The sequence below is a fragment of the Spongiibacter tropicus DSM 19543 genome (assembly GCF_000420325.1).
GTDB lineage: Bacteria > Pseudomonadota > Gammaproteobacteria > Pseudomonadales > Spongiibacteraceae > Spongiibacter > Spongiibacter tropicus.
Window position 1 is genome coordinate 55798 of the sequence record NZ_ATUS01000005.1, and the last position, 115343, is coordinate 171140.

General features: G+C 57.2%; 106 protein-coding genes and 1 tRNA gene (2 of these 107 only partly in view). 65 read left to right on the forward strand and 42 right to left on the reverse strand.

Annotated elements, in window-relative coordinates; genetic code table 11:
- Together G411_RS20960 and G411_RS20965 are read left to right on the forward strand one after the other, a co-directional pair.
- Positions 1-1948 carry the 3' portion of a multiheme c-type cytochrome gene (locus G411_RS20960; protein ID WP_169530730.1) on the forward strand. It extends 221 nt beyond the left edge of the window, so only the last 1948 of its 2169 coding nucleotides appear in the window; the start codon falls outside the window, past its left edge; the stop codon is at positions 1946-1948.
- A gap of 30 nt (positions 1949-1978) precedes the next feature.
- Positions 1979-2365 carry a hypothetical protein gene (locus G411_RS20965; protein ID WP_022960332.1) on the forward strand — a complete coding sequence of 129 codons (387 nt, stop codon included), beginning with the start codon at positions 1979-1981 and terminating at the stop codon, positions 2363-2365.
- 9 nt (positions 2366-2374) lie between these two features.
- Here the strand turns inward: G411_RS20965 and mobA are convergent, their stop codons facing one another.
- Positions 2375-2968, reverse strand: a complete 594-nt coding sequence (mobA, locus tag G411_RS20970; protein ID WP_022960333.1) for a molybdenum cofactor guanylyltransferase MobA — start codon at positions 2966-2968, stop codon at positions 2375-2377.
- Positions 2969-3062: 94 nt separating this feature from the next.
- Here mobA and tsaB point away from each other — a divergent pair, with 94 nt between their 5' ends.
- From tsaB to G411_RS0116605, 4 genes are read left to right on the forward strand one after another with little or no spacing between them, the layout of a single operon-like run.
- The gene (gene tsaB, locus G411_RS0116590) at positions 3063-3737 is read left to right on the forward strand and encodes a tRNA (adenosine(37)-N6)-threonylcarbamoyltransferase complex dimerization subunit type 1 TsaB (RefSeq protein WP_022960334.1); all 675 of its coding nucleotides are present in this window, start codon (positions 3063-3065) and stop codon (positions 3735-3737) included.
- Positions 3738-3773: 36 nt separating this feature from the next.
- Positions 3774-4574 carry an undecaprenyl-diphosphate phosphatase gene (locus G411_RS0116595; protein WP_022960335.1) on the forward strand — a complete coding sequence of 267 codons (801 nt, stop codon included), beginning with the start codon at positions 3774-3776 and terminating at the stop codon, positions 4572-4574.
- A 39-nt stretch (positions 4575-4613) separates the two neighbouring features.
- Positions 4614-5498 (forward strand): NAD(P)-dependent oxidoreductase, encoded by an 885-nt coding sequence (locus G411_RS0116600; RefSeq protein WP_022960336.1) that lies wholly within the window; start codon positions 4614-4616, stop codon positions 5496-5498.
- A gap of 2 nt (positions 5499-5500) precedes the next feature.
- On the forward strand, positions 5501-6778 hold the full coding sequence (locus G411_RS0116605) for a M18 family aminopeptidase (protein ID WP_022960337.1): 1278 nt from the start codon (positions 5501-5503) through the stop codon (positions 6776-6778).
- Between the two features lie 69 nt (positions 6779-6847).
- Here the strand turns inward: G411_RS0116605 and G411_RS0116610 are convergent, their stop codons facing one another.
- Both G411_RS0116610 and G411_RS0116615 read right to left on the reverse strand, forming a co-directional pair.
- On the reverse strand, positions 6848-7264 hold the full coding sequence (locus G411_RS0116610) for a PaaI family thioesterase (protein WP_022960338.1): 417 nt from the start codon (positions 7262-7264) through the stop codon (positions 6848-6850).
- A gap of 29 nt (positions 7265-7293) precedes the next feature.
- Positions 7294-8085: an enoyl-CoA hydratase/isomerase family protein gene (locus tag G411_RS0116615; protein ID WP_022960339.1), complete on the reverse strand. Its 792-nt coding sequence runs from the start codon at positions 8083-8085 to the stop codon at positions 7294-7296.
- Between the two features lie 100 nt (positions 8086-8185).
- On the opposite strand from G411_RS0116615, the gene G411_RS0116620 reads away from it, so the two are divergent.
- A complete protein-coding gene (locus G411_RS0116620) occupies positions 8186-9298 on the forward strand; it encodes a tRNA-queuosine alpha-mannosyltransferase domain-containing protein (RefSeq protein ID WP_022960340.1) in 1113 nt (370 codons plus the stop codon).
- 61 nt (positions 9299-9359) lie between these two features.
- The gene (locus tag G411_RS0116625) at positions 9360-10367 is read left to right on the forward strand and encodes a tryptophan--tRNA ligase (protein ID WP_022960341.1); all 1008 of its coding nucleotides are present in this window, start codon (positions 9360-9362) and stop codon (positions 10365-10367) included.
- Between the two features lie 8 nt (positions 10368-10375).
- Here the strand turns inward: G411_RS0116625 and G411_RS0116630 are convergent, their stop codons facing one another.
- From G411_RS0116630 to G411_RS21670, 3 genes are all read right to left on the reverse strand, one after another.
- Positions 10376-10642: a hypothetical protein gene (locus G411_RS0116630; RefSeq protein ID WP_028968544.1), complete on the reverse strand. Its 267-nt coding sequence runs from the start codon at positions 10640-10642 to the stop codon at positions 10376-10378.
- A 188-nt stretch (positions 10643-10830) separates the two neighbouring features.
- Positions 10831-12885 carry a TonB-dependent receptor gene (locus tag G411_RS0116635; RefSeq protein ID WP_022960343.1) on the reverse strand — a complete coding sequence of 685 codons (2055 nt, stop codon included), beginning with the start codon at positions 12883-12885 and terminating at the stop codon, positions 10831-10833.
- A gap of 33 nt (positions 12886-12918) precedes the next feature.
- On the reverse strand, positions 12919-13506 hold the full coding sequence (locus tag G411_RS21670; RefSeq protein WP_022960344.1) for a PaaI family thioesterase: 588 nt from the start codon (positions 13504-13506) through the stop codon (positions 12919-12921).
- A 213-nt stretch (positions 13507-13719) separates the two neighbouring features.
- On the opposite strand from G411_RS21670, the gene G411_RS21675 reads away from it, so the two are divergent.
- The 5 genes from G411_RS21675 (at position 13720) to G411_RS0116665 (ending at position 23587) form a co-directional block, all read left to right on the forward strand.
- A complete protein-coding gene (locus tag G411_RS21675; protein WP_022960345.1) occupies positions 13720-14811 on the forward strand; it encodes a GGDEF domain-containing protein in 1092 nt (363 codons plus the stop codon).
- A 107-nt stretch (positions 14812-14918) separates the two neighbouring features.
- A complete protein-coding gene (locus G411_RS0116650) occupies positions 14919-17288 on the forward strand; it encodes a CHAT domain-containing protein (protein ID WP_028968546.1) in 2370 nt (789 codons plus the stop codon).
- Between the two features lie 53 nt (positions 17289-17341).
- The gene (locus G411_RS0116655; RefSeq protein ID WP_169530732.1) at positions 17342-19723 is read left to right on the forward strand and encodes a CHAT domain-containing protein; all 2382 of its coding nucleotides are present in this window, start codon (positions 17342-17344) and stop codon (positions 19721-19723) included.
- A 59-nt stretch (positions 19724-19782) separates the two neighbouring features.
- Entirely contained in the window at positions 19783-22161 is a 2379-nt protein-coding gene (locus tag G411_RS0116660; protein WP_022960348.1) for a CHAT domain-containing protein, read from the forward strand.
- Between the two features lie 25 nt (positions 22162-22186).
- Positions 22187-23587 carry a DUF4384 domain-containing protein gene (locus tag G411_RS0116665; protein ID WP_022960349.1) on the forward strand — a complete coding sequence of 467 codons (1401 nt, stop codon included), beginning with the start codon at positions 22187-22189 and terminating at the stop codon, positions 23585-23587.
- A 54-nt stretch (positions 23588-23641) separates the two neighbouring features.
- On the opposite strand, the gene G411_RS0116670 is transcribed toward G411_RS0116665, so the two are convergent.
- Positions 23642-23728, reverse strand: a tRNA-Leu gene (locus G411_RS0116670).
- Between the two features lie 131 nt (positions 23729-23859).
- On the opposite strand from G411_RS0116670, the gene queA reads away from it, so the two are divergent.
- Genes queA through G411_RS0116695 form a run of 5 tightly spaced genes read left to right on the forward strand, consistent with a single transcriptional unit; the run spans position 23860 to position 27135 of the window.
- Positions 23860-24921 (forward strand): tRNA preQ1(34) S-adenosylmethionine ribosyltransferase-isomerase QueA, encoded by a 1062-nt coding sequence (queA, locus tag G411_RS0116675; RefSeq protein WP_028968547.1) that lies wholly within the window; start codon positions 23860-23862, stop codon positions 24919-24921.
- 37 nt (positions 24922-24958) lie between these two features.
- Positions 24959-26068 carry a tRNA guanosine(34) transglycosylase Tgt gene (gene tgt / locus G411_RS0116680; RefSeq protein ID WP_028968548.1) on the forward strand — a complete coding sequence of 370 codons (1110 nt, stop codon included), beginning with the start codon at positions 24959-24961 and terminating at the stop codon, positions 26066-26068.
- Positions 26061-26378, forward strand: a complete 318-nt coding sequence (locus G411_RS0116685; protein ID WP_022960352.1) for a YqfO family protein — start codon at positions 26061-26063, stop codon at positions 26376-26378. Before tgt ends, G411_RS0116685 begins: the two co-directional genes overlap by 8 nt.
- 15 nt (positions 26379-26393) lie before the next feature.
- Entirely contained in the window at positions 26394-26948 is a 555-nt protein-coding gene (locus G411_RS0116690) for a gamma carbonic anhydrase family protein (protein WP_022960353.1), read from the forward strand.
- Positions 26949-26952: 4 nt separating this feature from the next.
- Entirely contained in the window at positions 26953-27135 is a 183-nt protein-coding gene (locus G411_RS0116695; protein ID WP_022960354.1) for a DUF1289 domain-containing protein, read from the forward strand.
- Between the two features lie 38 nt (positions 27136-27173).
- Here G411_RS0116695 and G411_RS0116700 read toward each other — a convergent pair whose 3' ends face one another.
- Together G411_RS0116700 and G411_RS0116705 are read right to left on the reverse strand one after the other, a co-directional pair.
- Positions 27174-28454, reverse strand: a complete 1281-nt coding sequence (locus tag G411_RS0116700) for an HlyC/CorC family transporter (protein WP_022960355.1) — start codon at positions 28452-28454, stop codon at positions 27174-27176.
- Positions 28455-28530: 76 nt separating this feature from the next.
- Entirely contained in the window at positions 28531-29334 is an 804-nt protein-coding gene (locus tag G411_RS0116705) for a cytochrome C assembly family protein (protein WP_022960356.1), read from the reverse strand.
- Positions 29335-29518: 184 nt separating this feature from the next.
- Here G411_RS0116705 and ffh point away from each other — a divergent pair, with 184 nt between their 5' ends.
- From ffh to G411_RS0116770, 13 genes are all read left to right on the forward strand, one after another.
- On the forward strand, positions 29519-30895 hold the full coding sequence (gene ffh / locus G411_RS0116710) for a signal recognition particle protein (RefSeq protein WP_022960357.1): 1377 nt from the start codon (positions 29519-29521) through the stop codon (positions 30893-30895).
- A gap of 197 nt (positions 30896-31092) precedes the next feature.
- Positions 31093-31341 (forward strand): 30S ribosomal protein S16, encoded by a 249-nt coding sequence (rpsP, locus tag G411_RS0116715; RefSeq protein WP_022960358.1) that lies wholly within the window; start codon positions 31093-31095, stop codon positions 31339-31341.
- Positions 31342-31347: 6 nt separating this feature from the next.
- Complete coding sequence (gene rimM / locus G411_RS0116720; RefSeq protein ID WP_028968550.1) at positions 31348-31872, forward strand: ribosome maturation factor RimM; 525 nt, start codon at positions 31348-31350, stop codon at positions 31870-31872.
- Positions 31873-31896: 24 nt separating this feature from the next.
- Positions 31897-32637, forward strand: a complete 741-nt coding sequence (gene trmD / locus G411_RS0116725) for a tRNA (guanosine(37)-N1)-methyltransferase TrmD (RefSeq protein ID WP_022960360.1) — start codon at positions 31897-31899, stop codon at positions 32635-32637.
- A gap of 47 nt (positions 32638-32684) precedes the next feature.
- Complete coding sequence (gene rplS / locus G411_RS0116730) at positions 32685-33047, forward strand: 50S ribosomal protein L19 (protein ID WP_022960361.1); 363 nt, start codon at positions 32685-32687, stop codon at positions 33045-33047.
- A 139-nt stretch (positions 33048-33186) separates the two neighbouring features.
- Positions 33187-34083: a site-specific tyrosine recombinase XerD gene (gene xerD / locus G411_RS0116735; protein WP_022960362.1), complete on the forward strand. Its 897-nt coding sequence runs from the start codon at positions 33187-33189 to the stop codon at positions 34081-34083.
- A 101-nt stretch (positions 34084-34184) separates the two neighbouring features.
- Positions 34185-34955: a DsbC family protein gene (locus G411_RS0116740; RefSeq protein WP_022960363.1), complete on the forward strand. Its 771-nt coding sequence runs from the start codon at positions 34185-34187 to the stop codon at positions 34953-34955.
- A 140-nt stretch (positions 34956-35095) separates the two neighbouring features.
- Positions 35096-36403 (forward strand): homoserine dehydrogenase, encoded by a 1308-nt coding sequence (locus G411_RS0116745; protein WP_022960364.1) that lies wholly within the window; start codon positions 35096-35098, stop codon positions 36401-36403.
- A gap of 69 nt (positions 36404-36472) precedes the next feature.
- Complete coding sequence (thrC, locus tag G411_RS0116750; RefSeq protein ID WP_022960365.1) at positions 36473-37870, forward strand: threonine synthase; 1398 nt, start codon at positions 36473-36475, stop codon at positions 37868-37870.
- Position 37871: 1 nt separating this feature from the next.
- Entirely contained in the window at positions 37872-39614 is a 1743-nt protein-coding gene (recJ, locus tag G411_RS0116755; RefSeq protein WP_022960366.1) for a single-stranded-DNA-specific exonuclease RecJ, read from the forward strand.
- Positions 39615-39703: 89 nt separating this feature from the next.
- A protein-coding gene (gene prfB, locus G411_RS0116760) for a peptide chain release factor 2 (RefSeq protein ID WP_157581391.1) occupies positions 39704-40802 on the forward strand; the annotation gives its coding sequence in 2 pieces (ribosomal slippage) (positions 39704-39778 and positions 39780-40802; 1098 coding nt in all).
- 69 nt (positions 40803-40871) lie between these two features.
- On the forward strand, positions 40872-42383 hold the full coding sequence (gene lysS, locus G411_RS0116765; protein ID WP_022960368.1) for a lysine--tRNA ligase: 1512 nt from the start codon (positions 40872-40874) through the stop codon (positions 42381-42383).
- Positions 42384-42533: 150 nt separating this feature from the next.
- Positions 42534-43187 carry a Crp/Fnr family transcriptional regulator gene (locus G411_RS0116770; RefSeq protein ID WP_022960369.1) on the forward strand — a complete coding sequence of 218 codons (654 nt, stop codon included), beginning with the start codon at positions 42534-42536 and terminating at the stop codon, positions 43185-43187.
- 141 nt (positions 43188-43328) lie between these two features.
- On the opposite strand, the gene G411_RS0116775 is transcribed toward G411_RS0116770, so the two are convergent.
- The gene (locus G411_RS0116775; RefSeq protein ID WP_022960370.1) at positions 43329-43976 is read right to left on the reverse strand and encodes a response regulator; all 648 of its coding nucleotides are present in this window, start codon (positions 43974-43976) and stop codon (positions 43329-43331) included.
- A gap of 160 nt (positions 43977-44136) precedes the next feature.
- Here G411_RS0116775 and G411_RS0116780 point away from each other — a divergent pair, with 160 nt between their 5' ends.
- A complete protein-coding gene (locus G411_RS0116780; RefSeq protein ID WP_022960371.1) occupies positions 44137-46275 on the forward strand; it encodes an ATP-binding protein in 2139 nt (712 codons plus the stop codon).
- A 65-nt stretch (positions 46276-46340) separates the two neighbouring features.
- On the opposite strand, the gene xseA is transcribed toward G411_RS0116780, so the two are convergent.
- The gene (gene xseA / locus G411_RS0116785; protein WP_022960372.1) at positions 46341-47696 is read right to left on the reverse strand and encodes an exodeoxyribonuclease VII large subunit; all 1356 of its coding nucleotides are present in this window, start codon (positions 47694-47696) and stop codon (positions 46341-46343) included.
- Between the two features lie 110 nt (positions 47697-47806).
- Between xseA and guaB the strand changes: the two genes are divergently transcribed.
- The 3 genes from guaB to G411_RS0116800 all read left to right on the forward strand — a co-directional run bounded on the left by guaB (position 47807) and on the right by G411_RS0116800 (position 52447).
- Positions 47807-49273, forward strand: coding sequence for an IMP dehydrogenase (gene guaB / locus G411_RS0116790; RefSeq protein ID WP_022960373.1), 1467 nt, complete (start codon positions 47807-47809; stop codon positions 49271-49273).
- Positions 49274-49361: 88 nt separating this feature from the next.
- Positions 49362-50945, forward strand: coding sequence for a glutamine-hydrolyzing GMP synthase (guaA, locus tag G411_RS0116795; protein WP_022960374.1), 1584 nt, complete (start codon positions 49362-49364; stop codon positions 50943-50945).
- A 305-nt stretch (positions 50946-51250) separates the two neighbouring features.
- Positions 51251-52447 carry a tyrosine-type recombinase/integrase gene (locus G411_RS0116800; RefSeq protein WP_022960375.1) on the forward strand — a complete coding sequence of 399 codons (1197 nt, stop codon included), beginning with the start codon at positions 51251-51253 and terminating at the stop codon, positions 52445-52447.
- 32 nt (positions 52448-52479) lie between these two features.
- Here G411_RS0116800 and G411_RS0116805 read toward each other — a convergent pair whose 3' ends face one another.
- On the reverse strand, positions 52480-53448 hold the full coding sequence (locus G411_RS0116805; protein ID WP_028968553.1) for a helix-turn-helix domain-containing protein: 969 nt from the start codon (positions 53446-53448) through the stop codon (positions 52480-52482).
- A 104-nt stretch (positions 53449-53552) separates the two neighbouring features.
- Here G411_RS0116805 and G411_RS21940 point away from each other — a divergent pair, with 104 nt between their 5' ends.
- The 9 genes from G411_RS21940 to G411_RS0116855 all read left to right on the forward strand — a co-directional run bounded on the left by G411_RS21940 (position 53553) and on the right by G411_RS0116855 (position 59938).
- Complete coding sequence (locus G411_RS21940) at positions 53553-53762, forward strand: helix-turn-helix transcriptional regulator (RefSeq protein ID WP_425423270.1); 210 nt, start codon at positions 53553-53555, stop codon at positions 53760-53762.
- Between the two features lie 4 nt (positions 53763-53766).
- Positions 53767-54594: a helicase RepA family protein gene (locus G411_RS0116815; RefSeq protein ID WP_022960377.1), complete on the forward strand. Its 828-nt coding sequence runs from the start codon at positions 53767-53769 to the stop codon at positions 54592-54594.
- A complete protein-coding gene (gene repC / locus G411_RS0116820; protein WP_022960378.1) occupies positions 54581-55465 on the forward strand; it encodes a replication protein C, IncQ-type in 885 nt (294 codons plus the stop codon). Before G411_RS0116815 ends, repC begins: the two co-directional genes overlap by 14 nt.
- A gap of 979 nt (positions 55466-56444) precedes the next feature.
- Positions 56445-56816: a conjugal transfer transcriptional regulator TraJ gene (gene traJ / locus G411_RS0116830; protein WP_022960380.1), complete on the forward strand. Its 372-nt coding sequence runs from the start codon at positions 56445-56447 to the stop codon at positions 56814-56816.
- 105 nt (positions 56817-56921) lie between these two features.
- Positions 56922-57707, forward strand: a complete 786-nt coding sequence (gene trbJ / locus G411_RS0116835) for a P-type conjugative transfer protein TrbJ (protein ID WP_022960381.1) — start codon at positions 56922-56924, stop codon at positions 57705-57707.
- Between the two features lie 12 nt (positions 57708-57719).
- Positions 57720-57956 carry an entry exclusion lipoprotein TrbK gene (gene trbK / locus G411_RS0116840; RefSeq protein WP_022960382.1) on the forward strand — a complete coding sequence of 79 codons (237 nt, stop codon included), beginning with the start codon at positions 57720-57722 and terminating at the stop codon, positions 57954-57956.
- Positions 57946-59397, forward strand: a complete 1452-nt coding sequence (gene trbL / locus G411_RS0116845; protein ID WP_022960383.1) for a P-type conjugative transfer protein TrbL — start codon at positions 57946-57948, stop codon at positions 59395-59397. Before trbK ends, trbL begins: the two co-directional genes overlap by 11 nt.
- 4 nt (positions 59398-59401) lie before the next feature.
- Positions 59402-59650, forward strand: coding sequence for a hypothetical protein (locus G411_RS0116850; protein ID WP_022960384.1), 249 nt, complete (start codon positions 59402-59404; stop codon positions 59648-59650).
- 63 nt (positions 59651-59713) lie between these two features.
- Positions 59714-59938, forward strand: coding sequence for a type I toxin-antitoxin system ptaRNA1 family toxin (locus G411_RS0116855; protein WP_022960385.1), 225 nt, complete (start codon positions 59714-59716; stop codon positions 59936-59938).
- Between the two features lie 52 nt (positions 59939-59990).
- Here the strand turns inward: G411_RS0116855 and G411_RS0116860 are convergent, their stop codons facing one another.
- A complete protein-coding gene (locus G411_RS0116860; protein WP_022960386.1) occupies positions 59991-60179 on the reverse strand; it encodes a hypothetical protein in 189 nt (62 codons plus the stop codon).
- Positions 60180-60259: 80 nt separating this feature from the next.
- Between G411_RS0116860 and G411_RS22210 the strand changes: the two genes are divergently transcribed.
- Positions 60260-60433: a hypothetical protein gene (locus G411_RS22210; RefSeq protein ID WP_022960387.1), complete on the forward strand. Its 174-nt coding sequence runs from the start codon at positions 60260-60262 to the stop codon at positions 60431-60433.
- A 60-nt stretch (positions 60434-60493) separates the two neighbouring features.
- Here the strand turns inward: G411_RS22210 and G411_RS0116870 are convergent, their stop codons facing one another.
- Positions 60494-61357, reverse strand: a complete 864-nt coding sequence (locus G411_RS0116870; protein ID WP_022960388.1) for a universal stress protein — start codon at positions 61355-61357, stop codon at positions 60494-60496.
- 14 nt (positions 61358-61371) lie between these two features.
- Positions 61372-62850 (reverse strand): SulP family inorganic anion transporter, encoded by a 1479-nt coding sequence (locus tag G411_RS0116875; RefSeq protein ID WP_022960389.1) that lies wholly within the window; start codon positions 62848-62850, stop codon positions 61372-61374.
- A gap of 567 nt (positions 62851-63417) precedes the next feature.
- On the opposite strand from G411_RS0116875, the gene G411_RS0116880 reads away from it, so the two are divergent.
- Positions 63418-64911 (forward strand): IS91-like element ISCR2 family transposase, encoded by a 1494-nt coding sequence (locus tag G411_RS0116880; RefSeq protein ID WP_001120888.1) that lies wholly within the window; start codon positions 63418-63420, stop codon positions 64909-64911.
- A gap of 175 nt (positions 64912-65086) precedes the next feature.
- On the opposite strand, the gene G411_RS0116885 is transcribed toward G411_RS0116880, so the two are convergent.
- The 10 genes from G411_RS0116885 to G411_RS0116930 form a co-directional block, all read right to left on the reverse strand.
- A complete protein-coding gene (locus G411_RS0116885; protein ID WP_000251875.1) occupies positions 65087-65389 on the reverse strand; it encodes a phosphoglucosamine mutase in 303 nt (100 codons plus the stop codon).
- 86 nt (positions 65390-65475) lie between these two features.
- A complete protein-coding gene (gene sul2, locus G411_RS0116890) occupies positions 65476-66291 on the reverse strand; it encodes a sulfonamide-resistant dihydropteroate synthase Sul2 (protein ID WP_001043260.1) in 816 nt (271 codons plus the stop codon).
- A gap of 486 nt (positions 66292-66777) precedes the next feature.
- A complete protein-coding gene (locus tag G411_RS0116895; RefSeq protein WP_022960390.1) occupies positions 66778-67173 on the reverse strand; it encodes a VOC family protein in 396 nt (131 codons plus the stop codon).
- 82 nt (positions 67174-67255) lie between these two features.
- Complete coding sequence (locus tag G411_RS0116900; protein ID WP_022960391.1) at positions 67256-67720, reverse strand: SRPBCC family protein; 465 nt, start codon at positions 67718-67720, stop codon at positions 67256-67258.
- A 43-nt stretch (positions 67721-67763) separates the two neighbouring features.
- Positions 67764-68132, reverse strand: coding sequence for a YciI family protein (locus G411_RS0116905; RefSeq protein ID WP_022960392.1), 369 nt, complete (start codon positions 68130-68132; stop codon positions 67764-67766).
- Positions 68133-68163: 31 nt separating this feature from the next.
- Complete coding sequence (locus tag G411_RS0116910) at positions 68164-68820, reverse strand: glutathione S-transferase family protein (RefSeq protein ID WP_022960393.1); 657 nt, start codon at positions 68818-68820, stop codon at positions 68164-68166.
- 48 nt (positions 68821-68868) lie between these two features.
- Complete coding sequence (locus G411_RS0116915) at positions 68869-69666, reverse strand: VOC family protein (RefSeq protein ID WP_022960394.1); 798 nt, start codon at positions 69664-69666, stop codon at positions 68869-68871.
- Positions 69667-69702: 36 nt separating this feature from the next.
- Positions 69703-70074 carry a DUF1428 domain-containing protein gene (locus tag G411_RS0116920; RefSeq protein ID WP_022960395.1) on the reverse strand — a complete coding sequence of 124 codons (372 nt, stop codon included), beginning with the start codon at positions 70072-70074 and terminating at the stop codon, positions 69703-69705.
- Positions 70075-70169: 95 nt separating this feature from the next.
- On the reverse strand, positions 70170-70589 hold the full coding sequence (locus G411_RS0116925; RefSeq protein WP_022960396.1) for a VOC family protein: 420 nt from the start codon (positions 70587-70589) through the stop codon (positions 70170-70172).
- Positions 70590-70688: 99 nt separating this feature from the next.
- Entirely contained in the window at positions 70689-71939 is a 1251-nt protein-coding gene (locus G411_RS0116930; protein WP_022960397.1) for an RNA polymerase sigma factor, read from the reverse strand.
- A gap of 484 nt (positions 71940-72423) precedes the next feature.
- Here G411_RS0116930 and G411_RS20990 point away from each other — a divergent pair, with 484 nt between their 5' ends.
- A complete protein-coding gene (locus G411_RS20990) occupies positions 72424-74865 on the forward strand; it encodes a CHAT domain-containing protein (protein WP_022960398.1) in 2442 nt (813 codons plus the stop codon).
- 136 nt (positions 74866-75001) lie between these two features.
- On the opposite strand, the gene G411_RS22215 is transcribed toward G411_RS20990, so the two are convergent.
- Positions 75002-75166 carry a hypothetical protein gene (locus G411_RS22215; protein WP_022960399.1) on the reverse strand — a complete coding sequence of 55 codons (165 nt, stop codon included), beginning with the start codon at positions 75164-75166 and terminating at the stop codon, positions 75002-75004.
- 152 nt (positions 75167-75318) lie between these two features.
- Positions 75319-76776, reverse strand: coding sequence for an aminotransferase-like domain-containing protein (locus G411_RS0116945; RefSeq protein ID WP_245542396.1), 1458 nt, complete (start codon positions 76774-76776; stop codon positions 75319-75321).
- A 144-nt stretch (positions 76777-76920) separates the two neighbouring features.
- Between G411_RS0116945 and G411_RS0116950 the strand changes: the two genes are divergently transcribed.
- Positions 76921-77715: a PhzF family phenazine biosynthesis protein gene (locus tag G411_RS0116950; RefSeq protein WP_022960401.1), complete on the forward strand. Its 795-nt coding sequence runs from the start codon at positions 76921-76923 to the stop codon at positions 77713-77715.
- 70 nt (positions 77716-77785) lie between these two features.
- Here G411_RS0116950 and G411_RS20995 read toward each other — a convergent pair whose 3' ends face one another.
- Positions 77786-80065 (reverse strand): TonB-dependent receptor, encoded by a 2280-nt coding sequence (locus tag G411_RS20995; protein ID WP_084495647.1) that lies wholly within the window; start codon positions 80063-80065, stop codon positions 77786-77788.
- 513 nt (positions 80066-80578) lie between these two features.
- Here G411_RS20995 and G411_RS0116965 point away from each other — a divergent pair.
- The 8 genes from G411_RS0116965 to katG all read left to right on the forward strand — a co-directional run bounded on the left by G411_RS0116965 (position 80579) and on the right by katG (position 90834).
- Positions 80579-82138 (forward strand): cytochrome ubiquinol oxidase subunit I, encoded by a 1560-nt coding sequence (locus tag G411_RS0116965; RefSeq protein ID WP_022960404.1) that lies wholly within the window; start codon positions 80579-80581, stop codon positions 82136-82138.
- Entirely contained in the window at positions 82135-83274 is a 1140-nt protein-coding gene (gene cydB, locus G411_RS0116970; RefSeq protein ID WP_022960405.1) for a cytochrome d ubiquinol oxidase subunit II, read from the forward strand. The genes G411_RS0116965 and cydB overlap by 4 nt, the downstream gene beginning before the upstream one ends.
- 20 nt (positions 83275-83294) lie before the next feature.
- Positions 83295-83408 (forward strand): cytochrome bd-I oxidase subunit CydX, encoded by a 114-nt coding sequence (cydX, locus tag G411_RS21955; protein WP_022960406.1) that lies wholly within the window; start codon positions 83295-83297, stop codon positions 83406-83408.
- A 29-nt stretch (positions 83409-83437) separates the two neighbouring features.
- Positions 83438-85123, forward strand: coding sequence for an ABC transporter ATP-binding protein/permease (locus G411_RS21000; RefSeq protein WP_022960407.1), 1686 nt, complete (start codon positions 83438-83440; stop codon positions 85121-85123).
- Positions 85113-86669 carry an ATP-binding cassette domain-containing protein gene (locus G411_RS0116985; RefSeq protein ID WP_022960408.1) on the forward strand — a complete coding sequence of 519 codons (1557 nt, stop codon included), beginning with the start codon at positions 85113-85115 and terminating at the stop codon, positions 86667-86669. Before G411_RS21000 ends, G411_RS0116985 begins: the two co-directional genes overlap by 11 nt.
- Positions 86670-86881: 212 nt before the next feature.
- Positions 86882-87328 (forward strand): DUF4334 domain-containing protein, encoded by a 447-nt coding sequence (locus tag G411_RS0116990; protein ID WP_022960409.1) that lies wholly within the window; start codon positions 86882-86884, stop codon positions 87326-87328.
- A gap of 1 nt (position 87329) precedes the next feature.
- Positions 87330-88433, forward strand: coding sequence for an NAD(P)-dependent alcohol dehydrogenase (locus tag G411_RS0116995; RefSeq protein ID WP_028968558.1), 1104 nt, complete (start codon positions 87330-87332; stop codon positions 88431-88433).
- Between the two features lie 217 nt (positions 88434-88650).
- Positions 88651-90834 (forward strand): catalase/peroxidase HPI, encoded by a 2184-nt coding sequence (katG, locus tag G411_RS0117000; RefSeq protein ID WP_022960411.1) that lies wholly within the window; start codon positions 88651-88653, stop codon positions 90832-90834.
- 83 nt (positions 90835-90917) lie between these two features.
- Here katG and G411_RS0117005 read toward each other — a convergent pair whose 3' ends face one another.
- Together G411_RS0117005 and G411_RS0117010 are read right to left on the reverse strand one after the other, a co-directional pair.
- Positions 90918-92165 (reverse strand): ABC transporter permease, encoded by a 1248-nt coding sequence (locus G411_RS0117005; RefSeq protein WP_022960412.1) that lies wholly within the window; start codon positions 92163-92165, stop codon positions 90918-90920.
- On the reverse strand, positions 92165-92830 hold the full coding sequence (locus G411_RS0117010) for an ABC transporter ATP-binding protein (RefSeq protein WP_022960413.1): 666 nt from the start codon (positions 92828-92830) through the stop codon (positions 92165-92167). Before G411_RS0117010 ends, G411_RS0117005 begins: the two co-directional genes overlap by 1 nt.
- 133 nt (positions 92831-92963) lie before the next feature.
- On the opposite strand from G411_RS0117010, the gene G411_RS0117015 reads away from it, so the two are divergent.
- Positions 92964-93536, forward strand: a complete 573-nt coding sequence (locus G411_RS0117015; RefSeq protein ID WP_022960414.1) for a DUF3299 domain-containing protein — start codon at positions 92964-92966, stop codon at positions 93534-93536.
- Positions 93537-93538: 2 nt separating this feature from the next.
- Here G411_RS0117015 and G411_RS0117020 read toward each other — a convergent pair whose 3' ends face one another.
- The 7 genes from G411_RS0117020 to G411_RS0117050 form a co-directional block, all read right to left on the reverse strand.
- On the reverse strand, positions 93539-94540 hold the full coding sequence (locus G411_RS0117020; RefSeq protein WP_022960415.1) for a CobW family GTP-binding protein: 1002 nt from the start codon (positions 94538-94540) through the stop codon (positions 93539-93541).
- Between the two features lie 82 nt (positions 94541-94622).
- Complete coding sequence (locus G411_RS0117025) at positions 94623-95084, reverse strand: Fur family transcriptional regulator (RefSeq protein ID WP_022960416.1); 462 nt, start codon at positions 95082-95084, stop codon at positions 94623-94625.
- Positions 95085-95091: 7 nt separating this feature from the next.
- Positions 95092-95622, reverse strand: coding sequence for a ZrgA family zinc uptake protein (locus G411_RS0117030; protein ID WP_022960417.1), 531 nt, complete (start codon positions 95620-95622; stop codon positions 95092-95094).
- Positions 95623-95674: 52 nt separating this feature from the next.
- Positions 95675-98095 (reverse strand): TonB-dependent receptor, encoded by a 2421-nt coding sequence (locus G411_RS0117035; RefSeq protein WP_022960418.1) that lies wholly within the window; start codon positions 98093-98095, stop codon positions 95675-95677.
- A gap of 50 nt (positions 98096-98145) precedes the next feature.
- Positions 98146-98814, reverse strand: coding sequence for a DUF1826 domain-containing protein (locus G411_RS0117040; RefSeq protein ID WP_022960419.1), 669 nt, complete (start codon positions 98812-98814; stop codon positions 98146-98148).
- Positions 98811-100019, reverse strand: a complete 1209-nt coding sequence (zigA, locus tag G411_RS0117045; protein WP_022960420.1) for a zinc metallochaperone GTPase ZigA — start codon at positions 100017-100019, stop codon at positions 98811-98813. Before zigA ends, G411_RS0117040 begins: the two co-directional genes overlap by 4 nt.
- Positions 100006-100368: a TraR/DksA family transcriptional regulator gene (locus G411_RS0117050; RefSeq protein ID WP_211218370.1), complete on the reverse strand. Its 363-nt coding sequence runs from the start codon at positions 100366-100368 to the stop codon at positions 100006-100008. The genes zigA and G411_RS0117050 overlap by 14 nt, the downstream gene beginning before the upstream one ends.
- A gap of 454 nt (positions 100369-100822) precedes the next feature.
- Here G411_RS0117050 and G411_RS0117055 point away from each other — a divergent pair, with 454 nt between their 5' ends.
- Positions 100823-102646, forward strand: coding sequence for a TonB-dependent receptor plug domain-containing protein (locus G411_RS0117055; RefSeq protein ID WP_022960422.1), 1824 nt, complete (start codon positions 100823-100825; stop codon positions 102644-102646).
- Positions 102646-103959 (forward strand): HmuY family protein, encoded by a 1314-nt coding sequence (locus G411_RS0117060; protein WP_022960423.1) that lies wholly within the window; start codon positions 102646-102648, stop codon positions 103957-103959. Before G411_RS0117055 ends, G411_RS0117060 begins: the two co-directional genes overlap by 1 nt.
- 60 nt (positions 103960-104019) lie before the next feature.
- On the opposite strand, the gene G411_RS0117065 is transcribed toward G411_RS0117060, so the two are convergent.
- A complete protein-coding gene (locus G411_RS0117065; protein WP_022960424.1) occupies positions 104020-105444 on the reverse strand; it encodes a helix-turn-helix domain-containing protein in 1425 nt (474 codons plus the stop codon).
- A gap of 258 nt (positions 105445-105702) precedes the next feature.
- On the opposite strand from G411_RS0117065, the gene G411_RS21005 reads away from it, so the two are divergent.
- Positions 105703-106170 (forward strand): YiiD C-terminal domain-containing protein, encoded by a 468-nt coding sequence (locus G411_RS21005; RefSeq protein WP_022960425.1) that lies wholly within the window; start codon positions 105703-105705, stop codon positions 106168-106170.
- A gap of 93 nt (positions 106171-106263) precedes the next feature.
- Here the strand turns inward: G411_RS21005 and G411_RS0117075 are convergent, their stop codons facing one another.
- Both G411_RS0117075 and metE read right to left on the reverse strand, forming a co-directional pair.
- Complete coding sequence (locus tag G411_RS0117075) at positions 106264-107244, reverse strand: AraC family transcriptional regulator ligand-binding domain-containing protein (protein ID WP_022960426.1); 981 nt, start codon at positions 107242-107244, stop codon at positions 106264-106266.
- A 146-nt stretch (positions 107245-107390) separates the two neighbouring features.
- Positions 107391-109670 (reverse strand): 5-methyltetrahydropteroyltriglutamate--homocysteine S-methyltransferase, encoded by a 2280-nt coding sequence (gene metE / locus G411_RS0117080; protein ID WP_022960427.1) that lies wholly within the window; start codon positions 109668-109670, stop codon positions 107391-107393.
- 107 nt (positions 109671-109777) lie between these two features.
- Between metE and G411_RS0117085 the strand changes: the two genes are divergently transcribed.
- Together G411_RS0117085 and tadA are read left to right on the forward strand one after the other, a co-directional pair.
- Positions 109778-110668, forward strand: a complete 891-nt coding sequence (locus tag G411_RS0117085; RefSeq protein WP_022960428.1) for a LysR family transcriptional regulator — start codon at positions 109778-109780, stop codon at positions 110666-110668.
- Positions 110669-110713: 45 nt separating this feature from the next.
- On the forward strand, positions 110714-111238 hold the full coding sequence (tadA, locus tag G411_RS0117090; protein ID WP_272992659.1) for a tRNA adenosine(34) deaminase TadA: 525 nt from the start codon (positions 110714-110716) through the stop codon (positions 111236-111238).
- A 1-nt stretch (position 111239) separates the two neighbouring features.
- On the opposite strand, the gene G411_RS0117095 is transcribed toward tadA, so the two are convergent.
- Positions 111240-111893 (reverse strand): adenosylcobinamide amidohydrolase, encoded by a 654-nt coding sequence (locus G411_RS0117095; protein ID WP_022960430.1) that lies wholly within the window; start codon positions 111891-111893, stop codon positions 111240-111242.
- Between the two features lie 152 nt (positions 111894-112045).
- Positions 112046-113194, reverse strand: coding sequence for an acyl-CoA dehydrogenase family protein (locus tag G411_RS0117100; protein ID WP_022960431.1), 1149 nt, complete (start codon positions 113192-113194; stop codon positions 112046-112048).
- 150 nt (positions 113195-113344) lie between these two features.
- On the opposite strand from G411_RS0117100, the gene G411_RS0117105 reads away from it, so the two are divergent.
- The 3 genes from G411_RS0117105 to G411_RS0117115 form a co-directional block, all read left to right on the forward strand.
- On the forward strand, positions 113345-113770 hold the full coding sequence (locus G411_RS0117105; RefSeq protein ID WP_022960432.1) for a hotdog fold thioesterase: 426 nt from the start codon (positions 113345-113347) through the stop codon (positions 113768-113770).
- Between the two features lie 25 nt (positions 113771-113795).
- Positions 113796-114476 carry a tRNA (guanosine(18)-2'-O)-methyltransferase TrmH gene (gene trmH / locus G411_RS0117110; RefSeq protein ID WP_022960433.1) on the forward strand — a complete coding sequence of 227 codons (681 nt, stop codon included), beginning with the start codon at positions 113796-113798 and terminating at the stop codon, positions 114474-114476.
- A 77-nt stretch (positions 114477-114553) separates the two neighbouring features.
- A protein-coding gene (locus G411_RS0117115) for a DUF1214 domain-containing protein (RefSeq protein ID WP_022960434.1) crosses the window boundary here: on the forward strand, positions 114554-115343 show its 5' portion. It continues 344 nt past the right edge of the window; only the first 790 of its 1134 coding nucleotides appear in the window; it begins with the start codon at positions 114554-114556; its stop codon lies off the right edge, out of view.

Consider the following 115343-nt stretch of genomic DNA (forward strand, 5'->3'; position numbering starts at 1 on the left):
CCTATTCGATGTTCGCTACACCTTCGGGGTGTATCCCTTGCAACAGTATCTGGTCGACCTGCCGGGCGGGCGTTTGCAGGCCCTGCCTGTTGCCTGGGACAGTCGCCGTGCGGCAGAAGGTGGTCAGCGTTGGTACGGGCTGGATTCCGATCTGGGCTGGGATCACTACGCGTTTACCTGGAATACCAGTTGTGCGGAATGCCATTCCACCGGGGTGGAGAAGGGGTATGACGCTGCGCAGAATCGTTTTGACACCCACTGGCAATTCGTCAATGTGAGCTGTCAGGCCTGCCACGGGAATGCAGAAGGTCACCAGCAGTGGCTGCGCAATCAGCAGCCCTCGTCGGTGGCGCATTCGGGGTTTGCGGCGACGCTGGCGGAGCGGGGCAGTTGGTATCTGCCCGAGAAGGCCAGTATTGCCCGGCGTCGGGACCGGCCCGATGGGGGCCAGCTTTCCGCCTGCGGCCAGTGCCACAGTCTGGGTACTCGTATCGACAGCTGGCAACCGGGTTCGCAGCTCGACGATCACCTCAGCCTGATGTTGCCGAATACACCGCTTTATCACCTCGATGGTCAGATTGATGCGGAGGTCTTTGTCGCGGGGTCTTTTCGGCAAAGCAAGATGCACGACGCGGGGGTGGTCTGCAGCGACTGCCATAATCCGCACTCACTGACACTGCGGGCGGAGGGCAACGCACTGTGCAGTCAGTGTCATCTACCCGATCATTACGATCGGCCCGCGCATCACGGTCACCCGGAACACAGCCGCGGTGCGCAATGTGTGAATTGCCACATGCCCGCAACAGTGTATATGGGCGTGGACGCGAGGCGCGATCACCGTTTCGGTATTCCCAGTCCGGCCCTTAGTAAGTCGATTGGCGTGCCCAATGCCTGCAGCCAGTGTCATGTCGATAAAAGCCCCGACTGGCTGATTGCCGGAATGCCGGGTAGCACAACGCAGGCAGACGCTGTGTCACTTTGGCTGCACCAGCTTGATCGCGGCGAGATCACGGCGCTGCCCCGTTTACTGGATTACGTTTCCACTGCCAATGGACACCGCTTTCGGCAGGCCAGGGTGATGGCAGCGTTGGGGGCGCAGATAGATGATCCCGCGCTGACCGAGCTGGCGCGTCGCAAGCTGCGGAGTCATGACCCCGCCCTCCAGCGGGCGGCGGTGGAGATTCTTGAGCGTCTGCCTCTGGACGACCGCCTGTTGATGCTGTTGCCCCATCTGGATGAGCCGGTCAAATCGGTGAGGCTGGCGGTTGCCAGGGTGCTGGCTGAAGGATTGGTCCGGGGAGATCTGAGTGATGCGGATCGTCAGCGCCTGTCCCGGCGAGTGAAAGAATACCGGCAGTCCTTGCAGCGCAATGCCGATCATCCGGCATCGCAAATGGCGTTGGGGAATTTATCGTTGGCAATGGGCGAGGAGGAGGCAGCAGAAAATGCCTACCGGCAGGCTCTGCGGATTGATGTGTCGTATTCCCCGGCCTCGATTAATCTTGCGGACTTGTACCGGCAGCGCGGCGACGAAGCAAAGGCCCAACAGATACTGCTTGCTGCACGACAGCTAGCGGATGACGCTGCGATTTCCTATGCACTGAGTATGAGCTACTTCCGTCAGCGTAAGCTTGATGACGGCCTTGACGCGATTAGTCACGCAGTGACATTGGCGCCAATGAACAGCGATTACGTGTATGCCCAGGCGGTGGCGCTGGAGCAATCCGGTCAGCCCCTGGAGGCCATAGCCGCGCTTGAGCGAGCTCTGAAACGACAGGGCGAGCGTCGCCAGCTAGTGGAATTACTCAGTCTGTATGCGGTGAATTATCAGTCACCGGCTGAGGCGTTGCCCCACGTTTTGCGCTGGCGAACGCTGGCGCCGGATGACCGTCGAGCTGCAGCGATTGAACAAGGTCTGCGCAGACAGCTTGCTCGGCCCACCCAATAGAAAAAAACACCGCCAGATAAGGATAAGAAAATGAAAAAATTGCTAAGTGGTCTGCTGTGGGGGATTGGGCTGTTATTTATGCTGCTGGGACTGCGCTGGCTGATTGATCCACAGGCGTCTGCCGATACATTGGGTATGGTCTTGTCAGACGGGGTGGGGCGCAGCTCGCAGATTGGGGATTTCGGCGCCTTCTTTTTCACGGGTGGGCTGTGGGTCTTGCTTGGCGTCTGGCGCAAGGCGCCGGTATTTCTCTATGTCGCGGCGACCACACTGGGTAGCGCTGCGTTGTTTAGATTGATTGCCTGGGCGGCTCAGGGCGCGGCGCTGACAGTGGACATGATCGCGGTGGAAGTGGTGATCGCCGCGATTCTGTTACTGGCTGCGCGTCTGAACTCCCGGCTCGGTACGGCCCGCTGATCTTTGGGGTCAGCGCGCTTCAAAGGCGTCGGCCCGATTGAGGTTGCGAAACTGTGCGGCCATGTCGCGGCAGTCTAAAGCATGGGCTTGAGCCTGTTCATACCAGCCATACACGCTGCGCTTTCCCGCTTCCAGATATGCCTGAAGGTTGGTCAGCAGTTCCGGGCGGCGTTCGAGCAGGGCATATAAATACTGGCCGCGCTCGCCGTCGTGGGCGTAGCGCACAGGCGTTTGCGGATGGCTAGAAGCCAGTCGTTGATAAAGCCCGTCGGGTGGCTGGGGATTGTCGCAGGGGACAATGAGTAGCTGCCGGTATCGCGCGGCCTGCAGGCCGCGGAGAATACCCGCCAGGGGGCCCGGATAATCAGCTAGCACGTCGGCCAGCGGCGTACCAAAATCCGCGTAGCGCTCGGCATTGCGGTTGCAGCTGATCAGCACTTCATCGGCCAGCGGCGCATAGCATTCGTGCACGGCGCTGATAAGGGGGCGCCCCTGCCAGTTCAAGAGTCCCTTGTCTTGGCCGCCGACGCGCTCGCCGCGTCCCCCAGCCAGAATCAGCAGCGAGAGACCGTCTTGCGCGATGAAATGCCCGTTTGAGCGCATCGTGAAATCCTCTACCCAGTGTCGCGATGGTAGGCGGTGGCTGTGCTATGATGCCAGCGTTTTTTTGCCAGATGTTGCCGAGACACTACACGCCATGACCAGCCTGCTAGCCATCGACGCTGCCACCGAAGCCTGCTCGGTGGCACTGCTGCGCGACGGCGAAATTCGTGAAGACTTCCGCATGTTGCCCCGGGCACACACCCGGTATTTATTGCCGATGGTGGACGAGATGCTGTCCTCTGCGGGAGTGACGCTCGCCCAGCTCGACGGTCTGGCGTTTACCGCCGGACCGGGGTCGTTTACCGGTTTGCGCGTTGCCATCGCCACGGTGCAGGGGCTGGCTTTTGCCGCGGATTTGCCAGTGCTGCCGGTGTCGACGTTGGCGTCCATGGCGCAGCACTATATGAATACCGATCAGCCCGATGAGGGCAGTTTGCTGATGCCGATAATTGATGCTCGTATGGATGAACTCTATGTCGGCCGCTACGTCTGCCGGAATGGCTTTGTCGAGGCCGTTTGTGATGATGCGCTGCTCGCGCCCGCTGCGGTTGGCGACTTGGCTGCGGTTGCCGTGGGTTTGGGTGAGGGCTGGGAATACGCTGAGCGGTTTGATGGCGCAGCACCCGCAAGGCTTGATACCTCGGTGCTACCCCATGCTGCATCAGCACTGACGCTGGCCGAACGCGATTATCTGGCAGGCAAATTGCTGCCTGCCGAACAGGCTCAGCCGGTCTACCTGCGCGACAGTGTTGCCTGGCAAAAAGCGTAATCACGACCCTCTAATCACTAACAAGGACGCTTATTAATGGATGCATTGCAGGCCGTGATTCTGGCCGCTATACAGGGGCTCACTGAATTTCTGCCCATTTCCAGTTCGGGCCATCTGGTGTTGCCGCAGACCCTGCTGGGTTGGGAGGATCAGGGACTGGCTTTCGATGTGGCTGTGCATGTTGGCTCGCTGCTGGCGGTGCTGGCTTATTTCTACCGCGATGTGATCAATCTGCTGGGTGCCTGGGGCAACAGTCTGCTCACCCGGCAGCAGAGCGATGACAGCCGTCTGGCGTGGATGGTGATTGTGGCGACCCTGCCGGCGGTGGTGGCAGGGCTGTTGCTCAACGATGTGATCGAACAGCATCTGCGCGGCGGTCTGGTGCTGGCAACGACCACGCTGGTGTTTGGCGTGGTGCTGGGTGTAGTGGACCGGTACTCCAGTCACCGCCGCCATCTGGTGGATGTGGGCCTGCGCATTGCTCTGATCGTCGGTTTTGCTCAGGCGCTGGCGCTGATCCCCGGCACTTCGCGCTCGGGGATCACCATGACCGCGGCACTGCTGGTGGGCCTGAGCCGCAGTGATGCCGCACGTTTCTCTTTTCTGCTGTCGATGCCGATCATTGCCGCCGCGGGCAGCTACAAATTGTTGGAGCTGCTGGAGAGCAGCCACCCGGTGCCCTGGGATCTGCTGGGTATTGGTTTTGTGGTATCAGCGGTCACCGCCTATGCCTGCATCAGCGTCTTCATGCGCTGGGTGGAGCGTATTGGCATGATGCCCTTTGCCATTTACCGGGTGTTGCTGGCCGCTGTGATTTACGCCGTGGTACTGTCCTGAGGGGTTGATCTTCACTCGGCGGGTAATGGGGGAAAGCATATGAACGTCGCCTTTTTGGGCCTGGGGGTAATGGGGTTTCCGATGGCGGGGCACTTGCATCGTGCCGGTGTAGACCTGCGGGTGTACAACCGCAGCCCGGAGAAGGCCCAGCGCTGGAACGATGAATATGCCCCGCTGGCAGCGGCCAGTGTTGCCGATGCCGTCAGTGACCGCGATGTGGTCGCGGTTTGCCTAGGCGCCGACGAGGATGTGCGCGAAGTGCTCTGCGGCGGGGACGGGGTTTTCGCCCATTTGCCTGCGGGCGGGGTCGTCGTTGACCATTCCACTACCTCGGCGGAGCTGGCGCGCGATATGGCGGCGGCTGCGGCGGAGTCCGGGCATCAGTTCATCGATGCGCCGGTGTCCGGTGGGCAGGCGGGCGCGGAGGCTGGCAAGCTCACCGTGATGGCCGGTGGTGATGCCGACGCCTTCAGCCGCATTGAGCCTGTTTTACAGTGCTATGCGGCTCGCTATCGTCGTCTGGGTGAGACCGGCAGTGGTCAGCTTGCCAAAATGGTCAATCAGATTTGTATCGCCGGGCTATTGCAGGGGTTGTCAGAAGCCATGCATTTCGGTCAGCAGGCGGGACTGGATATGGCGGCTGTGGTCGATGTGATCGGCGCGGGCGCCGCGCAGTCCTGGCAAATGGATAACCGCGCTGCCACCATGTTGCAGGGCGAATTTGATTTCGGTTTTGCGGTGGACTGGATGCGTAAGGATCTGCGTTACGTGCTGGATGAAGCGCGCCGTCAGTCCGTCAGCCTGCCGGTGACCGCCCTGGTGGATCAGTTCTACGCGCAGGTGCAGAACCTTGGCGGCGGTCGCAAAGATACTTCCAGCCTGCTGCTGGCCTTGCAGGCCAGTCAGGCGAAAGCACAGGATTAATCATGGATAAACACGCGTTTAATGACAAACTCATTGCTTTCCTCGATGCCAGTCCGACGCCGTTCCATGCGTCGGCCAACATGGCGGAGGCGCTGCGGGAAGCGGGATTTATCGAGTTGGATGAACGTCAGGATTGGGCGCTGGAAGCGGGTAAGGGCTATTTCTGTCTGCGCAATGGTTCTTCGGTGGTGGCGTTTCGGGTCGGCAAAAGTGATGTGGCTGAATCCGGCTGGCATATGGTGGGCGCCCATACCGACAGTCCCTGTCTGAAGGTGAAACCCAACCCGGTTCTGCATCGCAAAGGCTATTTTCAGTTGGGTGTGGAAGTATACGGTGGGGCGCTGCTCAACCCCTGGTTTGACCGCGACCTTGGTCTGGCTGGCCGGGTCAGCTACCGCAGCAGCAACGGCAGTTTGCGCAGTGCTTTGCTCAATACCGATCGCGCCATCGGCATCGTGCCGAGCCTGGCGATTCACCTGGATCGCGAGGCGAACAACAACCGCACAGTGAACCCGCAGACCGACCTGCCGGTGTTAATCAGTCAGGCGGAGTCTGCGCCTGACTTCAAAGCCCTGCTGAAAAATCTGTTGGCAGAGCAGGGCTGTGACGATGTCGAGGCGGTGTTGGATTACGAACTGAGTTTCTATGATGTGCAGGGCGCGGCACTGGTCGGTTTTAATCGCGAGTTTATCGCCAGTGCGCGGCTCGATAATCTGCTGTCTTGTTTTATCGGTTTGCAGGCGCTGTTGCTGGCCCCTGCCGACAAGCACAGTGTGTTGGTCTGCAATGACCACGAAGAAGTGGGCAGTATGTCCAGCAGCGGTGCTCAGGGACCGATGCTGGAGTCGACGCTGCGCCGCATTGCCGGGGATGAAAGCCGTTGGCAGCGAGCGATTGCGCACTCCACCATGATCTCGGCGGACAATGCCCACGGCATCCACCCCAATTTCAGTGATCGCCACGACGCCAATCACGGCCCGCTGCTTAATCAGGGTGCGGTGATCAAAATCAACGTTAACCAGCGCTATGCCACCAACAGCGAAACCAGTGCGATGTTCCGTCATCTCTGTGAGCAGCAGGGGCAACCGGTTCAGAGTTTTGTGGTGCGCAGCGATATGGCTTGTGGCAGCACTATCGGGCCCATTACCGCGTCGGCCATCGGCGTGGCGACGCTGGATATCGGCGTGCCGACCTTTGCCATGCACTCCATCCGCGAGCTGGCGGGCAGTGACGATGCGGTGGGCTTGAGTCAGGTCTTGGCGGCGTTCTACTCGCGCTGAGAAAGGCGCTACGCTTGCTTGAGAAGTGCGCTGAGCTTGCCTTATAAGTGCGCTGAGCGCTAAGGCGCGTCAGGCGCTGGTCGACGGGGGAATCGCATAGGTTCCCACCGCGTGCGCGACAGGTTCATCGCTACCTTCGGAATAGAGGTAGACCTCGCCAGTGGCGAGCAAGCGCCCGGCTTTCAGTAGTTTGCAGCGGCCGATAATGGTTTTTCCCGCCGCAGGCTTACGCAGGAAATTTATATTGAGGTTGGTGGTGACGGCCAGCGGCACAATGCCGATGTGCCCGAGGATGGCCACGTAGAGCGCCAAGTCGGCAACACTCATCAGGGTCGGGCCGGAGACGGTGCCGCCGGGGCGAAGGTGCGCATCATCCACCGGCAGAGATACCGTCGCACTCAGCTCGCCAATCTCATCAACAAGACAGTGACTCTGCGGGAACTCTGCGGCAATGAATGCCGCAACCTCATCTTTGCTGGCTGTCATGGTGGACTCTCGACGGCATGCGATCCGGATTACTCGCCTTTGAAAGCCGGTTTGCGGCGCTCGATAAATGACGCGAGTCCCTCGCGACCATCGGCCGTGCCAATACAGCGCGAAATACCCCGGCTTTCCAGTTCAAGCTGGGTTTCCAGACTGGTTTCATAGCTGCCCAGCAGCAGGCGGCGGACTTCGCCGTAGGCTTCGGTGGGGCCATTGGCAATCTGCGCAGCCAGCTTCCCAGCTTCTTCCGTCAGGGCATCATCGGCAACGACTTTAGTGAGCAGCCCCCATTCCAGCGCTTCGTCGGCGCTCAGAACGCGGTTGGTAAAAATCAGTTCCTGGGCGCGGCGCAGGCCGACCAGTTTTGGCAGCAGGGCCGTGGCGCCGCCATCGGGGCTGACCGCAATGCCGGTATAGGCCATGGTGAATTTGGCTTTCTCCGATGCAACGACCAGATCACCGGCCATTGCCAGACTGAAACCGGCACCCGCTGCGGTGCCATTTACGGCGACAATCAGCGGTGCGCGCATGCGGGCAAAACGGCTGCTGGCAGCATGCAGATGGGCGGTAATATCTTTGATCAGTTGCGGGGCCTTATCTTGCGCGGCGTGAAAGCTGGCAACATCGCCGCCGGCACAGAACATCTTGCCCTCGGCGGTCAGCACGACGGCGCGAATCTCACTGTCGCTGTCGCAGAGGATGGCGGTCTGCATCAGTTCTTGCCCCATTTTGAGGTTAATGCTGTGCGCGGCATCGGGACGATTCAGGGTGATGGTGGCAACGCCATTGGCTTTTTCAAAACGAAGGGTTTCAAACTGACTCATTGCTATCCGGTTCCGATTTTCTGGGAGAGACGGGAGAGTAGAACAGCGCTGCTGTCGGGTCAACGAGCGCGTATACTGCCGCTTTTGCCCGGAGTTGCCGATGCGTTGCCTGCTGCTATCTGCCTATCACGCCCAAAGCCATGCGGCTTGGGCAGAGGGTTTGATGGCCACCTTGCCGGAGGTGGACTGGACGCTGCTGACCCTGCCGCCGCGCTATTTCAGTTGGCGTCTGCGGGGCAACAGTTTGAGCTGGGCGATGTTGGCAAGGGACGCGCTGGAAGCCGACTACGATGTGTTGTTGGCAAGCTCAATGACCGATCTGTCGGCGCTGCGTGGGCTGTGCCCGGCCCTGTGTCGCCTGCCGACAGCGGTGTATTTCCATGAAAACCAGTTTGCCTATCCCGGCAGCGATCGTCAGCGCCAGAGTGTGGAGCCGCAGATGCTCAATCTCTATACCGCACTGGCCGCTGACCGAGTGTTGTTTAACAGTGCCTATAACCGTGACAGCTTCCTCGAGGGGGCTGACGAGTTGCTGCGCAAGCTGCCGGATTTCAGTCCCCGGCAGGAAGTGATGGCGAAGCTGGCACAGAGCGAGGTGCTGCCGGTAGGGCTGTCTGCCCCCGAGCCGCTGGCGCCGCGTGAAGGTGGCGAGCGATTGTCGCTGCTGTGGAATCACCGCTGGGAATACGACAAAGGTCCTGAGCAACTGTTGGCGATCTTGCAGGCCTGCGACGCCGCGGCGTTGCCGTTGGATATTCATCTTGTGGGTCAGCAGTTTCGCCAGCAACCCGAGGCCTTCGCCCAGATTGAACAACTGCTGGCCGCAAGCAGAAGTCTGCGCAAGGGGCAGTGGGGCTATGTGGAGGACGCTGCGGCGTATCGTCAGTTGCTGGCATCTGCAGATGTGGTGTTGTCGACAGCGCTGCACGATTTTCAGGGGCTGTCGGTGATGGAGGCGGTGGCAGCGGGCTGTCGGCCGCTATTGCCCGCGAGGCTCTGTTATCCCCAGTGGTTTGCCGACGACTGCCTTTACCCGAGTTCACCGGCGTCACCGCAGCGGGAAGGGCAGGCGGTCGCTGCCATCCTCAAACAGTGGCAGCAACAGAAGCGACGGGCGGGCCTGAGCGCACCGTCGCTGTCGCCGTTGTACTGGTCTTCGCTGGCTCCGCAATACCGGCAGCTATTGGCCGGGCTGGCGGGCTTGCGGCGGTGACAGTCGCCGGGTGAGCCAGTATCATAAGCGCCTTTATTTCACAGGCAGACAGGACACTCTCATGGCAAAAAACCGGGTTCTTACCGGCATTACCACCACCGGCACACCACACCTGGGGAATTTCGTCGGTGCTATTCGCCCGGCTATTGCCGAGAGTCAGTCTACTGAGCAGGACAGCTTCTTTTTTCTGGCGGATTACCATGCGCTGATCAAGTGTCAGGACCCGGCTGCGGTTCACCAATCAGCCCGTGAGATCGCGGCCACTTGGTTGGCATTGGGGCTGGATACCGACCGTTCGACCTTTTACCGCCAGTCTGATGTGCCCGAAATTACCGAGCTGATGTGGGTGCTGACCTGTGTTTCAGGCAAAGGCCTGATGAATCGCGCCCACGCTTACAAAGCGGCCGTGCAGGACAATGAAGAGAAGGGCGAAGACGCTGACTTCGGCGTGACTATGGGCCTGTTTTGCTACCCGGTGCTGATGGCGGCGGATATTCTGATGTTCAATGCCCAGCGGGTGCCAGTGGGGCGCGACCAGATTCAACATCTGGAAATGGCTCGGGATATCGCTCAACGCTTCAACCATATCTACGGTGAGACTTTCGTGCTGCCTGAAGCGGTAGTCGATGACGACGTGGCGGTGCTCAGTGGGCTCGATGGCCGCAAAATGAGCAAGAGCTACGGCAATACTATTCCGCTGTTTTTGCCAGAGAAGCAGTTGAAGAAGCACATCAATAAAATCAAAACCAATCTGTTGGAGCCGGGCGAACCCAAAGATCCGGATACCTCCACGGTGTTCCAGATCTGGCAGGCTTTTGCCACACCGGAGCAAACGGCGGAGATGCGCAAGGAGTTTGAAGCCGGTATCGCCTGGGGTGAAGCCAAGAAGCAGCTCTTTGAATTGATCAACGGCCAGATCAGTGAAGCGCGTCAGCGCTATAACGAGATTCTGGAAGATGGGGCGTTTCTCGATGCCGAATTGGCGAAGGGCGCGGAAAAGGCCCGTGCTGAGGCTGCATCCCAGTTAGACAAGGTGCGCAAGGCCGTCGGCCTGTCACGCTTTGGCTGAAACGCGGTTCAGAACTCGGCAGAGAGTGCCAGTCCTCTCAATCCCATTTCCAGATGCACGCCGCTGCGGTGACGCAGCGACAGCGTGCCGTTAGTGCGGTCGTGGCGAATATTGAGCTTGGGCAGCAGTTCTCTTTCTTTGATGATCACTTGTGGGTAGCGCAGTAGCGGCTTGCTGACAGCCTGCAAGCGCATGCCGCTGAAGTCGGTTTGTGCCTGAGCACGGGCGATACCACTTGCCAGCGTAAACGCAACGATCAACATCAGACATTTCATGTGGTAACCCCCCGTGTGAGCACATCAGCGGCTCGCGACATGGGCTTACTATTTCTGAATACGGCGCATCGGCCTATACGGGCTGGGCGCGAAAGTGCGCTGGATCACGGCTTCTGCGGGAAAGTCGCAGTGGGCTTAGGTAGTTCTACGAGGGCGGCAGGAGGCCGCCCTCGGAAGGGGGAGCAAGGTCAGAAATCCACGCCCAGTTCGACGAAGACACTGCGCGGTTCACCGATAAAGTAGCGGTAATTGCCAAAGGCGTAATCAGCGCGCTCGGCGTAATCCACATCGGCGAGATTATTGACGCGCACGATGCTGTACACATGATCGCCGTACTGCTGTCGCCACTGCGCGTTGACCAGGGTGTGGCCGGGGTAGCGGAACTGATTGTCGGCTTCCAGGTAATACTGCCCCTGGTGACTGGCCTCAAGGGTGAGCTGGGTGGCATTGGCCGCCTGCCAGACCAGCTGCGTGCTGGCGATCTGTCGCGGTGCGGTGTCCAGCTCATTGCCTTCCTTGGTCAGCACACTATTGTCATATTGGTGCTTGGCATAACTGCCTTGGAACAGCCACTGCAGCGAGTCGCTGATTGCCCAGCGTAGTTCGAGCTCCAATCCCCGGCTTTCAGTGCGGCCGCCATTGATATTCTGACGCAGACTGTCTTGAATAATCAGATCGTCTTTCTGTAGCCAGTACACCGAAGCCTGATAGCTGAAGCGCGAAAACTCGCCGCGCAAGCCCAGTTCTGCGGTATCCAGCGATTCCTCGTCCAATTGCGCATTCAGTTGCTGTGCCTGCAGGCGGTACAGTTCACTGGCCTGAGGTGCACGGAAGCCGTGAGCCGCATTGGCAATCAACGAGGTGTTGTCGCTGAGCGGGTGCACCATGCCGACATGGAACGACCAGTTGCGGAAGCGCTCCTTGTCGTCGTCGGGGCGGGCATAGCGGCAGGCGCCGCCACCACAGAGGCTGCCATCGGCCGCCGTATTGCCGCTGATCATGCGGTTGTCGTAGTCGTAAAATTGGATGTCGTAGCGTGCGCCAAAGCTGATATGCGTCGCGTCACCGGCTAGGTAATCACCGCCGATAAACCAGGCAAAGTAGCTGGCATCCACTTCGTAGTCGTAATGTTTCCCTTGAGGAAATACCCCGAAACCGGCGTCGTCCTGTGTTTCCTTCAGGAAGGCGCGGGTCATTTCCATATCAAAGCCGTTGTGCAGAGTAAGCCGGTCGCTGCTGCGTTGATAAAAGGCCGTTTGCACACCTACGCTGCGCTCGCCGTTTTCTTCCAGTGGCGTACCGGGCAGGAAGTGCTGAAGAAACTCCATGTCGGTGTAGCGGATGTAGGGGGTGACAATAAAGTGGCTGTCTTGACTGCCTTCCCGCTCAAAGCGGCTGTAGTACCGAAAACTCTGGCTGTTGCGGTAGGCCTCCGGGTTGGGATTTTCACGCTTTCGACCGTCGTCTTTATAGGCATCTTTGCCGAGGACATAGCCCGCCGTTTCCTGCTGGAGATTAGCCGCCGACAGCAGCGACTGCACGCTCCACACCTCGCCCTGATAATCGTGGCGCAGGGAAAGCTTTTGCTGATCGTAGCCGGAGTCGTCTTTATAGCCGCCATCGTGTTCGCCGTGGGCGCTAATCCGGTAGGCATGTTTGCCGACAGTGTCGCTGTGGGTAAATTTCAGGCGGCTGTAGTCATGGGGGCCACCTTCTGCCGCAATGCGGGTTTCGCGCTCATCGCTGGGCGCGCGACTGATCACGTTAATGACGCCGTTGAGGGCGTTACTGCCGTGGACGGCGGTGCCCGGCCCGCGCAGTACTTCGATGCGCCCGGCCTGTTCGCTGTTGACGTCAAACAGCATGTTTACATTGCAGAAGCCCGGGGCTCTCAGCGGGATACCATCTTCCGCAAAATAGAAGGTGCCGCAGCTACCCGCGCCGGTAAGTACGGCCGAGCGAATGGCGGTAAGGTGTTCCTGACCGTTGCCGCGACTGATCACCACGCCGGGAATACGATTGAGCAATTCACTGATATGGCTGTGGCCCAAGCGGTCGATACTGGATTGATCAACAATACTGAGCGCCTGACTCAAATCACTCAAGTCGCGCTCGGTGCGGCTGGCGGTAACGGCGACTTCTTCCATGGAAACCTGATTGGCGGCGTCCTCTGCCCACAGTGTCTGGCTGATCACCAAGCCCAGTAATGCGGATGCGCTGGCGCGCATAGCCGTTGTTTTCATGTTTTTACCCCGTGCCCTAAGGCCTTCTTGTGATTAGATAATTCGGATAAACAGGCCTTCTGAAGAGGCCAGCAGCGTATCGCCGTCGTAACACTCGCCCAGGGCTACCACCTTTTTCTCGCCAATGTTTTCCAGCCAGGTGGTAAAGCGCAGTTCGCGGAACAATGGCAGCGGTTTTCGGTAGCTCACCTGCAAGGAGGCGGTATACCCCGGTGTATTGTTATTCAGGCAGGCAAACGCCAAAAGCTGATCGAAAAGCAGGCTGATGATTCCCCCGTGTACGCTGTTCGGCGGCCCTTCATGGCGCCAGCCAAAAGTGACGGTGGAAACCACTTTGTTGCCTTCCAGTTCAACATCGATATCGGGGGAGTAGGCATTATACGCCCCGGTAGCCGGGCCGTATGGCAGGATGTCTTGCAGCCGTTCTCCCGCATTCGCGTTGTAATAGGGCATCAACTTCTGCCCCTGGTGCGCTTGCAAGTCCTGGTTCAGTTTATTGAGCTGAGACGTCATTGCACCAAGCTCATCGCTGCTGGCATTCACATTCAGGCTGAGCTCCAGCGTATGCTGGAGTGCTGCGGTGAGGCGTTTCAGTTCCTGTTGAGCGTTATCGGCCGACATGTTTCGGCATTCCTGTGCGTTTGTAATCGTAATGAGGCGAGCAGTGTAATCGCCGAAGGCGATCCTGCAAAGCATCCGCCCCCAAATGCGCGGCCTGCAGGCCTGTGCCGTTGTGGCGCCGGAATGTCGTCGCGGCCCGCTTGGTCGCGCGTTTTTGCCTGTAGCGGTAAGCCGTGCAAGAATAACCACAGAATCAATAGTGCAGGGTTGGGAATGACGAAATTCGTGACGATGCTCAACGGTAGTTCAGCCGAGCAGGCCCGTAATTTCTCCAGTGCTGAATTGATTCGACGTCGATACGTTTCCTTCTTCATGCTCGCTTCACTGTTTCTGTGCGGCGTCATCCTGTCGATAACGCATTTTCTTGTTCCGCTGGAGCCAGTGGGGCAGCGATTGATACGTGATTTTGGCATCCTGCTGTCGCTGGGAGCGCTGCTTGCCTACGTCGTACTCTGGATAAGCGGCAAGCGGGTGCTGGCGCTCAACCTTTTTATCATCGCTCTGGCGCTGGGGATTGCGCGCGTTACCTTGCTGACCGGCGGTATTACTGCTCCCAGTACGATCATGCTGGTCGTGGTGCCCGTGCTGGCTTCAGTGAGCATAGACCTGCTGGCGGGCTTGTTGTGGCTGGCCATTGTGACGGTGTTCTGGACGCTGGTGTATCTGGCTCCAACGTTGGGGATTCCCGTTGAAAATGTAATGGCATCCGAGAATCGCGAGATTGGGGTTTTCATTAGCTGCATCTGTACTTCACTGCTTGCCATGTTCGCAACGGGATACTATGAGCGCAGCAATGCGGCATTGCGCCGTAAGCTTCAGTCGGAACATGCGCTGGCGGTTTACCACGGACAGCATGACCCGTTGACGGGGCTGATGAATCGCCGCTTCTTCGTCGACACAGTTAAGTCGTTTATTGCAGATCCGGCCATGAAGGGCTTTTGTATTCTCTATCTCGATCTCAACGCCTTTAAGCCGATTAATGACAATTATGGCCACCATGTGGGCGATGAGGTGTTAATGGCGATAGGTCGCCGTCTGCGTGAGTGTTTTCGCGGGACGGATAGCTGTTGTCGCATTGGTGGCGATGAGTTCTGTGTACTTGTTCCCATGGGCCAGCAAGCGCCGATTGCGGATGTCGTGAAGCGTGCGTCTGCGATCTTCAGCGAGCCCGTGGTCATCGAGGGGCGAGAGCTGGCTATTTCGGCGTCTATCGGCAGCGCTGTTTTCCCTGCTGATGGGAAAACGTATGAAGAACTGCTGCACTCTGCAGACCAGCAGATGTACAGGGTAAAAAAGGCCAAGTAAGGCGCAGTGATGTTGAGCCCTTGCCTCCGCCTGTTTTAACGCGTCATGTTGTTGGCGCATGACTAGGACTTGATCCATTGTGGGGTCTTATGCGTCACCAGCCACCTATGACGAGACTGGCGCTCGCCGCCATTGCAATGCTGCTGTCGGCCTGTTCGACAGGCGTCAAGCAGGCCCAATGGGCCTATGAGAACGCCACGCAGGGCAACTACTTGCTCGATTACAGCAGTGTCCCTTCCGGCCATGTGATCAACTTATGCCGCGACTTGATCAACGTTCGCAACTTCCGAGGTTTTGACCACTGTATTGCGCAGTATGAAGCCCATCACGTGGTAAATGGCGAGTCGGTGTATCGCCACGCGTTTGCCGATATCTACTGGTCGCGGGATTACACCTCCGCGCTGATCAACAGCATGAAGGCGGAGGCCGCGCTTTACCGGTCGAATATTACGGATGTGCAGCATTATTTGCCCAAGGCACAGCAGGCGCTCAATGGCAATCTGGCGATCTATTCCGGAGAGGACAGGGATGATCTGCTGGATGAGGGTGACAATATTCGCGGGCCGCTGGCGATTCCTGTTCTTGGTGTGGCGGCGGTGTATGAAGGCTTGTACGGTTCGAAAGCCAAGGCCCGCGAGTTCATTGTTGAACTCTCCGCAACGGAAACCAACAGCTTTATCACGCCCTATGTAGAAACCCAAAAGCGCAGTTGGATAGCCAAAGGCTATATCGCCATCGAGGACTATCCCTCGGCGTTGCTGGTAATGAGTGGGCGCGATTCGGAAGCGGTGGAGTTGCTGGGCACATTGTTCGTGAATGCGAACCCGCTGAGCCATCTCTTTGGTCTGGCCAAATCCATTGATCGCGAAAATCAGTTTTTTGCCGTGGAAATGCAGAGCCTGTATTGCCACGCGATGGCGAAGCTGGGGCGTGATGAGGCGCCCGCCTGCTTTGAAAACCTGTTTGCCGGTGAGTTTATCGACGTTTTTGGTGGTTTGAAGTTTATTGCCTTGCAGCAGTACGGCCGTTTGCAGCTACGCAATGGGCAGCACGACCTTGCTTTGGCAGCACTCTCGGAAGCCGTCGATATTCTGGAGACGCAGCGGTCCAGTTTGTCGCTGGACAGCACCAAGTTAGGTTTCGTCAGCGATAAGCTGGAGGTGTACTACGATCTGGTCGAGCTGTTTGTTGAGAAAGATCAGCCTGAGCGGGCGCTGGAGTATGCTGAGCGTGCCAAGGCGCGAGCGCTGGTCGATTTACTTGCGTCTCGAAACCATGAACTCCGACCACCAGAAACTGACGACATTACTGCGACCCTGTCGGCCATTCAGCAGACAGAGGCATCGCTGGCGACCGTCAATCCCAGTGACACGACGCAGCGCTCGGTAACGCGGGGACTGTTGAGAAAATATCAGGACAACTTGAGCAAAACCGCGCCGGAGTTTACCTCTCTGCGGGTGGTGACATCGCCGAATATTGCGGAACTGCAGTCGGCCCTGGAAGAGGGCGAGGGCCTGCTTGAGTATTTCGGCGATGGTGACGACCTCTGGGTATTTATCCTCAGTCGAGAAGGCGTTGCTGCCGCCAGCCTCTCCGTCGATGGACTGGCATCCATGGTGGCAGCGGTGCGTCGCGATTTGCAGACCCCTGCATCGTCAGCGATCCACCGCAGCAGTCGTCAGCTCTATAACAGCGTGATTCTTCCGGTTGAGGATCGCCTGCAGGCGTTTGATCGGCTGACCGTTGTGCCCCACGGTCCACTCCACTACGTGCCTTTTGCGGCGTTGTACGATGGCGAGCGTTATCTGATCGATAAGCTGGAGCTGCGTGTTTTACCCAGTGCCTCGGTATTGGAGTTTCTTAACGCCGGGCCGAGCGCTGCGGAGAAACCGATGTTAATACTCGGTAATCCGGATCTGAAAGACCCTGCGATGGACTTGCCCGGTGCACAAATCGAGGCCGTCAATATTGCAAAAATGCGGCCGGGCGCCGAGGTCGTACTCAGAGAAAATGCCAGCGAAACCCTGCTCAAGTCGAATGCAGGGCAATACCGCAATCTGCACATCGCCTCTCATGGCATCTTCAATGCGGAAGACCCCATGGCCTCGGCGTTATTGCTATCAGAAAGTGATCAGGACGATGGCCTGCTATCGGTCGCAGAGCTGTTTGATTTGCGGCTGAATGCGGATCTGGTCACGCTCTCTGCCTGCGAGACCGCGCTGGGCGAAGTTACCGGCGGCGACGATGTGATCGGCTTTACCCGCGGGTTTTTGTACGCAGGGGCCGAGTCGATTGTCGCCAGTTTGTGGAAAGTGAGCGATGTGGCGACCAATCAATTAATGCAGAATTTTTATGAAGGTCTGCCGGAGCAGGGGAAGAGTGCGGCCTTGCGGCAGGCGCAATTAGCGCTGAAGGGAGGTTTCCATGACCATCCCTATTATTGGGCGGCCTTCCAGCTAACCGGCGAGTACGACTGAATCCATCTATGATTCATATCGTTGCTTTAAAAGAATAATGAATGAGGTTTTGCATGAATAAACTCGCCAGGATAAGCAAATGCCTGTCGTTGGTCATACTGCTTGCCATGGGCGGCTGTGCGGGCTTTGACTTGTCCGGGCAGTGGGGGCGCGAAAATGCGGTCGCCGGAAACTATCAGCATGATTACGCTGATTTGCATGTGAACGGCGTGCGAAATTTATGCATGAATTTCGTAAAGGTGCAGAACTTCAAAGGCTTTGATCATTGTATTGCACAGATGGAAATGCATCATGTTGCTGATGGTCGCTTGATGTCTAGGCATCCTATGGGATACGACCAGAGTTCTCGTGATTATACGACGGCGCTTATTAGTGGCCTTAAAGCCGAAGCGGCGTTGAGTCGTGCCCAGATTGCGATGGTGCCGGTGTACCTAGACCCTGCCGTTAATGCCGTGCGTGGTCAGCCCGGCGCTTTCATCCTCAATGAAGTGAAGTATATTGACCACGGGCGTGCCCAAGTAGGCCCTCGTGTACTCGGTGTTGCGGCCGTCTACGAGGGGCTGTATGGCTCCCCCGATGTCGCGCGGGAGTATTTGCAAGAGCTATCAGCGGTTGACGTGAGCAGCATGTTAGTTAGCTATATGGAGCCTGAAAAGCGTGCATGGTTGGCCAGGGGGTATATTGCGATCGGAGATTATATCTCGGCGCTTAATACGCTAAGCAATGAGGAGGCCAAGACCGATAAGCTGCTCTACGAGGCAATGATGAAGCTCAACCCAGCCTACTATTTGGTGGGCGCGGTGACGGGTGCATCAACCGATAAGTGGGATCGGTACTTCAGTCTGGAAAGCGAAGCGATGCTGTGCCACACCCTGTACAAGCTGAAGGCAAAAAGTGCCGAGTCCTGCTATCAGCAACTATTGCAGCATGAATTTATTGATGTATTTGGCGGCCTGAAATTTGCGGCACTGCAAGAATACGGCCGGCTACAACTATCCGCAGGCGACGACGATACGGCCATCAGCGTGTTGAGCGAAGCGGTTGAGCTGCTTGAGGCGCAGCGTTCGAGTCTATCGCTGGATACCTCCAAGCTGGGTTTCGTCAATGACAAACTCTCGGTGTATCGCGACTTGATTGCCCTGTATGTATCGCGAGACCAAGCTGATCGCGCAATAGAATACGCCGAGCGTGCAAAGGCACGTGCGCTGATTGATTTGTTGGCCTCCCGCGACGCACAACCTGAGCCGCAAGCTAGCGATCAACTGCAAGAACTTCTCGCCTCTATTGACGATGCGGAGACCTCTCTCGCAGCGATTAATCTGAATGATGATAGTCAGCGTTCAGTCACCCGAGGATTGCTGCGTAAGTACCAGCACAGCCTTCAAGAAATGGCGCCGGAATTCACCTCATTGCGGACTGTGACCTCGCCGCGTATTGCCCAACTGCAATCCTCCTTGCAGGAGGACGAAGGTCTGTTGGAATACTTTGGCGAGGGTGACGATCTCTGGGTGTTTATCCTTAGCCGTCAAGGTGTGTCTGCGGCCAAGCTGTCGGCCACCAACCTCGACACCCAAGTGGCGGTGCTGCGCAGTGATTTGCAGAACCCCAACTCCGCCCAGTTTGAACGCAGCAGTCACCAGTTATACGTCAGCCTAGTGCAGCCCGTAGAAGACGCTATACAGGGTTTTAAACGCCTGACAGTCGTCCCCCATGGAACACTACATTACCTGCCCTTTGCAGCCTTGTACGACGGTGAGCGTTATTTACTCGATCACTTCGAAATACGGGTCTTGCCGAGTGCCTCGGTTCTCCAGTTTTTGAACAATGACTCGCAGGCCGATAACCAACGTATGTTGGTATTGGGTAATCCCGACCTGGACGATGCATCAATGGATTTGCCGGGAGCCCAAGTTGAAGCGATTAATCTCGGCCAGATGCGCCCCGATACCGATGTATTACTGCGCAAAAACGCCAGCGAAACCCTGCTTAAAGCCAGTGCAGGAAGCTATCGATACTTACACATTGCGTCCCACGGTATTTTTAACGCCGATGATCCGATGGCCTCAGCCTTACTGCTATCAGAAAGTGATCAGGACGATGGACTGCTATCGGTCGCAGAGCTGTTTGATTTGCGGCTGAATGCGGATCTGGTCACGCTCTCTGCTTGCGAGACCGCGCTGGGTGAAGTCACTGGCGGCGACGATGTGATCGGCTTTACCCGAGGTTTTTTGTACGCGGGCGCTGAGTCGATTGTCGCCAGTTTATGGAAAGTGAGCGATGTGGCGACCAATCAATTAATGCAGAATTTTTATGAAGGTCTGCCGGAGCAAGGGAAGAGCGCGGCTTTGCGGCAGGCGCAACTGGCTTTAAAAGCTGATGGCTATTCGCATCCATATTACTGGGCGGCTTTCCAGCTTACCGGTCAATATGATTAATCATGCTACCAGCTCGTTAAGCGAGAGAATAAAAAAATGGGAGAGAGGGTCGGGGGGAAATGATGCAGCTATGGGGTAAGAGCGCGTTGCTCGGTATATCGGCAATTGTGCTATCCGGGTGCGCCAGTTTTGATTTGTCCGGGGATTGGGGGCGTGAAAATGCTATTCAGGGTAATTACCAGTTTAATTACGCTGAGAAGCATTCGACGGGGGTTCAGAACCTGTGCACCAATTTACTGAAAGTGCAGAATTTTAAGGGTTTTGATCATTGTATTTCGCAGCTACAGGAACATCATGTTGTTGATGGCCGCTTAGTGAGTAGGGCAGCCCTTAGCAACACCTATATGTCGGAAGACTACACCACCGCATTGATAGATGGACTTAAAGCCGAGGCGGCACTTAATCGCGCTCACCTTGAAGAGGTCCCTCTTTATCTCGCGCCGGCCTTGGTCGCTGTAAGAGGTGCTCCAGGCCAGTTCCTGCATGGCAAAATCGGCAGTGTTGATATTTATCGTGCGTATGTTGCACCGAGGGTGTTGGGGGTAGCGGCGGTATACGAAGGGCTATATGGGTCTGAAGATAAGTCCCGAGCATATATTGAAGAGCTGGCTGGGCTTGATGTTAGTGGCTGGCTGGTGAGCTATATGGAGCCTGATAAGCGGGCCTGGCTTGCCAAGGCGTATATTTCTCTTGGCGATTATCCGGCCGCTTACACAGCAATTACCAATGAAGAGGCGGCTGGTGGAAAGCTGTTGTATGAAGCGTTTTTCAAACTGAATCCCGCCTACTATCTTGTCTCTGCGGTATCCGGAGCGACATCGGACAAGCTTCAGGACTACGCCAACATGGAAAGTGAGGCGATGTTCTGTCACACCCTTTATAAGCTGAAGGCAGAGAGCGCAGCAGCCTGTTACGAAAAGCTGTTACAACATCCATTTATCGATGTTTTCGGGGGATTGAAGTTTACCGCTTTGCAGGAATATGGCCGTATTCAATTGCATGCAGGGAGTCGGGATAAAGCAAAGGTCGCTCTTACCGAAGCGGTACAAATTTTGGAGGCGCAGCGTTCAAGCTTGTCCCTGGATACCACAAAGCTGGGTTTTGTTAGTGACAAGTTGTCGGTGTATCGAGACTTGATCGAGTTGTATGTAGCTGAGAACCAGCCAGAGCGCGCCATTGAGTATTCAGAGCGGGCAAAGGCGCGAGCCCTGGTCGACCTTCTTGCCTCTCGTGATACACCGCCATCGCCAAAGAACGGTGCAGATTTGCAGAGCTTGCTTGCTTCTGTTGATGACATGGAGAATCGTCTGGCGTCGGTAAGCCTCAATGATGAAGCTGAACGTTCAGCGACGCGAGGACTGCTTAGAAAGTACCAAGAAAGCCTGAATACGGCTGCACCGGAGTTTACGTCTTTGCGCGTGGTAAGCTCGCCCAGTATCGCTGAACTTCAATCCATGCTGGAGGAAGGTGAGGGTCTGCTGGAATACTTTGGCGACGGTGATGACTTGTGGGTCTTTGTGCTCAGCCAACAGGGCGTCTCAGCCGCAAAATTAACGGTGGTGGGGCTGGAGTCGCTGATTGCTACCGTGCGACGTGACCTTCTGGATCCATCGTCAGACCATTTTTCGCGCAGTAGTCGGGAGCTGTATGAGGCTATTCTCGAACCGGTTGAGGAGCGCTTACAAGGTTTCGAACGCCTCACGGTTGTGCCTCATGCTGCGCTGCATTATGTCCCGTTTTCGGCACTCTACGACGGTCAGGCTTTCCTGATCGATAAGCTTGAGCTACGTGTACTGCCCAGTGCCTCAGTGTTGAAATTCCTGGTAGGCAGCGAGGATGGTACTGCCGAGTCGATGCTGGTACTGGGAAACCCCGATTTGAATGACCCTGAAATGGATTTACCGGGCGCGGAACTTGAAGCGATAAATATAGCGAAAATGCGCCCGAATACGGATGTACTGCTGCGTAAAAACGCCAGTGAGCAGTTGGTGAAGTCCAGCGCCGAACAATACCGGTATCTGCACATCGCCTCGCACGGGATTTTTAATGCAGAAGACCCAATGTCGTCTGCCTTGCTGCTATCGGAGGGCGGTGGAGAGGACGGCCTGTTGTCGGTCGCAGAGTTATTTGATTTGCGGCTGAATGCCGATCTGGTCACGCTGTCTGCCTGCGAGACCGCGCTGGGTGAAGTCACTGGCGGTGACGATGTGATCGGCTTTACCCGCGGGTTTTTGTACGCGGGCGCTGAGTCGATTGTCGCCAGTTTATGGAAAGTGAGCGATGTGGCGACCAATCAATTAATGCAGGCTTTTTATGAAGGTCTGCCGGAGCAAGGGAAGAGCGCGGCTTTGCGGCAGGCGCAACTGGCGTTGAAATCAGGTCAGTACGCCCATCCCTACTACTGGGGCGCATTCCAGCTGACGGGGCAATATGATTAGTTTTGAGGTAATGACAAGAATGGTAATGGCTGCTCAGCGAAAACAGGCTTCATTGGGGATGGCGTTGATTGCGCTGCTCTGTGCTAACAGCAGCCATGCGCAAAACATGGTTGGGCTTGGGTACGGCGATTCCAGAGAAAAAGCTGTTCAGCTTGCTTACGTTGATCTGGCGCAGCAACTGTTCGTTAGAGTTGAATCGATAACCGAAGTTAATCAAACTCTTGAGAGTAGTCGTATTTCCCAGCGCTCGATCTCTGAAACCGATATTCCTCTTTTGCAGGTTCCGGTCAGCTGCTCGGTGACGAGTGCGGAGCACGAATGTCGGGCGGAGTTTGATTCTGTGGCAGCGCGGCCTCGCTACCAGAAGGCGCTGGCGCAAGCGGAAAGTGGCCTGCGTGAAGATTATGCCCGTTATCAGTCGGTAAGTGCGGATGCCAAGTATCCGGCTGGAAAAACCTTGGCCACAGCGTTGAGTAATTATCAAAAGCTTCGCCGCGTCGCCGGTTTTCTGAACTTGGACTCTGACTTTAATCCCCGTGATATCGCCTCGGCTGTGGCGCAATGGCAGGCGTCAGCGCGCTTTAATGTCTCATCGTTGCGCGCTGCCGCCGAGCTGATTGTTGACGACGTTGCAGAAGCGAATGTGAGCGTCACGCCGCCGTTTGTCCAGGACTCACAAGAGTTGACTCCGTTTGGGCGCGCCTTCCTCAAGGAGCTTGAAACACAGCTGGGTGCCAGATTGGGCAAGCATGCACCGCGCTATCAACTGCTTGGCAGTTATGTCGTGAACGAGAAGGGCATGGACCTCAGTTACGAACTGATTGACCTGCAGGGCAACACCACGATGCAGGTAAAACAGATTCACCTGCTGCCGACGGCGTATTCTTCCTATGAGACCGAGCCGAGCTCGATAGATTTTGATCAGCTGTTGCGCAAAGGGTTCGCGGTCTCCAGTGACTTTTCGGTTGCCGTGGCCACCAATAAAGGTATGCGCAACCTGGCCTTTGAAGCAGGGGATTCACTGGAACTGCTGGTGAAGCTGAATCGCCCCGGTTACTTCTATGTGGTGGGTTACAGCCGGGAGGATGATGCAGATATCCAATATCTTCTGCCGATTGGCTACGGCCGCGGTCGCGAGCAGTTTGTGCAGTATGTTTCCGCCGAACAGGCTAATCGCTGGGTGTCGCTAGGGGCGTTTGAAGTCGCTCCACCATTTGGCACCGAACGCCTGCAGGTTTTTGCTGCAGAAGAAACCCCCATCGACTCGCTGCCGCCACATTTCTACGATGACGAAAGTGGTTACTACCTCATCGGTGAGAATGCTGCTGCACCAAAAGTTGCGGATAGAACGCGAGGGCTGAAACGGATTCGTCAGGAAAGCAAGGCCGAGGCGGAGTCAGTACTGATCTTTTCAACCTACGAGTGATTCGACGGCTGCTTTTTCAGGATAGCGCTGGTCATTGGCAACGCAGGAAAGGCATGGTACCAGAGGCCGGACTCGAACCGGCACGCCCGTGAAGGCAAGGGATTTTGAATCCCTCATGTCTACCAATTTCATCACTCTGGCACTGAGATGAGGGCGCGATTATAGCAGCCTTTATCGGGCGGTCAATTCTTTCAAGGACTTAGCGGTCGAAAGTGGTGCCGGAGCGCGATTTCCGTTAACCTTGCGGCCTTTCCTTAATGCCTCCAGACCCCATGCAACGCCGCGATTTTCACTTTGATTTGCCCGATGAGCTGATTGCCCGTTATCCCGCCCAGCAGCGCGACGGTAGCCGTTTGTTGGTGCTGGAGGGCGATGGCGCTGTCCATCATCGTCACTTCCCCGATTTGCTGAGCTATCTGCGCAAAGGCGACCTGTTGGTGTTTAACAACACTCGGGTGATTCCCGCGCGCCTCTTTGGCGCGAAAGAGAGTGGCGGGCGCGTTGAGATACTTATCGAGCGAATGGTGGATGAGCGCCATGCGCTGGCGCACGTGCGGGCCAGCAAGTCGCCCAAAGCGGGCAGCCGTTTGTTTCTCGCCAGTGATGCCGAAGCCGAGGTCAGCGACGCCGGTGTGATGGTGCAGGGGCGCCATGGGGCGCTGTTCGAACTGGAGTTCGATGCCTCACTCTTGTCGCGGCTGGAGGAGTTCGGGCATATGCCCCTGCCGCCGTATATTGATCGCCAGGATGAGGCCTCGGATCAAGAGCGCTATCAGACGGTCTACGCCAGCCGCGACGGAGCGGTAGCGGCGCCTACGGCCGGTCTGCATTTTACCGAAGCGTTTTTGTCAGCCTGCCGGGAGAAAGGCGTCGAGCAAGCCTTTGTGACCTTGCATGTTGGTGCGGGTACCTTCCAGCCGGTGCGCGCTGATGATATTCGCGATCATGAGATGCATGCAGAATATATTGAAGTGTCTGAGCAGGTCGCTGAACAGGTCCGGGCCACCCGCGCGCGCGGTGGTCGCGTGATTGCGGTAGGGACGACCAGTGTGAGAAGTCTGGAAAGTGCCTCGCAGGGCGGCGAAATTGCCGCTTTCTCCGGTGACAGCCGCATTTTTATTTACCCCGGTTACCAGTTTAAAAGCGTGGATGCGCTGTTTACCAATTTCCATTTGCCTGAGTCGACGCTGATTATGCTGGTCAGTGCACTGGCCGGGCGTGATGCCGTGATGGCGGCTTACCGGGAGGCGGTGGCAGAGCGCTACCGTTTCTTCAGCTATGGCGACGCCATGCTGGTTTTTCCTTCTCAGCAGGAGCGTGACAGTGACGAGTGACAGCGGTTCGCAAAGCGCAGGTGGTGGTGATTGCCGCATGAGTTTTACTCTCAGTGGGCAAGATGGTTTAGCCCGCCGGGGTGAACTCGACTTCCCGCGTGGCAAGGTGCAAACGCCGGCGTTTATGCCAGTGGGCACCTACGGCACGGTCAAGGGCATGTTGCCGCGGGATATTCACGAGATTGGCGCGGAAATTATTCTCGGCAATACCTTCCACCTGATGCTGCGCCCCGGTACCGAAGTGGTGAAGGCGCATGGCGATTTGCACGACTTTATTGGCTGGGAAGGTCCGATTCTGACCGATTCAGGCGGCTTTCAGGTGTGGAGCCTGGGCAAACTGCGCAAAATCAGCGAGGAGGGTGTCTCTTTCCAGTCGCCGGTCGATGGCAGCAAGGTCTACATGGATCCGGAGCGCTCCATGGAAGTCCAGCGCGAGTTGGGCTCCGATATCGTGATGATCTTTGATGAGTGCACACCGTATCCGGCTACGGAAGACGAGGCGCGCAAGTCCATGGAGTTGTCACTGCGCTGGGCGGCACGCAGCAAAGCGGCCCACGCGGGGAATGATGCGGCGTTGTTCGGCATTATTCAGGGCGGTATGTACCCGAATTTACGCAGTGAATCGCTGGCGGGGCTGCGGGAGATTGGTTTTGATGGCTATGCCATCGGTGGCTTGTCGGTGGGAGAACCCAAAGACGAAATGCTGAAAGTGCTGGATGGGCTGGCTCCGGAGTTGCCACAGGATCGCCCCCGTTACCTGATGGGCGTGGGCAAGCCATCCGATATTCTTGAAGCGGTGATGCGCGGTGTGGATATGTTCGACTGTGTCATGCCCACGCGCAACGCCCGCAACGGTCACCTGTTTACCTCAACCGGGGTGATCAAGATTCGCAACGCGGTGCATCGCTACAGCGACCAGCCGCTGGATGCCAATTGCGACTGCTACACCTGCCAGAATTTCTCCCGCGCCTATTTGCATCATCTGGACAAGTGTCGAGAGATTCTCGGTGCCCAACTCAACACCATCCACAACCTGCGGTACTATCAGAACCACATGGCGGGCATTCGCAAGGCGATTGAAGAGAATCGCCTGGGCGCGTTCGCGGACGAGTTCTACGCAAGTCAGGATGGCAGGGCCGATGTATAAGCTGGTGTTTTTTGTACCCGCTTCACACCTGGAAGCGGTGAAAAATGCGGTATTTGCCGCCGGTGCCGGGCAGCAGGGTGAGTATGAGCACTGCTGCTGGCAAACGCTGGGCTATGGGCAGTTCAGGCCTTCTGCAGAGGCAAAGCCGTTTATCGGCGAAGCGGGGCGACTGGAGATTGTGCCGGAATACCGGGTGGAGACCCTCTGTGAACCCTCGGCGATTCGCGATGTGCTGAGGGCGTTGAAGCGTGCGCACCCCTATGAAGAGCCCGCTTTTGATGTCACTGAAACCGTTACGGTCGTGTTGTAACGCAGGAGAGAGACCATGTTGTATGAGCTAGGTGACCGCAAGGTTGCTCTGAAAGGTGAAGGCCATTTTGTAGCCGACAATGCGACCCTGATCGGCGATGTGGTGCTTGAGGCCGATGTTAGCATCTGGTTTAACGTGGTGATTCGCGGCGACACCGAACAGATTTACGTCAGTGAGGGCAGCAATATTCAGGATGGCAGCATCCTGCATACTGACCGCGGCTTTCCCATGGTGATCGGCAAAAACGTGACCGTGGGCCACAAGGTGATGCTGCATGGCTGTACGGTGGGCGAGGGCAGTCTGGTGGGCATGAATGCGGTGGTGCTCAACGGCGCGAAAATTGGCAAGCGCTGCCTGATTGGTGCGAACGCGCTGGTGACCGAAGGCACAGAGATTCCCGATGGTTCTCTGGTCATGGGGGTTCCCGCCAAGGTGAAGCGTGCCTTGAGCGAAGACGAGCAGGCCGCCCTGGCGTTATCGGCGGAGCATTACGTGCAAAACGGTCATCGTTTCAATGCTGAACTTGTGCCACAAACGCTTGAAAGCGCGTTGGCGGCGGGCAAGGAGTGAGGGCGTGAGCGAAGAAGCGGCTGTTAAATCTCCCTGTATCTCGGTGTGTGCGCTGGATGAGGAAGATATTTGCATGGGCTGCTTTCGCAGCCTGCGTGAAATCAGCGACTGGGCAGATATGGACAACGCCCGTCGCCGAGAGGTTATTGTGCTGGCGAACGAGCGCTGCAAGGCGCGCTACGCGTAACCGGCTCTGTGTTGATTAGGTTCTGAGCCAAGTAGAGCTTACGCGCGTATGCGCTTGCCCTTGTTCTTCTTCGGGTAGGCGCGCACCAACTGAATCAGGTTTCCCTTCATTTCCATAATTTCGAAGCGATAGGTGTCGATCGTTACACCGACCATGGCTTCTGGAAAGCTTTCCAGTTTTTCGAGCAACAGGCCGTTAAGGGTTTTCGGACCGTCGGTGGGCAGTTCCCATTTCAGGGTTTTGTTGATATCACGAATAGTGGTGGTGCCGTCGATCACAAAGGAACCATCACTCTGGTGGGTGATGTCTTCGGTGTCGGTGCTCAGGTTCGAGGTGAATTCCCCGACAATTTCTTCCAGCAGGTCTTCGAGCGTCACAATACCCTGCATCACGCCATACTCGTCTACCACAATGCCCATGCGGCGCTTTTGCTTCTGGAAGTTAAACAACTGGGTGTGCAGCGGTGTCCCTTCCGGAATGAAGTAGGGAGAGCGAAGCGCTTTGAGCAGACGGTCGCGTTGAACACGGCCGTGCTCATCCACGCTATTGATAATGTCGCGTTGGTGCAATATGCCGACAACATTGTCGATGTCATTCTGAAATACCGGAATGCGGGTAAATTCGGCATCTCGCAGTTTTTCAATGATCGTCGCGGTGTCGGCTTCGATGTCGATGCCGTAAACCTCGTTGCGCGGGATCATAATGTCGTCGACGGTGATGCGCTCCAGGTCGAGAATGTTCAGCAACATGCCCCGGTGATGCTTGGGGATCAGGTGCCCGGCGTCGCCGACGATGGTCCGCAGTTCTTCCATGCCGATATGTTCACTGCCGTCGTTTTTCTCCACGCCGGTAATGCGCAGTACGAACTGGGTAATATGGCTTACCAGCCAGATAATCGGGAACAGCAGTCGGCGCAGTGGCAGCAGAACATGACTGACCGTGTAAGACACCATTTCCGACTTGTAGGCGGCAATCGTTTTCGGAATGATTTCTGCAAAAATCAGAAACGCCAGTGTGAGCAGAATGGACGCCGGTACCACCGCGTTGTCGCCGTACAGGCGAATAGCCAGTACGGTGGCGATGGCGGCGGCAAGGTTGTTGACCAGATTGTTGCCAATCAGAATGGTGCTGATCAGGCTGTCCGGCTGCTCAAGCAGGCGCGCGGCGCGCTGAGCCCCGCGATGGCCATTCTTGGCCTTGTGGCGCAGGCGGTAGCGGTTCAGGGACATCATCCCGGTTTCGGAGCCGGAGAAAAAACCGGAAAGCAACAGCAAAGCGGCGAGAATGCCGAATAACAGACCCAGCGGTGCCTCGTTCAAAAAGCCCTAAACTCCTGTGGAAAATGCAGCGCCAATCTTGAAGAAAAAAGCCACGGGGTACAAGCGCGGATGACACTTAGGCCGCGGTTTGAGAAAAGACTATAAGGGCAATCTTGGTGCCCACATAGCCCAGCAGTAATGACGAGAACGCCAGCAGGGTCCAGCGGATAGCCGTGCGGCCCCGCCATCCCAATGCCAGCCGACCGCCAATCAAGACGCCGAGAAACGCCCAGGCCATGATGGAGAACACAGTTTTGTGCACCAGATGCTGGGCAAGCAGATTGTCTACATACAGGATGCCGGTGAGGATAGCGCCGCTCAGTAATACAAAGCTCATCGCAATCAATTCGAACAGCATGCTCTCCATGGTTTGCAATGGCGGCATGTAGTTAGGCAGGCCGCGAAGCTTGTGCTGGCGCAGCATGCGGTCCTGTACCGCAAGCACCAGCGCCTGTGCGGCGGCGATGCTCAGTGTGCTGTAGGCAAGAATCGAGAGAATGATATGGCTGTACATCCCGGCGGAGTAGTGTTCGCCAATTTCTTTTCCGGGCAACAGCAGTTCGAAAACGATAGAGAGCGACGCCAGTGGAAACAGGGCAAGCAGTAAATTATGCAGCGGGCGACGCAGGCTGGTTGTCAGCGTGATCAGGCAGATCATGCCGCTGAGCAGGGAAAATAGCTGAGACAGACCGAGGTCTGCGCCCTCCGGGGTGGCAATGGCCGTAACGGCAGCTATTCCATGGGCGACAACGGCAAACAGGCCCAGGATCAGTGCGCTGGTGCCCAGGCGGCGGTTATTGCCCGTCCGTAGTCGGTGCAGCAGCATGGCGGTAGCCAGCATATAAAAGAAAATCGCGAAGAGACTGCTTGCTATATTCATGAGATCGGCTTTGCCGGTATCCTTTCTGCGCTTTGGGTCTGACCGTGGACTCGGGTATACTTTCGCGTCTTTTCACTGGCCCGATGCTGCGCGTTGCGTCGGGCTGATTGTAAGCGGCTAGGTGTCGACCTGTCGATACGACAGCGGCCTCATTAGCGCAGCCAGCACTCAGAGAGCACATTGCATGTTTGAAAATCTGACCGAACGTTTATCGCAGACCCTGCGCCATGTCTCCGGCCAGGCGCGTCTGAGCGACGACAATATCAAGGACGCGATGCGCGATGTGCGTATGGCGCTGCTGGAGGCAGATGTTGCGCTGCCCGTGGTCAAAGATTTCGTTGACGCCGTGCGTGCTCGGGCGGTCGGTCAGGAGGTCAGTAAGAGCCTGAGTCCGGGGCAGATGTTCATCAAGATTGTCCAGCAGGAGCTGGAACACATCATGGGTGATAAGAATGAGGCCCTGAATTTCTCGACTCAACCCCCGGCTGTTGTATTGATGGCGGGCCTGCAGGGTGCGGGTAAGACCACGTCGGTGGGCAAGCTGGCGAAATACCTCAAAGAGAAAGAAAAGAAGAAAGTCCTGGTGGTCAGCGCCGATATTTACCGTCCGGCGGCGATCAAACAGCTGGAAACCCTCGCCAATGACGTGGGGGTGGATTTCTTCCCGAGTCATACCGAGCAGTCGGCTGTCGAGATCGGTCGCGCTGCAGTCGCCGAGGCCAAGCTCCGTTTCTACGATGTGCTGATTGTTGATACCGCCGGCCGACTGCATGTCGATGCCGATATGATGAGCGAGATTCAGGCGCTGCACGGCGAAATCAAGCCTGCGGAAACGCTGTTTGTCGTCGATGCCATGACCGGTCAGGATGCCGCCAATACCGCCAAGGCATTTGGTGAGGCGCTGCCGCTGACCGGGGTGATCTTGACCAAGGCTGATGCGGACAGCCGCGGCGGTGCCGCGCTGTCTGTGCGCCACATCACCGGCAAGCCGATCAAATTCCTGGGTGTTGGTGAAAAGACTGATGCGCTGGATCCCTTTCATCCCGACCGCGTTGCCTCGCGGATTCTGGGGATGGGCGACATTCTGTCGCTGATTGATGAAGCGGAAGCTAAGCTCGACAAGCAGAAAGCCGAGAAGTTGGCGAAGAAGATAAAGAAAGGCAAGAAATTTGACCTTGAAGATCTGCGCGATCAGCTTCAGCAGATGCAGAACATGGGTGGTATCACCGGTATGCTCGATAAGTTGCCGGGGATGGGTAATATGGCGCAAATGGCGCAGAGCCAGATCGACACCAAAATGTTCAATCGTATGGAAGCTATTATTAATTCCATGACGCCTGCCGAACGCCGCAACCCCGATATTCTCAACGGTTCGCGTAAAAAACGCATTGTGGCCGGGTCGGGTACGCAAATTCAGGATTTGAACCGCTTGCTCAAACAGCACAAACAGATGGCCAAAATGATGAAAAAAATGGGCCAGAAGGGCGGTATGACCAACATGATGCGCGGTCTTGGCGGCATGATGCCCCCTGGCGGCGGAGGTCGTTTCCCGGGTATGTAATCCCGGTTGAATCCGCCCGCTTGGTGACGGCTTTGACGGCGTGATCGCGGGCTGGCTAAAAAACGGCATAAGCTGTTTCAAATGCGCGGACTTTCCCTTATAATTCCGCGCCTTTACGGCTCCGGGTCGTATTCAGGCTCAGAAATTTCGCAGCAGTCGCCTTGGCGATTGCCCAAAATGTAGGAATTGGAACAAGAATGGTCACTATTCGTTTGGCACGCGGCGGCTCTAAAAAGCGCCCTTTTTACCACCTGACAGTAACTGACAGCCGCACTTCTCGCGATGGTCGTTTCATCGAGCGCGTAGGTTTCTTCAACCCGATCGCCCGCGGTAACGAAGAGCGTCTGCGTGTAGATACTGCGCGTGTTGAGCACTGGGTAGCTCAAGGCGCCCAACTGTCCGAGCGCGTTGCCAAGTTGATCAAAGAAGCACCGGCTGCCGAGTAAGGCGGGGTGTCGACCTCGGAACAACCGGTGGTGGTCGCCAAGATCAGTACCGTTTACGGGGTTAAAGGGTGGGTGAAAATTCACGCTTTCACCGACCCGATTGATAATTTTTTCGGTTTTAGCAACTTGCTGCTCCGGCGGGGCAAAAAGTGGGGTGAGATCGAATTTGATGCGTGTCGCCGCCATGGCAAGGGCATTGTTGCCCATATCAAGGGGGTGGATGACCGCGAGCTGGCCCGGGAGTACAGCGGGTTAGAGCTGGCGGTGGCGGCAGATCAACTGCCGGCACTGGCCGACGACGAGTACTACTGGCACCAGCTGGTCTCGTTGAAAGTGTATGCCCAGGAGCAGCTACTGGGCGCGGTGGATCACCTGATCGAAACCGGCGCCAACGACGTGTTGGTCGTCAAGCCCTGTCAGGGCAGCATCGATCAGCGGGAACGATTGATTCCCTATCTGCCGGGTGATTTTGTGCAGAACATTGATTTGCACGCGGGAACAATGCAGGTGGACTGGGACCCGGAGTTCTGAGCACTGCAAACGGGGAGCCGAACCATGGATATAGCAGTGGTCACGCTGTTCCCGGAAATGTTTGCCGCAATTAGCGAATACGGGGTAAGTGGCCGGGCGGTGCAGAAGGGCGCAATGACGCTGAGCTGCATCAACCCGAGGGACTTTACCCACGATCGTCATCAAACCGTGGATGACCGGCCTTTTGGTGGTGGCCCCGGTATGGTGATGAAGGTTGAGCCCCTCAGTGCAGCGCTAAATGCAGCGCGGGAGAAGTTGGGCAAACCGGCAAAGACGATATACCTGTCGCCGCAGGGGCGACCGCTGGATCAGGCGGCGCTGGCAACGCTGGCAGGGGACGAGGCCTTGATTTTTCTGGCCGGGCGTTACGAAGGCGTGGATGAGCGCCTGATTGAGCGCGAGATTGATGAAGAGTGGTCCATTGGGGACTACGTCATCAGCGGCGGCGAACTGGCTGCCATGGTGATGATTGATGGCATTAGCCGATTGCTGCCCGGTGTTCTCGGGCACGAGCAGTCGGCGGAGCAGGATTCCTTTGCCGAGGGCCTGCTGGATTGCCCGCACTATACCCGACCTGAGGTGTGGGGCGAGGATACGGTTCCTGAGGTGCTGCGCAGCGGCAACCACGGGGCCATACGGCGCTGGCGTCATAAACAGGCGTTGGGTCGAACGTACTTGCGGCGCCCGGATTTGCTCGATACACGCGAGCTGAGCGACGAAGAACAAACACTGCTGGCGGAGTACCTCCGCGAGCGCGACGATTAACAGACACGCTAGCTGTGAAGCTACCAACATTTATTCAGGAGCATGCCATGAGCACCAACAAAATTATCGCCGAACTGGAAGCGGAGCAGACCGCCAAAGAGCTGCCGGAATTCAGCCCCGGCGACACCGTTGTCGTTCAGGTAAAAGTTAAAGAGGGTAACCGCGAGCGTCTGCAGGCCTTTGAAGGCGTTGTGATCGGCAAGCGCAACCGTGCCCTGAACTCTGCTTTCACCGTTCGTAAGATCTCTCACGGTGTTGGTGTTGAGCGTACGTTCCAGACTTACAGCCCGCTGATCGACAGCATTCAGGTTAAGCGCCGTGGTGATGTTCGTCAGGCCAAACTGTACTACCTGCGTGAGCGTAGCGGTCGTTCTGCTCGCATCAAAGAGAAGCTGTCTACCAAAGCCTAAGGGTTTTGAGTCAAGCAGATTCGAAAAGGCAGCCTTGGGCTGCCTTTTTTGCGTTTGGCTCCGTTATTCTGTGTCCATGGATAACGCGGCATTGATCAATACCGCGATAGAAAAGTCATGGCTGAGGAGGTAAGTGATAGTGACAGGAGGCGAGCAGGCTATTATCGACAGTTATGTCGACACGCTGTGGCTGGAGCGTGGGCTTAGCGATAACAGCTTGCAGTCTTATCGCCGGGATCTGCAGCAGTGGTCCGGATGGCTTGTTGGGCGGGGCAGTGGTGTGATGCAGTGCGCGCGCGCTGATGTGCTGGCCTATCTCGGCGAACAGCACAAAGCGGGCAAGTCGCCCCGCAGTATTGCGCGTCTGCTGTCCTGTTTGCGTGGATTTTATCGCTATCAGCTCAGGGAGGGGAGGCTGCTGGAAGATCCCGTGGCAGATGTTGATGCGCCTAAGCTGGGTCGCCCGCTGCCGAAATCCCTCAGCGAGACTGATGTAGAGTTGTTGCTGGCGCAGCCGGACGACGACATCGCCATTGAGCAGCGCGACCGGGCCATGCTGGAGTTGCTGTACGCCACGGGTTTGCGCGTATCCGAGCTAGTCAGTCTGCGGTTTTCGCAGCTGGGGCTTGCGCAGGGTGTAGTCCGCGTCACGGGCAAGGGGAACAAGGAGCGTCTGGTGCCGATGGGGGAGGAGGCGCTGCATTGTCTTGAGCAGTATCTGCGCGGGGGGCGACCACAGTTACTCGCCGACGGGGAATCTGATGTGGTCTTTCCCAGTCGCAGAGGGCAGATGATGACGCGCCAAACCTTCTGGTATCGCATCAAGCACTATGCGCTGCGTGCGGGCATTCGCGCGCCGCTGTCACCGCATACCCTGCGACATGCCTTTGCGACCCACCTTGTGAATCATGGTGCCGACCTTCGTGTCGTGCAGCTGTTACTGGGCCACAGTGATCTCAGCACGACCCAGATCTACACCCATGTGGCCCGCGAGCGCATGCAGGCCTTGCACAGAGAGCATCATCCCCGGGGTTAGGTCACATCGCTGCAGTGAAAAGCGTGAACTAAAGGTGCGCTGAATACTCACAGTGTTATCATCCTGCTTTCGATTTCTGCTGAGTCCCACGGAGAAGTTCCTTGAAGACCCCGAACCCCCGTTTTCGTGTAATCCCGTCGCTGTTGCTGGCCCTGGTAGCCTCCCTGTTATTTGTCGGCCCCTTGGCCGCTGAGACTAAGACCTTTGTGGATAAGGCCGCCGAGCAGGCCATTCGGGGCGCGTTTAAAAAAGCGCGCCCGGATTTGGCTGTCAGTACGATTGCGACCAGCGAAATCCCCGGCTTGTACCGCGTGGAAATTCAGAATGGACCGACCCTGTACTCCAGCGCCGACGGTCGCTATTTCGTTGCGGGTGAGTTGTTCGAGCTGGGCGAGAACGGCATTGTCAACGTTGCAGAAAAGCGTCTGCAGCCTATGCGTAAAGACATGCTGGCAAAAATCTCGCGTGACGACATGATTATCTTCAGTCCTGAAGGTGAGACTAAAGGCGCGCTGTACGTGTTTACTGATGTGGACTGCGGCTTCTGCCAGAAACTGCATCAGGAAGTTCCGGCGTTGAATGCCAAGGGAATAGAAGTTCGCTACCTTGCTTATCCGCGTCAGGGCGTCGGTACTCCGACATTCAAAAAGATGGTATCAGCCTGGTGTGCAGATGATCGTCTGGCCGCAATGGACGCCATGAAGGCAAGAAAGCCTTACCCGCAAAAGCAGTGTAAAACGCCGATTATTGAGCAATACGAGCTCGGACAGCAGCTGGGTGTAACGGGAACACCGGCGATTGTGACGGAGAGCGGTATGCTGATCCCCGGCTATCGTCCCGCTGAGCAGCTCATTCCTCTGGCATTGCGCTGATCTTCCGGCCCGCGCAGCAGCGCGGGGCCACTTGCGCCATGTTCGGCATGGCGTTTCCCCCCTTTCCTGACATAAAATGGGCGATTGTCACGCGCAGTGCGCTTGGCAGTTGACGTCTTATCCCAACATAAGGAGCAACGGTGAATCCGGTCAAAGTAGGCATATGTGGTCTGGGTACCGTCGGAAGCGGTACGTTTGCAGTGTTAACGCGCAATGCGGCAGAGATTGCTGCCCGCGTGGGTGCCGAGATTGTCGTTGCCGAAATTGGTGCGCGTCGCGACAATCCCAGCTGCAATACCGGCGATGTGGCGATTAACCGCGATATTTTTGCCGTTGCTGAAAATCCTGACATCGACATTCTCGTCGAGCTGATCGGTGGCACGACGGTTGCCAAAGAGCTGGTGCTGAAGGCCATTGCGAATGGCAAACACGTGGTCACCGCCAACAAAGCCCTGATTGCTGAATACGGCAATGAGATTTTCGCGGCTGCTGCAGAGCAGGGCGTGACCGTGGCCTTTGAAGCGGCAGTCGCCGGTGGTATCCCCATCATCAAGGCGCTGCGCGAAGGCTTGGCGGGCAACAAAATTCAGTGGCTGGCCGGCATTATTAACGGCACCGGTAACTTTATTCTGACCGAGATGCGGGAAAAGGGCCGGGACTTTAACGATGTGCTGGCTGAGGCACAGGCGCTGGGTTACGCGGAAGCGGACCCGACCTTCGACGTTGAGGGTATTGATGCCGCTCATAAGCTGGTGATCCTGGCCTCCCTGGCCTTTGGGATTCCACTGCAGTTCGACAAAGTTTACACCGAGGGTATCAGTCGCATTGCGCAGGAAGATGTGACATATGCCGAGCAGCTGGGCTACCGCATCAAGCACCTGGGCATTGCCCGCGATACCGATAACGGCATCGAGCTGCGCGTGCACCCCACACTGATTCCCGAGAAACGCCTGATTGCCAATGTGAACGGTGTGATGAATGCCGTACTGGTTCAGTCTGACGCCGTCGGCCCGACCCTCTACTACGGGGCGGGTGCGGGCAGCGAGCCGACGGCTTCGGCCGTGGTTGCCGACATTGTCGATGTGGCGCGTACCTTGAACGCCGAGCCGGGTCAGCGCGTGCCCTATCTGTCGTTCCAGTCGTCATCGCTGTCCAGCCATCCAGTGCTGCCGATTGATGATGTGGAAACGGCGTACTACCTGCGCATGTCGGCACTGGACAAGCCCGGCGTTCTGTCGCGGGTGGCACAGATTCTCAGTGACGACGGCATCAGCATCGAAGCACTGATTCAGAAAGAGCCCGCCGATGGCGCCAATCTGGTACCGATGATTATCCTTACTAACCGCACGATTGAAGGCAAGCTGTCAGCAGCAGTCAGTCGGATCGAGGGGCTGGAAGGCATCGTTGGCGATGTGACGCGCATCCGCGTCGAATCACTGGCCGGTTAATTCGCGCCGGTCCGGCGACTGGCAGAGCAGGGCGCGGCAGCGCCCCAACGCAATCAATGAGTTAGTAACGTGAAATACATCAGCACCCGCGGCAAAGCGCCCGCCCTGAATTTTGAAGATGTTCTGTTGACTGGTCTGGCGCCGGATGGCGGCCTGTATGTGCCCGAAACCCTGCCGCAATTCAGCCGCGAGCAGATTGCCGCTTGGTCATCTTTATCGTACACCGACTTGGCCTTTGAAATTGTGCAGCCCTTTGTGGCGGGCAGTATTCCCGATGCGGATCTGAAGGCAATCATTGACGACAGCTACCGCGATTTCCGTCACCCGGCTATCGCACCGCTGGTGCAATTGGGCCATAACGAGTGGGTACTGGAGCTGTTCCAGGGGCCAACTCTGGCGTTTAAAGACTTTGCTCTGCAAATGCTGGGTCGCCTGCTGGATTACGTTCTGGAGAAGCGTCAGCAAAAAGTCGTGGTGATGGGCGCAACCTCGGGTGATACCGGCTCGGCAGCCATTCAAGGGGTGAAACGCTGCGAAAACGTGGATATTTTCATTCTTCACCCCTACCAGCGGGTATCGGAAGTTCAGCGCCGTCAGATGACCACTGTGAAAGGCGATAATATCCACAATATCGCCCTGCGCGGTCATTTCGATCACTGTCAGGCAATGGTGAAAGCCAGCTTCGCCGATCAGGGCTTTCTGCCGGAAGGGCGTCAACTGGTGGCGGTGAACTCCATCAACTGGGCACGCATCATGGCCCAGATTGTTTACTACTTCTACGCGGCCTATGCGCTGGGTGCACCGGACCGCAAGGTCAGTTTCTCCGTGCCGACGGGCAACTTCGGCGATATTTACGCGGGCTACCTTGCCAAGCAAATGGGCCTGCCCATTGAGCAGCTCGTGGTCGCTACCAACCGCAACGATATTCTGCATCGCTTTATCAGCAGTAATCAGTTTGAAAAGCACGATTTGCAGCACACATTGTCGCCGAGCATGGATATTGTGGTGTCCAGCAACTTCGAGCGCATGCTGTTTGACTGCTTCGATCGTGACGGCGCCGCCATTGCCGATCTGATGCAGCGTATGAATACTGAAACGACCTCCATTCCTGCCTCGGCTTTCGACCGCGTTCGCGAGCTGTTTGCCAGCGCCAGTGTCGACGACGAGCAGACCGTGGCCACTATTGCCAGTGTCTACGACGAATGCGAGTACCTGCTTGATCCGCATTCGGCAATTGGCGTTAAGGCGGCCAGAGATTGTTGGCGCGATCGCAGCGTACCGATGGTGACACTGGCGACCGCGCATCCGGCGAAATTCCCGGAAGCGGTGATGAAGGCGGGCTACCCGTCGGCACCAGCACTGCCCCACCACATGGCCGACCTGTTCGAGCTGGACGAGCGCTACGAAGTGATCGATAACGATATCGCCAGCGTTCAGGCCTTCATGACGAAGAATATTCACGCCTGAGGTGAGTGGCTTTCCTCGCCTGATCAATCGCACGGCCAGTGCCGATGCGCTGGCCGGACTCCCAGAACTGCCGCCTCTGCTCGCGAGACTCTACGCCAGTAGGGGCTTGTGCACTTCGGCAGAAACACAGCTTGGGCTGGATGCACTGCCTGCGCCGACAATGCTTGGGCTCGACGCGGCGGTGTCTGCTCTGGAAGCCGCCATAGCCTCGCGTCAGCGGCTGCTGATCGTGGGAGACTTTGACTGCGATGGTGCGACCAGTACCAGTCTGGCAATCCTCGGCCTAAAGGCCTTGGGTGCGGCAGAGGTCGATTTTCTGGTCCCCAACCGCTTTGAGTACGGCTATGGCCTCAGCCCGGAAATTGTCGCCGTAGCGGCCGAGCGTCGCCCCGATCTGATTATCACCGTGGACAATGGTATTGCCAGCATCGACGGCGTAGCCGCTGCCGCTAGCCACGGCATTCCCGTTATCGTGACTGACCACCACCTCCCCGGCGATGCCTTGCCTGATGCGTTGGCGATAGTGAACCCCAATCAGCCCGGTTGCCCCTTTCCCGATAAATCGCTGGCAGGTGTCGGGGTGATGTTCTATGTGCTGTTGGCGCTGCGAGCGCGGCTGCGCGACAGCGGTCACTTTGTCGACAGGCAAGCACCCAATCTGGCCGAGTTTCTCGATCTGGTTGCGCTGGGCACCGTGGCTGACGTGGTCCCGCTCAGCCACGCCAACCGCATTCTGGTGGAGCAGGGTTTGCGCCGTATTCGCGCCGGTCGCTGTCGGCCGGGCATCAGCGCTCTGCTCCGAGTGTCCGGGCGAGAGGCGTCACGGCTGGTGGCCAGCGATTTGGGCTTTACCGTTGGCCCGCGCCTGAATGCTGCGGGGCGGTTGGACGATATGAGCATAGGTATTCGCTGCCTGCTGAGCGAGTCCCCCGCTGAGGCGTTGAATCTGGCGGCGGAACTGGATGATCTCAACCGTGAGCGCCGCAGTATTGAGCAAAGCATGAAAGACGATGCCATGCGGGCACTGTCGCACTTGCAGCTCGATGCCAGCCGCGTGCCCGCAGGGTTGTGCCTGTACGATCCTACCTGGCATCAGGGAGTGGTGGGTATTCTGGCCTCGCGGATTAAAGAGCAGTTTCACCGGCCAGTGATCGCCTTTGCGGAGGTGGATGACGGCGAAATCAAAGGCTCGGCGCGCTCCATTCCGGGACTGCATATGCGCGATACCCTGGATTTGGTTGCCAAGCGGCACCCCAAACTGTTGAGCAAATTCGGCGGTCACGCCATGGCGGCGGGCTTGAGTCTGGCGAAGGCCGATTTCGACGACTTTAAAGAAGCGTTTGTGGATGCCGTGGCCGAGCAGCTCAGCGAAGAGCAGCTCGAAGCGGTGGTGCACAGCGATGGAGAGCTCAGCCCCGCGGAGTTATCGCTGGACAATGCGGAACTGCTGCGCAACGCCGGGCCCTGGGGGCAGGCCTTTCCGGCGCCTCTGTTTCATGGGCGCTTTAGCCTGCAACAGCAGCGCATTGTCGGTGAGCGGCACTTGAAGATGACCTTGGCGCCGCTGGATCAGCCTCAGGCGATTATCGATGCGATTGCTTTTAATGTGGATACAGCGCAGTGGCCTGACCCCGCAGTCAGGGAGGTGGAGCTGGTTTACAAGCTGGACAGTAACCTCTGGCGGGATCGCCTCTCGCTGCAACTGCTGGTGGAGCATTTGCGACCCGTCGCCGCCGCTCGCTGACTCTCGGGACAAGGAGAGTCGCCAGCTTTCCGCCGCTGCCCGCATCAGGTAAAATACGCGCCTTTTCCACGCTGGCCCGGAAACCTTACATGTTAGAAATCAACGCCCTGCGCAATGCCCTCAAAGACATGACTGAGCGTACCGATACGCTTAGGGGGTATCTTTGACTACGCTAACAAGAAAGAGCGCCTGACTGAGGTCGAGCTGGAACTGGGTGATTCCGCCGTATGGGATGACCCCGCGCGGGCGCAGGAGCTGGGCCGCGAGCGCGCCAGCCTGGAAGCCGTGGTGGCCACCATCGACGAGATGGATGCCGGGTTGAACGATGCCGGCGAGCTGCTGGATATGGCCGCCGAGGAGAACGACGAAGATACTATCGAAGCCGTGCAGGGCGATATCGAGCGAATGGAAGCCTCGCTGGCTAAACTCGAATTCCGCCGCATGTTCTCCGGTGAAATGGATGCCAACAACTGCTACCTGGATATTCAGTCTGGCTCTGGCGGGACCGAGGCGCAGGACTGGGCCAATATGGTGCTGCGCATGTACCTGCGCTGGGCGGAGGCCAAAGGCTTCAAGGCCGATCTGGTGGAAGCGTCGGCAGGGGAAGTCGCCGGGCTCAAAAGTGCCACGATTCATATTCAAGGCGAATATGCGTTTGGCTGGCTGAGAACGGAAACCGGGGTGCATCGACTGGTGCGCAAATCGCCCTTCGATTCGGGCAATCGCCGTCATACCTCGTTTTGCTCAGTGTTTGTGTCACCGGAGATTGATGACAATATCGAGATTGAAATCGATCCTTCCGATGTCCGCACCGACACCTATCGGGCCAGTGGCGCCGGTGGTCAGCACGTTAACAAAACCGATTCGGCGGTGCGTTTGACGCACACCCCGAGCAATACTGTCGTGCAGTGTCAGAGCGAGCGCTCCCAGCATCAAAACCGCGATAAAGCGTGGAAAATGCTGAAGGCCAAGCTTTACGAGCTAGAGCTGCAAAAGCGCAACAGCGAGGCGCAGGCACTAGAAGACAGCAAGTCCGATATCGGTTGGGGAAGCCAGATTCGTTCCTACGTGTTGGACGACCAGCGTATCAAGGATCTGCGGACCAATGTGCAGACCAGCAACTGCAACAATGTGCTCGACGGCGATCTCGATATGTTTATCGAAGCCAGCCTGAAGTCGGGTCTGTAATCGCAATACATCGGCGCGAGCCGAATTTTACCGGGCGTCCTTACGGCGCCCAGCCAACAGGATTATTCCATGTCTGAACAGCATAATGCCCCCGAGTCTGGCCACGAGGCCACGCAGGAAGAGAATCGCCTGATCGCCGAGCGCCGCGCCAAACTGGCGGCGATTCGCGAAAAGCGCAATGCCTTCCCCAACGACTTCCGCCGCGATGCCTGCGCGCAGGAATTGCAGGAGGAGCTGGGCGACAAGGATAAGGAGACCTTGGAGCAGCTCGACCGTCGCGCCAGTGTGGCGGGCCGCATTATGGCCAAGCGCGGGCCGTTTATGGTGCTGCAGGATATGTCTGGCCGCATTCAGACCTATATCGACAAGAAGAAGCTGCCAGCCGAGCTGATGGATGACATTAAGGCTTGGGATATTGGCGATATTATTTTCGCTACCGGGCCGGTGCACAAATCTGGTAAGGGCGACCTGTATGTGTATATGGAAGAGGGCGGCTTGCTGACCAAATCATTGCGCCCGCTGCCGGATAAATTCCATGGTCTGCAGGATCAGGAATTACGCTATCGCCAGCGCTATGTCGATCTGATTATGAACGAGCAGTCGCGTCGCACCTTTGCCATTCGCTCGAAAATGATCAGCTCGATCCGCAACTTCCTGCAGCAGCGTGATTTTGTGGAAGTGGAAACGCCAATGATGCAGGTCATCCCCGGCGGTGCTTCTGCGCGCCCCTTCGTGACGCACCACAATGCACTGGATCTGGATATGTACCTGCGCATTGCGCCGGAGCTGTATCTGAAGCGACTGGTGGTGGGCGGCTTTGAACGCGTGTTTGAGATCAACCGCAACTTCCGCAACGAGGGCTTGTCGACGCGTCACAACCCCGAGTTCACCATGATCGAATTCTACCAGGCCTACGCCGATTACAAGGATTTGATGGACCTGACCGAGGCCATGTTGCGCCACGTAGCACAGGAAGTGCTGGGTACCACCACTTTGAATTACCAGGGCAGTGAGTACGACTTCGGCAAAGCCTTCACCCGCCTGTCGGTGTTTGATTCGGTATTGCAGTACAACCCCGATATCAGCGCTGAGCAGCTGTCGGATATTGCGCAGGCCACGGCAATTGCCAAGGGGCTGGGGATCGATGTGAAAGATTCTTGGGGACTGGGCAAGATCCAGATTGAAATCTTTGAAGAGACGGTTGAGCACAAGCTGGATCAGCCAACCTTCATTACCGAGTATCCCACCGAGGTGTCACCGTTGGCGCGCCGCAGCGACGATAACCCCTTTGTTACGGATCGCTTTGAGTTCTTTGTGGGAGGCCGTGAGCTGGCGAATGGCTTCTCGGAGCTTAACGATCCCGAAGATCAGGCCGAGCGCTTTATGGCACAAGTCGCCGAGAAAGACGCGGGCGACGATGAGGCAATGCACTACGACGCTGATTACATCGCAGCGCTGGAGTACGGCCTGCCGCCCACAGCGGGCGAGGGCATTGGCATCGACCGTCTGGTGATGCTGTTCACTGACTCGCCGTCTATTCGTGACGTGTTGCTGTTCCCACATATGCGTCCCGAAGGCTGATTTGCTTCCTTTCTGACGCCAGCCGCCCGGCTGGCGTCACATTCAATCTAACATGCGATCTTGCTCTCACGCTGATAAGTCGAGGCTAGACAGCAACTTGCGCAGCTATGCTATAGTCCCTCGATAAAAAATCCGCAGGGAGTAATAGTCATGAGTATTGAAAACGTAGACCTGTTTGATGGTCTGAGTCCCGAGGAGCTGCAATTGCTCCGGGATACCAGCATCGTGCGGGAATACGCGAAAAATACCGTGCTGATTCACGAGGGTGATGTCGCGGACTCACTTTATGTCGTGGATAGCGGTCGCGTAAAAGTGTATTGCAGTGACAAAAACGGCAAGGATTTTGTACTCAATATTCTCGAAACTGGCGATTATTTCGGTGAGCTGGCCTTGTTGGACGACGATCGGCGCTCGGCTTCGGTCCGGGCAATGGACGCGACCAAGGTGCGCATTATCTATAAGGAAGACTTTAAAGCCATCCTGGATATGCACCCGAATATCACCCGTATCCTCAACAAAAATCTCACCCGTCGCATTCGCCAACTCACCAATGATGTGAAAAGTCTGGCGCTGCAAGATGTCTATGGCCGCGTTGTCAAAGTGCTCACCGGGCTGGCTGAGCCAGAGGGTGACAGTGGCGCAATGAAAATTCACGAGAAGCTGACCCAGCAGGAAATCGCTGATCGTGTGGGTTCATCCCGTGAAATGGTGGCGAGAATTCTCAAAGATCTGACGATTGGTGATTACATCGAGGTGGAAGGCCGCCACATCATCATCAAGAAGAAGCTGCCGGAGAGCTACTAGCTTGCCAGTGCCTGACTGAGATACTTCTGGACTAAGATAGGCGCCAATGCCTGCCATTGCGGCTGGCCACAGATCTATGAAAACGCCCCCGTAAATACGGGGGCGTTTTCATAGTGGCGCACAAATAATATAGCGAAGGGATTAATGTGAGCGAGGGCTGACCAGCCCAAGGTCGATCGCTTTGAGCGTTGCTTCTGCCCGCGAATTCACTTGAAGCTTGCGGTAAATGTCCTTGAGGTAGTCAGCCACGGTGTGGTGACTCAGGTGCAGTGACTCGGCGGCATTGCGAACGCTGTAGCCGTGGGCGATCAGCGTCAGCACTTCGGCCTCCCGCGCCGTGAGCGAGTGTTCAATCAGCGGTTGCGGGCGGAAAAACGCCAGCATACGACGGGCAATGCTGGGAGACAGCGGCGGCTGTCCTGCCAGAATGCCCATCAATCGTTGACTGAATACCTCGGCGGTTTCGTCCTTGAGCAGGTAGCCTTCCGCACCCGCTTTTAATGCCGCAAACAGGTGCTCAGAGTCATCGAAAATGGTGGTCATCACGCAGCTGCATTGGGGGTTTTTGGCAAGAATTTCGCTTATCAGCGCTACACCCGAGCCATCGGGAAGGCCAATGTCCAGTAGAGCGAGTTGGGTTGGCCAGGTAGGAAGCAATTCGCGCGCATTGGCCAGGCTGTCAGCCCGGCGGATGCTGGCACCGGGAAAACAGTGATCGGCAATACCGGCAAGCCAGTCGGAGACATCTGGCAGGTCTTCAACAATCAGGATGTGCGTTATAGCGCTCACTGGCGTATTCCAAATAATGGTGTGTGAATGACTATCAGGCTGGATACTATCGCTAATTCGTTATTATGACGCATCCCCTCGTTTGTGGGGACAAGGATGATGCCGCGCCTGTAGGTGTATTGCACATTGTGTTCAGCTTTGAAGAAGAGAAGTAAAAGGGATGAACTTACATGCTCGCTTGGCTGTGGCACTCACGCTGCTGCTGTTCAGCATACTTGCCAGCTTGTTGCTGGCATTACATCTGCCTCAGCCTCGGGGGCAGTTCAGTCTGGACGGGGAGCAGATCATTTACTCGGCGCCGACCGGTCAGCGCCACACAGTGGCTGCGCTGAAGGCTGGTGAGCAGCAATTGCCTGCCAATCCTCTGTGGCTGATTGCGGAACCCGACGTCCTTGAGAGTTTTGAGGAATTTAACGGCCTGATGGATCAGCAGCGCCTCATATCGGCAGCGGCACAGCGCGGTGATCTGGTATTGATCAACGGTTCAGGTGAGCAACTCGCGGTGCCATTCCGCCAACGGCAACTCGGCGATCTCCACTGGTTATTCTGGTTTCAGATTGGCGTTGGCAGCGCCATTTTGATTATCGGCGGGATGGTCTGGTCGGCCAAGCCGGGCAAGGCGACCACACTGTATGCCGCGAGCGGGCTGTTCCTGGCTGTTGCGACCAATACAGCCGCTGTGTACAGCACGCGATCGATGTTTATTGATGGCGATATTTTTCGCTTTCTCTCTGACTTCAACAGCTGTGGTGCCTTGCTGTTTTCTTCTTCATTCAGCGCCTTGCTTTGGCATTACCCGCAGCAGTTGGGGCGCTTTCCCGTTGCACCTCTGAGCTTTATTGCCGGGTTTGCCTCATGTGCGGTGGTCATTTTTCAATGGGAGCCTGCGCCCAATTTTTATTATTTCCTGGTTTTGGGTATCTACGCCGTGGGCTTTATTTTTGCGGCCCTGCAATGGCGTTTTACCCGCGACAAGCCGTTGGAGCGGGCGGCACTGCTCTGGTTTTTGATTGCCATTTTTACCGGTACGGGGGGCTTTGCCAGCCTACAACTCGTTCCTGCTGCATTGGGGCTGGAGTTACTGGTGCCACAGGAAATTCTGTTTGCGGTATTTCTGTTGATGTACGCCGGGGTTGCGCTGGGGTTAATCCGCTATCGGCTGTTTGATCTGGAGCGCTGGTGGTTTGCTCTGTGGGGCTGGTTGCTGGGCGGAGCCGCGGTGATTGCGGTCGATCTCGCGCTGGTGTCGCTGCCGGCCATGGGACAGACCCTGGCGCTGTCATTGTCGCTGGCGATGGTCGGCTGGCTGTATTTCCCAGTAAGGCAATGGTTCTGGAAGCGCTTTGTGCGCGTGCCGGAACGGAATCTGGAGCGTATTCTCCAGCAGAGTATTCCGCGCTTTACCGCGATTCGCAGCGTGACAGAGCTGCGCAGTCTGTGGCTTGAGTTGCTTCAGGAGGTCTTTCAGCCGCTGCGCAGTCAACCCTGTGTCGGTGTTCAGCAAGTGCAGTTGCTGGATGGAGGGCAGGCCATGAACATCCCCGATGTGTTGGGCGAGGGAAACGGTATGCAGCTTCAGTTAGCTGACCGGGGGCGGCGACTTTTCAGTCGCGATGATTTGGCATTGGTCACCTTGCTGCAGGGCCAGTTTGAGATCGCTCAGAACAGTTTGCGGGCCAGTGAGCGCGGGCGGGTGGCGGAGCGGGAGCGAATTCGCCGGGATATTCACGACGATCTTGGCGCGCGCCTGCTTACCTTGTTGCATCGCAGTAATGAAGGTGAGCGACCGCTGGTGCGTGAGGCAATCAAGGATTTGCGCAGCTTGCTGGAGGCGCTGGACACCGAAGCGCGGCCGCTGGAGGTGCTGTTCGCCTCTTGGCGTATGGAGCTGGAAGAACGTTGCCACACAGCGGGCGTGCCTCTGCAATGGCAGCAGCCGGAACGTGTTCCCGCGCTAATGGTGAGCCCCGAGTCGCAGCAACAGTGCCAACGCGTTCTTCGCGAGGCCGTATCCAACGCCTTGCGTCATGCCAAGCCCAGCGCGGTGAGCGTTGACATTGAACATCAGGGAGATGCGCTGCGCATAGTTATCGAGAACGACGGTGTGCCCGATAGTCCGGTTCAACACGGGCGGGGAACCGCGATCATGCAGCAGCGAGCCGACGAGCTGGGCGCGCTGCTCGAGCGCGATCATCAGGGGCCGTGCTGGCGGGTAAGCCTAAGTCTGTCTCTATCGCTGCTGGATGCCAGTGAGCCCCCGGAATCCGGGGGTACGGAGCCTGCGCCGGTGCCGCTATAGTGCTCGTCAGGCGGGCTCAGGATGAGGGGTGGTGAGAGTCGCCCTCACAGGGATGTGCCGCTCCGTTACGGCTCGCGTATATCATCAACGTGCACCACGGCACTGCCGTGGGCAAACCGTGCCTGCAATGACTCGCCTTTCTGCAAGGTGTCGACATTGCGAACCGCCTTTCCCTGTTCGTTCAGCACAATGGCATAACCGCGATTTAAGGTCTGCTCGGGTCCGAGACTGCGCAACTGTGTTTGCAGTGCGGTCAGTCGCTGACGGTGTTGGCGGAGCTGGATCAGCAGGACACTTTGCAGTCGTCGCTGCCATTCCTGCACCGTTTGCTGACGAGCCAGCAGTTGGCGCTGAGGATTAAGCAGTGCCAATTGTCGTTGCCGTGCCTCAAGTTGCGCACCGCGCTGGCGTTGCCCGACCAGCCACTGACGACGCAGGCGAAGCTCAAGTTCATCAAGACGTTGGGCCTGCTCACGCAAACGACTGCGGGGATCGCGGATACGTCCTTGCAGCGTTTGCACTTGTTCGCCAAGCTGCCGCAAACGGCGGCTGAGAGCCTGTTGCAGTCGTCCGCGCAGTAATTGCAGGCGGGAATTCAGCTCGGCTTGATCAGGGCTGAGCATTTCCGCCGCGGCCGACGGCGTCGGGGCACGTTGATCGGCGACAAAGTCGGCAATGCTGAAATCCACCTCGTGGCCAACCGCGCTGACCACGGGCAGGGCGGAATCGAACACGGCCTGAGCCACCACACGTTCATTGAATGGCCACAGGTCTTCCAGTGAGCCGCCGCCGCGGCTCAGCAGTACCACATCGAAGTCCTGCCGACCCTCACTCGCCAGACGGTTGGCCTGATACAGGGCGCGGGCGATCTGTCCGGCGGCCTGTTCGCCTTGCACCAGCACTGGCAGCAGCGTGATGTTGATTGCCGGCCAGCGTCGCTGGAGTACGGCGAGGATATCCTGCAATGCGGCGCCAGTGGGCGATGTGATCAGCGCGATATGTTTTACCGGTGAGGGCAGGGGGCGCTTGCGCTCCGGGTCAAACCAGCCCGCCGCCTGCAGCTCGGCCTTCAGGGCTTCGAAAGCGGCGGCCAGCGCACCGGCCCCGGCAGGCTGCATGCTGTCGACGATCAGTTGGTAGTCACCGCGCCCCTCGTAGAGGCTGACTTTGCCACGTACCAGCACCTGCTGCCCCGGCTGTGGCTGAAAATTGACGCGCATATTGCGGTTGCGAAAGAAGGCACAGCGAATCTGCGCGCGATCGTCTTTCAGCGTGAAGTACCAGTGGCCGGAGCTGGGCCGGGAGAGGGTGGATAACTCGCCGCTGACGCTGACCTGGCTGAAGCAATCTTCGAGGAGTTGCTTGGCAAGGCGGTTGAGTTGGCTGACGCTGAGCTGCTGTGGCGATTCTTGTGTAGTCATCGCGCAATCATACCAAGATATAGCGCTTTTGCCCGCCATAATTGGTTTACTCGGCGCGCCGCATCACTTAAAATTGCGAGGATTCTAGCCACCGGCATTGGAATCATTCTATGTTACGTATCTCCCAAGAAGCACTCACCTTTGACGATGTTCTGCTTCTTCCCGGCTACTCTGAAGTTACCGCGAAAGATGTCAGCCTGCGGACCAAGCTCACCCGCAATATCACCCTGAATATTCCCCTGTTGTCAGCGGCGATGGATACAGTCACTGAAAGCGGTTTGGCGATTGCGCTGGCGCAGGAAGGCGGCATCGGCATCATCCATAAAAGCATGACCATTGAGCAGCAGGCCTATGAAGTGCGTGCGGTGAAAAAGCATGAAAGTGGTGTGGTGAAAGACCCGATCACCATTGACGCCAGCGCGCCGATCAGCGAACTGTTTGAACTGCGTCGTCGCCACAAGATTTCCGGCGTACCGGTACTGAATAACGGCGATCTGGTGGGCATCGTCACCAGCCGCGACGTGCTCTTTCAGGAGCAGATGGATGTGCCTGTTTCCACCATCATGACTCCCAAGGAAAAACTGGTTACCGTCAACGAAAACGACGATATGTCGGTGGCCCGCGAACTGCTGCACAAGCACCGTATCGAGAAAGTGCTGGTCGTTAACGACGACTTCAAACTGACCGGCATGATCACCGTTAAGGATATGAACAACGCCCAGACCTACCCGCTGGCCTGCAAAGACAGCTCCGGTCAGTTGCGTGTTGGCGCCTCGGTGGGCACCAGTGCTGATACTGATGATCGCGTCGCGGCGCTGGTTGCCGCCGGTGTAGACGTGCTGGTGGTGGATACTGCCCACGGCCACTCCAGAAACGTACTGGAGCGCGTGAAGTGGATTAAAAAGCACTACCCGCAAGTCGATGTGATTGGCGGCAATATCGCTACCGGCGAAGCCGCACTGGCGCTGCTGGAAGCCGGTGCCGACGCGGTCAAAGTGGGCATTGGCCCCGGCTCGATTTGTACCACCCGCATCGTGACCGGTATCGGCGTGCCGCAAATCAGTGCCATAGCCAATGTGGCGGCCGCGCTGAAAGACAGCGGACTGCCGCTGATCGCTGACGGCGGTATCCGCTTCAGTGGTGATCTGTCCAAGGCGGTGGCTGCTGGCGCCCACGCGGTGATGATGGGCTCTATGTTTGCCGGTACTGAAGAAGCGCCGGGTGAGGTCGAGCTGTATCAAGGGCGTACCTACAAGTCCTACCGCGGTATGGGCTCGCTGGGCGCCATGACCAAAACGCAGGGCTCCAGTGACCGCTACTTCCAGAGCGCGGAAGACGGTGCGGAGAAACTGGTACCGGAAGGTATTGAAGGACGTGTCCCTTACAAAGGGCCGCTGGCGGCCATCGTTCATCAATTGATGGGCGGTCTGCGCAGCGCCATGGGCTACACCGGCAGCGTGGATGTCGACACCATGCGCAGCAAGCCGCAGTTTGTGCGAGTGACCGCTGCCGGTATGAGTGAAAGCCACGTGCACGACGTGAGCATCACCAAGGAAGCGCCTAACTACCCAACCTGATTTTTCCAAGCACAGGGCGTCGGCAGCGACGCCCTGTTTGCTTAAGGGCTGACCTGCTCAGCGCCCACCCTTCACTAGAGAGAACACTGTGTCCACACCCGATATTCACGCCCACCGCCTGCTTATTCTCGACTTTGGCTCGCAATACACTCAGCTCATCGCCCGTCGCATTCGCGAAATTGGCGTGTACTGTGAAATTCGCGCCTTTGACATCAGTGATGCCGATATCGACGAGTTCAACCCCTCGGGCGTCATCCTGGCGGGTGGCCCGGAGTCGGTGACGCAGGCCGGTTCGCCCCGCGCACCAGAAAAAATCTTCGCGCTGGGTATTCCGGTACTGGGCATCTGCTACGGTATGCAAACCATGGCCGAGCAAATGGGCGGCAAGGTAGAAGGTTCGCCGGTGCACGAGTTTGGCTATGCGCAGATTCGTCTCGAAGCGGCCAGTGAACTGACAGCGGATGTGGCCGACCACATCGACAGTGACAGTGGCAAAGCGCTGCTGGATGTATGGATGAGCCACGGCGACAAAGTGGTCAAACTGCCCGAAGGTTTTGAGGTGCTCGCGTCAACACCGTCTTGCCCGATTGCCGCCATGCAGTGCGAAGCCAAGCGTTTTTACGGCGTGCAGTTTCATCCGGAAGTGACTCACACTCTGCAGGGCAAGCGGCTGTTTGAACACTTCGTGCACAAGCTCTGTGGCTGCGAAGCGCTGTGGACTCCGGCCAATATTATTCAGGACGCGGTAGAGCGTGTTCGCGAGCAGGTCGGTTCACAGAAAGTGCTGTTGGGCCTGTCCGGCGGTGTCGACAGCTCGGTCGTGGCGGCGCTGCTGCACAAGGCCATCGGCGATCAGCTCACCTGTGTATTTGTCGATAATGGCCTGCTGCGCAAGAACGAAGGCGATCAGGTCATGGACATGTTTGCCAAAAATATGGGTGTGAAAGTGATTCGCGCTGATGCGGAGGAGATCTTCCTGTCGAAGCTCGAAGGCGAAGCTGACCCAGAGAAAAAGCGCAAAATTATCGGCAATACCTTCATTGAAATTTTCGATGAAGAAGCCACCAAGCTGAAAGACGTGCCTTTCCTGGCGCAGGGTACGATCTATCCCGATGTCATCGAGTCGGCGGCCGCAAAAACCGGCAAAGCCCACGTGATTAAATCGCACCACAACGTTGGTGGCCTGCCTGACGACATGGCTATGGAGCTGGTCGAGCCACTGCGCGAACTGTTCAAAGACGAAGTGCGCAGAATCGGTCTGGAATTGGGCCTGCCCTACGACATGGTCTACCGTCACCCCTTCCCGGGGCCGGGCTTGGGCGTGCGCATTCTCGGCGAAGTGAAAAAAGAATATGCCGATATTCTTCGCGAGGCCGATGCCATCTTTATCGAAGAACTGCACAACGCCGACTGGTACCACAAAACCAGCCAGGCCTTTGCGGTCTTCATTCCCCAGAAATCCGTGGGGGTTGTCGGTGATGCCCGCCGCTACGAATGGGTCATCGCCCTGCGTGCGGTGGAAACCATCGACTTCATGACTGCCCGCTGGGCACACCTTCCCTACGAACTTCTGGAAACGGTCTCTAACCGGATTATCAACGAGATCACCCACGTCTCTCGGGTTACCTACGACGTCTCCAGTAAGCCGCCTGCGACGATTGAGTGGGAATGATCCCGCGTCTGGCACGTTCAGGCATCTGAAGGCATAAAAAGCCGCTAAGCCCGCGTAATTGCGGGCTTTTTTGTGGTTTCGTCTGGCATGGCCTGGCAACTGAAGGAAGCGCCAAGCACCGTTTGAGCATGGCATTAAAGCTGGTACTATCGACTGACGATGCCATGATGGAAGCCGATACCATGCAGCTCTTTTTTATATTGTCATGGTATTGAAATTTAATAAGTTGTTGTTATATATAGAAAAAACACCATAAATTTGACGTTTTTTCAGCATGGTATCGAAAACGAAGAAGGACAAGGTACATGCTGACCGATACCAAGCTGCGCAATCTCAAGCCCAGGGACAAGCTCTACAAGGTGAATGACCGGGATGGCCTGTATGTGGCTGTCACGCCTGCTGGTGCTGTTTCGTTCCGCTACAACTACTCGCTCAATGGGCGGCAGGAAACCATCACCTTTGGTCGTTATGGCGTCGGTGGCATCACCTTGGCAGAAGCCCGAGAGCAGTTAGGTGACGCCAAGAAGATGGTTGCGGCGGGCAAGTCACCGGCCAAGGAGAAGGCCCGCGACAAGGCGCGGGTCAAGGATGCGGAGACGTTCGGTGCCTGGGCGGAGAAGTGGCTGCGCGGTTACCAGATGGCCGACTCCACACGCGACATGCGCCGTTCGGTCTATGAGCGCGAGCTGAAGCCGAAATTCAGCAATCAGAAGCTGGTGGAGATCACCCATGAGGACTTGCGAGCGCTGACCGATGCCATCGTCGAGCGAGGCGCACCGGCCACCGCCGTTCATGTGCGTGAAATCGTTATGCAAGTGTTTCGCTGGGCAACCGAGCGTGGGCAGAAGGTCGAAAACCCGGCGGAGCTGGTGCGGCCAACCAGCATTGCCCGATTCGAGCCGCGCGACCGAGCGCTGACACCAGAAGAAATCGGGTTGATGTATCAGTACATGGAGCGGGTGGGTACAAGCCCAACAAATCGTGCGGCGGCCAAGCTGCTTTTGCTGACCATGGTGCGCAAAAGCGAGCTGACCAATGCGACCTGGAGCGAGATCAATTTCAGCGAAGCGCTGTGGACGATTCCAAAGGAGCGGATGAAGCGCCGTAATCCGCACCTGGTATTCCTGTCCCAGCAGGCTCTGGATATTTTCATTGCCCTGAAAACCTTTGCAGGTGGTTCCGACTTCGTTCTGCCATCACGGTACGACTCGGATGCGCCGATGAGCGCTGCCACACTCAACCAGGTGCTGACCCTGACCTACAAAGCGGCGCAGAAAGACGGGAAGTCGCTGGCCAAGTTCGGGCCGCATGACTTGCGGCGCACAGCCAGCACGCTGCTGCATGAGGCTGGCTACAACACCGACTGGATCGAGAAGTGCTTGGCGCATGAGCAGAAGGGCGTGAGAGCGGTCTACAACAAGGCTGAGTACCGCGAGCAGCGAGCGGCGATGTTGCAGGATTGGGCGGATATGATCGACGAATGGACTGTTGGGAGCCGCTGATTTTTTTAGCCGCTAAAATTTCCCTTGGAGTTCTACTTCTTCAAGTGGAATGCGTTAGGAATTAGTGCCAATGCCTTGGACACGGCTTGGCGTCCGATGCCAAGCCTTCGAGCAATCTCCGACTGATTGAATCCAGAGTGCTGGAGTACCAGCATCTGTTTTTTACGATCCGATAGTTTTGAATCCGCCATTAAGCGGGCCTGATTGCGTAGTTCTGCTTTGTCGGCTGGCTGGACGGTCTGCGCCAACATGTAGTGGTAGAAATAGCTATCCACCAACGGGTCGCCGGATGCCGCCTGTGGCGTAGATCGTCTTGCGCATTGGCGGTTAAGCCTGGCAAGTTCGAGGTTGAAGTGCATATGAGATCTTTTGGCTTGGCGATATGCCGGATTCCATTCGCCATTTGCTAGCTTCGGACGGTGCTCAGCGCAAAACTGGTGGCTGAGTTCAAGCTTTCGATGGTCTTCCAGCTCAGCATCATTGATCTGTTCGTCAGCTACCGTCGCCATGAAGGATGCAAACTCGGTCAAGTTTCCACAGAAATCGCAAAAACCATGCTTTCGTTGGCTATTCAGGTTGACTCCACTTGTCGACGCTGACTTTTTCGGACGTTTGCATGCACAGTCCCAAACCAGTCCGACTAAAGATTCTAGGGTGGCGACAAAGCGCTGGTCTCTTGGGGTTTGCTTATCCTCTGTCTTGATGAATTGGCGCAGCAACTGACGCTGCACACGAACCATCGCCTCGAATCCCACCAGTCGGATGATTGCGCTGAAAGCTACGCCTGTACCAGCGCCAGGGATATAGCCGCTATAGCTCCCAGGAAGAGCTGCCATGTAGGCCGTCACGGCGGGGTCGATCACTTCTTCGATCAATCGAATGATGGGGTAGCGCCGCGAGGATACGGAGTACGGCTGCCATCGCTCCTCAAACTGTTTAAGAGCTTCTGAGGTGCATGGGTCGCAATTTTCCCATATGACGATTTTTGGCTCATTCTTCATGTCAACCATTTTAGCCAATTATTTGGCTGAATCAAGCTGTATTGCTAGGCACCATAAGGCATTCGTTAGCAACTGGATGCCAAGCTATGCAAACAACAGAAAACATGGTGCTCATCAACAGGAAGAAACTCTTGGAGATGATCCCACTATCTTCAAGAACGATTTACAACCTGGAGCAACGAGGAGAATTTCCACGCCGTATCGCGCTCACCAGTAGGAATGTTGCCTGGGATTTGTCAGAGGTAGAGAGTTGGATTGAGGCTCGTAAGTCGTCTGGTGCTCAGGCGGCTCGACCTGGCCCTGTAGAGGGCTAGCTATATGGCTCTTGACCTGATGGCGGCTTTCACAGAATTGCCGCCGCCTATTGATTACGTTCTGCCTAACATGGTTGCGGGTACTGTTGGTGCTCTTGTGTCGCCTGGTGGGGCTGGCAAATCCATGCTGGCTTTGCAATTGGCAGCGCAAATTGCCGGCGGGCCTGATTTGCTTGAAATAGGCGAGTTTCCCACGGGGCAAGTGGTCTATCTGCCCGCTGAAGATCCACCGTCGGCTATTCACCATCGTCTGCACGCCCTTGGGGCGCACCTCAGTACCGCAGAACGGCAAGCCGTGGCTGATGGTTTGCTCATTGAACCCTTGATCGGTAAGTGCCCCAATATCATGGTTTCTAGCTGGTTCGATGCTCTCAATCGAGCCGCTGAAGGTCGTCGCCTGATGATCCTGGACACCTTACGACGTTTCCACATCGAGGAGGAGAACGCCAGTGGGCCGATGGCGCAGGTTATTGGGCGCATGGAGGCCATAGCCGCTGATACAGGTTGTTCTATCGTATTTCTGCACCACGCGAGCAAAAGCGCAGCCATGATGGGTTCGGGCGATCAACAGCAGGCCAGTCGTGGATCGTCCGTATTGGTCGATAACATCCGTTGGCAATCGTACCTATCCGGCATGACGCAAGGCGAGGCCGAGATATTGGGGGTCGATGATTGTCAGCGCGGGTATTTTGTCCGCTTTGGCGTCAGCAAGGCCAACTATGGCGCACCTTTTCAAGAACTCTGGTTTAGACGGCACGACGGCGGCGTGTTGAAGCCTGCTGTACTGGAGCGGCAGTGCAAGGTGAAAAGGAGGTCGCGTGAAGAAGCCTAAGCATGACCTGACCCACGTTCGACATGATCCCGCGCACTGTTTGGCACCTGGCCTATTTCGCAGCCTCAAGCGTGGCGAGCGCAAACGGGGCAAGCTGGACGTGACCTACACCTTTGGTGAAGACGAATCCATGCGCTTCGTTGGTTTCGAACCTCTTGGGGCCGATGACATGCGCCTTCTGCAAGGCATCGTGGCCCTTGGCGGGCCGAACGGCATCTTGCTGACCCCGGAACCGACCAGTGAGACCGGGCGGCAGCTACGGCTATTCCTTGAGCCCCGTTTCGAAGCCATTGAGCAAGACGGCTTGGTTGTCCGTGAGAGTCTGACTAAGCTGCTTTCAGAAACGGGCATGACGGACAGCGGCGACAACATCAAGGCGCTCAAAGCTAGCCTGCTACGCATGTCGAACGTCACCATTCTTGTGACGAAGGGCCGGCGGCAAGCCGCGTTCCATCTGATGAGCCACGCCTTTGACGAAGCGGACGGTAGGCTATGGGTTGCCCTGAATCCGCGCATTGCCGAAGCGATCCTGGGGCATCGTCCATATGCCCGTATCGACATGGCGGAAGTGCGGGTGCTACAGACTGACCCGGCACGGTTGATGCACCAACGGCTATGCGGCTGGATCGACCCTGGCAAATCCGGGCGCGTGGAGCTGGGCACGCTTTGCGGCTATGTATGGCCAGATGAAGTCACCAACCCCAACACACTTAAAACACGCCGCCAGACCGCTCGCAAGGCACTGGCCGAGCTTGCCGCCGTGGGCTGGATAGTAAACGAGTACGCCAAGGGAAAATGGGAAATCAAGAGGCCTGGCCACACGGCAACAGCACCTGTTCACCGTCGTAACACCACCCGCCTACCGTCGTAACGTCACCCTTTCACCGTCGTAACGCCACCCGTCCCGATCTGGAAAACCCAGGTGGGGCAAGGCTTTGCGGGGAGTTTGAGAAATCGATCCAAGATTATCTAAAGATAATCCATCATGCGCGGTGCAGCTCGCGCCTTGAGGGCGCGTTCTGACCTTGCCACTAAAGCCCTGGCGGGCTTTCTCAATCGGCCATAGGCCGATGGTTTAACGCCAAGAAGAGAATATGTATTCAGTGGCTTCTAAAACGCCTTGTGAGAGACGAAGGCAAGCGGGGTGTCTTACCTATGCGCTGAAGCCGAAACGGCGTCTAACAACGCTGGAGGGCCGCTGTGCGTGCTTATGGGTTATCTGTACCGAACCTTATCTCAAAAATTGAAATGGCTAAGCGATGCCCATCCGTTCGGTAAGAATAATAAGAAGATTATTATTCTTATTATTACCAAGCAGGAATGAACCATGCGTGCTGGATGCGCGTCGCTAGTAACCTGCGTGAAGGTGTCAACATCCGAAAAGGTTGCCCCTCAAGTATCAATACGTCGCCTTAGTGGTATGACGGGAGGGGAGGCGAATTTCTTGTGTTCATTGACACTTGAGGGGCGGGCTATGCCTTCCTTCTTGGCGTCCAACTCGCCCCGTTGGGGCGAACGGCGTTTTTCGATTTCTAGCTATTCTGGACTTCGATTTAAGGCCGATTTAACAGCGATTATTAAGCGACCACGCCGATTACATGCCGATTCTTTGGCGATTATGAGCATGTTGCTAAGAATCGGTATTTGTTTGACGATAAAACGCCTCGCATTCGATATCCACTAGATTTGCAATAGTGGCTGGGATGCGGGCAGGATGGGTGAAGTAGGCCCACCCGCAAGCGGGTCGCCCTTCTTCACTGTCCCTTATTCGCGCCGTGGGCACTCAACGGGAATCCTGCCCTGCGGGGCTGGTCGGCTACCGCCGGCAGAGACGAAAGCGAGGTTGAACGATGGATGAAAGCAATCGCGTCACGCGCAAGGGCAGCACGCCGATCAAGGTGTATTGCTTGCCCGAAGAGCGGGCGCTTATTGAAAAAAACGCGGCAGCGGCAGGCTTGAGCCTGTCTGCGTTTCTGTTGGCCGTTGGCCAGGGCTATGAGGTCAAGGGCATCACCGACTACGAGCGCGTGCGCGAGCTGGCCCGGATCAATGGCGACCTTGGCCGACTTGGCGGCCTGCTGAAACTCTGGCTGACCGATGACGTGCGGACGGCGAAATTTGGCGAGGCGACCATCTTGGCGCTGCTGGGCCGGATTGAGGCCACCCAGGACGAAATGGGGCGCGTCATGAAAGCCGTGGTACGGCCGAGAGCCGAACCATGACTTTAGCGGCTAAATTCTTGTCAACCTATTCGACCAATTATTAGGCTGAATCAAGATGCATTGCTAGGCACCATAAGGCATTCATTAGTAATTGGAGGCCAAGCCATGCAAACTTCAAAAAATCGGATTTTCAACCGCTGGACATTGCGATCCGTCGCACTGGCAGCCAGTATCATCACTGTGTCTATACCACCGGTTCAGGCCGGTATCCCCGTCATTGACGGCGGCAACCTGACCCAGAACATCATGACTGCTATCGAGTCTGTAGCGCAGACGCTCAAGCAGATCGAGCAGTATCAGACCCAGTTGCAGCAGTACGAAAATCAGCTCCAGAACACGATGGCCCCAGCCGCGTATATCTGGGATCAGGCGCAGACCACGATCAACCGGCTGATTACCGCGCAAAACACGCTGGCCTATTACGAGAACCAGCTAGGCAGCCTGGATCGTTACCTGGCCAAGTTTCAGGACGTGGCCTATTACCGCAGCTCGCCATGCTTCAACGGCAGCGGTGGATGCACGGATGCAGAGCGGGCTGCAATGGCTGAAAACCGCCGCCTGGCGTCAGAGTCGCAAAAGAAGGCTAACGATGCCCTGTTTCAGACCGTGGCCGACCAGCAAAAGGCTTTGAAGGATGACGCCCGTACCCTGGAGCGGCTGCAAGGCGCAGCCCAGGGTGCGACTGGCCAGCTACAGGCCATCGGCTACGCCAACCAGCTCGCCAGCCAGCAGGCCAATCAGCTCTTGCAGATTCGCACCATGTTGACCGCCCAACACAATGCAGAAGCAGCCCGGATTGCAGCAGAACTCGATGCTGAGGCGCGAGGCGATGCCAGGGCCGAGCAAATGCGTACCTGGACGTTTCGCCCGAGTCCGGCAGACAACTACTAGGGAGGCGGTGAGATGAAAAAAATCTTATTTACTACTGCGGCTGCGGTGCTGTTGTTGGCTGGATGTGAAAAGGAAAGGATGCCCGAACCAAACGCGGCGACTTGTGCCCCTGATGCGTTCCAGGCAGCACTGAATGAAATGCGCAGCGAAGCGAACCGAGCGGCTTTCACCGAGGAATGCAGGGCATTCCAGAAGTCCAAGCAGATGCGTCAGTGGGAGTTCAAGCCCAGCCCTAAAGATGATTATTGAGGTGGTCGCCTTGAGAAAGAAAATTGCTTTAGGCGGCTTGATGATGGTCACCACAGTGGTGCTGGCTGAGCCTGCAATGGCGCAGGAGCTTAGTAGCAGCGGTGTTATGAATGATGTGCTCAAGCGTTTTCATGATGCTGCTGCAACGTGGGGGCCGGCTATTGAGTCCGCTGCATCGCGTTTGTTCTGGACGTTGGTTGTGATTTCGATGGTCTGGACATTCGGCATGATGGCTTTGCGCAAGGCCGACATTGGCGAGTTCTTCGCAGAGTTCGTTCGCTTCACGATCTTCACCGGCTTTTTCTGGTGGCTGCTGACGAATGCGAACCAGGGCATGAATATCGCCGGTACGATTGTTCAGTCATTGCAAACCCTGGGCGCGCAGGCGGGGGGGCTTTCCAATAGCAATCTTGGGCCTTCCAGCATCCTTGATCTTGGTTTCGAGTTATACAACCGCACGGTACAGGCGACCTCGGAGCTGGGATGGCGGCAGATGGCAACTGCTCTGGTTATGGAGCTAATGGCCCTGGCTGTTTTGTTTGTCCTGGCGTTGATTGCGGTCAACTTGTTGCTGTTGCTCGCATCGGCCTGGATTCTGTTGTATGCCGGTGTGTTCTTCCTTGGCTTTGGTGGAAGTCGTTGGACTTCCGACATGGCGATCAATTACTACAAGACCGTGCTGGGCCTGGCCGCGCAGCTTATGGCAATGGTGCTGCTGGTTGCGATCGGCAAAGAGTTCATCAATCACTACTACACGCAGATCAGCGAGAACCTGGCATCCCAGGAACTGGCCGTGATGTTGGTTATATCGGTCATCTTGCTTTTCCTGGTCAACAAAGTTCCGCCGATGATTTCTGGTCTTGTGTCTGGTGGTGGTATAGGCGCAGCCGGTGGAATTGGAAACTTCGGTGCGGGTGCCGCAGTTGGGGCAGCGGTGACGGCGGCCAGTATGGCAACTGGCGGCGCTGCCCTGGCAGGTAAAGCCGTTATGGGTGCCGCTGCCGGTGCTGCCGGAGGAGCAAGTGCACTCCAGGCGGCTTTTCAGAAAGCATCAGCGAGTATGGAAACCGGCGGTGACATGTCCAGCATGGGGTCAGTTATCAACGGTGGTAGCGGCGATGAAGCCGGTACCGGCGACACGCCATTTGCTCAAGCCGCCGGTTTCGGTGGCGGCGACGCCGGTGGTGGTGAGTCTAGTTCCGTCGGTGGATTTGCCAAGGCAGCGAAGTTGGCCACGGGTACGGCATCCGAGTTGGTCAAGGGCGTCGGCTCTCAAATGCAGCAGGGATTCCAGCAGCGAGTGGGCGAAACCACAGGCGGAAAACTGGCTGCCTCGATACGCGAAAGCATGGAGCCGAAAGAGGCAGGCCAATCTGGCCAGTTCGAGGGCAATAGCTTGGGTGGCGATTCTGGCCCAGATAGTAACGAAGTCAGGAGTTAGCACGATGACAACATCAACATACATGGCCGCATTGGCGGCCTTGGATGAAACGCCAAGGGAAGAAGTCAGCCAGGTATTTGTTTCGCCGCTGGGCGATCAATCGACCGAGGTCGATGCAGAGGCAGAAACAGCCGCTTTTGTATCACGGCCAGACCCTATGAGAGAGATCGAGACTAAGCCGGTAAGTACCGAGGCCAAGTTTGGCGGTAATCAGTGGTCAGCATTCGCGGAGGCGGCTGGGCTGTACCTGTAGGCGCACCGGGCTGGCCACAACCAGCCCGGCACTTTCAATCAACACCTACTGGAGAGGTGAATCATGACAACACAACATATTATCGAACCAGGGCAAGCAGTGCATCAAGCAGCGGCTATTCTTTCTTCTTTGGAGTACATCAACCAAGCGGAAGCGCGGAGCCTTGGGCCATTGGCCGAAGCCGTCGCTAATGCTTTTATGGTGGTGTACTACCAGGCCGAAACGGGCCGGGCGACCAGGGCAGATTTTCAGGAGGCTATAAAAGCCCTGCGTCAAGCATGTGGCTAATGACGTTTTGAGTAAATGCGCAAATGTAGAAAGGCGGCCAGTGGCCGCCTTTCTACCTCTCATCATTGGGCCATTCTCGGCCTACTGGTGGAGCATCGACCCATTCCCGTTCCTCGGGCGGTAGCGGGTAAGCCCCGGAGGCTTCTGCGCCGGCCAGCAACTCGGCCATCGTATAGCGCACCGGGCCAACCGTGACGGTACGGCTATCTGCAATCGCCTCCTCGGTTTCTTTCTTGTTCATGCTTGTACCTCTCTTGAAACCCTTAGCGACTATTATTTATTGTCTCATATAACAGTAATATTGCTTCCGGAGTTAAGTCAATGAACACCAATGAACCTGCCTTCCTGGACGATGATGGCCCAAGTTCCGATCTGCCCGCGTTCATCTCCACTACCAATTCCGGCGAGTTGTACGGGCTACGCGAGGGCGAAACCGTGGTGGAGGCCATAGCCCGACACCAACGCGAAAGGTCAGGCGTGCGTGATTCTTCATGACCAGCTCAGCGACCCCGGTCGGCCATCGCCGGTTCCGACGATGGCCGCCGCCCGGCGCTGTTACCGCAACAAGAGTGTGGGAATGGTCGAAGAGCGGAGCAGGTCAGCGGTCTTGCTCCCAAACAACAGGCTGCGTAGCGGTGAGTGGCCGAACGCGCCCATGATGAGCATGTCGATGGCCTGTTCCTTCACTGCCGTCGCAATCACGGTTTCCGCGTCACCAGGAGTCAGTAGGGCCGTGACTTCATAGCCTGCGGCCTCCAAGGTGGTTTTTGCCCAATCAAGCTGCTTGGGTGCGTCCTGGCGTTCCTTGCCTGCCATCAGCAGCGTGATCGGCAGGCCACGAAACAACGGACTGCCGGCGACCATTTCCACCCCGCGCCGGGTGACGATGCCACCGTCGAAGGCGATCATCACGCGCTGCGGCTCGTGAAAATCGTCGGTGACAGTCAGGATCGGTCTGTTCAAGGCCCGCACGACACGTTCCACGTTGCGCCCTAGATCCCGTTGCGTTGTGTCTGCGGACTCTCCACGGCGACCTAGCACCAACAGGCGCACGCCTTCGGCCTGCTCGACCAAGGTTTCTTCCAGTTCGCCGTGACGCTGGCGAACATCCACCAATGTAGCGCTGGCGGCGATGGCACGCTCACGCAGTTGGTTCAGGAAGATGCGACCTTGTTCGCGGGCATTTCTGGCACGGGCCTCGTCCTCTTCCGACAACTTGACCAGCAGTTCCTCTTGCGCGTTGACGCCGATGGCTCCGCTAAGGTCTTCGCCCGATCCCTGCTCGGGATGGGGGTCGATGATGTGCAGGAACTCCAGCGGTGCGTCCATGCGTCGAGCCGCCCATGCGGCGTAGTCGGCCACGTAGTAGGCAAAGCGGGATTGATCCACGCAGGCCAAGACTTTGTTTTCGTTTTTCATGATTGTGTCCCCTTTCAGTGGCCCATCAAAATGTCGTCGGCACCGTCTTTGTCATGCACGGCGAACTTGTCCACCATCGTGGTGCTGGCCTCGTTCAGTCCGATGATCTCCACCTCGGCGGCCTCGCGCCGGAACTTGATGACCACTTTGTCCAAGGCGCTGACGGCGGTGATGTCCCAAAAGTGGGCGCGGCTCACATCAATGCGCACCTTCTCGATGACTTCCTTGTAATCGAAGGCGTTGACAAAGCGTTCTGCCGAAGCGAAGAACACCTGCCCTGTCACGGTGTAAGTGCGGGTGCGCCCCTCGTCCTCGGCGCGCGAAGTTACGCGGAGAATCTGGCCCACTTTGTGGGCGAAAAAGAAGCCCGACAGCAACACGCCGACCAGCACGCCTTGCGCCAGGTCATGCGTGCTAACGGTCACGGCCACGGTTGCCAGCATGACGACGCTGGAGCTTTTGGGGTTCTTGCGCAGGTCGCGGATTGAAGCCCAGTTAAAGGTGCCGATGGAGACCATGATCATCACCGCAACCAATGCAGCCATTGGGATGCGGGAAACCCAGTCGCCGATGAACACGACCATCAGCAACAGAAACACGCCGGCGGCCAGCGTGGAGAGTCGTCCTCGACCACCGGACTTCACGTTGATAACCGACTGGCCGATCATGGCGCAACCCGCCATGCCGCCCAGGAAGCCGGAGGCGATGTTGGCCACACCTTGGCCCACGCACTCGCGGTTCTTGTTGCTGTTGGAGTCGGTCAGGTCATCGACGATGGAAGCCGTCATCATGGATTCGAGCAGGCCGACGACCGCAAGGGTCGCCGACACAGGGAAGATGATCCCGAGGGTTTCCAGGTTCAGCGGCACATCGGGCAGCAGGAAGATCGGCAGGCTATCGGGCAACTGGCCCATATCGCCGACAGTCCGAATGTCGATGCCCAGGACAATGGCAACAATCGTCAGCGCTACGATGGCAACCAAAGGCGAAGGCACCGCTTTGGTGGCGTAAGGGAAAAGGTAGATGATCCCAAGGCCAGCCGCCGTCATGGCATAGACGTGCCAAGTGACGTTGGTCAGCTCGGGCAATTGCGCCATGAAGATCAGGATGGCCAGCGCGTTGACGAAGCCGGTGATGACCGACCGGGAAACGAAGCGCATCAGCGCGCCGAGCTTGAGCCAGCCGGCAATGATCTGAAGCACGCCAGTCAGCACCGTGGCGGCCAGCAGGTATTGCAAGCCGTGCTCCTTGACCAGCATGACCATCAGCAGCGCCATCGCGCCGGTGGCGGCCGAGATCATGCCGGGCCGCCCGCCTGCGAAGGCGATCACGGTGGCAATACAGAAAGAGGCATACAGGCCGACTTTGGGGTCAACGCCTGCAATGATTGAGAAGGCAATCGCTTCGGGAATCAGGGCCAGCGCGACAACGATGCCCGCTAGTAGGTCGTGCCGGACATTGGATAGCCAGTCCTGGCGTAAAGATTTCATCATTAGTTCTGTTCCGGGGTGTGGGCTCACCGCAGGCTGGAACGAACCGAAGGCGCGAATGCTCCTTTTCCCGGCCCCGAAAAAGAGAACGGCCCCAGACGATGGGGGCCTGCAAGGCGCAGCCAGTCGTACGTTCAGCCTCGTGCGAGCGAAGATTGATATCTGAAAAAGCGGGCTCGCTGCGAGACTGGTAGTTACACTGGCAAGGACTCCAATAATGGCTGACGCTATGGCGTCAGGTTACGATACTTCGATTAACCCGAGATTGTATCATCTTGCATCACACCAAGAAAGCCCGACTCAGTGAGCAATCGAAAGGAGAGGTCGAACGCCGCCTGAGCGGCGCGTCCCAGGTAAGGTGATGAGCATGGTATATTTCATGGTATCTAATTAGTTAGATTTCTTAATCTATTGATTTATATGAAAATTTTATGAATATTGATAATAGAGTGGGAGTGACGGGCACTGGCTGGCAATGTCTAGCAACGGCAGGCATTTCGGCTGAGGGTAAAAGAACTTTCCGCTAAGCGATAGACTGTATGTAAACACAGTATTGCAAGGACGCGGAACATGCCTCATGTGGCGGCCAGGACGGCCAGCCGGGATCGGGATACTGGTCGTTACCAGAGCCACCGACCCGAGCAAACCCTTCTCTATCAGATCGTTGACGAGTATTACCCGGCATTCGCTGCGCTTATGGCAGAGCAGGGAAAGGAATTGCCGGGCTATGTGCAACGGGAATTTGAAGAATTTCTCCAATGCGGGCGGCTGGAGCATGGCTTTCTACGGGTTCGCTGCGAGTCTTGCCACGCCGAGCACCTGGTCGCTTTCAGCTGTAAGCGTCGCGGTTTCTGCCCGAGCTGTGGGGCGCGGCGGATGGCCGAAAGTGCCGCCTTGCTGGTTGATGAAGTACTGCCTGAACAACCCATGCGTCAGTGGGTGTTGAGCTTCCCGTTTCAGCTGCGTTTCCTGTTTGCCAGCCGGCCCGAGATCATGGGGTGGGTGCTGGGCATCGTTTACCGCGTCATTGCCACGCACCTGGTCAAGAAAGCGGGCCATACCCACCAAGTGGCCAAGACGGGCGCGGTCACCCTGATCCAGCGTTTTGGATCGGCGCTCAATCTGAATGTTCACTTCCACATGCTGTTTCTCGACGGTGTGTATGTCGAGCAATCCCACGGCTCAGCGCGTTTCCGCTGGGTCAAGGCGCCGACCAGCCCAGAGCTCACCCAGCTGACGCACACCATCGCCCACCGGGTGGGTCGCTATCTGGAACGGCAAGGCCTGCTGGAACGGGATGTCGAAAACAGCTATCTGGCCTCGGATGCGGTGGATGACGACCCGATGACACCCCTGCTGGGGCACTCGATCACTTACCGTATCGCTGTCGGTTCACAGGCGGGGCGAAAGGTGTTCACTTTGCAAACTCTGCCGACCAGTGGTGATCCGTTCGGTGACGGGATTGGCAAGGTAGCCGGGTCCAGCCTGCACGCCGGCGTGGCGGCCAGGGCCGATGAACGCAAGAAGCTCGAACGGCTGTGCCGGTACATCAGCCGCCCGGCGGTATCCGAGAAGCGGCTGTCGTTAACACGAGGCGGCAACGTGCGCTACCAGCTCAAGACGCCGTACCGGGACGGCACCACGCACGTCATTTTCGAACCATTGGATTTCATTGCAAGGCTGGCCGCCCTGGTACCGAAGCCCAGAGTCAACCTAACCCGCTTCCACGGGGTGTTCGCACCCAACAGTCGGCACCGGGCGTTGGTCACGCCGGCAAAACGGGGCAGGGGCAACAAGGTCAGGGTGGCTGATGAACCGGCAACACCAGCACAACGGCGAGCGTCGATGACATGGGCGCAACGGCTCAAGCGTGTTTTCAATATCGACATCGAGACCTGCAGCGGCTGCGGCGGCGCCATGAAAGTCATCGCCTGCATTGAAGACCCTATAGTGATCAAGCAGATCCTTGATCACCTGAAGCACAAAGCCGAAACCAGCGGGACCAGGGCGTTACCCGAAAGCCGGGCGCCACCGGCTGAGCTGCTCCTGGGTCTGTTTGACTGACGAGCCTGAAGGCCAACGATACCAATCAAAATGCTGCGTTCACAGCGCCGCGGCAGGGATCCGCCGTGCTGGTTGTCGGAAAAGGAGCCGCTAGTGGGAAAGAGGAGGGTAAATTTTCAGCGTTGCTGGCTCCCCGTCAGCCGGATTGGGTTGCATCGCAGGGGTGTCGAAAGAGTCAACTGCGGTCCAAAGCTGTTGGACTTGGGTGAAAAGGGCGTTTATTCTTCCTATACGTTGTCGGCAGCGGGCCAAAAAGGAATACGTCCATGCCCATCGAGGTGAAACCGGCTGTGAGCGCGGGTTCAAGCATATAGCCCGACAGGCGCGTATCCTTGCCGATCACGACACGATGGCGGTGGTCACCGCGACGAAAGACACGGCCAGCCGCCATGCCGACGCGCAAGGCGGTTTCCGCCGTCATCGCGCCTTCGTTGGCTTTGCCACGAATACCGTCTGTGCCGAAATATTTGCGCACCATAAGGTCGATTATCCTGTCGTCGGGTCGCCCTCAAAGGGGACATGCCTGCTGAACCGCGAATATAGAGAAATATCCCGAATGTGCAGTTAACGAATTCTTGCGGTTTCTTTCAGCGCCGCCAATACCGCCAGCCCGTCGCGCAAGGGGCGCGGCTCGTGTGTGCGGATGAAGTCAGCTCCACCTGCGGCGGCGGCAAGCTCTGCAGCGAGTGTCGCGGCCCCGACATCCCCCGGACCACGGCCTGTGAGCGCGCGCAGAAAGGATTTGCGCGAAACAGACAGAAGCACCGGCAAATCGAAGCGCAGCCGCAATTCATCGAACCGCGCCAGCACCGAGAGCGAGGTTTCGGGAGCAGCCCCCAGAAAAAACCCCATGCCGGGATCAAGGACAAGGCGGTTGCGTTTGATACCGGCACCCGTCAGCGCCGCGATGCGCGCGTCAAAGAACGCCGCAATGTGATCCATGATGTCGCCAGCGGGTGCCTCGCGCCGATCTGCCTGCCCGTCTTGCACCGAATGCATAACGACGAGTTTGGCAGATGATTTCGCCAATTGCGGATAGAACGCAGCGTCTGGAAAACCGCGAATATCATTGAGATAGGCCACACCACGCGACAAGGCATAGGCTTGCGTCGCGGGTTGATAACTGTCGAGCGAGACGGGAATGCCATCTGCCTTGAGCGCGTCCAGCACCGGCGCGATACGCGCGATTTCTGTGTCGGACGAAACAGGCGCGGCGTCGGGATTGCTGGATGCCGGACCGAGGTCGATCACATCTGCCCCCTCGGCCATCAGCTTACGCGCCTGCGCAATGGCTGCGTCTGGCGCCAGATACCGGCCTCCATCGGAGAAACTGTCCGAGGTTATGTTGACGATGCCGAAAATGATGAGCGATTTATTCATGGGGGCTTCTATAATAATAATAATCGAGCATGAGTCTCATACGGATGCTCGGGTCGAAAGGGAATCCCCAGGCGAGTAACCTGTTTGCGGTGATCCATTAGCTGCAGGAGCAGAAGAGCATACATCTGGAAGCAAAGCCAGGAAAGCGGCCTATGGAGCTGTGCGGCAGCGCTCAGTAGGCAATTTTTCAAAATATTGTTAAGCCTTTTCTGAGCATGGTATTTTTCATGGTATTACCAATTAGCAGGAAAATAAGCCATTGAATATAAAAGATAAAAATGTCTTGTTTACAATAGAGTGGGAGTAGCCGGTATGCTGACTGGCAAGGCGGACACCACCGCGCTTGTCAGTTCCAGTCAAGCGTCGGTACTGGATACGCAAAGGCCTGCTTAGGGCCTTTTTCAGAGCAGCGGGCATCGCGTCTATAGGGATTATGGGAGTCGAGAAAAAGCCCGCTCTGCGTTCCGGTTTTGCCTAGTTTTATATCTACTGAGGAAGATTAAGCTGCCAGGACACGCCAAAACGATCGGCAACCCACGCGTATTGTTTGCTGAACCCATAGTTATCCAGTGGCATCATGACCTGTCCCTTCTCCGACAGTTTGGAAAATGCGGTTTCAAGTTCTTCGATGGTATCGAAATCCACAACGATCGACATGGACGGCGTGAAGGAAAAGTCGTGCACTGGCGGGCTGTTAAAAATAAGCAAGTCGTGGCCGGCGAAGGATGCCTCAGCCAGCTTAAACGCACCTGCTGACATCTCCTCACCCTCACCGTAGTGCACGATAGTGCCAACGTTAAATTCTTTGAAAATCGACGAGTAAAGATCAATGGCTTCCTGTGCCTTGCCTTGGAACATAAGCTGAGTTTTGACGTTAATCATGGTCTTTCCCAAACCTCTGTCATCCATCATAGCGTTTTAAGCTTGAGCAGTAATATTCATCCTTCGGAGCCCAGTTTATTCCTTAAGAGTGGTCAGGAATCTCGGGACCAACTAACTTGCTGAGTTGCGCTAGAGACTCCTGCCAGCCAAGGTAGCAGCTTTCGACGGGGATCTGTGAGGGAATGCCTGCCTGCACGATCTGTATCTCGGTGCCGCATGACACCGCTTTGAAATTGATGGTGACCTGTATTTCACCGGGAAGCTCGTCATCGTCAAAACGATCAGTGTGACGAATGCGTTGCTTAGGCAGCAGCTCGATATACTCCACCGTGAAGGAATGGCTGCTGCCAGTAGAAAAATTGGTGAAGGACATGTGGTAACCGCCACCTTCGCGGACATCGATGTTGTCGATGACGCCGGTAAACCCGTATGGCGGCAGCCAGTATTCCAGTGCCTGTTTGTCGATAAAGGCTTTGTAGACTCTCTCTACGGGGGCGGGCAGTACCCGGTGCAGCCGGACAGTGCCGGTTTCTGGTTGGTCTGACATCAGTTTCTCCTGGCAGCTTGTTGTTTACACTGCTGGCGATTCGTTAACGATTGTTGTCCTGCTCGAGTAACTCTCGCACTGGGCGGATTTCCACGCAGCCGTAGCGCGCGGGAGGAATCTTTTCCGCTAGGCGTATGGCCTCATTCATATCCCTGGCTTCAAGCATATAAAATCCGGCCAGTTGTTCTTTCGTCTCTGCGAAGGGGCCATCGGTAATTAATGGCTTGTTATCACGCATGCGCAGGGTGGTTGCGGTGTCGGTCGATAGCAGTGGCGCGCCGTCGAGAAAATTGCCGCCTTGGGTCAGCCCGTCAACGCACGCGATGCATTCGCGATTGAGCTTGTCCCATTCCTGCTGGGAGAGCTGCTGCATTTTCTTTTCGTCGTAATACACTAAACATAAGTATTTCATTTTAGACCTCGTATATTTTTATGGTTGATCATTAGTCTCGGTTGGGAGCACCGGGTGGAAACAGTGAGCGATAGGGGCGCGCTTCATCGACGCAGCGCTCAACACTTGGTCTCGTCAGAAGCCGTGTTCTGTAACGGCGTAAATGTGTATGTTCTTGGCCTATCTCATGCACCCAGTCGGCGTAGAACAATGAGGGCGCGGCGGCGCAATCGGCAAGAGTGAACGCATCTCCGCAGGCGTATTGGGTATTTTGGAGGTGCTTGTTCAGCCAGCCATAGGTTTGTTGCAGCATCGCCTTTGCTGAATTCACCGTCAGCGTATCCCTATAAGAGGGGATACGCATAAAATCGTTAACGATGTGTTGGGTTGGCGTCATCACATAATTGTCGAAGAATCGGTCAAACATACGTACTGTTATCGCTTGCTCTTTATCTGGGGGTAATAGCGCTACCTGTCCGGGATAATAATGCTGTAAGTACTCGATAATCATTGAGGATTCACATATTTCACGCTCGCCGTCGATAAGCACGGGAAATTTCCCCTGGGGTGACAGCGTAAGAATACGTTGAACATTTTCCTGATGATCGGGGTCGATCATTTGAAAGGTAAAAGGGGTATCGTTTTCATACAGCGCGATCAGCGCTTTCCACGTATAGGATGAAAATGGATGACCAAACAGCTCGGGCATAGTGTGCTCTCCTTTTCTTAGGTTCACTTCCTAGGCTTGGTTACTTAACTACGCTCGCCTAGAGCCGACGAGAGCAAAGCGTGCCCCCTGTGGGTCGATACCTGCGACGGTGAAATCTCCGCCGGGAATTTCATCGGGGCCGTGCAGAATTTGCCCTTTGTTTTGAAGGATAGTCTCGCAAGCATCATCGATATCTGCGCAGCGAAAATAGTATTGCCACATGGGCATGGGCATTTCTTCAGGCGCAGGCATCAGGGCACCGATTACGCCGTTGTGACGGATAAATTCGTAGCGACCCATCGGCCCCATATCCAGCTCGCCATCTTTACTCCAGCCAAACTCCGAGAAGTAGAAGGTTTTCGCTGCTTCGGGGTCAGGGGTGACTAGTTCATTCCACGCGCAGTGGCCGACGCGGGGCTTGTCGAAGGCAAAGGCCAAGCTGGCCTCATCACTAAGGCCTCGCATTACATAAAATGGTGCACCATCAGGGTCGGTCACCATGGCGATACGCCCGACCTGCGGAATATTCGTCGCCGGCATTTGCAGTTGTCCGCCATTGGCAAGAATGCGGGTAAGGCATTGATCGACATCGTCCACGCATATATAGCCCAACCATACGGGCCTGACACCGCCCCGTTTCATGTCGTCGGACAACGCCATAAGACCGGCGATATCGTGAGATTCTCCACTGTCTTCATCGTGGGCGCGGAGAATTCGGTAGCCCATCCCCGGCTGAATGCTATCGCTTGTCTGCCAGCCGAGTATCGCACGGTAAAAAGAAAGTGCCGCATCACAGTTGTCGGTTAATAATTCGTACCAAATAAACTGGCCGTGTTGGTTGCGCATAGGGTTCTCCAGCGAGTACCAGTGAATGAGCGATGACTATTTTTCGAGTGTGACCACCGGTGTAAAGCCACCGAAAATCAGACGCATACCATCAAAAGGCATGGGGTTGCTCTCCGGGTTAACGCGCGGGTCGGTATCCATCGCTGCCATCATTTTTTCCATCCCCGCATCGCGGGTGGCTTTATCTGGCCATTCGATCCAGGAAAATACGACAGCCTCGCCCTCTGCTACCTGTACCGCTCGCCGAAAGTCAGTAACTTTGCCGTCGGGCACGTCGTCTTCCCAGCATTCGAGAACACGGGTGGCGCCCCATTCCAAGAAAATGGGGTCGGCGGTTTCAGCGTGGTGAATAAATTTCTCTTTATTGGCCTCGGGAACAGCCAAAAGAAATCCATCGATATAGCTCATGATTCATCTCCTCGAGTTGTCGGTGGCACTCCGTGCCAGTAAGTCCTAAGTAGTCGTTGATGTGCCCTTGTAATCGACAGGTCAGGACGAATTTATTAAGAATTTTTTTCCTCAGAGTTGATTGCCTCAGGGGCCATCCAAATGGCTTCCCATATATGGCCGTCTGGATCGGAGAAGGCGCGGCTATACATAAATCCATGGTCTTGTGTGGGATTGATGTCCGCTGTCCCGCCCTGGGCTGCCGCAGCTTCATTCATGTTGTCGACGGCCTCGCGACTGCTGAGTGACACGCAGAGCATTACTTCGCTGCTAGTGGAGGGTGGGATTGGGCGGCTGGTGAACTCGCGCCATTTATTGTGGGTGAGCAACATGACGTTAATCGTGTCGCTCCATATCATGCAGGCGGCCGTGTCATCGGTGAATTGCGGATTGTTGTCAAAGCCGAGGGCCTGATAGAAAGCGATTGACGCTTTCAGGTCGATAGTGGGTAGATTGACGAAAATCATTCCGCTCATTGCAGGAATCTCCTTGGCTATGGGTTGTTATTAACAGTTGCTACCCAGTAGTCGTCGGTTGACCCGCCGTTTCGACAACGTCGAGAAATTTTTTTTTAATTATTTATGTAGCAGTTTGCTCAGGCGCTGTTGCAGAAAGCGTCGCTCCGGTTCCTGCTGGGTGAGGTCTAGTGCCTGCTGATAGCAGCGGATCGCATCCTGCGGCTGTCCCAGTCGGCGAAACAGGTCCGCCCGGGCAGCGTGTAACAGGTAATAGCGCTTTAAGTCTTTGAGTTTCATTATGTTATCGATGGCTTGAAGGCCGGCCTCAGGCCCATCGCGCATGGCTAGCGCGGCGGCGCGGTTAAGTTCCACGACTGGTGAAGGATTGATGCGCAACAGAACATCGTAGAGTCCGGTGATTTCCGCCCAGTCGGTATCTGCTGCCGTGGGCGCCTCGGCGTGCACGGCGGCGATAGCGGCCTGCAAGCTATACACACCATGCGCCCCTGTTCTGAGCGCCTGTTCCACCAGATCACAGCCTTCGCGGATCTGTTCTCTGTTCCACAGTGTGCGATCCTGCTCTTCTAGCGGAATTAAGTCGCCACTAACATTGGTGCGACCGGCTCTACGGGCATCGTGTAGCAACATCAGGGAAAGCAGACCGATCACTTCGGTGTGGGGAAGCAAGTCGTACAGCAGCCTGCCCAGACGTATTGCTTCGGCGGTTAAATCCCGCCGGATTAACGCGGCCCCACTGGAGGCGGAATAGCCTTCGTTGAAGACGAGATAAATGACCGCCAGTACCGTCTCCAGCCGCGCAGCCAGCTCTTCGGGTTCAGGAACTTCGTAGGGGATCGCTGCATCGCGGATTTTGTTCTTTGCCCGCACAATTCTTTGGGCCAGTGTCGGTACCGGTACCAGGAAGGCAGCGGCAATGGCCTCCGTTGGTATGCCGCATACTTCCCTAAGCGTCAGGCCGATCCGGGCCTCTACTGCCAACGCGGGGTGACAGCAGGTAAAAATCAATCGCAGGCGGTCATCCTCAATAGTGTCGTCGTCGACCAGTAGTTCGGTTGGAGATTCGGCCTCTAGGGTGTAGGCGAACTCTTGCAGGTGATGATCCTGACGATTGCTTTTTCGTATCCGGTCGATAGCTTTGAAACGCCCGGTAGAGATTAGCCAGGCCCGGGGGTTGTCGGGAATGCCATCGCGTTGCCACTGTGCAAGGGCCGCGACAAACGCGTCTTGCATGGCTTCCTCTGCAAGGTCAAAATTTCCTTGCAATAGACGGATTAAGGTGGCCAACACCCGCCGCGATTCCTCGCGGTAGATTGTTGTAATACCTTGTTCAACAGAACGGAGTGTCATACGGCAGTCTATAGCTCGTGATAAGCATCGTCTAGGAAGGGGCGTTGAGGTGTCGTGTCTGCACCGATAGCGTCATAATCTATGTCTGCATCGTGGAAGAAAGCCGGAAATGCGAAGCTAATCATGGCGAAGGCGTGCCGGGGTGGCAACTGATGAGACCTTTTCTTTCTTCAGACGTTGGTAGAGAGGGGAATTTTTAGCACGGTACTTTTCATGGTACTACTTAGTCATGGTACTAATTAATCATGGTACTAATTAGTCATGATAGTACTTAGGTATTGATCGCCGAACGCTAGCCAAATGTCGTGATGCCAATTACGGTTGGCGTACGAACGGAAAAATTCGCCCATGGCCAACCTGTTGCCAGCCTCGCAATGAAACCGCCGTGACGACAGTCACTCCTCGTAGAGAGGCCCCACGGAAGCAAAACCCGCAATGTAGATAACCATTATAAAATGGGTTTGGAAGCGTCTTAAGGAGAATCATGTTGAAATTACAACGCCATCTGAAACTGGCTGGATTGGTCGCAACTGCGCTGTTTGTTTCGGCTTGCAATCCCTACCAGATAAAATCCGCGCAGAATGATTTTTCGACGTCAACCTACACCTACCGAATGGCGAGTTTGCACGGCGAAAATGCCAAGTTGCGAGAGCTGTGGCTGGAGGACAGTCAGGGAAGCATTGAGGCGATGTCCTCCAAAAATCTCCGCTATGCCTGTGATGCCCTGATGGAGATTGGTGATTTTCGAGAGGCGAGGACATGTCTGGCGGCTTTGCGCGAGCAAGAGCCATATGACTGGATGTCAGAGGAGTTTGACGAAACGACCCACCGCTATTTCAGCGATGCTTTACTGGCTCGTTACCACTTTTTGATTGGCGATTATCGTCAGGCTATCGCGCTGGCTGACGAGGTCATAGAAAACTTACATTTGAAGCAGGATACCTGGTACAAGCGCAGAGACCCTAATTTCTGGTACGGCCAGATGACAGCGGGTTATGCGGCTGGCATGTCGCAGATTGCTCTCGGTAAATCAGCTATCAGCGAACGATACTATCGGGCTCTCGACAATCACTACAACGAGGGGCATTGGCAGGATCAGGATAGAAAACTCTACGTGACGCGTCGCGCCGAAATGCTGTTTGTTGAGCGCCGCTACTCAGAGGCACTTGCTCTGCTGACCGGTGAAGAAAGCGAAAACACGACCTCCGAAAAAGTGGCTTCGGTTCTCCAGCACATACAGGCACTGGGTATCGCGGCACTGGTTAACAAGGCATCAACGGGGGACGCTAACCTAACAGGCGCAAATCGCTTCGCCGGCAACCGCCATCTTCATTTGTATATGGTTGCCAAAGCCAGACTCGAACTGGGTCAGCGCGAAGACGCCAAGGCAATCTACGATTCGCTGTTGGAGAAGCTAAAAGATGCCAGTTACAACACGTTCTACTGGAAGGCCGCTCACGATCGTGCGCTGATTGCTCAGCAGGAAGGGGACAACGAGCTGGCCGACCGCTTGTTCAGTATGGCAATCGACGCTCTTGAAGAGCAGCGCAGTACGCTGACGACGGACGGCAACAAAATTTCCTTTGTGGGTGACAAACAGCGGTTATATCAGGACTACGTCGCTTTTCTCGTCGACGAACAACGCTATGCCGCAGCCTTTGAATACTCGGATAAAGCCAAGGCCCGCGCATTGGTGGATATGCTGGCCAATCGTGAATTCAAGTCCGAAGGACAATCTGAGGCGCAACAGCTATACCGGGAACTGCGCGATCTTCAGGCTGATTCCAGCGTGGTGGCCGGTATTGGCACTGAGCAGCAGAAAGCCGAGAAGACCAGAGCGCTCAAGCGAGTATATAAAAAAATAGAAACCAGTAACGCGCAGTTGAGTTCACTGGTTAGTGCTGAGACGCCCAGTGTCTCTGAGGTCCAACAGCGGCTCGGCGACGACGAAGCCCTGATCCAGTATTACAAACTCAAGGATCACTATCATGCCTTCCTGTTAACGCACGAAGGTGTCAGAAGTTACCCACTGCCTCAAGCTTCCGTCGACGAGGTTGATCAGGCGGTGGGTGATTTTCGTCAGGCGCTTATGGCCGTCGATAACGAGAGCTATCAGCTTGAGGCACAAGCCCTTTACGACCGCTTACTGCGCCCAATGCAGAGTCAGCTACAGCAGCGCAAGTTGATCCTTGTCGCGGATGGCGCCTTGCATTATTTGCCTTTTGCAGCGCTGCATGATGGACGCCAGTTTGTTTTGCAGCGTCACCAACTGCGTGCTCTCAGTGCCGCCAGTGTCCTGACCTTATTGGAACAGCGGGATGTAAGAGGTCAGCGTCTGATTGCGTTGGGCAATCCTGACTTGGGTAACCCAGATCTTGATTTGCCCGGCGCAGAGCAGGAGGTCAAGGCGCTGCGGCAATTGCTCAGCCAAGCTGAGGTCGTAACGCGTCAGCAGGCGACGGAAACACGGATCAAGCAATTGGGTGAGGGCTATTCCGTGTTGCATATTGCCTCTCATGGTCAGTTCGATGCCAGCCAGCCCCTGGCCTCGCGTTTGTTGTTGTCCGCCGACGGCAGTAATGACGGTGTGCTCACCGTGGGAGAGCTGTACGACTTGAGCCTGCCGGCTAAGCTGGTTGTGCTGTCTGCTTGCGAGACCGGATTAGGGGATGTGAAAAACGGGGGGGACGTGATTGGCCTGACCCGCGGATTCCTTTACGCCGGTGCCAGCTCTGTTGTCTCTACACTGTGGATGGTGGCGGATGAAACGACTAAGCAACTGATGCTGGATTTCTATCGCCAGTTGCAACAGCAATCGCAGCAGGACATTGGTGAAGCCTTGACTACCGCGCAGCGTCGAATCTTCCGCCAGGTGAATCCTCATCCCTATTATTGGGCGGCGTTTCAACTGACTGGCAGCATTTGATGCTGTTTATGAGGCGTGACTGTCGTGAGCGAAGGATCATGGCAAGACGATAGCCGGAACGCATGTATTCAGATGCCCGGTGACATCGGCGACAGGAGAGGGGGGCGTTTCCCGATCCGTCTCGCCATCACTGCCTTTAATGAATATTCCACCACCACGGTTGATCGGGGCGCGGAAGCTTATTGGCGTCGGCGACAATAGCGGTGACAAGCAGCAGGAATGCCAGCAGAAAAGGCAGCCACTGGGTCGCAGCTTTGATGGGGTATCTGGGTTGTCGTTTTGGACTGCGCTCGCGTTTCATTTCCGTTTCCTGCGATAGATCATCAGGGGAAATTCTGCGTGCTTGCCAGCCGGCTAAACAGGCGCAGTTATCGACTATTGTGTCGGTACAGTGGCGAAGGCTTGCTTACTGTTATGCATCACAGTTGCCGACGCAAATCTGAATGAATGCCTCTATGCTGTCTCAGTTTCAAGTCGGCTGAGCAATGCCGTCAAGGTCGACAGGGCCTTCATGGTGTTGTCATCCCAGCGGCAGGCGCAGGAGAGGCGGATGCAGTTCCGGTACTTCTGGCTGGCCGAAAAGATGGGGCCGGGGGCGATGCTGATGCCGTGGTTCATGGACCGCTTCGCCAGTTCCAGACTGTCGATGTTGCCAGGCAGTTCTACCCAGATCACGAATCCGCCTTCGGGGCGCGTAATGCGTGTGCCCTCGGGAAACAGCGCCATGACCTTAGATGACATGCGGCTAACGGCGAGGGCGTAGTCGCGTTTTACCTTACGCAGATGGCGTTCGTACTGACCGCCTTCCAGCAGCGCAGCGACCGCCAGCTGGGGAATGGTGGGGGTGGCGAGGTTGAGCACGTACTTCATGTATTCCACCTGTGGCTGATGGCGCCCGGGTACAATCCAGCCAATGCGCAGTCCCGGTGCCAGCGTTTTGGAAAAAGATCCGCAGTAGAGAATGTCACCGCTCGGGGAGAGGGATTTGCAGCTGCCGGGTCGAGCACTGCCAAAGCCGAGATCGCCGTAGACGTCGTCTTCCACCAAGCTGATGCCGTGTTTATCCAGCAATGCGACCAGCCCCGCTTTATTTTCGTCGGGCATGCAGCTGCCCAGCGGGTTGCTGAAATTGGGGGTAACCACGCAGGCTTTGATAGGCCACTGTTCCACGGTGAGTTCAAGGGCTTCGAGGGAGATGCCCGTGCGCGGGTGAGTGGGGATTTCCAGCGCCTTTAGCCCGAGGTTATCGATCACCTGCAGCAGGCCGTAGAAGGTGGGGGACTCCACGGCGACGACATCGCCGGGTCGGGTAACGGCGCGCAAGGCCAGAGAGAGGGCTTCTTGGCAGCCATTGGTAATGACGATTTCGTCCGGGTGGACTCGGCATCCGGCTTCGGCCATACGGCGGGCGATCTGTCTGCGCAGTTCCGGCAGGCCGGGCGGAAATTCGTAGGCTGCTACGGTGTTCTTGTGATATCTCGCCGACTGGGTAATGGCGCGCTCAATCGCGCGGATCGGCAAAAATGAGGCGTCGGGGACAGCCGCGCCGAGCTGGATGACCGATGGGTCGTGGGAGGCCTTGCCCATATTCAGTACCACTGCCTGCCCGGTCACGAGCATGGGCTGGTTGGGGGGCGCGGTCGGCAGGGGTTCCTTCGCCAACGGCTGGGGTCTGTCGCGGAGATAATAGCCGGAGCGGTTGCGTGCTTCGATCAGGCCGAGGTTTTCGAGGTGGCGATAGGCGGTAATCACGGTCGCAATGCTGACACTGCGTTGCTTACTGAGCCTGCGCACGCCGGGCAGTCGATCACCCGGCTGGTAGATACCCCGCTCAATACTTTGCTGCAGCTCGTCGGCGACTTGTTGGTATAGCGTTTCCATTGTCGGGGTATCCAGTACAGTTGTGGCCATGTTATATCGGTACAGATTTATATAGATTGGAATCTGTATCGTAACAATATTCGATTTTTGAATCTGTATCGATTTCTTGGGCGACATTATTCTTGTTCTTTCGGTGACGCACATTGTGGCGTCGTGACACAGCAGGAGAGAGTCGTGCCCCATCCTATATACATCGTTGACGCCTTCGTTTGCGGACCCTTTACCGGCAACCCCGCTGCAGTGTGTCTCATCAGTGGTAAAGAGTCTGCGCAATGGATGCAGCGGGTGGCGGCGGAAATGAATCTGTCGGAGACGGCATTCATCTGGCACTTGCAAGGCAATGAATGGGTGCTGCGTTGGTTCACACCCCGCTGTGAGGTGGATTTGTGCGGACACGCCACCCTTGCGGCCGCTCACACGCTCTGGCAGCGGGGCAGTGATCACGACAGCATCGAGTTCCATACGCGCAGCGGCGTACTCACTGCCAAGCGGGATGGCCAAGGTATCAAGCTGGATTTTCCCGCGGACCGTCCCGAGCCGCTTTCTCCGGAAGCTGCTGCGAGTGTTCAACAGCTCGTGAAGGACAAGGCACAGTGGCTGGGGCGCGGGCGCGACGATGCCTTGGTGGTGTTTGCCAGCGCCGAAGAAGTCCGGCAATTTCAACCCGATTTTGCGCAGATACAGGCCTTGCCGTATCGCGGACTGCTTATCACGGCGCGTGGTGACGAAGAGGGGCTGGACCTTGTCTCACGCTTTTTTGCGCCGACCTTGGGAATCCCCGAAGACCCGGTTACTGGCGCCGCACATTGTCTGTTAGCCCCGTATTGGTGTGAGCGTCTTGGGCGCAAAACCTTGCGCGGATTGCAGGCATCGCCCCGTACCGGGCTGGTTGAGATGGTGCTATCGGGCCAGAGGGTGACATTGCGCGGCGCAGCGAACACCGTTCTGGTGGGAGAATTTCTCGGGTGATGGACTGGGCAGCTACAGCGTATTGAGCGCTGTCGCTGCCTGCCCGTGTTCGGTGTTTAGCCTGTGAGGATCAGAAACGGTAGGCGAGCTCCAGACCGTAACTCCGTGGATCAGCCCATTGGTTGATGGTAAATGCCGTCAGATTGATCGCGGTGTTCCAGTATTCCTCGTCGCTGAGGTTTTTCCCCCATGCCGAGATGCGCAGTTCTCCCGAGCCCACGGGAATATCGCTGAGGTCGATACGGGCGTTAATCAGGCTGTAAGCGTCGACATTGGTGGTGGGGTCGTCGATGATCGTAATGTAGTAATCGTCTGTCCAGTAGTAGTCCAGACGCGCCGACAGGCTGCCGAAACTGAAGGGATCAAAGCTGTACTTAATGGACGCGAAGACCGTATTTTCAGGCGCGTAGGCGAATTGACGTTGCCTGGAGACGTCGACACCGCCATCACCAATAAACTCGTCATAACTTGCATCCAGCAGCGAGTAGTTCAGCGTGATATCCAGGTTCGCTGTCGGGCGTGCGACCAGTTCAAGCTCCATCCCCTGTAAGCTTGCGCTACCCGCGTTGACGATAAGGGTGCCGACCACTTCCTGAACAAAGCGGTCGCCCTGGAAATCGTCGTAGTCATTGTAAAAGACCGACATGTTTAGCTGCAGGCGTTGGTCCAGAAGGCGCGATTTCAGGCCAACTTCGTAGCCGGTCATGGTCTCTGGCGAGAAGGGGGTGGTGAACGCCGCATTGCTGGTGGCGACCCCGTTGAAGCCACCGCTCTTGAAGCCGGTGGACACTTTTGCGTAGCCGTGAACATCGTCGTTAAAACGCCAGGTAACGTTTGCCATGGGGGTGAACTCACGCCACTGGTCATCAGCATTGATCGGAATCAAGTCGCCGGACGCCGTCAGTACGGGGTTACCTGCCGGGTCTCGAACGAAGACGCCCGCGTTGGGGTCAGACGGGTCCTGATTGTAGATGCTGATATCTTTGGCAAGGTTCGTCGCGTCTTTGGTTTCTTCCGTCCAGCGTCCGCCGAGGGTCAGATCCATGCGGTCATCAAACATATCGGGCGTCCAGGTCAGTTGTCCGAAGACCGCCGTGGAGACATTTTCTGCACCGCGTTGGCTGACATCAAAGTCGTTGCCACCCAGTTGGAACAGCCAGCGTGGATTGTCGGTGTACCAGTCGTCTTCGTAGTAAAAAAGACCGACGACATACTGTGTGCGTTCAGTGCTGCCGACCAACTGGAATTCCTGCGTGAGTTGATCAAAATCGTTCTCGATTTTGAAGCGAAACAGGTCCAGCGCAGTGCCGTCAAAATCACTCATGCTCAGTGTATGAAGATCGCGATAGCCGGTAATCGATTTGAAGCTCAGATCACCGATGGCCGTGCCGGGCATATCGTAGTGGAGCGTCAGCGTGTGTCCGCTCACGGTTGACTGGCTGGTGATTGCGCTGTCGTTGCTGATGGCGTCGGGGCGGCGGGTCTGTGTGGCGGCGGCAACAAAGGGATTGAGTTGCGGCGAGACGAACGCGAAGGCGTCTGAATTGGTCAGTGCCAGCATGGGCGGTGTTTGGTCAGCATTGAACCTGTCGTAGCCATAGTCGACGCTGAAACGCTCGGTGAGCAGCAAGCTCGCATCGAAACGCAGCCCCCACTGATCGCGGTTGTCGAAGTCATCACTCGACGGACCGTCGTTCTTGTAGAAACCGTCACGCTTGCGATAGAACCCCGAGCCACGCATGCTGAATTCGCCAAGCCCCTCACCAACTGTGCCCGCAGAGGGCAGGTCCACCGATGCGCGGGTTTCACGCAGCCGTTTGTTGCCGATGCCTGCGCGTAACTGTCCGCCCCATTCGCCACTGGGTTTTTGCGTGATGAGGTTGATAGCGCCGCCGATGGTGTTTTTTCCATAGAGCGTTCCCTGTGGGCCGCGAAGCACCTCAATACGCTCAAGGTCGACCGCATCAAAAATGGCGCCCGAGGTCTTCGAGATGGGAACGCCATTCAGGTACATGCCTACCGCATTGTCTCGGCTCAGATTGTTGCTGAAGTTGCCGGCACCGCGAATAGTAATGCCGGCGTTCACCGAGCCGCCAATAGTGGGGGTAATCACCAGACCGGGCGTGTAGTCAGAGACGCCACTGACGTCTGTCGCACCGATTTCAGTCAGTGTATCGCTGCTGATCGCCGTTACCGATATCGGCGTTTCCTGCATACTTTCTTCCCGTCGCTGTGCTGTGACAAGCACTTCCTCAAGCGTTGTCGACAGCGGGGCTGCTTGCGGCATGCTTGCGGGAAAAGCGGCCGTCGCGGCAAATAGCCAGCATAGTGAGGACTTGTGTTTTGGCATCGAAGCTTCCTTTCTTTTATTAGATTTATAAACGGAATGGATGGTCTTGCCGGTGTGGGCATATCAAGAATTGCGGCGACAATTCCTGCGGTGGTTTCTCCGTGTTTTCCTATCAGGTAGCGAGTCTAAGCGAGGCACAGCGATCGAATCTATCAATGGGGAGAGTTAGTGAGTTTCCAATGACGTGGTAATGCGGAGGGGCACCCCTGTATGAGATGGCATTCGTTTTCGGCGAGCTGCGTGCCTGTTTCTGTTGTTTGCAGAACCTGCTGCTGCGACACATTGTCGCGCTGCTTCGTCTGAAGCCCCCGTGTTCCTTGACGTAAGTCAACGGCAATAAATTCGACATGGAATAAGGGTCGAACTTTATTGCATAAAGACTCTATACTCGTCACGACAACAGTATTTAGGTCGTTGGCCTGAACACTGAGCCTTCTGGGTAAAGCTGCTACGCCGTTAGCCTCCCTGGTTAGCGGTTGCGACCACCCGCACCACGGCAGAGAGAGCTGAGCAATGAATGAAACCCTGATCGAGCTATCGCGCCTGCAGTTTGCAGTCACCGCGATGTACCATTTCATTTTTGTTCCCCTGACCCTCGGTCTGACTTTCCTGTTGGCCATCATGGAGTCCGTCTATGTGATGACGGGACGCGAGGTCTATAAGGAAATGACCAAGTTCTGGGGCAAGCTGTTTGGCATTAACTTTGCCATCGGTGTTGCCACGGGGATTACCATGGAATTCCAGTTCGGAATGAACTGGTCTTACTACTCCCATTATGTCGGCGATATTTTCGGTGCGCCGCTGGCGATCGAGGGCCTGATGGCCTTCTTCCTCGAGTCGACGTTCATCGGTCTGTTCTTTTTCGGCTGGGATCGCTTGTCCAAGGTCAAGCATTTGATGGTGACCTGGCTGGTAGCCCTTGGCAGTAACTTCTCTGCGCTGTGGATTCTGATCGCCAACGGCTGGATGCAGAACCCGGAAGGCTCGGTTTTCAATCCGGAAACCATGCGGATGGAGATGCAGAGCTTTGCCGATTTGGTGATGAACCCGGTAGCCCAGGTGAAGTTTGTTCATACCGTATCTGCGGGCTACGTGACCGGCTCCATGTTTGTGCTGGCCATTTCTTCTTATTACTTGCTGCGCAACCGCCACATGGCATTTGCTCGCCGCTCTTTCGCGATTGCGGCAAGTTTCGGTCTGGCTTCAGCCCTGTCGGTGATTGTTCTTGGCGATGAGAGCGGTTACGAGCTGGGCGATGTGCAGCAGGTGAAACTGGCTGCGGTGGAAGCCGAGTGGGAAACCCATGAGCCTCCAGCGGCGTTCACGCTGTTCGGGATGCCTAACGAAGAGACACAGCATACCGACTACGCGATTCGCATTCCCTATGTGATGGGGCTGATCGCCACGCGCTCGCTGGATGAGCCGGTGATTGGTCTGGCAGACCTTAAGGAACAGCACCGAGAGAAAATTTATCAGGGCGCGCAGGCCAGTATCCTGCTGCAAAAAATGCGCAGCGAAGGTCTCAGCGAAGAGGAAAACGCGCAGTTTGATTCGGTGAAGAGCAGTCTGGGCTATGGCCTGCTGCTGGATGCCTATGCCGAAGACCTGAGTGCACCGACCGATGCCGAGGTGCAGGCTGCCGTTGATGCCAGCATCCCCAAAATCGCGCCCCTGTTCTGGGCCTTCCGTCTGATGGTGGCGTGTGGCTTCTTCATGCTGCTGGTCTTCGCGCTGGCGTTTTTCTACAGCGCTCGCCACGGGCAAGAGAAGCCCCGTTGGTTGCTGAAGCTCGCCCTGTTCAGTCTGCCCTTGCCGTGGATTGCCAGTGAGGCGGGGTGGTTTGTTGCCGAGTATGGCCGCCAGCCCTGGGCGATTGCCGAGATTCTGCCCATCCACACGGCGGTTTCCAATCTGGCGGTGAGTGATGTGGTGATCTCGCTGATCGCCGTCACCGTGTTCTACACCGTGATGTTCATTATTGGCCTGTCCCTGATGATCAAGTTTGCACGCAAAGGGCCGGGCGTTATCGCACCCGCTGCGTCGGCTGAGCGCCTGCAAGGAGTGGAGTCATGATTGATTACGAAACCCTGAGAATTATCTGGTGGCTGTTGGTCGGTGTGCTGCTGATTGGCTTCGCCATCACCGACGGCTTCGATCTCGGCGTCGGAGCACTGCTCACCTTGGTGGGGCGCAATGACGACGAACGCCGGGTGCTGATTAACACGATCGGGCCTCACTGGGACGGCAACCAGGTGTGGTTTATTACGGCGGGTGGCGCGATCTTTGCCGCTTGGCCGCTGATTTACGCAACGGCATTTTCCGGCTTCTATCTGGCTTTGATGCTCACCCTGGTGGCCCTGTGGATGCGTCCGCTGGGCTTTGATTACCGCAGCAAGCTGGAAGATCCGCGCTGGCGCGCGAGTTGGGACTGGGCGCTGTTCTGTGGCGGCCTGGTTCCCGCGCTGATTTTCGGCGTGGCCTTCGGCAATCTGTTGCTGGGCGTTCCGTTTGAGTTCGATGGCAACTTGAAAGCGACCTACACTGGGTCCTTCTTCGGCCTGCTTACGCCGTTTGCACTTTTGTCCGGCTTGATCAGCGTCAGTATGCTGATGATGCACGGGGCCACCTGGCTGCAAATGAAAACTGCCGATACCCTGCGTGGTCGCGCCGAACTGGTGGCCCAGCGTCTGGGAATCGTCACGCCGGTGCTGTTTATTCTCGCCGGTGTGTGGGTGGCCTTTGGACTTGATGGGTATGTGATTACCTCACCGGTCGATGGGAATGCGGCGTCCAATCCGGTACTCAAGTCGGTGGACACCGTGCCCGGTGGCTGGCTGGATAATTACGCCCGGTACCCGTGGATGCTGATTGCGCCGGTTCTGGGGATTGTCGGTCCGATTCTGGTGAGCCTGCAGTCGCGCTCACACCGGGCTGGTTGGGCCTTTGTCGCCAGTTGTATCAGTCTGGCAGGCATCATTCTGACTGCGGGCTTCTCCATGTTCCCGTTCCTGATGCCCAGTACCACCATGCCGAGTGCTTCGCTGACAGTGTGGGATGCCACCTCCAGCCACTTCACACTCTCGGTGATGTTCTGGGTCGCCGTTGTACTGGTGCCGATTGTGCTGTCTTACACCGCCTGGACCTTCTACGTCATGCGCGGGCGGATTCGCGAATCGCATATTGCTGAAAATGGCCATTCACTGTACTGACAGGCAAGGAGAGACGAACGATGTGGTATTTCACTTGGATTCTCGGTGTATTGCTGGCCTGCTCATTCGGCATTATCAATGCCATGTGGCTGGAGAGCGTTGAAAACCTCGACCGCGAGGTGGACGATCAGTAGGGCCGTGATGCGAAGCCGGTGGTCATGGTATGGCGGCTGAGCTCGCGCGCGACAAGTGCGAGTTAGCCGCTTGGTTACGCACGGAAGGCAAGCGGTTTCGCCGCCGTGTATCGGGCGTCGTTGGCCTGTCGATGGTGGCAACCATCGCTCAGGTCGCGGCGCTTTTTCTGTTGGCAACGCTCGCTCAACAGTGGGTGATTGATGGGCGGCGCGCCAGCCCCGGACTGCTGCTGGGGCTGGGCAGCGCGCTCGTCGTGCAGTTGCTGTTTCAACGCCTGCGGGAGCGGTTTCGCGGAGGTCTGGCTGACTGTGTTCAAACCCACTATCAGAGTGCTTTGCGCCGGCGTCTTGACGAGCGCAGTCTGGCGCTGATTCGCGATTACAGTGTGGCGAGCTGGCAATCCTTTCTTACCCGGCGCGTGTCGGCGCTCCAGCTTTACTTCTGTGATTACGTTCCCCAGACACTGCTGGCGGTGCTGGTCCCGCTGCTGGTCTTGGTGACTGTATTGCCCTTCAGTTGGCTGGTAGCCCTGACGTTATTGGTAACCGCACCGCTGGTGCCGCTGTTTATGTGGTTGGTCGGTATGGGCGCGGCAGTCGCGCATCGCGAGCACTTTGTCGCCATCGAGCGGCTGACGGGCCTGTTTCTCGACCGGCTGCGGGCACGGCAACTGCTGCAGGTATTTAATCGGGTAGGGGCGGAGCGGGCGTTCTTTAACGACGCCTCGACGGATCTGAAACAGCGCACTCTGAACGTTGTCAGCCTGGCGTTTCTGTCGTCCTCGGTGCTCGATTTTTTCACCACGCTGTCCATCGCGCTGGTTGCGGTATTCGTCGGTTTTTCATTGCTGGGTGAAATCAGCTTCGGTCACTGGTCCAGTGGTCTCAGTTTGCGGGATGGCCTGTTCATGCTGTTACTGGCGCCGCTGTTTTTCAGTGAGTTGCGCCTGCTCGGGCGTCACTACCACAGCAAAGCCGAAGCCCTTGGTGCGGCCGATGAATTGCAGTCCATTCTCGATCTGCCGCCGCTGGCCGTGACGCCTCGGGGTCTTCCTCTGACACTGTCGCCGTTCAAGGTGCTGGCATCAGATGCGGAACACAGCATTCTTAGTGTGCCCGGATTGACTCTCGGCAACGGCGCGCGGATTTTGCTCAGCGGCGCTTCCGGCAGCGGCAAAACCAGTTTGCTTGAGGCGCTACTGGGGCAGCGCCCGGTGCGCAGCGACACGCGCATGTCTTGCCTTGAGCGCGGCGATGTCGCGTGGCTGGATCAGTCGCCGCCCGTGTTGCCGGGCAGCATTCGCGAGAATCTCACACTGGGTCAGCCTCTGGACGATGCGCGATTGCTGGCGGCATTGGACGATGTCGGTCTCGGCGAGTGGCTGGCGCAACAGTCTCAGGGCCTGGACACGCTAATGGGCGACTATCCGCCCCTGTCTGGCGGTCAGCGTCAGCGCCTGGCGATTGCCCGGCTGGTGTTGCAGCAGGCCAGTGTGGCGTTTCTCGACGAGCCGACGGCACATTTGGCACCAGAGCAGCGCGAGGCCATTACGGCTTTACTGCAGCGGCAGCTAGCGGATCGCACGGTGGTCTGGATCGCCCACGGCCAGACAATGAACGATTTCTTCACTGAGCAATGGCAGATTATTGATGGCGGCCTTGTCCTGGGCAAGCCGCCAGTCTTGGATGCACAGCGAGGTTACGATGCGCACTGAGCGTTATGCGGCCATGGCGCTGTCTACCACGCACTTGATGGCGGGGGTGGTATTACTGCTGTTGTCCGGCTGGTTTATTGCCGCCAGCGCTGTGGCTGGCTTGGCGCCCCTCGCTGCCACGTTTAACTATGTGATTCCCGCGGCGATGATTCGCTTTCTGGCGCTGCTGCGGATTCTCGCGGGCTATGGCGAGAAATACTTCGGTCATGCGGCATTGTTGGATAAGGTCAGTCAGCTTCGGCTGTCGGTATTCGATGGCGTGATGAATGGCCGTGCCGACGAGAGTCGTGCCGAAGAACTGGAGCGATTGGGTCAACACACGGACGCGCTGGCCAGCCGGGATATCGCCGCGTTGTTCCCGCTGATTTCCGCAGCCGTACTGGCGCTGCTGCTGAGTATTTTTGGCCTGCTGGTTTTCCCTCCGCTGTTGCTGTTGCTCGCCATCACGGTGCCTGCGGCGCTGTTGATCGCGCTGTGGCAGTGGCGTGGCCTGCACCGTCAGCGGAGTCAGCTGTCAAAAGGACAAACAGCGTATACGGCGGCTATCGAGCACTACCTGACATCGGCTTCGCTCTGGCATCACGGCATGTCAAACCGGACGTTGGAGGCCAGCCAGACGGATTGGCAGTCTGCGCGTCACCGCTTGCGCGAAACGGAAAACTGGGGCGATTGGCGAATGACTGCCTTTGCGATGTCGCTGCTCCTGTTTGCGGCCGCTGCGCCCCCGCAGGAGTGGCTGGGCAGTCCGTATTTAATGCTGGGTCTGTTTTTCTGTCTGTCGTTACCGGACTGGTTGGGGCCGGCAATCCGTGCCATGTCGCCCTTGGCCGAAGCCCAGCTCGCCGAGGCAGAACTGCACAAGCTGATGGCGGTGAGCGATCGCGTTGCCGTCGACGGAGAGGAGGGCGTCGCGCGACTGCCGATTGATACGCTGAGCTTGTCGTCGCTGTGCCCGCAGCGAGGACAGTTCCACGAATCGGGTCTGGATTTGACGCTGCGACGCGGCGAGCTGGCGCTGGTGCAGGGCAGTTCCGGCAGCGGCAAAAGCTCACTGCTGCTGGCAATTGCCGGGCTGTTGCCAATGAGCGGGAAGCTGCTCATCAATGGCGGTGACGTGTCGACGATATCACCGGCCCAGCGCCGGAGAAACCTGCTGTACATCGAGCAGTTTCCGGTCGTGCTGGCCGATACACTGCGGCAAAACCTGCTGTTGGCCGCGCCCGGTGCCAGCGACGATGCACTGCGCGATGCCCTCGTGGCGACCGGCCTGGAAGCCGTGCTGAATGACGGTCTGGACCAGTGGCTGGGTGAAACCGGCCGCCTGCTATCCGGGGGCGAGAAAAAGCGCCTCGGCATCGCCCGGGCACTGCTCAGTGATGCGCCGGTCTGGCTGATGGACGAGCCTTTTGAGGGGCTGGATCAAGCGGTTATAGAACGCTTGTCGGTCTTGCTGAGCCGCGAGCGGGAATCGCGAATTCTGATCGTGGTATCGCACCGCGAGCTGGAGGGTTTGCAGCCCGATGTCTGCTTGTCTCTCGATGTCTGATGGCGTTTAGCCTGCTAACAAGATACTGCCCCCCGTCTGCGCGTTGGCGCTCAAGGCCGTTTCCCGGCAGCTTGGTCCATATCATTCGTCCACGGTTTTGTTAGCGTAGGCCTCTTTCATGGCGTGAGTTTCCCCAAGGGCATTCAAGTGTATTGCTGACTGAATGCGTCCCTTGGTGAAACCGCAGCCACATCATCAAAGAGGAACACACCATGCCACGCTCTCCCGTATTGGCGTCACTGCTGGATAACCCCGGCCTTCTACCGATTGATACCTTGCACGAGCTGTTCGACAGTCTCCCCGCTGTGGAATGTCAGGATATGTTGGGCGACTGGCGCGGAGGCTGTTTCAACACGGGGCATCGCGGTGAGGCGATGCTCGAGAAACTGGGCTGGGCCGGTAAGCGCTTTACCGCTGTGAATGACGTCAATCCTATTATGAGCGCCGATGCGGATGATCAGTTGGTGGTCAATGATGTGATGGGCACAGCGTCGCTGAGACGAGTGGAGTATCGGGGCGTTGTTACGGCGACTATGGTCTATGACCAGCACCCCATCTTTGATCACTTTCGCCGAGTGAGTGATACCGAGCTGCTTGGTGTGATGGACAGCAAAGGCGATGAGATGCCCCTCTACTTTTATCTGATGCGTGCTGGTTGATATGCGTATCACGGCAGCCGTTGCCCGAACAGCGGGGCAGCCTCTCGAGCTGGAGAGCTGCGAACTGGATGCGCCCCAACGGGGTGAAGTGCGTGTGCGCGTAGAAGCCTGTGGCATCTGCCATACAGACCTCGTTGCCAGAGACCAATATTGGCCGGTGCCGCTGCCTGCCGTGCTGGGGCACGAGGGTGTCGGCATCGTCGAGGCGCTGGGAGAGGGCGTTACCCAGTTCGCGGTGGGGGACCGTGTGCTGATGAGCTTCGGTGCCTGCGGCCACTGCGGGTCGTGTCGCGAAGGGCAGCTCGGCTACTGTCAGCAGGCGCCGGTCTTTCAGGTGCTGGCGCAGAGGGAAGACGGTTCGTCGCCGATTAGCTGTCGTGGCGAGCGTGTCAGCGGCCATTTTTTCAGACAGTCGTCCTTTGCCAGCCATGCGATTGCGTCCACCGTTAATCTGGTCAAACTTGAGGCTGATTTGCCGCCGCAGTTAATGGCACCGCTGGCTTGCGGTGCGCTTACCGGCGCCGGGGCAGTGCTGGAATCCTTGCAGGCCAAGAAGGGCTGTGCGATTGCCGTAGTAGGCTGCGGGGCGGTTGGGCTGTCGGCGATTATGGCAGCGAAAATCGCCGGGTGTGAGCCGATTGTGGCAGTGGATGTTAATCCTCAGCGGCTGGCCTTGGCGGAGGAGCTGGGGGCGTCGGTGACGCTGAACTCGGCAGAGCAGCCGCTGAAGAAAGCCCTCAAAAAATTGGGGGGTATGCACTATGTCGTGGATACCACGGGTATTACCGATGTGATGCGCGAGGCCTTTTCCGGTCTGCGCTCCCGTGGCACTTTGCTGTGTGTCGGCGTCTCCAAACCGGGCAGTGAACTGTCGCTGGATATGGCCAGTCTGCTGATGCAGGGCAAGACGGTTCGCGGCTGTATCGAAGGCGATGCGCTGCCTGCCGACTTTGTTCCAAGACTCATACAACACTATCGACAGGGAGAGTTACCCCTGGAGAAGTTGGTGACGTCCTATCCTTTTTCCGCGATCAATCAGGCGATTGAAGATGCCAAACGCGGACGTGTTGTGAAAGCGGTACTATCGATGCAGCAATCAATGTAATAGCCAGTTCGCAAATTAGCGCGAAAATCGTTATTTGATGAGCTGGCTCAAGCAGTATTGCGTAGCAAGTCATGCCAACAGGGCTGTGGTGGCGCTAGCTGTTTAGTGCCCATCGACTATGCTTGGGTGATTCGGCTTTTACATTTTCAGGGTCATGTTATCGTCGACAGATACAGGCCTTTGCAGCATCACAACACAATGACAGGAGAGGTGTTCAATGAGCGACAGTTCTACGCAGGGTAAATGCCCGGTTATGCACGGCGGCAATACCAGCAACGACCACACCACCATGGATTGGTGGCCCAAAGCGCTGAATCTCGACATTCTTCATCAGCATGACCGCAAAACCAATCCGCTGGGCGACGATTTCAATTATGCTGAGGCTTTCTCCAGCCTTGATCTTGAAGCGGTCAAGAGCGACCTGAAAGCGCTGATGACTGACAGCCAGCCCTGGTGGCCGGCAGACTGGGGACACTACGGCGGCCTGATGATCCGCATGGCCTGGCATTCGGCGGGCAGCTATCGTGTGGCCGATGGCCGCGGTGGGGCGGGTACGGGTAACCAGCGCTTTGCACCGCTGAACAGTTGGCCCGACAACGTTAACCTCGACAAGGCACGGCGCCTGCTGTGGCCGATCAAAAAGAAATATGGCAACAAGCTGTCCTGGGCCGATCTGATTATTCTCGCGGGCAATATGGCCTATGAGTCCATGGGCCTGAAAACCTTTGGTTTTGCCGGTGGTCGTGAGGACATCTGGCACCCGGAAAAAGACACCTATTGGGGGTCAGAAAAAGAGTGGCTGGCACCCAGTGATAGTCCCAACAGCCGCTATTCCGGTGAGCGCGATCTGGAAAATCCACTGGCTGCGGTCATGATGGGGTTGATCTACGTGAACCCCGAAGGCGTGGACGGCGAACCGGATCCACTGAAAACCGCTCACGATGTGCGCGTTACCTTTGAACGTATGGCGATGAACGATGAAGAGACGGTGGCGCTGACTGCGGGCGGTCACACCGTCGGTAAATGTCACGGCAACGGCGATGCCGCGCTGCTGGGTCCGGACCCGGAAGCCGCCGAGCTGGAAGACCAGGGCTTGGGGTGGATCAATAAAACTCAGCGTGGCATCGGCCGCGATACGGTAACGAGCGGCATTGAAGGAGCGTGGACTACACACCCCACCCAGTGGGACAACGGCTATTTCTATCTGCTACTGAACTACGACTGGGAACTGAAGAAAAGCCCCGCCGGCGCCTGGCAGTGGGAGCCGGTTAATATCAAGGAAGAAGACAAGCCGGTGGATGTGGAAGACGACAGCATCCGCTACAACCCCATCATGACCGACGCCGATATGGCGATGAAGATGGATCCGGAATACCGCAAAATTTCCGAGCGCTTTTACAAGGATCCCGAGTACTTCTCTGAAGTCTTCGCCCGCGCCTGGTTCAAACTGACCCACCGGGATCTGGGGCCGAAGTCGCGCTACCTCGGCGCGGACGTACCGCAAGAAGATTTGATCTGGCAGGACCCGGTACCGGCTGCAGAGTATCAGCTCAGCGATGCGGACATTGCCGAGTTGAAAAGCCGTCTGCTCGACAGCGGTCTGAGCGTTGCCGAGCTGGTCAGCACGGCCTGGGACAGCGCGCGGACTTTCCGTGGCTCGGACTATCGCGGAGGCGCCAACGGTGCCCGCATTCGCCTTGCGCCGCAGAAAGACTGGGAGGGCAATGAGCCCGCCCGCCTGCAAAAGGTACTGGGCGTTATGGACGGCATTCAAAGCAGCTTCGGCAAACCGGTCAGTCTGGCTGATCTGATTGTGCTGGGCGGCAGTGCGGCGATAGAAAAAGCGGCTAAGAATGCTGGCGTCGCGGTCAGCGTTCCCTTTGCGCCGGGACGCGGTGATGCCACGCAGGAGATGACCGATGTGGATTCTTTCGAGCCACTGGAGCCGCTGCATGACGCCTACCGTAACTGGCTGAAGAAAGACTATGTGGTCTCCGCTGAGGAGCTCATGCTGGATCGCACGCAACTGATGGGCCTCAGCGCTCACGAGATGACCGTGCTGGTCGGCGGCATGCGTGTGCTGGGAACCAACCACGGTGGCAGCAAACACGGCGTGTTTACCGATAGGGAAGGCGTGTTAAGCAACGACTTCTTCGTCAACCTGACCGACATGGCCAATAGCTGGGTGCCCAAGGGCAGCAATCTCTACGAGATTTGCGACCGGGCAAGCGGCGAGGTGAAATGGACCGCCACACGGGTCGATCTGGTGTTTGGTTCCAACTCGATACTGCGTGCCTATGCCGAGGTGTATGCTCAGGACGATGCCGCCGAGAAGTTCGTGAACGACTTTGTGGCGGCCTGGACCAAGGTGATGAACGCTGATCGCTTCGATCTGAAATAAGGCGATTGGCAAGGCCACAAGGCGCCGCTCACACGCGGCGCCTTTTTTGTGTCTAGCTGACGTGGTCGCTAGGGTAGTGGCGGCTAGTTGTTGAGCTGCTGGTGAAGTGCCTGACGGTAGGCACTGATACCGGGAATCAGTGCAATCAGCAAACTGCATCCCAGGACAGCGAGCAGGTAGCTGATGGCCGTGGGCGACAGCAGCGTGCCATCGAGAAACAGGCTGAAGCGTTCAGCCAGCAGCTCACCCGCGACGCTCGTGCTCAACCATAGCAAGGCGACGGCGAGCAGTGACGCGCCCAGACTGATTATCAGTGCCTCCATTTCAATCAGCGCCAGCAGGAACCACGGCGAGGCACCGATGGCGCGCAGCACGGCCATTTCCCGCTGGCGTTCGCGGATCGATGTCAGCAGCATCGCCGCCAGTCCCAGCAGCGCGGCCAGCAGGACCAGCGCGGAAATCAGCCGCAGGCTTGTCTCCATGACTGACATCATGTCCCAAAGCTGGCTCAGCGTAACACCGGGCAGAATGGCTTGCAGGGGCTCGCCGCGATAGTTGTTGATCTGACGCTGCAGTCCGAAGGTGGCCATTTTGGATTTAAGGCCCACCATAAACGCGGTGATATTGTCGGGGGTTTCGCTGTGGTGCTGGTTCGCCTGATTGCCGAGGTGGCCCGGCAGTTTCACGCCGTGCTGCCATCCCTCGTGAATGGCTTCAATGGCGCCGAGACTGACATACAGGGCCCGGTCTACCGGCGTCCCCGTGGGCTTGAGAACGCCGCTGACGCTGAAGGGTTTGTCGTCGTGTTTGCTGAAACTGGTCGTGCCCATGCCGTGGGCCAGCACCAGTTGGTCGCCCAGATGGTAATTCAAGTCGCGGGCCACATCGCTGCCCAGCACCACATCGAGGGTCTTGCTGAAGGCTTCACCGCTGCCGAAGCGCAGTGATTCTCCTTGAGCGTAGCGAAAGTGCTGGAAATACGCTGCCGTGGTGCCGACCACGCGGTAGCCTTTGTGGGAATCACCCAGTGAGAGGGGAATGGTCCAGTCTACCGCCGGGTTGTCGGCAATCGACTGGTAACTCTGCCAGCGAACATTATTGGTGGCATTGCCCAGGTGGAACACTGAGTACAGCAGCAGGTTCACGTCGCCGGTGCGAGCTCCCACAATCAGGTCGACGCCGGACACGGTATTGCCAAAGCTGTTTCGGGCCTGGTGGCGGAGCTGTTCCACGCCCAGCAGCACGAAGACGCTGACGGTAATGGCGAAGAGAGTGAGCAGTGCCGATCCTTTGCGGCTGAGCAGGCTTTGCCAGGCGAGGCGCAAAAACATCAGGACTGCCCTCCGGCACAGTTGAGCTGTTCGAGATTATCCGCCCGTGAAAAGTGTCGGGCGAGTTCGGCGTCGTGACTGACAAAAATCAGCGCGCTGTTCTGCTGCTTAACCTGCTCCAGAAGCAGATTCATAAAGCGGTCGCGGTTGCGCGCATCCAGCGATGAGGTGGGTTCATCCACGATCAGCAGCTCGGGCTGATGAATCATGGCCCGCGCAATCGCGACCCGCTGTTGTTGACCAATGCTGAGATGTGAGGCCCGCTGCTTGAGTGCTATCTCCAAATCCAGTGCACTCAGCATGGCCTTAATCTGGTCAATGCTGCAGGGGCGATGGGCGAAATGTGGGGCCAGCCGGATGTTATCGATGACGCTCAGATAGGGAATCAGGTTGAACTGTTGAAAAACCACACCCATATGCCGGGCACGAAAGGCATCGCGCCGACGTGAGGAAAGGGTGTTCAGTGCGGTGTCGAGCACCCTTAGCGAACCGCTGCTGGGCAAGAGGATGCCACTCAGCAGATTCAACAGGGTCGATTTACCGCTACCCGAGGCGCCGTGCAGAAACACTGTCTCGCCAGCATCCACCGACCAGTGGGGAATATTCAGTACCGACTGGTCACTGCCGGGGTAGTGAAAGCGCAGACGGTCGAGGTGAACAAGCAAGGCACAATTCCTATGCAGCGGTGTCAGAGAATCGGTATCGGCGATGGTCGATCATGATATAACATATCGCGCTTCAAGGATCACCGGGTGTCAGCAAGGACACCTGAAAATCGGCATAAAACAGGGGAAAGGCGTGTCGCAACTGAAAATGCTGTGGGTACCGCTGCTGCTCGCTGCCAGTTTGATGGCAGCGAGCGCGCAGGCTGCAGACTATCGAACGATTGAGTGGATTGAGCTGATGCCCGCCGACGATCTGGAGGCGTTTCTGAATCCGCCCGAATCGCTTAACGACATTGAGGACGGTACCGAGGCTGACCAGATTGCCGGGCAACTCGACAATCGCAGCGCGGTCGACGTTGACGATACGCGCTACAAGCAAGCCTTGGTTTCGACCCGTGTGATTGATGCCTTTGACGGTCAGGCGATCAGGGTGCCGGGGTTTATCGTGCCGCTGGAGCATGACGCGCAGCAGCGAGTAACCCGCTTTTTTCTGGTTCCCTATTACGGCGCCTGTATTCACGTGCCACCGCCACCGCCGAACCAGATTATTTATGCCGAATACCCCAAAGGCTTTAAGCTTGAATCGCTGTATGAGCCGTTTTGGATGTCGGGCACCATGCGCACCTCGCTGACAGAGAATGAAATGGCCACCTCGGCCTATGCCATGACGGTAGATCGTCTTGATCCCTACGAGGACGAAGAGTGATGTCAGCGGCTGACGACACAGTCCAGTAGCGCCGCTTCCAGACCTTCGAAGGCGGCAGTGTCGCTGCTGATGCATTCAATGCGGCTGTCTAGCGTGTCATCCAACTCAAATTCGCTGAGCACCTCGTCGGCCTTGTTATAGGCCACGATGCCGCGCGCGGTAATGAAGACGCCCTTGATCCGCTCGGCCCTGATCCCGAGTAACAGCTGGTAAAGCCTGTCGGCGTCAAAGGTCCAGGCGGGATCAAAAACCCAGCCCCGGCTGAAGAAACTTTCGCCCTGATTGTCGACGCTCACATAGCCCTGTTCCGGCAGGGCGTGGGTGTCGAGTGTCGCGGGGCTCTCGCCGTGGTGGTGATGCTGAGCCGTGTCGCCGGCCGCTGTCGCCGCGCCATTCAGCCAATCTGTGTCCACCTGACCGTGCGCCACGGGGTAGACCGCTTTTTCATTTAGATCAACGATCTGTTCCAGAAAGGCCATCAGTGCGGGCAGGTCCCCATCGCTGTAGAGATCGGCTTTGTTCGCGATGATCACATCGGCAATGGCCAGCTGCTGGCGAAAGCTGGCGTGCTGGGTATAGCGTTCGTCGTGGACTTTGCGGGCGTCGACCAGTGCCAGTGTGCTCTTGAGGTCGAGCACCTCGCGATAGTGCTCCGCACTCAGTGACTCCAGGATCTCGCGGGGGTGGCCAAGTCCGGTGGGCTCAATCAGCAGGCGGTGAGGGCGGGCGGCGGTGAGCAGGCGGTTGAGCGCAATCTGCATGGGCAAGCCCGCGGTACAACACATACAGCCGCCCGGGACTTCGCGAACAAATAAACCATTGGCCTCCGACTCGCTGCCGTTGTACAGACTCCCATCGATACCCACTTCGCCAAACTCATTCACCAGTACGGCCCAGCGCTCATCGGTGGGCTTCTGTTTAAGCAGCTCTAGAATCGCGGTAGTTTTACCCGCGCCGAGAAAGCCGGTAATGACATTGCAGGGAATGGCGTGAAGTGCAGACATAAGCAGGGTCCTTGCCGTCGGGTTACTGCCCGACGGCGATTGGCGGTGTTGTCATAGCTATAGGTGTATTAGCTGGGAGTATTCAGGCGGCCAGGTTGGCGCAATCCTGACAGAGGCAATGCAGTTCCAGTTGCGGACTTTTCAGCACATAGCCCGCCTGACTGACATTGTCCTTCAGTGTATTGATCAAATCTTTTTTAATGCCGATTTCCTTCACCGTGCCGCATTCATCGCAGATCAAAAACTGCGGGACTTCGTGTCGGTGATCGCAACTGATATGTGAGCAGGCCACATATTTGTTGGCAAGGTGAAGCTTATGGACCAGATTTTCACCTTCCAGAAAATCCAGAATACGGTACACGGACATGGGGGGAATCGGCTCGTCGAAGGTTTTGCCGCAGTAGTCGGCCAGCTCGTAGGCCGACATCGCCTTGTTGCTTTCCAGTAATCCCGACAGCACCCGCTTGCGCTTTTCCGTCAGCCGGGCACCGTGAGCACGGCAGTTGGCTTCGGCGCGATCGAGAATTTGGGCGGTGGTGTGCATGATGGGCTTACCTGAAGGAAACATTGTCCCGGCTATTATCCAGTGTTAACGCGCCCTGTCGACCTCCAACAAGCCATTGCACCGACAGTAAGTTCAGCGCAGGGTATTTGCTCAGCAGATCAGTTTGCAGACCGCGCAGTGTTGATGGGCGTTCACAATGGAAGCGGTAGCGCGCCTCAATATCCCTGTGAGCAACATCGCGGTGCTCGTCCGAGCCGGGCTCGAATCGCTCGTCGATATTGGTCCACTGCTCACGCAGTTGGCACTGGCCGCCTTGCAGTTGCAGGCGCTGCTGGACATCGCCCAGTTCTTTGCGCAGCGCAGTGAGCCGACGTTTCTCCGCCTGGCTGTTTGCGCGGTGCTCGAAGCCAAGCAGATTCATGGCCGCCGAGTCGAGATGGATCTCGAGTGCTTTTCCTTCCACCGCCACGGTCAGTGTGGCCTGACCGTGAACATGTGCACTCGGCAAGGCCGGCTCATCAGCGTGTGTCGCCAGAACTAGCGTCAACAGGCCAATCAGCCCGCTGGTCTTGAGCAAGCGCTGACGCCGCCACGGGGAGTCGAATCCCCGCTGCCGCGTCGTGCAGGGCTTAGAAGCTGCCACGCAGACCAATGCTGATATTCCGGCCAGGAAGGGGAGCCAGGTCTTTGAGGAATGAAGAGTGGACTCGCGCTTCTTCATCACTCAGGTTGCTGCCCTTGACGTAGACGGTCACATCGCCGTTGCGCGTGTCGCCGAGCCCGGCGAAGGTGTACGCCAGCTCTGCATCCATCAGCGTGTAGGCGCCGGTGGTGGTTTCGAGTTCGGCTACGCGATCCTGCTCAAAGTAGCGGCTCATGCCAAACGCGGCATTCCAGCCGTTAAGCGCATAGCGCAGTTCGCCACCCAGACGCGCGGGGGGAATACGAGGCAGGTTGCCACCGTCTTTAAGCTTGCCGCGAGTGGTGTCGGCCATCAGTGTCAGTTTCAGCGGGCTGGCGAGTTGCCAGGCCAGTTGAGCCTCTACACCGTAAAGGGTGGCGTCGGCCTGCTGGAAGACGTAGACCGGGAAGTCGTCATGGCCGTGTTCGTGCTCCTCTTCGCCGCCAGCTTCCTCTTCGTGATCGTGACCACTGATATCGCCACTGCTGTACCCAGTGCTTTGCTGATAGTAGAAATCATCAATTTCGTTGTAGAAGAAGTTGAGTACCCAGGCGATGTTGCCGGAGTGTTTGCGCAGGCTCAGGTCGATATTGTTGGACACTTCCTCAGTGACATCGTCGTGGTAGTGGAAGTGGGGGTGGTCACCCGCATGCAGATCGAAGACCGCACCCACTTCAAACGCGCCACTGCCAATGTGCGGGCCATAGGAGAACAGCTCGGCAGCACTCGGTGCGCGCTGGGCGTGGGTCAATGAGATGCCGGCGTTATAGCCTGGTGTGAATTCCCAGACCAGTCCGGCGGACAGACTGATGGGGGTGAACTCCATATCGTCGAAGTGTTGCAGGGTGTGGCTGTCAGCCTCGTCTTCGGCGTGGTGATCTTCCCATTCAATCGGGTCGGCTTTGATGTTGACTTGCTCCACACGCGCGCCCAGTTGCACCAGCACATCGCCAATATGCTTCTCTTCCATCAGGGCGATGGCGTAGCTTTCCGTTTTCGCCGGTGGGGTAAAGGCTTCCTCGCCAATGGCTTCAAAGTCGGAATGCGTCACTTCCACAGACACCGCGCCTCGCCAGCCTGCCATCTCCTGCATCAACAGGTCTACGCGGGCCTGCAGGGTTTCATTGCGGAAAATGGTGCCGACTTCACCGCCCTCAATCTCCTTGTGTTCGTAATCGGTATAGCCGATGCGGGTGTTAATGCCGCTCAGCAGGGGCGTATCCAGCGACAGTTCGCTGATCAGCTGCCAGCGGTCCTGCACCAGATCGGATTGCACGGCCACGTCTTCTTCATGCTCTTCGTGTTCTTCCTCGCCCTCGTGTTCTTCTTCCTCGTGAGCGTGGCTGTGGCCGGGAATACCGTTCAAGCGCTCCAGGCGACCGTAGGACAGGCCCACATAGCCGTTATCCAGCAACCAGCTACCGCCAATATTGAAGCCCTTGCTTTCCGAGGCGCTGTTTTCCAGCACACCGTCGCGGCCTTCCTCATGCTCCTCTTCGTGCTCGTCTTCATGGTCATGCTCTTCCTCAAGCGCTGCAGCGCCGGGAATTTCGTAGTTATTGCCGTCGCGTTTGAAGCCGTCTATGTGGACGGCAAACTGCTCGGTGCCGCCGGTGTAGGCGAAGGACGCCTCGTTTTCGTCGGCAACGCTGTTGTGGCCGATGGCGAAGGCGCCGCGCTCTTCACTGGAAGACGGCACGCGGTCGTCGACAATATTGATCACACCACCAATAGCACCAGAGCCGTAGAACAGCGTGGCGGGGCCGCGCAGAATTTCAATTTGCTCGGCAGTGCTGGCCTCAGTGGATACCACGTGGTCGGGGCCGACCCGCGAGGCGTCGCTGACGTCCAGGCCATTCTGGGTAATCAACACGCGAGGGCCGTTAAGGCCGCGAATAATGGGGCTGCTGGCAACCGGACCAAAATAACTGGAGTGCACGCCCACTTCATTTTTCAAGGTTTCGCCCAGCGTTGAGGCCTGCTTGCGGCGCAGGTCTTCGCCGGAAACGACCGTCACCGGCTGAGCGGACTCCATCACAGAGATATGCAGCGGCACGGCGGTCACGTCGACTTGCTCAATTACCGAGCGGTAGAGTTTTACCGTCAGTGTGCCGCGGTGTTCACCGTGCAGGTGAAGCGTTTCGTGACTGTAGCCGGGCGCGTTGATATGCACCTCGTCAACCTGGCTGTCGTCCACGTTGAGTTTGAAATTACCGAGGCTGTCGGTCGTTGCGGTTTGCTGGCTGCCCAGCAGCTCGATGGTGGCGCCGGCGACCGGTTTACCGTTGGCATCCTGCACCTGCCCAGACAGGGCATGTCCCAGGCTGGAGAGCGTTAGCAGTGCGAGAAAGCTCGCAGAACGTTTCATACAAAAACTCCTAGTTGAATCATTAATCCGGCAGCGCTGAGCGCGACCATTTAAGCAAAATCCAGGGTGAGTAACAGTCGTGTTTCACCATTCGGCACGCAGGGAGAGCGGTGCACCAGTCCCGCGCCCTCATTGCCCGCCCATTGTTCGCCCTTCAGCAGCGCCACATCGCCCGCGGCTAACTGGCAGATAGCTGCTGGTGACGGATATAAGCCGCTGTCGGCATCGCTAAGTCCCTGGCTACCCGCGCCAAGCTTGCGGCGATCCACTACCTCGTGGGGTAGCCACTCGGTTGCGGGGCCGGTGTAGGTACAAATCAGGCGACAGGGTACGTGGTCAATGTGAAACTTTGGGCACATCTCTGATCGCAGGGCATTCATCCTGAGTCCACAGCTGCGCAGATCGAACAGGCAGCAGAACATCTCGGTGAGTAGGAGAAGATCCGCGGCCAGATGCGGATAGGCAGCGATGCCCGGCAGGGCGCGGTCGACATCGCTGGCCGCTCTCAGTACCACCCGGTGGTCACTCAGCCCCCCGGCGCGCAGCAGCGCACGGGCGTCTTCCTGCAGGAGCGGTGGCGACTGCTGGCGCCGCCACACGGCCATATTCACGTCGTCCTGATAAATTTCGGTCAGGCGTTCCGGCGAGTGGCCCAGTACGGCGTGCCGGAAGCTTGCTGTTGCCGTCGTGACAGGGCTTGTGTGCTGAGCGGCAATCATGCTCCGTCTCCCCAACGTGGAAACGGATCGGGCAGTTGCTGCCAGTAAGCCCGTCCGGCCAGCAGTTCTTCCTCGCTGAGCAGGCAGTTGTCCAGTGCTTCCGTAATCGTTCGAGCGTCCAGGTTCTGTCCGATAAATACCAGCTCCTGACGCATATCGCCGAAAGGTTCCTGCCAGTTTTTATGGATCGAGGCGAGATAGTCCTCATCTTCAGGCCAGCGGTCTCTGGGGACGGCTTTCCAGAACAGTCCTGCGAAACCATAGCGCGCCATGCCGCCAGCCTGACTCCATTGCCCGGCGAACTCGGGGCGGCTGGCCAGCCAGAAGTAGCCCTTGGAACGTATCAGCTTTCCCTGGATGTCTTTGCTGTGCAGAAAGTCGTAAAACTTTTGCGGATGAAAGGGGCGGCGCGCGGTGTAACTGAAACTGCTGATGCCGTATTCCTCGGTTTCCGGTACATGCTCACCGCGCATTTCTTTCAGCCAGCCCGGCGCCTGCTGAGCGCGTTCGAAGCTGAATTTGCCCGTGCCCAGAATGCGTCCAGCGGGAATGTCACCGTTGCTTACCGGCAGGATGTCCGCTTCTGTATTGAGCGTTTTGATCACCGCAATAAGGCGTTGCAGAGTGGCTTGGTCCACCAGATCCGTCTTGCTGATCAGAATAATATCGGCGAACTCCACCTGGTCCACCAGCAAGTCAGCCACACTGCGCTCGTCAGCCTCACCCAGATGTTCATCCGTTTCCTGCAGGAATTTCGCCTCGTCGTAATCGCGCAGAAAATTCACGGCATCAACGACGGTCACCATGGTGTCCAGGCGGGCGACATCGGACAGGCTCACGCCTTGTTCATCGGCAAAGGTAAAGGTTTCCGCAACGGGGAGAGGCTCTGAAATGCCCGTGGACTCGATCAACAGGTAGTCAAAACGTCCTTCATCGGCCAGTCGGCGCACTTCCAACAGCAGGTCTTCGCGCAGGGTGCAGCAAATACAGCCGTTGCTCATTTCCACCAGTTTTTCTTCGCTGCGGTTGAGGGCAACGTCATTCTGCACGGCGCTGGCGTCGATATTGATCTCGCTCATATCGTTGACAATCACCGCGACCCTGCGGCCTTCCCGGTTATTCAGTACATGACTGAGAACGGTGGTTTTCCCTGCGCCGAGAAAACCGGAAAGTACCGTTACGGGCAGGCGTTCAGCGTTTGCCATAATGCTTTTCCTTCTCTTCCATTTGCACTTTAACTTCCGCGCAGTACTCGGCTGTGGGGCGCGCGCGAAGTCGCTCGAGGCCGATCTCTTCACCGCTCTCCAAGCAGTAGCCGTACTCGCCATCGCGGATGCGCCGAAGTGCTGCGTCGATTTTGCGCAGCAGGCGGGTTTCCCGCTCCACGGTGCGCAATGCCAGCCGCGTGTCTTCCTCGTGCTGTGCCCGATCGGCTTCGTCGCCGGGTTCAGCGCGTTCGCCCAGTGTGTTTTGTGCCTGCCGGATCGTTGCCAGGGTGTTTTCGCGCAGGGCATTGAGCTGGCGAGAAAACGCCGCGAGGTGGTCTGGGTTCATATAGCTCCCGTCGCGATCTCGGTGTTGTCTGGCAAAGGTTTCGGGCATCGGTCCGGTAGTCGACTCAGATATGATACAACATATCATAATTCGCCAAAGATGGATTGTGCAATGGTTTTGTCGAAGGAATTCAGTGGCAGGAAAGGGAGGTCGGCAAAGGCGTGCAGTTACGACCACCCTACAAATAAGAATCATTAGTATTTGATAATGACAACCATTGCTGATAGTGTGATCTAGCGTTGGGTGATCGTCCCTCGCAACCCCCGGTTTCCGCTATTCATAAAAGTGAATCAACTTGCCCATGGCATCGACCAGTCAGAATCGTTTTCGTCGAGGCGTGTTTTGTGCGCCCGTATTTTTCGGCATCTATTGCTTAGCAAGCTCGACCGGCGCTCTGGGCGACAGCGCGTCCTCCTCAGCGGACACGCGGCCAAGGCTGCTGGAAACCGTTGTCGTGACGGGGACGCGCACCCCGTACTCGTTGGCCGATGCGCCGGTAGAGGTTCAACTGATCGGCCCGGAGGATATCGAGGCTTCCGGCGCGAGGGATGTCGCGGAGTTGCTGGAGCGCGAAGGAGGTGTGTATGCCAGTCGCGAATCCGGGCGCGGGACCTCCATTCAGATTCAGGGTTTGTCTTCCGAGCATGTGCTGGTACTGGTTAACGGGCGGCGGATGATCGGTCGCATTAATGGTGCGATTGATCTCAGCCGTTTTCATATTGCCGATATCGAGCGCGTGGAGATTGTAAAAGGACCGTCCTCGGCGCTGTATGGCGGCGATGCGCTGGGTGGGGTGGTGAACATCATTACCCGCCGAGGTGCGGATGGCGAGCCGGGCGGCGTCGTCACCCTGAGAGGTGATAGTGAGGGCAACGGCGATGCCTTTGCGCGTGCCGACCTCGTCGCCGATTCGGTCTCGGCCTCGGTCTCGGCGGGCCACAGCCGTCTGGCGGGGTTCGATCTGGATGACTCGACCTTCGCTGAAGATGGTGTAAGCGGAGAGTCCAGCTTTGGCAGCCTCAGTGGACGCTGGCAGGCCAGTGAGGGTTTTGATCTGGGCTTTGATGCGTCCTATTCGCTGGACGATACCGAGCGGCGTGATGGTGGCACTGGCGGTAAGCAATACGCCACCTACAAGCAAATTGAAGAAGTGAGGGTGGGGGTTCAGCCGCGTATTCACTTTGACGACAGCAGTCTGACACTGGATATGTATTACAACCGCTACGCTGACCAGTTCCTGCAGGACCAGTTGGGCAGTACAGAAAATACGATTGACGAAGAAACCATCAACGAACTGCTGTTTGGCGGCGGGCAGTGGGATGTCTCTCCCGGCTGGCTGAATACCCTGCCGGGCCAGCACACGCTGTCACTGGGGGCCGAGTTTCAGTTGGAGCGCCTGGACGCTGACCGGCTGGGGCAATCCGCCGAGCGGGATCGGCAGTCATTGTATGTACAGGACGATATTCTGCTCGGCAATGAGCGACTTCATCTGATTCCCGGTGTGCGCTTTGATCGCGACTCCCAGTTTGGTCAGCAGGTTTCGCCCAAGCTGTCACTGCGCTATGACATCAGTGACAGCCTGTTTACCCGGCTCGGTTTCGGGCGGGGTTATCGGCCCCCCAGTTTCCGCGAGCTGTTGCTGCGCTTTGATAACCCGGCCGTGGGTTACCGGGTAGAGGGCGAGCTGGATCTCGAACCCGAGAAAAGCACCGGCTTTAACGCTGGTCTCACCTGGCTGGCAGGTGAACAACATAGCGTGTCGATTTCGGCCTTCCACAATGATGTGGACGAGCTGATTGAAATTATTCAGGTCGAGAGCACGCCCACCATTCTGTTCAGTTACCGCAATGTGGCGCATGCCACGGTCTCCGGTGTCGATGTGCAATGGACCTGGCAGGGGCAGACATGGCCGCTGCGGCTGGAGCTGGGTTATGGCCACCTGTGGAGTGAGGACGAAGCTACCGGCGACGAGTTGTCGGGGCGTCCCGAACAGCGCGTCAATCTTGCCGTGTCGCTGGACAAACCACGCTACTCATTGGGATTGCGTGGCACCTGGACCGGTGAGCGCGTATTTGCGGTTGAGCTGGACAGTGGCGGCGCACCCACCAGTGCCGGCGACGCAGAGGCCTATGCGCTGGTCGATGCGCGAGCCAGTTGGAAAGGCTTTGCATCGCTGCTGTTATCGCTGGGGGTGGACAATATGACCGACGCTGGTGACCCCCAGTACCTGCCCATCCAACCCCGTAGTTATTACCTGGAAGTCAGTTGGAGTTTGTAATGAGAAGCTTGCATTGGAGCCATGTCGTGGCCTTGAGCCTGTTACTGGCATTGAGCGCCTGCTCGGAGGATATTTCTTCTAAAAGTGATGATACCGAGCTGGACGACGGCGGCGGCGACAGTACCCCACCGCCTGCCACTGAGCCCGGCCCCGGCGGCCAACAGCTCAGCTTCAGTATGACCGATAGCGCTACGTTCATCGCCAGTGTGGATGCCAGCGAGGACGCCTGGATATATGTCGATATTATCAATCAGCAGCAGGTGAACCCGGCCAATCCCGAAGTGAGCGATGCCTGGCATCTGGCGCACCGGGGCACGGAAATCAAGTTGAATGGCGGCGATTCTGGTGCACCCAGTACCGGTGTCAGCAATGCCATATACGGCCAGAAGGTGGAGAAGGGCGAGGCCTTTCCTTTCGAGACTGTCGTCGGCGCGCCGCCGGAAAATTCCGTGACGTATCGCACTGATGTGGTGGGTGACCACGATGGGCTGGCAATCACGCCAGACCAGTTGATCTATGCAATGACCACCTATCCTGAGGCCGACCAGAACTATGTCGCGCTGATTGGTGGCGACAAGGGCTGGTATCACGAATCGGCCTTTGCGGTGAACATTACGCCCCGCGAAAACGTCGGCTATGTGCTGCGCACTCACGAGTGCCGCTACTTCAAGTTTCGCATGCTCGATTACAGCAATGACGACGGCGACAAGGGCTATCCTCAATACGAGTTTCTGGAGATTCCCGGCAGCAGTTGTTCGGAAGATCCGCTGGGCGAACAGCGAGCGACCTTCTCCACTGAAAATAATGTGACGGCGGCGGAAGTGGATGCCTCCGGCGAAGAAGAGTGGGTGTATGTGGATCTGCAGAGTATCAGTCAGGTCTTCCCCTCTGCGCCCGCCAGTGAGCCGGATAGCTGGGACGTCGCCTTCCAGCGCTCCGATATTAAGATCAACAGCGGTGCCTCGGGAACCGGCGCGGTCGGTATTCACGATATCTTGCAAGGGGACTGGGAGGCGATTACCACGGTTCCCGACGATGCGGACTACCACAGCGATGACAGCGATGCGCTGGCCTTTGTGACGTACCCTGAAGGTGATGGCTCATGTCAGGGCGTGGATACCGACTACGGCTGGTATCACTATTCTTACTTCTGCAACGAGGGGGATGGTATCCACCATATTTCCCCCCGCGATGTGGTGTATATCGTTAAGGATGGCGATCAATTCTGGAAGTTGCGCATGCTGGATTACTACAGCGACGCCGGTGACTCGGGACACCTCTCTCTCGAATTCGCGCCGATTGCCGCTGACTGATCGCGCCCAATCAGGTCGGGCAGCGGACATGCGGCCACGACTGCGGTTTATAGTCTTTGGTCAGACGGTGTCATCCGCTCGGTAGGGCACCGCCGCCTGTAACTGGTCGTTGATATCCAGTGGCCGACCGGCCTGCGGAAACGCCCGCTGCGTGCAATCGTTCCGAGGGCAGACGCGACAGCCGGGGCCGATCGGCGTGACCAGTGCTTTGCTGTTCAAGTCCAGGCCATCGGCGTAAACCAGCCGGTGTGCATGCTGTAATTCGCAGCCCAGCCCAATGGCAAAGCGTCGCACTCGGGCATGATAGCTGCCGCCGCCCTGAGTCACTTCCCGCGCAATGCAGAAAAACTGCTGGCCATCGGGCATCTGTGCAATCTGCGTTAACACCCGGCGGTCGGTGCCGAAGGCTTCGTGGACATTCCACAGGGGGCAGGCGCCGCCGGTTCGGGCAAAGTGAAAACTGGTTGCGCTTTGTCGCTTGGAAATATTGCCCGCCTGATCCACCCGCACAAAATAGAAGGGAATGCCTTTTTGTCCGCTGCGCTGCAAGGTGCTCAAGCGGTGGCAGACCTGCTCGGTAGAAACGCGAAAGTGCTGACATAGCGCGTCGATATCGTAGCGCTGTTGTTCGGCCACCTGCATGAATGCGCCGTAGGGCATCAGCAGAGCGCCAGCAAAGTAGTTAGCCAGGCCAATGCGCGCCAGACGTTGTGTCTGCTCACTGCTGAAGTCGGCGTCGGCACACAGTAGGCTGATCTGCTTGTCCTGATCGAGCAACGCAATCTGGCTGGCCATCTGGAAGCACTGCTGAAAACGCTGGAGCTGGCTGCTGAGAAAAAGCTGGCGAGTGTTTGAGTCGTAGTGCCGCAGCGCGCCGTTGTGGGGAGGCTGATCGATATTGACGGTGACGTCGAAAGCGGTGCGCAAATAGTCCTGCAGTTGCTGATGGAGTGTCAGCCTGTCGAAGTCCTGCTGCCGGTAAAGCTGTTCGGCGGCCTGATCCAACAGGTCGATGTAGTTATTGTGCCGGTAAAAATAATCCCGCACTTCCTCGTGGGGCAACGGCGACAGGTGCGCTGTGTGCTGCTCACCGTAGAAGCGGCTGACCAACTGCTGGTATTCCTCCTGTAAGCGTGAGAAACGCTGATACAGCCGGGTAAAGCTGGTGGCGAGCTCCGGCTGCTGTTGAGTGAAGGCCTCTACCTCCTGCCACTGAATCTGGCTGTCGGCCAGAAACGGGTCTTTCAGCGCCAGATTGATATCGGCGGCCAGTTGCGCATCGCTGTTGTCTGCAAACTGCGCCACGTCGATATTGAAAACATTGCTGAGTTTGATCAGCACGGAGGCGCTGACCGGGCGCTGATTGTTTTCGATCTGGTTCAGGTAGCTGGGCGACAGGCCCAGCTTGCTCGCGCATTGCATTTGGTTGAGCTGGTGCTGCTCGCGCAGGCGTCGGATTCTCGGCCCGACAAACAGTTTCTTCATGGCGCTCTCGCTACAAGGACATCGGCTTGCAAATACTTCGCTTTTTTGCATACTGATTTGCGAAGAATTTCCTATTAAACCCTTTAACAACAATAGCTTATGTGATTTTGCAATGTTTGCAAATACTATGATTGCGAACTTTGCTGCGGCACTTGTCTGCCTAAAGCGGGTTTTGAACCGGGTCGTGTATCGAATTCGACAGGCTGTCAGTGTTGCCCGGCGTTTGCCGGGCTTTTTTCTTTGATTTCGGAGGGGATCATGAACGGTCAACAGCAGCAGCGTTTGCAGGCGTTTTCTCAGCAGGCCATCACGGCTATTCCCTTGCTGCAGTCTATGGATGTTCGCTTCACGGCGTTTAGCGATTACAGCTTGCGCGTCGATATGCCGCTGGCGCCGAACATCAATGACAAAAACACCGGTTTTGGCGGCAGTATCGTCGCGCTGGCAACCACGGCAGGTTGGGCCATGCTGCAGCTGCTGATGCAGGGCTTGTCACGGGATTATCAGGTTCTGATTGTCGAGAGCCATATCCGTTATCTGGCGCCAGTAACCGCGAATTGCTATGCCTTGGCATCTGTTACCGAGTCGGCGATGTGTGCGTTCTACAAAATGCTCAATCAGCGCGGCTCCGGGCGAATGACCATTCAGACGGGGATTGAGCAGGACGGCAGACAACTCGCTGTTTTTACGGGGACTTACAAAGTGACGCAGCGCTTACCCGGATAAGAACTGTCTAGCGGCAATGTTGGCGGACTCGATCCCGCTCCCTCGTTCCTCCGCCATGCCTGTGAGGGGTGGGGGCATTTTTTGGGCTGCGAATCAGGAGGTTTTACCCAGCCGTGCCATCAGTGCATCGCTCGCCTCCGGTGCTATTGCGCGGGCGAGCAGGGCGGTTGGCGCATGAAATACCCGTTCATAGTACTGCGCCCGTTCTGCCTGACGCTCTCTCCTGAACTCATCAAAACTTGACGCGGCATCGCGAAATGTCTGCCGCAGTGCTTCTTTGCTGATTCCCATATAAAACGCCAGTTCAGAAAAATCACAGCTGGCGAACCGCAGGCGTTGATCCAGCAGCAGACGGGCGCGACCGAGCGGTGCCTGTTCGCCTAACAGCTCTGCTTGAAAGGCGCTGATCTGGTTTTCAAGGCTTTTCAGTGCGCCGGGGTCCGCGGTGCTCAGATCGGTATCGAGGTATTCCTCCGCAAAGTGAATGGCGTCACTGGGCTGGGAAAAACGCAGTTCGCAGCGAAAGAATGCCCGGAAGGTATCAGTAAATTTTCCACCGGGGTCCGGAAAACTGAAACTGAGCTGGCTGGCTTGCCAGAAGCCGCCGGTAATCTGTCTCAGCAACAGAAACAATTGCGCGGTGCCCAACAGGTTGCGCTGATGATTGTATTCACTGGCAAAGGGCGATGGCTGCTTGCTGAGGGTGACCAGGCCATTGTCTGTGTGCTGTTGCCAGTAGCCGGTATCCTGATAGTACACCGCGTAGTGCTCGGCCTTGTTCAGTCCGCTGCGCAGATCGAGAGAGTAGGCTATCAGGCGGCCGGGCAAGCCCAGTCGTGGTGCACCCAGATGTTGCGCGACGCGCAGCGCCAGGTCGTGGCAGTGGTAGAGTCGGGCCACTTCTTCGAGCAACTGATTGAACAGGTGGCTGGGAACCAGCTTTTCCGGTGAGGCGAGCAGCGAGGGCGCGAGATCAAGGCTTTTCAGGGCATCCTTGGCATCAATGCCGAGTTCGTTACAGGCTTTGAGGAAAGCATTCAGGACATCTTCTTCATCAGAAAGGAAGGGTCTCATGGCACTCACCTTGTGCTGGCTGTTGATAAGACATTTCTATGGAAACATCTGTTGGACATCTGGGAGCAATTTCTGTGCCCAAATCACGGTGCCATGAGAACTAAGGGGGCCATGAGCATTAACCGCTGTACGACAGTGCGCCTCTGTCAGCCTGCGCGGAGCTGATGGGCGGCGCTGACCATGTTTTGCAAGGCCGCCAGGACTTCCTTCCAGCCGCGGGTTTTGAGGCCGCAGTCGGGGTTGATCCACAGCCTTTCCGCGGGCAGCTTTTCGGCGGCCTTGCGCATCAGGCTGACAATCGCCTCGCTGCTGGGCACATTGGGGGAGTGAATGTCGTACACGCCCGGACCGATGTCATTGGGATAGTTAAAATCGTCAAAGGCATCGAGCAGCTCCAGTTCCGAGCGCGAGGTTTCGATGGTGATGACGTCGGCGTCCATTCGGGCGATGCTGTCGATAATGTCATTGAACTCGGAATAGCACATATGGGTGTGAATCTGGGTGTCATCGCGCACGCCGTTGGCGGCAATCCGAAAGGATTCCACCGCCCAGTCCAGATACTCCTGCCGCTGGGCGCGACGCAGTGGCAGGCCCTCGCGCAGCGCCGCTTCGTCGATTTGAATGATGCGGATGCCGGCGGCTTCCAGATCCAGTACCTCTTGGCGGATGGCCAGTGCAAGCTGATAGCAACTGTCGCGGCGCGGCTGGTCGTCGCGGACAAAGGACCAGTTCAGAATGGTTACCGGGCCGGTCAGCATGCCTTTCATCGGCTTGTCTGTCAGGCTCTGGGCAAAGCAGCTCCACTCCACTGTCATGGCGCTGGGGCGACTGATATCGCCGAACAGAATTGGCGGTTTGACACAGCGGGAGCCATAGGACTGAACCCAGCCATACTGGCTGAAGGCGTAACCGTCCAGCTGTTGGCCAAAATACTCGACCATGTCATTGCGCTCGGCTTCTCCGTGAACCAGCACATCCAGCCCCAGGGCCTCCTGCTCAGCGATGCAATAGGCAATTTCCTGCTGCATATACTGACGGTATTGCTGTTCACTGAGTTCACCGCGTTTGTAGCGCAGCCGGAACTGGCGAATATCGGCGGTCTGTGGGAAGGAGCCGATGGTAGTGGTGGGGAAGCGCGGCAGTTGCAACAGGCGTCGCTGCTGCTCGGCGCGATCTGCAAAGGGACTTTGGCGATTGCCCAGTCCACGGTGAATGCCGTTCACGGCAGCCTGTACCTCGGATTTGTGCACCCGGCTGGAGTGGCGTCGACGGGCGAGTGCTTCGGTGTTTGACTGCAGAGCGTGGCTGATACTGCTTCGCCCTCGGTTCAATGCGGCGCCGACGGTTTGCAGTTCAGCGAGCTTCTCTACGGCAAACGCCAGCCAGGATTTCAGCTCTCCGTCGAGCTGAGTTTCCTCTTCCAGCGAGTAAGGCACATGCAGCAGCGAGCAGGAGGGGGCCAGCCACAGGCGGTCGCCGAGCTGTTGCGACAGAGGTTCCAGCCAGTCGAGCAGGGGCAGCAGGTCGGTTTTCCAGATATTTCGCCCGTTGATCACGCCCAGTGAAAGAATGCGCTCGGGGGGCAGGGCGGTCGCCAGGGCGACGGCCTCTCTGCGGCCTTCTTCGGGCTGGCTGACGCAGTCGATGTGCAGGCCGTCGACGGGCAGCTCTGCCGCCAGCGTGAAATTCTCCAGCAGCGGCCCGAAATAGCTGCACAGCAATTTTTTGGGGCCGTGCTTTTCAAGTGCCCGATAGCTGTCGACGAATGCTTGTTGCCAGTCCTCATCCAGATCGCAGGCCAGAGCGGGTTCATCTATTTGCAGCCACTCCAGCGACGTGGCGGCAAGGCGGTCGAGCAGTTGCTGGTAAACCGGCAGCAGGCGGGGAAGCAGGTCCAGCGCATCGCTGCCGTCCTTGGTTTTGCTCAGGTACAAATAGGTGATGGGGCCAATAATCACCGCTTTGGGTCTGGCGCCCTGCAACTTGGCTTCCCCCAATTCGCCGAGCAGCCGAGCGGGGTACAGCGCGAACTGGCTGTTGGCGTCCAGCTCCGGCACGAGATAGTGGTAGTTGGTATCGAACCACTTGGTCATTTCTGCTGCGTGCTTGCACTGACAGTCGCTGTCGTCGGGCGCACGGCCCCGTGCTGCGCGGAAGTAGCTGTCCAGATCCTTGCCGCCCAGTGCACGCGGGGGGAGATTGCCGAGGGTGACGCTCATATCCAGCATCTGGTCGTATAGCGAGAAGTCGCCGACCGGCTGCCAGTCCAGCGCGGACTGCAACTGCCAGTGTCGCTCACGCAGTTTGGCGGCGGTGGCGAGCAGGTCGTCGCTGCCGGTCTGTCCCTGCCAGTAAGATTCCAGTGCAAATTTTAATTCCCGCGAAGCGCCAATTCGGGGGAAGCCCAGGTTGTGAAGAATGGCCATGGCCGCACTCCTGCTTGTTTCAGTAAAGGTTTTGGATGCGGGCTATGGTAGTGAGAGCCTTATATGAATAATAATGGTGTTTTTGCATCTATCTATGAGGTTTGTTCATGATTGAGCGCAGTCATCTGGCCATTATTCGTGAGGTGGATCGGCAGGGCAGCCTCACGGCGGCGGCCGATACGCTCTGTTTGACCCAGTCGGCACTCAGTCATGCGATGCGCAAGCTGGAACAGCTCCTCGATACGCCGCTGTGGCGCAGGGAGGGGCGGCGTTTGCAATTGACCCCCGCCGGTCAGCAGATGCTGACGCTGGCCAATCGCTTGCTGCCACAGTTTGAACATGCCGAGGCGCAGATCGCGCAAATGGCGAAAGGGCTGCGCGGCGAGCTGCGCATTGGTATGGAGTGCCACCCCTGTTATCAATGGCTGCTAACGGTGGTGTCGCCGTTTCTGGAGGCCTGGCCCGACGTGGATGTTGATGTCAAACAGGCCTTTCAGTTCGGTGGCATAGCGGCCCTGTTCAACCACGATATCGATCTGCTGGTGACCCCCGATCCGCTTTATAAGCCGGGATTGCGGTTTACGCCGGTATTTGATTATGAGCAGGTGCTGGTGTTGCCCGCCGAGCATCGTCTGGCCGACTCACCCTGGCTTTCGGCGAAGCAGGTCGACAGTGAGGTGCTGTTCAGCTATCCGGTCGATATCGAGCGCCTGGACGTGTTCAGTGAGTTTTTCCTGCCCGCCGCCTGTAGCCCACGCAAGCATAAGACCGTTGAAACCACCGATATCATGCTGCAGATGGTCGCTGCCGGGCGAGGCATTGCTGCGCTGCCCGACTGGCTGGTGGCAGAGTACGCCCGGCGCTTACCCATTCGCGCTGTGCGGATGGGCAAACACGGTGTGAAAAAGCAGATTTTTCTTGGGATGCGCGAAGCCGATGCTGAGCAGTCCTATCTCGCGGCATTCGTCGAGATGGCCGCGGAGAGTGAGAGCGCATAGTCAGCATACAGAGGCATCGCGTAAACTGACTCCCAGCCATAGAGAGTGAGTGACTGTTCTCGGGAAGTGATTGTGGAAAACGATGAATACTGGATGCAGCGCGCCATTGCGCTGGCCGAGCAGGCAGATACCTTCAACGAGGTGCCGGTGGGGGCGGTTATCGTGCGCGATGGCGCACTGTTGGGCGAGGGCTTTAATCAGCCGATTTCGTCCTGCGACCCCAGCGCGCACGCTGAAATACTGGCCTTGCGTCAGGCTGCGCTGGCCGCCGACAATTACCGGCTACCCGGTGCAACGCTGTACGTAACGATCGAGCCCTGCGCCATGTGCGCCGGGGCGATTATCCACAGCCGGATTGAGCGCGTGGTCTTTGCTGCGACTGAACCCAAGGCGGGCGCGGTATGCAGCCACTTACAATTATTTGATCAGGCGCAGATGAATCATCGGGTGCAGTGGCAGGGTGGGATACTGGCCGACGAGGCCACCACAGTCATGCAGGCCTTTTTCAATCGTCGTCGCGCTGAGAAGAAGCAGCTTAGGGCCGCGAAAAAAGACGCTGAGTCGGGCTGAGTCAGTCCTCGCGAATACTGCTGCACAGCGCATCCATATATAGCTGCGCGATAATTTCCCCTAGCTTTGTGTGTTTCCCGCACCAGCGCTCCGCACGGCCGTGGCCGCCGATAATGACCGAGGCATCGGTGCCCGTGCCCGTCGCCGGTTTTCCCGACAGTGGGCTGCGGATGCCCATCTCCTGAAGTGCGGCGGCCTTGGCTTCTGCCAGCAGTGCCAGCAGCTCGGCCTGACTGGCCGTGCTCCATTGCAGGTCGCTGATCAATACGCTGTTAATGGTGCCGAGCGGGGTCGGGCTATCGCCCAGCCAGTCGGCCGGGTCACCGGCGCGGCGGGCGTTTCCCAATCCGCAGGTGAGAAATATCGCAATGGCGTGATCGGCGTATTCTGTCTGGCGGTAGCGGAAAGAAGCCATCAAGGCGCTGGTCATCAGGCCGATGGTGGGCCCCGGCAGGTCGAGGCGATTCGCGGCCTGATGCAGGCTTTGTTCCGGCGTGAGCAGAGGGGAGACGGGATCGCCACTGACGCGCAGATTTAGTACCGAGCGTGCCTTGCAGAGGCCACCGTTGAAGACGGCTGAACTCAGGCAGGGGCGAGGCTGTGACCATTGCAGACTGAAACAGTCGCTGCTGTGTTGCCAATGCCAGTCTGTCACGCCTTGCCTCCGGGTTGCAGTCGACTATTGTACGCGATGTGGGAGTGAATGCGCTGAGACAATTTATGGGGGGTGATGAAATATGGCCATCAACGCACGGCCATAAAAAAAGGGCCGCCGAGGCGACCCTTTACAGACGGCGGTGGCTTGGCTTATTTCACCAGGTCACGGCCGATGATCAGTTTCATGATCTCGTTGGTCCCTGCGTAAATACGCTGTACGCGAGCATCGGCAAAGGCGCGCGCGACAGGATATTCCCACATGAAGCCATATCCACCGTGTAATTGCAGGCACTCATCAATGACTTTGCACTGCAGGTCGGTCGACATCAGTTTGCACTTGGCCGCCGCCACGGAATCAAACTTCTCTTCGACATGCAGCTGCAGGCAGCGATCCATATAGGCTTCGGCAACGGTCAGGTCGGTATCCATTTCCGCCAGTTTGAACTGGGTGTTCTGGAAGGTGGCAACGGACTTGCCGAAGGCCTTGCGCTCTTTCACATAGTCAATGGTCTGGTCGAGAATCGAGCGGGCATTGGCAATGGCATTGATCGCCACGCTCAAACGCTCCTGGGGCAGGTCCTGCATCAGGTACACAAAGCCCATGCCTTCTTCGCCCAGCAGTTGTTCTTTGGAAATGCGCACGTCCTGGAAGAACAGCTCAGAGGTGTCCTGCGCCTTCATGCCGACTTTTTCCAGGTTGCGGCCCTTGGTAAAGCCGGGGGTGCCGGTTTCTACCAAAAACAGGCTGGTGCCCTTGGCGCCCGCCGCGGGGTCGGTTTTGGCGACCACAATCACCAGGTCCGACAGCTGACCGTTGGTGATGAAGGTTTTGGATCCATTCAGAATGTAGTCGTCGCCATCTTTCACGGCGGTGGTTTTGATGCCCTGCAAGTCGGAGCCTGCGCCGGGTTCAGTCATGGCGATAGCGGTGATGATTTCACCGGTCACACACTTGGGCAGGTACTTCTCTTTCTGGGCCTCATTGCCGTAGCGCACGATGTAGGGAACCGCGATATCAGAGTGCAGACCCCAGCCGATGCCGGTCAGGCCGCTGCGGCCGATCTCTTCATCGACGATAGCGTTGTAGCGGAAGTCGGCGCCGACGCCGCCGTACTCTTCACCGACGGTCGGCGAGAGAAAGCCCTGTTCGCCGGCTTTGATCCAGAGCTGGCGGTCGACATGGCCGTCTTTCTCCCACTGCGCGTGGTAGGGGGCTGCTTCGGTTTCCAGAAACTTGCGCACTGACGTGCGAAACATCTCGTGTTCTTCTTCGTAGACAAAGCGTGGCATGCCGCTCATTGCTGCTTCTCCTCTGTGTTAGAGTGCTGTGTTATTTTCACCTATGTTAACAGGGAAAACTTTTAAATCCAGCGCACAGCTATCTCCTGTGAATTAGCGGTTTAATCGTGTCCCGGCCATCTATATAAGTTTGCTGTTGAGGAATAGATCATGAGCTTATGGAAGCAAGCGCGCAGCGTGGATGAAATGAATGCATTAATGCGCAATACGCTGGCGGAAACGCTGGATATTCGGGTCGAAGCCATTGATGACGAGTCAGTGACGGCCAGCATGCCGGTCGACGCGCGCACGCACCAGCCAATGGGCATCCTGCATGGCGGTGCATCAGTGGCCCTGGCTGAAACGGTCGGCAGCATGTCGGCGGCGATGGCGGCAGAGGTAGGAACCGTCTGCGTGGGTCTGGATATCAACGCCAATCATCTGCGAAAGGTGACGAGTGGCCGGGTGACCGGCGTCGCCAAGCCGATCCATATAGGTCGAACCACGCAGGTGTGGGAGATCCGCATTCGCGATGAGGCTGACCGTGACGTCTGTATTTCGCGTTTGACGATGGCGGTCATCCCCGGTTCGCTATAATCGCCGGCTTTTATTGAGCACTATCATGACTCCTGAGCGTTACCTGCGGCTGCGTGCGGTATTGGACCGCCGTCAGCCAGACCTGACCCTGATTACCGACAATGTCCATAAGGGACGCAATCTGTCTGCGATTGTGCGTACTGCCGATGCCGCGGGTATCGCCGAAATGCACGCGGTCATTGATGACAAGGATTACAAGGCATTTCGCGGGACTGCGATGGGCAGCCACAGTTGGGTAGAGGTCAAACGGCATCGCGATATTGGCGGGCTGATTACCGGCTTGCAGGCGCAAGGTGTGCAAGTGCTGGCCGCGCACCTGGACGAGTCATCGGTAGACTACCGCGAACCGGACTATACACGTCCGACCGCGGTGCTGCTCGGCGCGGAAAAGCGCGGCGTCAGCGCCGAAGCCTGTGCCCTGGCTGACGCGCATATCACTATCCCCATGATGGGTATGGTGCAGTCCTACAATGTGTCGGTTGCGGCGGGCATTATTCTTTCCGAAGCCCAGTACCAGCGCCAGCGTGCGGGGATGTACGCCCAGCCGCGGCTGGATGCAGAAACCTACCAGCGCCTGTTGTTTGAATGGGCACACCCTGAGGTTCGAGACTTCTGCCGCCAGCGGAATCTGGACTATCCGCCCCTGCGTGACGACGGAGAAATTGATGATCCCGCCGCCTGGTATCGGCGAATTCGCGAGGGCTGATGACGCGTTCACCCCTCTGGGTGATGCCGCCTGCTTGCGGCTGGGCCATAGTGTTAAACAATAAAAAGGAGAGCACTATGCCTGAATCAATGTCCCCCAATCCTGCTGCCGATGAGGCGCTGTCTGCTGTGATGAGCGGCGAGCTGTGGTCTGAATTCTGTGATCAGCTCAAAGCCGCCGGTCAGCAGATTTTGCGAGAAGAAGCCCCCGGTGACCCGCTACATCGCGCAGAAGGTTGGCGTTATCTCACCCGACTGACACGCATTGCCTTGGACATGTTTGTGGAATGCGCTGACGGCGATTTCCCGAGCTTTTATCGTCCTTCTCACGAGACCGCCAAGATCGGGGCTGATAACCCGGACAATTATTACCAGAGAGCCGAGATCAACGGTGCCTACGATTACCGCATCACCGGTACGCGCGGCTCGGTCGCCTACCTCGGCTTTATCGCCATTGCCGGGGGGTATGAAGAAGAGGATGGCAATATGCGCTCGGTGGGTGCTCTGGATACCCACAGCGGCCTGGAAGTCGATGCCAACGGCAATATCGAAATTATCCTGTCTCGACAGCCTCACGAGGGGAACTGGCTGCCGATCACCGAAAATACGGTGGCGGTGCTGGTGCGCCAGACCTATCTCGATCGCAAAACCGAGCGAGCGGCGGAATTGAAAATTGAGCGCCTGCACCGCAACGGCGCCAAACCCGCGCCGCTGGACCCGGTTACCTTCGCTCGCCAGCTGCGCAGCACCGCGGCCTTCGTAAAAGGCACTGCCACCTTGTTTGCAGATTGGGCCGAGGGTTTTAAACAACACCCCAACACCCTGCCTGCGGCAGACCAGGAGTACTGCCAGAAGCTGGGCGGCGATC

What these genes read in the sequence shown, in the direction of transcription:
- G411_RS0117085 (WP_022960428.1), top strand. Translation starts at nt 109,778, where the DNA reads ATGATTGAGCGCAGTCATCTGGCCATTATTCGTGAGGTGGATCGGCAG.
- G411_RS0116995 (WP_028968558.1), top strand. Translation starts at nt 87,330, where the DNA reads ATGCGTATCACGGCAGCCGTTGCCCGAACAGCGGGGCAGCCTCTCGAG.
- G411_RS0116815 (WP_022960377.1), top strand. Translation starts at nt 53,767, where the DNA reads ATGGCTCTTGACCTGATGGCGGCTTTCACAGAATTGCCGCCGCCTATT.
- G411_RS0116990 (WP_022960409.1), top strand. Translation starts at nt 86,882, where the DNA reads ATGCCACGCTCTCCCGTATTGGCGTCACTGCTGGATAACCCCGGCCTT.
- G411_RS0116925 (WP_022960396.1), bottom strand. Translation starts at nt 70,589, where the DNA reads ATGAGCGGAATGATTTTCGTCAATCTACCCACTATCGACCTGAAAGCG.
- G411_RS0116945 (WP_245542396.1), bottom strand. Translation starts at nt 76,776, where the DNA reads ATGGCCACAACTGTACTGGATACCCCGACAATGGAAACGCTATACCAA.
- G411_RS21675 (WP_022960345.1), top strand. Translation starts at nt 13,720, where the DNA reads ATGACGAAATTCGTGACGATGCTCAACGGTAGTTCAGCCGAGCAGGCC.
- G411_RS0116800 (WP_022960375.1), top strand. Translation starts at nt 51,251, where the DNA reads ATGCTGACCGATACCAAGCTGCGCAATCTCAAGCCCAGGGACAAGCTC.
- cydB (WP_022960405.1), top strand. Translation starts at nt 82,135, where the DNA reads ATGATTGATTACGAAACCCTGAGAATTATCTGGTGGCTGTTGGTCGGT.
- G411_RS0116910 (WP_022960393.1), bottom strand. Translation starts at nt 68,820, where the DNA reads ATGCCCGAGCTGTTTGGTCATCCATTTTCATCCTATACGTGGAAAGCG.
- trmH (WP_022960433.1), top strand. Translation starts at nt 113,796, where the DNA reads ATGACTCCTGAGCGTTACCTGCGGCTGCGTGCGGTATTGGACCGCCGT.
- trmD (WP_022960360.1), top strand. Translation starts at nt 31,897, where the DNA reads ATGGATATAGCAGTGGTCACGCTGTTCCCGGAAATGTTTGCCGCAATT.
- G411_RS0116605 (WP_022960337.1), top strand. Translation starts at nt 5,501, where the DNA reads ATGGATAAACACGCGTTTAATGACAAACTCATTGCTTTCCTCGATGCC.
- G411_RS0116855 (WP_022960385.1), top strand. Translation starts at nt 59,714, where the DNA reads ATGACAACACAACATATTATCGAACCAGGGCAAGCAGTGCATCAAGCA.
- G411_RS21005 (WP_022960425.1), top strand. Translation starts at nt 105,703, where the DNA reads ATGAACGGTCAACAGCAGCAGCGTTTGCAGGCGTTTTCTCAGCAGGCC.
- G411_RS21000 (WP_022960407.1), top strand. Translation starts at nt 83,438, where the DNA reads ATGGCGGCTGAGCTCGCGCGCGACAAGTGCGAGTTAGCCGCTTGGTTA.
- G411_RS0116705 (WP_022960356.1), bottom strand. Translation starts at nt 29,334, where the DNA reads ATGAATATAGCAAGCAGTCTCTTCGCGATTTTCTTTTATATGCTGGCT.
- G411_RS0116985 (WP_022960408.1), top strand. Translation starts at nt 85,113, where the DNA reads ATGCGCACTGAGCGTTATGCGGCCATGGCGCTGTCTACCACGCACTTG.
- G411_RS0116655 (WP_169530732.1), top strand. Translation starts at nt 17,342, where the DNA reads ATGAATAAACTCGCCAGGATAAGCAAATGCCTGTCGTTGGTCATACTG.
- rplS (WP_022960361.1), top strand. Translation starts at nt 32,685, where the DNA reads ATGAGCACCAACAAAATTATCGCCGAACTGGAAGCGGAGCAGACCGCC.
- trbL (WP_022960383.1), top strand. Translation starts at nt 57,946, where the DNA reads ATGATTATTGAGGTGGTCGCCTTGAGAAAGAAAATTGCTTTAGGCGGC.
- G411_RS0116880 (WP_001120888.1), top strand. Translation starts at nt 63,418, where the DNA reads ATGCCTCATGTGGCGGCCAGGACGGCCAGCCGGGATCGGGATACTGGT.
- G411_RS0117050 (WP_211218370.1), bottom strand. Translation starts at nt 100,368, where the DNA reads ATGAACCCAGACCACCTCGCGGCGTTTTCTCGCCAGCTCAATGCCCTG.
- G411_RS0117060 (WP_022960423.1), top strand. Translation starts at nt 102,646, where the DNA reads ATGAGAAGCTTGCATTGGAGCCATGTCGTGGCCTTGAGCCTGTTACTG.
- G411_RS0116965 (WP_022960404.1), top strand. Translation starts at nt 80,579, where the DNA reads ATGAATGAAACCCTGATCGAGCTATCGCGCCTGCAGTTTGCAGTCACC.
- G411_RS0116660 (WP_022960348.1), top strand. Translation starts at nt 19,783, where the DNA reads ATGATGCAGCTATGGGGTAAGAGCGCGTTGCTCGGTATATCGGCAATT.
- G411_RS0117025 (WP_022960416.1), bottom strand. Translation starts at nt 95,084, where the DNA reads ATGCACACCACCGCCCAAATTCTCGATCGCGCCGAAGCCAACTGCCGT.
- G411_RS0116690 (WP_022960353.1), top strand. Translation starts at nt 26,394, where the DNA reads ATGTTGTATGAGCTAGGTGACCGCAAGGTTGCTCTGAAAGGTGAAGGC.
- G411_RS20990 (WP_022960398.1), top strand. Translation starts at nt 72,424, where the DNA reads ATGTTGAAATTACAACGCCATCTGAAACTGGCTGGATTGGTCGCAACT.
- G411_RS0116875 (WP_022960389.1), bottom strand. Translation starts at nt 62,850, where the DNA reads ATGATGAAATCTTTACGCCAGGACTGGCTATCCAATGTCCGGCACGAC.
- G411_RS0116780 (WP_022960371.1), top strand. Translation starts at nt 44,137, where the DNA reads ATGAACTTACATGCTCGCTTGGCTGTGGCACTCACGCTGCTGCTGTTC.
- G411_RS0116615 (WP_022960339.1), bottom strand. Translation starts at nt 8,085, where the DNA reads ATGAGTCAGTTTGAAACCCTTCGTTTTGAAAAAGCCAATGGCGTTGCC.
- katG (WP_022960411.1), top strand. Translation starts at nt 88,651, where the DNA reads ATGAGCGACAGTTCTACGCAGGGTAAATGCCCGGTTATGCACGGCGGC.
- G411_RS21940 (WP_425423270.1), top strand. Translation starts at nt 53,553, where the DNA reads ATGGTGCTCATCAACAGGAAGAAACTCTTGGAGATGATCCCACTATCT.
- G411_RS0116860 (WP_022960386.1), bottom strand. Translation starts at nt 60,179, where the DNA reads ATGAACAAGAAAGAAACCGAGGAGGCGATTGCAGATAGCCGTACCGTC.
- G411_RS0117100 (WP_022960431.1), bottom strand. Translation starts at nt 113,194, where the DNA reads ATGAGCGGCATGCCACGCTTTGTCTACGAAGAAGAACACGAGATGTTT.
- G411_RS0116595 (WP_022960335.1), top strand. Translation starts at nt 3,774, where the DNA reads ATGGATGCATTGCAGGCCGTGATTCTGGCCGCTATACAGGGGCTCACT.
- G411_RS0117035 (WP_022960418.1), bottom strand. Translation starts at nt 98,095, where the DNA reads ATGAAACGTTCTGCGAGCTTTCTCGCACTGCTAACGCTCTCCAGCCTG.
- sul2 (WP_001043260.1), bottom strand. Translation starts at nt 66,291, where the DNA reads ATGAATAAATCGCTCATCATTTTCGGCATCGTCAACATAACCTCGGAC.
- tgt (WP_028968548.1), top strand. Translation starts at nt 24,959, where the DNA reads ATGAGTTTTACTCTCAGTGGGCAAGATGGTTTAGCCCGCCGGGGTGAA.
- G411_RS0117020 (WP_022960415.1), bottom strand. Translation starts at nt 94,540, where the DNA reads ATGTCTGCACTTCACGCCATTCCCTGCAATGTCATTACCGGCTTTCTC.
- G411_RS0117075 (WP_022960426.1), bottom strand. Translation starts at nt 107,244, where the DNA reads ATGAGACCCTTCCTTTCTGATGAAGAAGATGTCCTGAATGCTTTCCTC.
- G411_RS21670 (WP_022960344.1), bottom strand. Translation starts at nt 13,506, where the DNA reads ATGTCGGCCGATAACGCTCAACAGGAACTGAAACGCCTCACCGCAGCA.
- G411_RS0116625 (WP_022960341.1), top strand. Translation starts at nt 9,360, where the DNA reads ATGGCAAAAAACCGGGTTCTTACCGGCATTACCACCACCGGCACACCA.
- G411_RS0116685 (WP_022960352.1), top strand. Translation starts at nt 26,061, where the DNA reads ATGTATAAGCTGGTGTTTTTTGTACCCGCTTCACACCTGGAAGCGGTG.
- trbJ (WP_022960381.1), top strand. Translation starts at nt 56,922, where the DNA reads ATGCAAACTTCAAAAAATCGGATTTTCAACCGCTGGACATTGCGATCC.
- G411_RS0116770 (WP_022960369.1), top strand. Translation starts at nt 42,534, where the DNA reads ATGAGTATTGAAAACGTAGACCTGTTTGATGGTCTGAGTCCCGAGGAG.
- G411_RS0116610 (WP_022960338.1), bottom strand. Translation starts at nt 7,264, where the DNA reads ATGACAGCCAGCAAAGATGAGGTTGCGGCATTCATTGCCGCAGAGTTC.
- metE (WP_022960427.1), bottom strand. Translation starts at nt 109,670, where the DNA reads ATGGCCATTCTTCACAACCTGGGCTTCCCCCGAATTGGCGCTTCGCGG.
- G411_RS0116895 (WP_022960390.1), bottom strand. Translation starts at nt 67,173, where the DNA reads ATGATTAACGTCAAAACTCAGCTTATGTTCCAAGGCAAGGCACAGGAA.
- G411_RS0117005 (WP_022960412.1), bottom strand. Translation starts at nt 92,165, where the DNA reads ATGTTTTTGCGCCTCGCCTGGCAAAGCCTGCTCAGCCGCAAAGGATCG.
- xseA (WP_022960372.1), bottom strand. Translation starts at nt 47,696, where the DNA reads ATGACTACACAAGAATCGCCACAGCAGCTCAGCGTCAGCCAACTCAAC.
- G411_RS0116665 (WP_022960349.1), top strand. Translation starts at nt 22,187, where the DNA reads ATGGCTGCTCAGCGAAAACAGGCTTCATTGGGGATGGCGTTGATTGCG.
- mobA (WP_022960333.1), bottom strand. Translation starts at nt 2,968, where the DNA reads ATGCGCTCAAACGGGCATTTCATCGCGCAAGACGGTCTCTCGCTGCTG.
- G411_RS0116635 (WP_022960343.1), bottom strand. Translation starts at nt 12,885, where the DNA reads ATGAAAACAACGGCTATGCGCGCCAGCGCATCCGCATTACTGGGCTTG.
- G411_RS0117040 (WP_022960419.1), bottom strand. Translation starts at nt 98,814, where the DNA reads ATGATTGCCGCTCAGCACACAAGCCCTGTCACGACGGCAACAGCAAGC.
- G411_RS20995 (WP_084495647.1), bottom strand. Translation starts at nt 80,065, where the DNA reads ATGCCAAAACACAAGTCCTCACTATGCTGGCTATTTGCCGCGACGGCC.
- queA (WP_028968547.1), top strand. Translation starts at nt 23,860, where the DNA reads ATGCAACGCCGCGATTTTCACTTTGATTTGCCCGATGAGCTGATTGCC.
- G411_RS0116920 (WP_022960395.1), bottom strand. Translation starts at nt 70,074, where the DNA reads ATGAGCTATATCGATGGATTTCTTTTGGCTGTTCCCGAGGCCAATAAA.
- G411_RS0116600 (WP_022960336.1), top strand. Translation starts at nt 4,614, where the DNA reads ATGAACGTCGCCTTTTTGGGCCTGGGGGTAATGGGGTTTCCGATGGCG.
- trbK (WP_022960382.1), top strand. Translation starts at nt 57,720, where the DNA reads ATGAAAAAAATCTTATTTACTACTGCGGCTGCGGTGCTGTTGTTGGCT.
- G411_RS0116805 (WP_028968553.1), bottom strand. Translation starts at nt 53,448, where the DNA reads ATGAAGAATGAGCCAAAAATCGTCATATGGGAAAATTGCGACCCATGC.
- ffh (WP_022960357.1), top strand. Translation starts at nt 29,519, where the DNA reads ATGTTTGAAAATCTGACCGAACGTTTATCGCAGACCCTGCGCCATGTC.
- G411_RS0117105 (WP_022960432.1), top strand. Translation starts at nt 113,345, where the DNA reads ATGAGCTTATGGAAGCAAGCGCGCAGCGTGGATGAAATGAATGCATTA.
- G411_RS20965 (WP_022960332.1), top strand. Translation starts at nt 1,979, where the DNA reads ATGAAAAAATTGCTAAGTGGTCTGCTGTGGGGGATTGGGCTGTTATTT.
- traJ (WP_022960380.1), top strand. Translation starts at nt 56,445, where the DNA reads ATGGATGAAAGCAATCGCGTCACGCGCAAGGGCAGCACGCCGATCAAG.
- G411_RS0116650 (WP_028968546.1), top strand. Translation starts at nt 14,919, where the DNA reads ATGACGAGACTGGCGCTCGCCGCCATTGCAATGCTGCTGTCGGCCTGT.
- G411_RS0117065 (WP_022960424.1), bottom strand. Translation starts at nt 105,444, where the DNA reads ATGAAGAAACTGTTTGTCGGGCCGAGAATCCGACGCCTGCGCGAGCAG.
- G411_RS0116885 (WP_000251875.1), bottom strand. Translation starts at nt 65,389, where the DNA reads ATGGTGCGCAAATATTTCGGCACAGACGGTATTCGTGGCAAAGCCAAC.
- lysS (WP_022960368.1), top strand. Translation starts at nt 40,872, where the DNA reads ATGTCTGAACAGCATAATGCCCCCGAGTCTGGCCACGAGGCCACGCAG.
- G411_RS22215 (WP_022960399.1), bottom strand. Translation starts at nt 75,166, where the DNA reads ATGAAACGCGAGCGCAGTCCAAAACGACAACCCAGATACCCCATCAAA.
- G411_RS0116850 (WP_022960384.1), top strand. Translation starts at nt 59,402, where the DNA reads ATGACAACATCAACATACATGGCCGCATTGGCGGCCTTGGATGAAACG.
- G411_RS0116905 (WP_022960392.1), bottom strand. Translation starts at nt 68,132, where the DNA reads ATGAAATACTTATGTTTAGTGTATTACGACGAAAAGAAAATGCAGCAG.
- G411_RS0116930 (WP_022960397.1), bottom strand. Translation starts at nt 71,939, where the DNA reads ATGACACTCCGTTCTGTTGAACAAGGTATTACAACAATCTACCGCGAG.
- G411_RS0116620 (WP_022960340.1), top strand. Translation starts at nt 8,186, where the DNA reads ATGCGTTGCCTGCTGCTATCTGCCTATCACGCCCAAAGCCATGCGGCT.
- G411_RS0116870 (WP_022960388.1), bottom strand. Translation starts at nt 61,357, where the DNA reads ATGAAAAACGAAAACAAAGTCTTGGCCTGCGTGGATCAATCCCGCTTT.
- rpsP (WP_022960358.1), top strand. Translation starts at nt 31,093, where the DNA reads ATGGTCACTATTCGTTTGGCACGCGGCGGCTCTAAAAAGCGCCCTTTT.
- guaB (WP_022960373.1), top strand. Translation starts at nt 47,807, where the DNA reads ATGTTACGTATCTCCCAAGAAGCACTCACCTTTGACGATGTTCTGCTT.
- cydX (WP_022960406.1), top strand. Translation starts at nt 83,295, where the DNA reads ATGTGGTATTTCACTTGGATTCTCGGTGTATTGCTGGCCTGCTCATTC.
- G411_RS22210 (WP_022960387.1), top strand. Translation starts at nt 60,260, where the DNA reads ATGAACACCAATGAACCTGCCTTCCTGGACGATGATGGCCCAAGTTCC.
- zigA (WP_022960420.1), bottom strand. Translation starts at nt 100,019, where the DNA reads ATGGCAAACGCTGAACGCCTGCCCGTAACGGTACTTTCCGGTTTTCTC.
- G411_RS0116630 (WP_028968544.1), bottom strand. Translation starts at nt 10,642, where the DNA reads ATGAAATGTCTGATGTTGATCGTTGCGTTTACGCTGGCAAGTGGTATC.
- G411_RS0116915 (WP_022960394.1), bottom strand. Translation starts at nt 69,666, where the DNA reads ATGCGCAACCAACACGGCCAGTTTATTTGGTACGAATTATTAACCGAC.
- tsaB (WP_022960334.1), top strand. Translation starts at nt 3,063, where the DNA reads ATGACCAGCCTGCTAGCCATCGACGCTGCCACCGAAGCCTGCTCGGTG.
- G411_RS0116900 (WP_022960391.1), bottom strand. Translation starts at nt 67,720, where the DNA reads ATGTCAGACCAACCAGAAACCGGCACTGTCCGGCTGCACCGGGTACTG.